This window comes from Dysgonomonas sp. 37-18, from assembly GCF_001899125.1.
Taxonomy (GTDB): Bacteria; Bacteroidota; Bacteroidia; order Bacteroidales; family Dysgonomonadaceae; genus Dysgonomonas.
Genome location: NZ_MKVC01000030.1, coordinates 1 through 115,343 on the forward strand (window position 1 = coordinate 1; position 115,343 = coordinate 115,343).

The following is a 115,343-nucleotide window of genomic DNA, read 5'->3' on the forward strand; positions in this document are numbered from 1 at the left end:
CATTTTAAAGGGTTAAACTTTTTTGTTTACTTATGCAATACAAACTTAATTGTTTGCCCTTTAACTGTCAGATCAGATCGAAACTAATTCAGATTATTCCATCTCTTTAGCCTGATTCCATAAAGCATCCATTTCGGCTAAGGTCATATCTTTTAAATTCTTATTCTGCTTTTTTGCTTCTTGTTCTATGTAATTGAAACGACGTATAAACTTCTGATTGGTACGTTCCAGAGCATTATCCGGGTTCACTTTATATAGACGTGCTGCATTAATAAGGCTAAAAAACATATCTCCAAATTCAGCTTCTGTTTTATCTTCATCCATTTTTGATATCTCGTTTTTCAACTCTTGAAGCTCCTCAGAAACTTTATCCCAAACGTCTTCTCTGTTCTCCCAATCGAATCCTGCGTTACGAGCTTTATCTTGTATACGGTGAGCCTTTGCAATAGATGGTAATGATGCCGGAACACCTTCAAGAATGGTTTTGTTTCCTCCCTTTTCTTTTAGTTTTAGTTGTTCCCACGATTTTTCAACCTCTCCGGCTGTTTTCGCAGCATCATCTCCGAATACATGGGGATGGCGATATATTAATTTGTCACACAAAGAATGACATACATGAGCTACATCGAATGTTCCTTTCTCTTCGCCGATTTTTGCATAAAATACAACATGTAACAAAACATCTCCAAGCTCCTTTTTGATAGCCTCATCACTATTCTGAATAATGGCTTCACAAAGTTCATAAACCTCTTCTATCGTATTGGTACGCAAGCTCTCATTTGTCTGTTTTGCATCCCACGGACACTTTACCCGCAACTCATCCATGATGTCGAGCAAACGTCCAAAGGCTTCCATTTTTTGTTCTCTTGTATGCATCATCGTGTATAAATTTAGAGAAAGCAGGCTGCTGCCTGCTTTCATTTTATTTTACTTCTTCTTTTTTCTTTTTGAAATTATCCAATCCTTTTTTCAGGAATTCGATGTATTTATTTACATCTTCATCGTATGCGTATGATGGTCCTATTGGTTTCCCCGCATGGTCTAAAAGAACATAGTAAGGCTGAGAGTTTGTCGCAAATTTATGTCGTTGCAGATAACTCCACTTGTCTCCTATTGTTCTCAATTTTGTAGTCTTACCATTTTCCTGAACTTCCATCACCTCATTCAATTTTGTTTTGTCGTCTACCATCAAGGTGATAAGTACATACTCTTCGTCAAGCAACTGTTTTACACGAGGATCTGTCCAAACAGAAGCTTCCATCTTGCGACAGTTTACACAGCCATAGCCCGAAAAGTCTATAATAACAGGTTTGTTTTTCTCCTGAGCATATTTCATTCCAGCCTCATAGTCTTCAAACTTGGCATGAACAACACCATTGTATAGGCTAAAGTCCTGAGTATATAATGGCGGTGCAAATGCACTAATCGCTTTGAGAGGAGCACCCCACAAACCGGGAACCATATACACGGCAAAAGCAAATGATACAATAGACATAAGCAAACGTGGAATAGATACATATTTCAGGTCGCTGTCGTGCGGTAGTTTCAATTTACCTAACAAGTAGACTCCAAGCAGAACGAATATCACAATCCATAATACTAGAAATACTTCACGGTCTAATATACCCCATTTGTATGCAAGGTCGGCTACTGATAAGAATTTCAGGGCAAGCGCGAGTTCTAAGAATCCTAATACGACCTTTACTGAGTTCAACCATCCGCCCGACTTCGGCATACTTTCGAGCCAAGAAGGGAATATTGCGAATAATGAAAATGGAATAGCTAATGCAACAGCAAAGCCCAACATACCGATTGCAGGAGCTATTATGCTACCCGACCCGGCAGCCTGTACTAATAATGTGCCTATGATAGGCCCGGTACAAGAGAATGAAACGAGTGCCAGTGTAAAAGCCATGAAGAAAATACTGATAATACCTGTAGTAGAATCGGCTTTCTGGTCCATTTTGTTCGTCCATGAAGACGGTAAAACCATCTCGAATGCACCAAAGAATGATATAGCAAACACAACCAACAATGCAAAGAATATCAGGTTGAATATGGCACTCGTAGCTAAATCATTCAGAGCGCTGGCTCCAAATATTCCGGTTATTAATAATCCGAGGGTGACATATATAATGATAATTCCCACTCCGTAGGTAATAGCATCTTTTATCGCTTTGCCTTTGTTCTTCTTATTTCGTTTAAGGAAAAAGCTCACGGTCATAGGTAGCATCGGCCATACACAAGGTGTAAGTAGGGCGATAAGTCCACCGCCAAAACCTCCTAAGAAAATCCAAAGGAGTGACATGTCGGAGGTATCTCCCGCAGCACCATAAGCTTTCAGTTCGCTTATTACAGGTGTCCAAAGTTCTTCGCTGTTTACGTTTGCTGTAGTACTTGATACCGATGAAGATAAGCTGTCAGCCGGAATTTGTTCAGCTGATAATCCTTCCGATGCGCTATCGGATTCGCCTGCTTTAGCTGCAACAACTGTAGCGGGTAAATCTTTTGATTTGAAGTCCAGATCAATTTTTATTGGAATACACTGCCCGTCAATCTCGCTACATACCTGTCCTCGAAAATCACCTTCGAGAGCAAAAGCTGCTTTGTCGGTTATTTTAAGTGTTTGAACAAAAGTAGCCTGATTCTCATAATAGCCATACTCCATCTGAAATATGTCGTCATATTTTTTCTTCAACTTGGAGTTGACTGCTTTCAGATTACCGATTTTAGTTGCACCCTTCAGCTTATCGATTGATATCGTTGTGGGCATCGGTCCATTTTCAGGAATAGTTATGTCAAAAATATGCCATGTAGGATCTATTCGAAAAGTTGTTGTTAATTCAACTTCTCCGTTTCCTTTATCAACAAGCTTGGTTGTCCACGACGCAGGTTGTTGCGCATAAAGCGATACTGACAGAACGATTGACAGGAAAAATAAGAATGATATTTTTTTCATAGAAAGTATCTATACGAATTATTTTAAAATAAGAAGTCCAAAGTTAGTAAAAAGACTCTATATAGATAGATAGCCCAATTGCTTTTATGATTAATTTACTTATTTATATTTATCAATATTTGCTTATCGTAATAGTCTTTATTTTTTATTAATTAATACTTAAACTTGATATATTCGGGTTCTTCTTTTATTTCTGAATATGGAGAACAGCTTTGATCGCTATGGCGCACATAGCGTCCGTCCTCAATAGATTTGTCTACGTACTTCTGTGGTATAATATATCCCATCATCTCAGCCAGTACATATATTGTGCTCGAATTGTTGATCAGCTTGGTTACAGGATCAATGTATTTATCCATTGCGGAATTAATTTTACTTTCGTTCTTCTGTATGGTTATAAGTGGTATATCATATTGGGCAATACCATTTTTCCAAGGTCCGTGTCCTTTACCTAGTATCTCTCCATGATCCGAAAAGTGGAAGAAGATAGCCGTGGAGTCTTGTTGCATTACCTTATATATTTCACGCATTACCCTATCGGTATGATGTATAGAACGGTCGTAGTCAGTTTGCAGGGATGAACCCGAGCTTGATATTGCTTTGGCATCTATATTATCATACCTATCCGAATAGTTATTATGGCTTCCTACTAGATGTATAATAAAGAACTGTTTTTTACCGGGTTTATGCTCTTCTTTTAGTATCGGGATAAGATCTAAATCGTCATTAGCCAGATACCCTCCTTTAGTAAATACCGCTTTGTTTGTTCCGGCAGCTAAATAACCTAAATAAGAATCTTGAATACCCGATGTTCCTTGATTAGACAACCAATAAGTTTCATATCCCGCATCATTGGCTAGGTTTATAAGTGTTTTCTCTTGATAAAACGGGGTCATATCTGTTGGCGATGCAAAAGACAAGGCTATACGTAAAGCATTCCGTGTAAAAGCTGCTGCGGCAATACCATCATAGTAATTTATAGGGGAGGGTGTAGTCTGTACCAAGCTATCCAAAAACGGAGTTGTTTTTATTGGATAACCGTACAGAGAAAGATGTTTGCGATAGGCACTCTCTCCGATAACAAGATATATTTTTTCGGGTTTTTGTACTGTATCGCTGAGTAGTATTCCTTCGGGAAGCTTTTTACTGCTCTGATCAGAGAACTTTCGTAGTTGCGCCATCTCTTCTTGGTAAGCTATAATTGTTGCTATATTGCCATAGAGAATCGGTGCATACATATTTACTTTATCTTGCCCTACCCGAATAGGGAATTCTGTAAACAGGTCTTCTTGATATTCGTAAGCGATGCGTTTATAACAAACAAACGGTAGGAATAAGAAGAGATAAATTAACAATCCGATTAAAGACCATTTTATAGAGAGTCTAGCTTCCTTTAGTTCCTTTTCTGATAACCACAGAAACAGAGTTGTAGCAGCTAATGCTGTCAGAGCTCCGATCACCACTCCACCTTTCAGCATACTTGCGGCCTCTGTCGTATGCGTCTCGAATATCGAGGCCATCATATCCAGCGAAATATCGCTACCTAAGACAAATGCGAAATAGGCATTGAACGTAAGTATAAATGCGAGTATAAATGTAATTATAAATGTGTATTTGGTCTTGGCTAAAATATTCAAGATGAATACAAATGAAACAACATGTATGGCCATCGGAATACTTGGAGCTAAATTGATAGGCAAAAAGGCTATCAGACCAATATATATTAGAGCCAGTATAGTAAATTTATATTTGTATATAAGTTTTCCTATCCACTTTGTATATTCTTTAATCTTAGTCATTAACGAGGTAAAAAGTCGTGCGTAAGTTGATGAGCAAAGGTATTATTTTTTGCTATGGAATTTATATTAAAAAATGTTCTTTTTTGTTTATATTTTTAATACATTCGCTTTTTGTATTAACATCTCACACTATGAAAAACTGAATTTATGAAAAGAAAATTATTTCTGTGCTCTTTTATTTTTTTTGTATTATTCGCATCTCTTAAAGCCCAAAGTAATTATAAAAAAGGCTATGTTATCACCAATGACAACGATACAATATATGGCTTGATCGATTTTAGGACAGATGCCATAAATGCAACACGATGTACATTCAAATCTGAGCAAGCCGAAAAAATATATTATCCCGGTGATATTGCGGGTTATAAGTTCTCAGATGAAGGAAAATACTATGTTACGCGTGAAGTGACAATAGATAGTATTCCCCAGAAATTTTTTCTTGAATATTTGGTTCAAGGTATGATGGATCTCTATTATTTAAGATCAGATGGTAAAGTATATTATTTGTTTGATAAAGATGGGGATTTAATTGAGATTACAAAAAAAGAAGATTTTATAGATGTTAATAGTCTACGTCTTATTAAAGATGTAAAATATAAGAATACGCTGAAAAGATACTTTAAAGACTACCCTACAATAACAAGTCGATTAAGTAATATTGATTTTAAACAGAAGTCGTTTATAAATATAGCAAAGTTGTACCACGATGAGACTTGTTCTACCGGCGAAGAATGTATAATATTTGAAAATCAACACCCTGATAAGAATCCGAGTGTTCTTCAATTAACTGTTTTTGGAGGATTACAATGGGGCACATATACACTGATTAATGATAAAGATCGAAAATACAAGTTTGGAGGTATGCAACCTACTATAGGGTTAAAAGGCAATGTGTTTAATCCTCGTTGGAGTCAATCTTTTGCAGTTCAATTAGAAGTCTCGTTTTCAAGAATTGATGGTTCTAATGAAGTTGTATTTTCCGGATATAAATTAAATTTTGATATGAATGTAATATATGGAACCGGTAAAGTTGGGTTAGAATATAAATTACCATTGAAAAAGATTCGTCCACTAATAGGTGGAGGGTTAGCATACACACGCATCTTTGCTGATAATGTTAAGTATTCTTATCAGAATTCACCAGAGAAAAAATATTTGTATAGCCTCCGAAATTCTTACTTTGGTTATTTTATAAATGCAGGTGTAAGCTATGCTCTAAATAAGAAACATGATCTTTTACTTCAAGCGTCTATACAACAGAACGGTACTGTGGACACTGCTCAGAAAAATGGATCTGATAAATTCAAATCCTATAACATAGTTTTAGGATATAGCTTCTAATTGGATAATACAAAATCCTCTACTTATAGTCCTATAAGTAGAGGATTTTTTTATTTACTCAACGCTTCTTTTAGAGCTTTTACTGCCTCTTTTATATTAGCACTTTCTTTTAGTAATGTGATAAATTTACTTCCTATAATCGCTCCGCTTGCATTCTCTTGTGCGGCTTCTAATGTTGCTTTGTTGGATATACCGAATCCAATCAAACGGGGATTGCGAAGATTCATTCCATTTATTTTGCGGAAATAAGCTTGCTTTTTATCATCAAAGTTACTCTGTGCGCCAGTAGTAGATGCTGACGAAACCATGTAGATAAAGCCATCGGTATGCTGATCTATCAGGCGTATACGCTCATCTGATGTTTCAGGGGTGATGAGCATGACTATTTTTATATCGTATTTGTCTGCTATTGGTTTATATTGAGATATATAGTCATTGAATGGAAGATCGGGAATAATAGCTCCGTCTATACCTGTTTCTTTGCATTGTTTGCAAAAGTTATCAAAACCATATTGCATAATCGGATTGAGATAACCCATCAGGATGAGAGGTATCGCCACATCGCTACGGATGTCTTTCAACTGTTCGAACAAGACCTTTAATGTCATACCATTGCGAAGAGCAATTGTTCCACTTTCCTGAATAGTCGGGCCATCGGCCATCGGGTCTGAAAATGGAATACCTATTTCTATCAGGTCGATACCATTTGCTTCTAATTCGCGAATAACATTGCAGGTGTCATTCAATTGCGGAAATCCCGCAGTAAAATAGATGGATAATATATTCTTTTGCTTTTTTTCAAAGAGTTGTTTTATTCTATTCATTTCTTAGTTGTTTTATAAATTGATCAAGAAGTTGTATATCTTTTAACCCCGGTTCTATTTCAAATTTGCTATTAAGGTCTACTCCATATAGCAGAGGGTGCTTTGTTGCTTTTATTTGCTGAACGTCTTCAGCCGATATCCCTCCACTAAGGAAAAATGGAGTATCTCCATCATAAGCATCTAATATTGCCCAATCGAATTTTTTTCCCGAACCTCCATATTTTGGGGTTTTGGTATCGAATAAGAAATATCCTCGAAGCCCCTCGTATGCTTTGGTCTGTTCAAAGTCAGAAGCTTCAGAAATGCTGAAAGCTTTAATTATAGGGATAAACTTGTTTAACTCGCTACAAAAGTTTGGAGATTCGTTTCCGTGCAATTGGATTAAGTCTAACTTATATTTGTCAATCGTTTCAACGATGAAATCTATCTTTGAATTCACAAATACGCCTACTCTTTTGATATTACGAGAGTGTATATCCCCTACATTTTGCCATAGTTGATAATCCATATAGCGGGGTGATTTCTGATAGAATATCATACCCATATAATCAATAGGTAATTTGTTCAAATCCTCTATATTCTCAGGATACTTCATCCCGCAGACTTTAATCTTCATGCCAATTGGTTTATAAAGTCTTCCAATGCTTTCCCCGGATTACTTGTTTTCATAAAATTTTCTCCCATAAGGAATCCTTTATATCCTGCCTGTTGCAGATCGATGACTGTTTGAGGCTGGGAGATACCACTTTCGGATATCTTAATAAAGTCGTCAGGTATCTTATTCGCCAGATCGAATGAGATTTGTATATCTGTAACAAAGGTTCCCAGATTGCGGTTGTTGACCCCTACAACATCTACCTTATCATTGATATGATGAAGTTCCTGCTTGTTATGAATTTCTAACAAAACATCAAGGTTTAGTTCCTTTGCTTTTTTTGCCAGTTGTTTTGTCTCATCTATCGTCAGTGCTGAGGCAATCAGCAATATGGCACTGGCTCCCGATATTTTAGCCTGATACAATTGGTATTCATCTACTACGAAATCTTTACGTAATAATGGCGTTTTTGTAAAACTTCCGGCTAATTCCAGATCAGCTAATTCACCTCCAAAGAAATCCATGTCGGTAAGTACAGATATTGCACTGGCTCCGTTTTGGGAGTATAGAGGAATTACGTCTTCTATTTTTGCATCTTTAAAAATCCAGTCACGAGAAGGTGAGCGACGCTTAAACTCCGCAATAATCCCTGTTCTTGAATTCTTGATAGCTTCTTTAAAAGAAGCAGGAGTAGTGATTGTCGATAATCTTTTTTCTAACTCGTTGATAGAAGTTTCTTTTTTATGTCTTTCTACTTCCAACCGTTTGTTTGCAATTATCTTATCTAAAATATTAATCATATCTTATTTTATTGTTTTTCTTTCTTCAGAACGTTAATAACAGAGGCCAATGCTACAATGCAAATACCGAACATACCTATTAGTGCATAAGAATATCGCAAGTTGGTTGCACTTGCAATATAGCCAATTAGAGGAGGTCCCATCAAAAAGCCGAGGAAACTTACACTGGATACTAATGTCAATGCTATGCTGGTTGATATCTTTGTTTTCTGTCCGGCAATACTATACACAGTGGGTACAATACCCGCCGTACCCAATCCTATAATCATAAAGGCTATGATAGTAGTTATGAAATGTGGAAAAGCTACAGCAGCGAACAGACCTGTTGCTATAAGGATCCCTCCTACTTGAACTACACGTTGCGAACCCCACTTCTGAGTGGCTTTGTCGATAACAAATCGTCCTGATGCCATGGTTATCATATATGCTGCTAGTCCGATAGGAGCCATATGTACGGGAGTGCCTACTACATCTATCAGATAAAGCCCGCTCCAGTCGGCCATAGCACCCTCGGCAGCCATACCACAAAATGCCACAATGCCCAGTAAGAACAGAAACTTCTCCGGCTTATTCTTTTTCCTAGCTGCAACATCCGACGGGTCTTTTTGCTTTTTAAGATCAGCCTGAAGATAGCGCATATTGAGATAGACAGCTATAAGAACAAGTGTTCCGATGATACAAAAATGATAGATGGGTTTGAACTTTAGCGATGCCATTAACAGCCCTACAGAAGCTCCCGCTAGCCCTGCCAGGCTCCACCCTCCATGAAAGGAGGCCATGATCGGTTTATTATAAGTAGCCTCAAGTGTTACAGCCTGAGTATTGACCGATATATTGCAGAAGTTGCCACAAAAGCCGAAAAATATAAGACTCATGATCAAGGCATATTCAGAACCAGAAAGCCCTATAAGCAGTAACGCTAAGACATAGCCTGTAAGAGCTAAGGGTAGAATACGTTTACTTCCCACTCTGGATATGAGTAAGCCTGATATGGTCATTCCGCATATTTGTCCGATAGGGATCATTAACAGGATAGTACCCCATGCTGCATCACCCAGCCCTAACGAATTCTTTATATCGGGAATTCGGCTTGCCCAGCTGGAAAAGCACATGCCCGAACAAAAATACAGACAGAAAATAGCTAGTCGTATACGTTCTTTCGATATTGTATTCGTTGTTATATCCATTATTTACGAGCTAATAGCTCTATTTTGTTTAACCATTTTTCCCGTTGTTCGGGAGTTGATCCTTTTACTGTTGCCAGATAAGTTGTTCTGATATTTTTAATACCGCAAAATGCGCCGATATTTTTTCTTATCATTTTTCCTCCGATATCTTTCACTATCCATTTGTAATAAAAAACAGGTGCATCCATCGTGCTGATGATTTCAGATGTTTTTCCCATCAATAGTTTTTTGGGAAACGGAGACTTTTCCTGATATTCAAAAGTGAATCCCGGAAGGAATAACCTTTCTATAAATCCTTTCAATAGAGCAGGAGGGGATGCCCACCATGTAGGGTAAATCCAAACAATATGTTCTGCCCATTGCAACTTGTCCCAAGCTTGCAACAGATCGGGCTCAAGCTCTGTTCTTTTGCGATAGCCATACATCAATATGGGATTGAAGGTCATTTCAGCGAGGATAATTTCTTTTACTTCATTTCCTTTCGCCAAGCTGCCCTTTTTATATTGCTGATGTAGCCCAAAGCAAAAGCTTTCTTTGTCGGGATGTCCGTTAATTATTAAAACTTTTTTCATATCAGAGTATCGTTGACATACTAAGTGTTTAACTCCAAGAATCTCAAAAATGTATCTTTTAGCCTTCCGCTTTCTATTGTTTCCCGCGCTTGTGCAATACTATCTTCAAAAGACATATTCGGATCAATTGTCTGAATTGCTGTAGCAGCATTTGCTATCACCGCATTTTTTTGTGCTTTAGTCGCAGTATTGCAGATGATATTATCAAAAATCTTAGCGGCATCTTCTGGCGTTGCGCCACCGTCCAGGTCGGCTTCTTTGCAACGTTCAAAACCAATTAGTTCGGGGCTGTATATTTTTTCTTCAAATTTATTGATTATTTTGAAATCTCCCGTTAATGATATTTCATCATATCCGTCTAAACTATGTACAATCGAATAATCCACATCCGTTTGTTGATACATATAGAAATACAGACGTGCCATTTTCAGATTGAAAACACCTAACACCGTGCGCTTTGGTTTTATTGGGTTAACCACCGGCCCGAGCATATTAAAGAAGGTACGAACACCAAGTGCTTTACGTACCGGTGCAACCACCTTAAGTGCGTTGTTGAACAGAGGGGCATGCAAGTATGCGATATTGGTTTTGTCCAAAGATGCTTCCAGCTTGCTCACATCGGATGTGAATTTCACTCCGTGCTGTTCCATTACATTGGATGCTCCACTGACTGAGGTTGCCCCGTAATTACCATGTTTGGCAACCTTGTATCCTGATGCGGCAACAACGAAGCAAGACAGCGTTGAAATGTTGAATGTATTCTTATTATCTCCGCCTGTACCGACTATGTCGATAGGGTTGTAAGCCGCCAGCGCATCTACATTGGCTCGCAGATCTAAAAGTGCATCTGCAAATCCGAGAAACTCATCAACACTGATACTGCGCATAAGAAAGACGCTGATGAATGCTGCGATTTGCGAATCATTATAGTCTCCGGCAGCCATCTTTGTCAATATTTCCTTTGCTTCACATCTGTTGAGATATTGATGCTCAAAGAGTCTGTTTAATATTTGTTTCATATCTTTAGCTGTTAACTTATAGCTTTTAGCCGTTATTCTATTTGCTAACGGCTATCAGCTAAGAGTTTATTTTACGGAACCAGATGTTCTAGTGTATTTGTTGTTTTCGCAATCTCTTCGTCGCCTAGCTCATGGTTCGATAATTCTCCATCAAAATAACGATCATAGGCAGCCATATCGATAAGCCCGTGGCCGGATAGATTAAACAAAATAGTTTTTTGCCTTCCTTCCTCTTTTGCTTTCAATGCTTCCTGGATAGCTGTGTGTATAGCGTGTGATGATTCAGGTGCCGGGATTATACCTTCCGCTTTAGCAAACAGTATAGCCGCTTCGAATGTATCGAGTTGCTTCACATCTACAGCTTCTATATATCCGTCTTTTTTCAACTGGCTGACAATAGTTCCTGCACCATGGTACCGAAGGCCACCCGCATGGATATTTGCCGGTGCAAAATTGTGCCCCAGTGTGTACATGGGTAGCAGTGGTGTATATCCGGCTTCGTCACCAAAGTCATATTCGAATTTACCTCGGGTCAGTTTAGGGCATGATGCCGGCTCTGCCGCAATCAGGCGTACTTCTTTTCCTTCGGTCAGTTTGTGACGCAGAAATGGGAATGTGATACCGGAAAAATTCGATCCGCCGCCAAAACAGCCTATTACTATATCGGGATATTCTCCGGCTATTTCCATTTGTTTTTCCGCCTCCAACCCAATGATTGTTTGATGCAGAGACACATGATTCAGAACACTGCCTAATGTGTATCTACAATTCGGTGTGTTCAATGCCAGCTCTATCGCCTCCGAGATAGCTGTTCCGAGGCTTCCCTGATAAGTCGGGTTTTCTGTAATTATTTTACGTCCGGCTTTCGTACTCATACTCGGCGAAGCTATAACCTCTGCTCCATATGCCTGCATGATAGATCGGCGGTAAGGTTTCTGGTGGTAACTGATCTTAACCATATACACAGCTAGATTCAAGTCGAAGTGGCTTGCTGCATATGATAAGGCAGCCCCCCATTGTCCCGCTCCGGTTTCGGTCGTAATATTGGTTATCCCCTGCTCTTTACAGTAGTATGCCTGCGCTATTGCCGAGTTTAGTTTGTGCGAACCTACAGGACTGACACTTTCATTTTTGAAATAAATATGAGCCGGTGTGTCCAGCGCTTTTTCTAGACCGTATGCTCGTACCAACGGTGTAGGACGGTAATTTTTATATAGTTCCCGTATCGGTTCGGGGATTTCTATCCAACGGTCGGTATCATTTAGTTCCTGTTTGGCTAGTTCTGTCGCAAATATTGGTTCCAGATCACTTACCTCCAACGGCTTTTTGGTTGCGGGATGAAGCGGCGGGAGAGGTTTGTTTTTCATATCCGCCACAATGTTATACCAGCATCTAGGAATGTCGTTCTCGCTTAATAAGATTTTCTTTTTCATTATATTAGTATTAATTATTGGTTCAGAAAGTTTTTTACTATTGTTTCTCCGGCAGGAGTTAAAACAGACTCGGGATGGAATTGTACTCCATGCACATCAAACTCTTTATGCTTTAGCGCCATTATCTGTCCGTTATTGTCTGTTGCTGTTATTTCAATACAGTCAGGAAGTCCGTTATTGTCTACTATCCATGAATGATAGCGCCCGACTTCTAATTCGCTCCCTAGCGTATCAAATATATAATCCGGTTGTGTGATGTTAATCCGGGTTGCTACTCCATGATATACGTCTTCTAGGTTTTTCAACTGAGCACCAAAAGCCTCGCCTATTGCCTGATGTCCAAGGCAAACACCTAATATTGGTCTTTTGCCTGCATATTCTTTTATCAGGGGTAATAGTAATCCGGCTTCGGAAGGGATACCGGGACCCGGAGAAAGAATAATTTTATCATATTTAGCAACATCTTCAAGTGCTATTTTGTCATTCCTGAAAACATCCACATCTGTATAGCCTAGCTCCTTTACCAGATGAACAAGATTGTATGTAAATGAATCGTAGTTGTCGAATATCAGAATTTTCATACCTCTGGTTTTAATAAGTTATCGTTCAAATATTGTTCAGTGGTGGTTACCTTTGCGTAAAAATAATTCAGTGCAGACAAAAATGAGTTTTGAACATCTTTAGCATCTGTTTTTTTGCCAAATATCTCCAAGTCTCGTGTAGCACAGGCATCTCCAATAATAGTACAATCATACCCTAAATCTTTTGCAGCCCGTGTTGTTGCATCAATGCACATGTGAGTCATCATACCACAAATAACAAGATCTTTGATGCCTGATTTATTCAAATAGCTATTGAGATCAGTTTCCCTGAAGCTATTGGGAAAATGTTTGACCACAATCTTTTCGGTATTTAATGGCTTTACACTTTCATGTATTTCTGCTCCATATGTATTCGGTAAGAAAAATTCTGCTTCGGGTCTGGACGCTATATGTTGAACGATGATTATGGGAAGTTCCTTTTGTCTGAAATCTGTCAAGAGCTTTTTTGCATTCATAGCAGCTTCTTCAGAATTGGATAAGGGCATCATTCCTCTTTCAAAATAATCGTTTTGGATATCTATTATTAATAATGCTTTCATCGATTTAATTTTTTAATTCTTCTGCAAACCGAATAGCTTTGGCTAAAGCCCCCAATTTGTTTTTTACTTCCATTACCTCTGTCTCGGGATTCGATTTAGATACGATTCCTCCTCCTGCCTGATAGTATAGTGTGTTATTACGACTCAAGAATGTACGTATCGTAATAGCCTGATTAAGGTCTCCGTTAAAACCTATATAGCCAATACAGCCGCCGTATACCCCGCGCATTTGTTTTTCGATGTCTCGTATCAGTTGCATCGCTCGCACTTTGGGCGCACCCGAAAGTGTTCCGGCCGGAAATGTATCGGCAAAAACAGATATACTGTTATTGTCTCTATCTACAGTCCCACTTACACGAGAAACGAGGTGGATCACATGCGAATAGAATTGAACATTTTTGTAAAATTCTACTTGCACGTCGTGACAGTTGCGGCTGAGATCATTCCTCGCCAAATCGACAAGCATGACATGCTCTGCATTTTCTTTTTCGTCGTTCAGTAAGTTCTCTGAAAGGATGCGGTCTTTCTCATCGTCTCCGGTGCGAAAATATGTACCGGCAATGGGGTCTATATAAGCTTTGTCTTTTGTTACCTTGCAATGTGTTTCGGGTGATGAACCGAAGATGCGGTACGAACCAAAGTCGAAATAGAAGAGGTATGGTGAAGGGTTGATAGAGCGTAAAGAACGATATACTTTAAAATCGTCTCCTGCAAATTTTTGGGTGAAGCAGCGAGAAAGGACAATCTGAAATACATCACCACGTTTGCAATGTGCGATTCCTTTCTTTATCATTTCCTGATGCTCTTCATCTGTGATCATCGATTGTTCGTCTCCGATCGCTTCGAAATTGTAAGAGGGGATATTATTGTTAGTCAAAATAGCTTCAAGTTCAGGTGTCTTTTCCTGAGTGCCTTCCACTATGTTTTCTACGATGGTAAGTTCATTTTTCAGGTGATTAATAACTAATATGAAACGGTACAATATGTAGTAAAATTCAGGGACATCCGCATTTCTTAGTTTTGTATTCACATGATCAACAGCCTCAAAATAGCGAATGGCATCGTAAGAAGTATATCCAAAGAACCCATTTATATTTGTCTTATTTTCTCCTTGTACATCAAACTGCTTGATAAAAGCATTGAATTTATCTGTAAGCTTTTCGTGTCCTAACAAGGTTTCCTGATGTGTTGTATTGTCGGGATAAGTCGTGGTTATTTCATCATTATCTACTCTAAATCTAGCAATAGGACTTATACCTATAAAAGAATAGCTGTTTTCGCCTCCGTGATAATCGGAACTTTCCAGTAAGGCAGACTCCGGATACACATCTCTTACCTTTAGATAAATTCCGACAGGAGTCTGTAAATCTGCCAGAAGGTTTTTGGTCTTTACCTGTATATTGTATTTCATACTATTTAGCTGATATTGTTAATCTATTCTCTGTTTAGCAGTTGCGATAGTTTATATAGGTTTCCATGTCTTTGTCGCCACGCCCTGATAGGCAAAGCACAACTACATCGTCGGCATTGAATTGCTTTTTGTTCAGAGCACCCAGAGCATGAGCCGATTCTATGGCAGGTATTATTCCTTCCAGTTTGGTGAGTTCAAAAGCAGCATCCATCGCTTCATCGTCTGTCACGGCAAGTACTTCAGAGCGACCGATCTGGGCAAGGTGTGCGTGCATCGGTCCAATTCCCGGATAATCCAGTCCGGCTGATATGGAGTAAGGCTCTTCTATCTGTCCGTCTTCCGATTGCATGAGCAGTGTTTTACAGCCATGTATAATACCTAATCTGCCTAAGTGGATCGTTGCAGCCGACTCACCTGAGTCTATCCCTTTTCCGGCAGCTTCGGCAAGTACGATCTTTGTTTGGGGCTCATCTATAAAGTTATAAATTGTCCCCGCTGCATTGCTCCCTCCCCCTACACAAGCAATAAGATAATCAGGTGTTTCTCGATCTTCTTTTTCTAAGAGCTGCTTACGGATCTCTTCGCTTATTACAGATTGCAGACGTGCTACCATATCGGGATAAGGATGAGGCCCTATGGTAGAACCAATCACATAATAAGTATCGGATGGATGACTGCACCAGTCACGGATAGCTTCATTCGTTGCATCTTTCAATGTCATGTTTCCACTGGTTACAGGAACTACCGTTGCTCCCAACATTTCCATCTTCTGTACATTGAGCTTTTGACGGGCAACATCTGTTGCTCCCATATATACAATGCACTCCATATTCATCAGAGCACATACTGTAGCAGTGGCTACGCCATGTTGTCCTGCTCCTGTTTCGGCAAGTATGCGTGTCTTACCCATACGGCGGGCTATAAGGATTTGTCCCAAAGCATTGTTTATCTTGTGCGAGCCTGTATGGTTAAGATCTTCACGCTTGAGATATATCTTGCATCCGTATTTTTGGGAAAGCCTATTTGCTAAATAGAGAGGTGATGGGCGTCCTGCATAATCTTTTAACAGGTCGTTATATTCTTTCTGAAAGCTGGGGTCGTTTATGATATCCAGATATGAGTTCTTTAATGTTTCCACATTGTCATATAAAATCTCAGGGATATATGCTCCCCCAAATTCTCCATAAAAGCCATTTTTATCAACTGCGAATTTTTCCATCTTATATAGTGTTTATTTTATTGTCATAAAAAAAGCCTATCGTGAGTTACGATAGGCTTTGTATTTTAAAAATTTTCTATTTGTAAATACACACCGATTTGGCTCACGACTTTTTGAGTTGAGAGTGCCACCACCAATATGTATTTGTTAATAGAAGATTCATTATACTTTCTTTTTGTTCTTGCAAAGATATAAAAAAAATGAAACGAACAAATGCTTGACATATATTTTTTGATTTGATTAAGAATTGTTTAAATTTTAATCCACCCTTTGCTTATCACTATGAAAGCTTATATCTTTGTTTAGACAGTATCAACCACCAAATTCTATTCGTACATAATAAATATTTAAACATGAAAAATATGCGTAATTTTATTCTCTTCCTCCTTATCCTATTCTCTATCTCAGTGAATGCCCAACACAAGTCTCTAAGCTTTAATAACAATGGTAAATTTAAGATCATCCAGTTTACCGATATCCACTATAAGAAGAATGTTCCCGAATCGGCAGTTGCCTTAAAGCTAATCAGTGAAGTGCTTGATGCCGAAAAACCGGACTTAGTTGTATTCACAGGTGATGTTATTTATGCGAAGCCTGTAAAAGAAGGGCTTGATGATATCTTCAACCTTGTGATAAAAAGGAAGATACCTTGGGTCTATGTATTCGGAAACCATGATGACGAACACGAAACGTCTCGTCAGGAACTCATGGATTTCGTAACCCTCAAACCATACTGTCTTGCTCAGGCAGGAGACAAGTCTTTGAACGGAGTAGGGAACTATATCCTTGAGGTGAAGGGTGCTTCGGAAGATAAGGTAAAGTCGGTTCTTTACTTTTTCGATTCGGGAGCTTATACCCCTATCAAAGAGGTTGGTACTTATGACTGGCTTGCATTCAATCAGGTAGAATGGTATAGAGCTCAAAGTGCTGCATACACTAAGCAAAATGCCGGAGTGCCTTACCCTGCTCTTGCCTTTTTCCATATCCCGTTGGTTGAGTACTCTATGATGAAAGCTGAGAAATACGACCAGCTGATAGGAAGCCGTGATGAGAAAGAATGCCACGGAAAGATGAACACCGGAATGTTTGCAGCCATGCGCGAAGCCGGAGATGTGATGGGTACTTTTGTAGGGCACGACCACGACAACGATTATATAGGAGAATACTATAACATATATCTCGCTTATGGACGTTATTCGGGAGGCAATACCGAGTACAATAACCTAGGTAAGAACGGATGCCGTGTCATAGAACTCGAAGAAGGCAAACGAACTTTCTCCACTTATATCCGACTGTTGGGAGGTGACAAATTATACCCTGTAACTTACCCTGATACATTTGCCAAAAAAGCAGAAGTAAAACAATAGAATAAATGTAGAGAGGCTGCCAAAAAACAGTCTCTTTACAATTCTACTCCTTCATATTTGGAAATGACTGAACGCCATACGTCGGGTATGCGCATCGATGATTGTGTATCTGCATCATAAGTCACGAAAACGGATTCGCAACGGCATTTTACTTCATCGTTTTTTACACTTCGTATTTGTTGAAGGAATACGCCGCTTTTGTCGCCCAGCTTTGTAATCTTGGTATCAACAACAATCTTTTCTTTGTAATAAATCGGGGAAAAGAAATCCACGTCGATATGTGCCAGTACAATCATTCCCTCAATCCAACTGACCGAAGCAGGCTTGATTACTTCAAAATAATTGGTTTTCCCTAAATCAAAAAAACTGAAGTATATATTGTTGTTTATATGTCCTAGTGCGTCTATATCGTTGAACCGGATTTGAACCGGGAGTGTAGCTTTAAATGTTTCTGGTTTTATTTCCATTCGTCTTATCTGAATACTATATCGTTTACAACAGGCATGCCTGCATGTTCATTCAATTTTGTTATTAATTTATCTTTAGCCATCATGAGCTCGGAACGTAATACCGATGAGCTGAGCGAGACATACAATACCCCATTCCGCAGGTAAATATTTGTTGTATAAGATGAAATCATAGACCCCAAAAGCTTCGACCAGCCTGTAACAGCCCTGCTCTCGGCAAACTTTCTTTTGAAGAATTGATTCTCTTCAAAAAACTGTCTGAGTACTTCACCTATACTTTCTGTATTTCGTTTTCTCATACGGCTTTATTATTCTTTTGTACGACTTCGCCACCGCTTACTTCGTAGAGGTGATAACTGCTGTTTGTATGTGACAGTATTTCGTCGAGATGTTCACGGTTTGTATCGGTAACGAATATCTGCCCAAAGTCTTTATCCAATACAAGCTTCACTATTTGCTCTACACGTGTCGAATCCAGTTTGTCGAATATATCGTCGAGCAACAGCACGGGAGTTGTTTCGGTTGCCTTTCGTAGAAAATCGAATTGGGCAAGCTTCAACGCAACAACGTATGTCTTGTTCTGACCTTGCGACCCTACTCGTTTTATCGAATATCCATCCATCTGCATATCCAAGTCATCTTTGTGCACACCGATACTCGTGTACCCTAATATGCGATCTCGTTCCCGCTTTTGTTTCAGCGAACGAGCAAAGTCTGCATCGTCGAAATGTGATTCGTACCGTAGCTCTACTTTCTCATTTGATAAACAGATAAAATCATAGAAACGTTGAAAGATAGGAATGAATTTCTCAATAAAATCTTTTCGTTTGGAATAGATAACCTTTCCCTCTTCTATCAATTGCTCGTCCCAAAGGTCGAACAAGGTTTCGTCGATATACGAATCCGTTTTCAGGAGTGCATTACGCTGTTGCAATGCTTTATTGTAGCGTATGAGAGAATGTAGATATTCCTTGTCGAACTGCGAAAGGAACATATCCATAAATTTTCTTCGCTCGTCACTTCCTCCATTTATAAGTTCGGTGTCGGAAGGTGAAACCATGATAAGAGGCAGAAAGCCGATATGATCGGATAGACGTTCGTATTCTTTTTTGTTCCGCTTGAATTGTTTCTTCTGTTTCCGTCTGAGGCTGCAAAAGAACTCTTCTTGCTTGTCGCCCAAAACATACCATCCTTGTATAACGGCAAAATCGGCATCGTGCCTTATATTTTGGCTGTCGATGGGGTTGTTGTGGCTTTTGCAAAACGAGAGATAATAGATGGCGTCCAACAGGTTTGTTTTACCCATACCGTTACTACCCAAGAAGCAATTAATCTTGGGAGACAGACTGAGTTCTGCCTGCTCTATATTTTTATAGTTGAGTATGGATAACCGCTCTAATATCATGCTCTGTAGAATTAATAGAATACAAAAATACGATTTTTTGTGAGGGTTACTAAAGTTTTTAATCCAATAGTTACATCTAAACATCAAAGGTAATAAAGCGGTATCAGTGTAACGTGTTTGTTCTTATTTGTTTACTATGAAAAAGGTGACAAAAGTGACACTTTTCAGTCTGGTCGTATTATGTCACCTTCTTTTACTTCGCTCCTTTTCACTTTTCGGTACAGATGGGGCGGAGGGAGACAGTAATCCCTGATAAAGACATATTCCGATTCTTCTTTCTTTTGGGTTATTGGTTCCTCTTCTTCTTCAATCTGTACATCCTGCAAATTATCAGAATGCGATATCGGTTCGGTCGGTTCAGAAATAAGCTCTTCCTTTTCTATTTTCTTTTCGACCGGTACATTATTATTCATTAGTTTCTCCCGCAGTTCATTCAAACTATCCCTCGTTTTGGGGTCTTGTACGATTATCGTTAAGGGTTGGCTGTGCTCTTTGTTCTCTTCTTCCTTCGTTTCGTTGTGCGACAATACCAGCCTGATAGCATGGGTATCGGGTGCATATTCTTTTTGTCTGATTACCCGGGTTTTCAGTACTAGTTTGTCGGGATTCTCTTTGTCAGGTACATAGGTAGTCCGTATCTCGGTGAGGGTGTAGCCTTCCAGCTTTTTCTTTAACGATCGGCGGGCAGTGATCGCCAAAGCCTCATCTCTGGTTTCAATTGCCGCTTCTATTGCTTTTCTAAATTCGGGTTTCTTGTCTCTCCATTCATAGAATGATTTGCGGGTTATTTTCAGGTGTTTGCAAATCTCTGTGATCGAATATGTGTCTTCTTCTATCAGCGAGACAATCTTTTCTGCCAGTCTTTCTGTGTACTTTGCCATATCTGTTATAATAATGTTGTTTATAATAGATAATTATTTAGAAAAGTGATGAATAAGCACGAAAGAGGTAGGGGCAGTGGCTTGCCCCTGCCCGTTTATATTCGGGCGACCACAAGGGATCGCCTCTACAGTTGCCAGAACAATTTGTGGATAAAAGAACGGTAAGTGATAAATAAAAAACGGTCGGAAAAAATCCGACCGTTTATGATGATGAATCCGCTTTTTAGAGTTTTGTTTATAACAAGAAGTTATTTTATGTTCGAAACACTTCTTTGAGCTGTAATTGCTGAGCTCTTAGGTGTTGCCTTACGTGTTGTGAAATCAAACTCGGTAGACTTGTTGCCGCTGAATGATTTCCATTTCAATTTTAACTTCACTGTTTTACCTTCCGTATCCGGCAAGTTGTTGATATTAAATGCTACTAGCCCATCAGCTTCACGTCCATAGGTATCTCCACTCGCATTATGTCTGAATTCCAGTTCATAAGGGTTTGAAGGATTTGTGTTTACTAACAGGTTTACGTAATGCGTCTTACTTGCATCGCCGAACAAAGTTCTGAATCTGAGAGTAAGATAGCCGTCTTCGGCAATAGTTACCCAGTCGTTCACTATTTCGATAGGATCTGTTCCGTATTTTGCATCGTTTTCAGCACCTAGGTTTGGAACGGTTTGCTTTGTAAGGATACTGTCTATCCAGTTTATATGTATAGCTTTCGTGTATCCTTGGCTAGGTTTGTCTACTTCGTCGTAGTTGACAAGTGCCCTGACTTCTCTGTTGCCGTAAGGCGAAGTTGTCATATTGGTAGGCAGCAATGTTGTCTTTTCGTCCAGCTGTAAGAAAAAAGAATTTCCGTCAGTCGGCTTTACAGTTACAAGTGCATTTGGATACCTCCAGCTTGTGTTGTCATCATCATCCAAACAAGACTGAAAAACGATAGTCATGCCGATGATCCCAATAGTCATTAAAAAAAGTTTCAACGCTTTCATAGTTCTAACATCATTAATTATTGATTCTATAATATATGATGAGTTAGATGTCAGAAAAGTTGCAGCATGCTATAATTAAAATATATTAATAAATATCTCATCTATTAACAATACGGGATAATATAGCCTGTACTTGATTGGTTGCCCCTATCTGATAGCCGGGGAGATACTATGAATGATGGATGTCTTTTTTACAGAAGTTTAAACGTGTACCCTTGTTCTTTTAGCCATTCTATACTTTGGGGTAAAGCATATTTCATGTTCTTCTCGGCTTTTAGCGAGTCGTGAAAAACGATCACAGAACCATCACGGGTATATCTTTTTACGTTTTCGAATACCTTTTCAGGAGTCATTAGTTTACTGTAATCTCTGGTAACAACATCCCACATCACAATTTTATAATAACGTCTCAGGGTAAAGAACTGAGGTACTCGCATGTGGCCATGTGGCGGACGGAATAGTTCCGAATCGATATATTCCGAAGCCAGTCGGGTATTTTCAAGGTATCTTTTTGAGAGTTTTCGTATACCTTGTACATGGTTGAAAGTATGATTTCCTACACGATGCCCTCTTTCCAATACCATTTTATAGATATCGGGATGTTTGCGAACATTGTCTCCTACACAGAAAAATGTCGCTTTAATTTCATATTTGTCCAAAAGATCTAATACCCACGGGGTAATGTCAGGTATCGGTCCATCATCGAATGTGAGATAGACTGTTTTTTGTCCTTCTACAGGTTTACGCCACAATGCTCCCGGAAACAGCATCCGGTATATCTTAGGGGGTTGTTCTATTAGCATAATCGATATAATAAACAAACAGATAATCGTAAGTATTCACGATTATCTGTTTGTTTATTTATTCTAGTTAGATCTGTATTTTTGCAAAAGACGAGGATTATATTTCTGCATCAGACCGGCGATGTGTTCGGCCATTGCATGTTCTTCTTTTTCCGCTATAGTATCTTCACCCGACAGGTAGAAGCCTCTCATTGTTACTCGCATAAGAAAATCGAGAGGGTGTCTGCTTTCACTGAAACTTACACCATTGCTAAGGTATAGCTCAGATAGGCTCATCAATTTGTTGAGGAGCACTTTATATTTAGCTCTGTCGTAGCGTTGATAGATATCCAAGATCTGAATTTCGGTATTTATATAATCCCGTATATCAGAACTACATGTGATCATGTCTGTTTGTTTCATGCTGGCGTACCATTCCAAAGATCCGTTTGATCTGTACATGATTTCGTCTATTATTTTTTGAGCCTTGTCAGCATGTCCGAGTTGGTAATATGCTTCAGCAAACATAACAGATTCTCCACCGCGCGGAACAGTGTTGCCCGGTATTTTTGTTATACATGCATCAAGTGCTTGGAGTGCTTTCTCATTGTCGCCTTTTTCTAACAAGGCAGAGATGAGTTCGCCAAACAATACACGGAACGTGCGGCACATTCTCAGGTTGTTTTCATCCAGATATACTTTCGGATTTTCGATACCTCCCCATTTGTACTTGTTGACCATATTGTCGAACATCACATCGGTATTTACTCCTGTACTGTCTGCTACACCCGGAATGATACGGCATATAATACCTTCTTTGATCGATTGTTTCTCCAATTTCAAAGGTGGCTCGCCGATAGTCATCGCATAGTAGATGCCACGTTTCCAGTCGTCATTGTTGATATTGTTCAACATTTCCAATATCATCATTTCCTGTCTGTAGATACCGCCCTTGTTGTCTCCAAGATTAAATATAAACTGAGATTGAGGGCTTGCACCCATTTTCTTCCAGTCTACTTTCGATTCATTCACAGACATTTTCAATACACTACTTGGTATTACAACGCCTTTGTCGATGCCGAATGGATTACGAGGGGCGTAGTTGTCTTTTGTTTTCAGTATATCCAATACCTCGCTTACTTGCATGGTATCTTTATATGCTGATGTATCATAATAGTCGTTGAAGTTGATTCTTCCCAGCCATGCTCCGTCTTGTGAGTTTTTGAGCTCACGGGTAATAATGCTTTCGATATCTTTTCGAGAAAGAACGTAAGCCGATTGTCCTTTAGACCCTTGATAGCGGTCTGATTCCCAATTGATAGGCAGTGGCGACGAATCGTATGCCTGACGGCGCATTTGGTCTACATACCAGTCTGTTTGCAGATAGCTGAGGTTACATACACGCACATCAGTACGGAAACCTTCTACTTCCTGAGCATACCACAATGGGAATGTATCGTTGTCTCCCATCGAGAATAAGATACTATTCGGCTCGCATCCTCTAAGGTAGTTCATCCCAAAGTCACGCATTGTATATCTGTCAGAGCGATCGTGATCGTCCCAGTTTTGCCCTGCCATTTGTATCGGTATAAACAGCGAGAGAGCTGTGGAGATTCCGGCTGCTACTGTGCTTGGTACCCATTTGCTTAATGTTTTCCATATAAAGGCGACACCGAACCCGATCCATATACAGAAGGCATAGAACGATCCGGCATAAGCATAGTCACGCTCACGTGGTTCGAATGGTTGCTGGTTCAGGTATATGATAATAGCGATACCTGTCATAAAGAATAGCATAAACGTTACAAGGAACTGTTGCTCTCCTTTACGTCCTTTGGTCAATTGGAAAACAATACCGAGAATACCCAGTATGAGCGGCAACATGTAATATTTGTTGTGTCCTTTGTTCTCTGTAATATCCGGAGGAAGATTCCCCTGTGGTCCACGTCCTAGTAATTCGTCAATAAAGCTGATACCTGTAATCCAGTTACCGTTGCTTATATTTCCTACCGACTGAATATCATTCTGGCGACCGGAGAAATTCCACATGAAGTAACGGAAGTACATAAAGTCTAGCTGGTAGCTAAAGAAGAATTTCATGTTCTCAAACATTGTCGGAGGTACAGATGGGTCTTTAATGTTGGCCCAGATCTGATAACCCAAAACATGTCTGTCTTCGGTAGAATACATACGAGGCAACAGCATATTGTTAGTTGTAGCGTATGTTGGGATAGTACCTGTTACTACGTATTCATCTTTTTGGTCAGGTGACTTCTTTACTATCTTATCATATGTTTTCTTTTCGCTTTCAGGTGCTGCCATTCTGCCTGTAGAAGGATCTTTCTTCTCGGTTGAAGCATACGTTCTGCCATAGAATAGCGGTCTGTCTCCATACTGTTCACGGTTGAGGTAACTTGCCAGCGTAAATACATTTTCGGGTGAGTTCTGATCCATCGGAGTATTCGCTATCGAACGGATAGGTATTAAAGCAAACGATGAATAACCTACTAGTATAACAAGTAGACACAGAACGGTTGTATTCAGAAAACGAGCATTGATTCCTTTATAAAAGAATAAGAAGCCAGCGAGTGCAGCAATCAAAACGATCCACAGTACTACACTAGAGCCTATAAATACAACGCCGCTTAGAGCTAAAGCAATAAATGTAGCAATTTTGGCTCTTTTGATACTTCCCTTCGACGAAAGAGTTTCATATATTGCCCAAACAATAGAAATTACTGTCAGTAGAATATATGATAACGCACCTGTATTATATGAGAATCCGAGGCTATTGACAAACAGCATTTCGAACCATGCTCCTACTTTTGTAAATCCCGGGATAATACCATACATAAGAATTACAATAAGCAACAGTGAGCCTGCCAACGCCAGCAATATGCCTTTTACATCAGCATGTTTTGCTTTTTTGAAGTAATATACCAAAACAATGGCAGGGATACAAAGCAAGTTAAGCAAGTGGACACCGATAGATAATCCCATCGCATAGGCTATAATCACAAGCCACTTGTCTGCTCCCGGCTGATCGGCACGGTTTTCCCATTTCAGGATTAACCAGAATACAAGGGCTGTAAACATAGACGAGTATGCATACACTTCACCCTCGACAGCCGAAAACCAGAATGTGTCGGTAAATGTATAAGTAAGAGCTCCAACCAATCCGCTTCCGATGATGGCTATAAGTTGCCCCATAGTCATTTCTTTGTCGGTATCGGTATATATGAGCTTTTTAGCAAGATGTGTAATAGTCCAAAACAAAAATAGGATGGTGAGTGCACTTAATAGTGCAGACATACTATTTATCATTGCAGCAACTTGGCTGGGATCGGAAGCAAATAACGAAAAGAACTTCCCTGTGAGCATAAAGAATGGCGCACCGGGTGGGTGTCCAACTTCCAATTTATAGGCTGAAGTAATAAACTCGCCACAATCCCAAAAACTGGCTGTAGGTTCAATTGTCATCAGGTAAACAATAGCGGCTACGGCAAAACTAAACCAACCAAAAATATTGTTTATCAGGTTATATTTCTTCATAATGAACAGTTATTGAATGATATGCTGCTTGATTAAACAGTTGTTTTTTATACATTTGGGTGCAAAGATAGTTAAATCACTGAAAGTATTATTTTTTATTGCTTGGTTTTTAGTTGCTAAATTCAAAAACTTCTTAAAATAGAGGGTTTTCCTTTCTCTTTGAAACAAGCAGTTAGATGATGAGTCACATTTCTTTAAATAATATGCGGGTATGTGTTCTTATTTTTTTCTACATTTGCTAAACAAACTAAGACTAAAAAATGAAACAATAAATAAAACTATGATGAGAAAATATTATTTCCTGTTCTTGGCTTTGGCCGTAAGTTTCTTTATGGTATCGTGCTCAGGTAAATACGATGGAGCTATATCAAGCTATATCGAGTCTACTGAAGGACAAACTTCGAAAATAGAAGTTAAGGTAAATGAAGTAAAGGAGTTAAAGAAAGTAACGGTAGGCGACAGTATCAACTTCCTTAACATGAAGGCTGAAAAGGAATTGAAAGCACGAATCGAACAAGCAGAGAAAGAATTGGCGAGCTATCAGCAAGATCTTGTGAGAATAGGCACATCGTCGAAAGTTGTAACTGATGCTTATACTGTGCAATTGACAAAGACTCAGCAAACGATTGACTCACTGAAAGCTGTAAAACCCGAACCTACTCGATTGTACGAAGGACAAAAGACCGATCAGGTTTTGGCTGTCGTTGTAGAATGTAAGTATACAGTAACCAATGAGGCTAAAGAAAAAACAGACGTTGTGAAAAACTTTGTATTATCTACAGATGGCAAAACTTGCTATGGTGTAACAGATAATCCTGATATGAGTGCAGAAAAATAAATTAAATAATATATACGTTTGTAAAAGCTTCACTCTCTATCTGGTGAGGCTTTTTTGTTAAATAGATGAATAAAAAAGTTTATTTTTATACTCGATGCAACTTTTTGAATTTAACTCGCATCTTATTTAATAGAGAGAAAAACGAATGGACGAACTGCAATTAATCACCGGATGTAAACGTGGTGAGTCATGGGCTCGTAAAGAACTTTATGAGTTACATGCTCCTGCCATGATGTCTGTTTGCATGCGGTATGTTAATGATAGGGAGACAGCTAAAGATTTAATGCAGGATGGGTTTGTAAAGGTATTTACTAAAATACATACCTATTCCGGAACGGGTTCTTTTAATGGTTGGATGCGTCGGGTTTTTGTAACAACTGCTCTTGAGCATTTGCGCCGCAACGATATACTTCGGGTGACTTCAGATATAAATGAGTATGACGAAGCAATGGAAAGCGGTGATGTTTCGGCATTGGAACAACTCTCTGTGAATGAGATATTGGCTTGTGTGGCTAAATTGCCTAACGGGTATCGCACTGTTTTCAACCTGTTTGTGATCGAGGGATATTCGCATAGTGAGATAGCGGATATGCTTGGTATAAACGAAAGTACATCCCGGTCTCAGTTTATAAGGGCCAGGAAAATTTTACAAAAAAATGTGGAATCTTTAATTATGCATGAAAATGCAGCAGAACGAAAAAAAATATAAAGACCAACTTGACGATTTCAGTAAATTGATAAAGCAGCGGCTCGAAGATCACCGTATGCCTGTCGATGAAGATAGCTGGAATGCAATAGAGCAGCGCATCAAACCTGTGAACAACAGGCGTACGATGTGGTGGACTATTGCAGGGGCTGCTGTTGCCGTCATTTTGTTAGTCTTGTTGATGTTGCCACTCAAAGAACAGGACTATATTACTCAAATAGGCAGTGGTGCAACGCCTGCTAAAATAACAACATCTGTAGAAAAAAATAATATTGCCGTAAATGGCAAGGATAACGTCGTAAAAGAAGAAAATAAAATAAAAATAACTAAGAAATCTTCAGGAAGCGTCCGGTTGATTTCGCAACAAGTAAGTGAAGCAGTATTGATAGATGACAGTTCGTCCGGCACAACGAAATCTGTTGAAAATTCTCTGTTAATGATAGATACTGTGCAGCTTGCTCAAATTGGCAATTCTCTTGGAGTTGCGGAGCCTGATAGCGAATCCGATTTACCTGAAGTAAAGAAAGATTCTGTTCCTTCTCGTGTTTATAAAGATGTAAAGAAAAGTAATGAACCAACTAGAATCCTGATTGAAAAATCGAAGAGACAAGACAAATGGTTATTAGCCGCTTCTTTCTCTTCGGGAGGAAGCGCTTCATTTGGAGGAGGGGGACCGGATAAGAATGGTTATTATTCTATGATGAATTCCCTTCCTTCGAGTGAGAGCGGTGCACTTTCTGATGGAGGACATAATTCATACGGAAAGGAGTTTTTGGATTACAACGACTTTACAAATGTTAGTCACTCTGTTCCGTTATCATTTGGTGTTACTGTTCGTAAAGATCTGACTGATAGGATAGGTTTCGAAACCGGGTTGGTATATACTTACTTGTCTTCTAAATTTAGGAGGAGTGGAACTTCTTATCACACTGCCAAGCAAGAATTGCATTATTTAGGTATTCCACTCAATGCTGTTGTGTATCTCTGGAATAACCCGAATTGGAATATATACGTATCTGCCGGAGGAATGGTAGAAAAAGGCTTGCGAATGAATTATTCGCAGAGCGTTATACAGCGAGAAGAGTCTAATTCTTTAAATTATTCTACCCATCAGAGTATTCGTGGGCTTCAATGGTCTTTAAATGCTTCTGTGGGTGTAACATATAAATTTTATAGTGATTGGGGAATATACTTCGAACCCCGCTATTCTTATTTCTTTGACAATAATCAGCCGTTTAGCATACGTTCAGAAAACTCTCATGTCTTTGGAGTGAGTGGAGGTTTGAGATATTCGTTTTAGAATTATCGCTATAGAAAAGTAAATCAAATTTTTAATTTTGTTGGAGCATCAGTTTTTTTATAGCTGGTGCTTTTTTATGGATAGTTTCTGTGTTGTATATAAGTATGTTACGAAACGATGTTGATAACTTTATAGAAATATAAGCGGTGATATAAGTGTTTAAATATAAAAATGTTAACTTTATAGCCGGAATAAATAGTATGCCCTTAATCTGTTTTTCTATATATTATATAGCCCAAGTATAATAGATAGATGCAATAGATTGTACACTTTGCTTAAATAATATTAATTTAACCTTAAGAAAATGAAGAAAGTATTTATTGCAATTGTTGCTGGTATACTGAGTATAACTGCTACAGCTCAACTTGACCTTGTGAAGTATGTAAATACCCTGCAAGGAACCAATTCGGAACATGCCCTTACAAGAGGGAATACTTATCCTACTACTGCGCTGCCGTTTGGAATGCATACATGGTCCCCGCAAACAGGGGAGAATGGAAGCGGATGGAAGTATCAGTATAAAAAAGATTCCATCAGGGGCTTTCAACAAGCTCACCAATGTAGTTCATGGACACGAGACTATTGCGTGTTTTCATTGATGCCCGTGATTGGACAACTGAAAGTAGATCAATATGACCGCGCCGCAAAATTTAGTCATGACAATGAGATCGGAAAGCCTCATTATTATAGTGTAAAGCTTGATAATGGTATAAAAGTGGAAATGTCTCCTACAGAAAGGGGAGCACATTTACGGTTTAATTATCCCGGAAAACAAAATGCATATTTAGTATTAGACGGATATATAGGTTTATCGAGTGTAAATATCGATCAGAAAAAAGGAAAGATTACAGGATATATAACAAATAGTTCTGGCAGACTATCGCAAGATTTTAAAAACTATTTCGTGATCGTCTTCGATAAGCCAATTATAGCTTATGGGACTTGGGATAACAAATCGAAGGATATAAAAAGTGGCAATAATGGTGATGCAGGAAAGGGAATCGGAGCATATGTTCAGTTTGCATCAGGAACAACAGTACAAGTTAAGGTTGCTTCATCATATATAAGCCTCGAACAGGCCGAGTTGAACCTGAGTAAAGAACTGGGAGGATATAAAAAACTAGAGGATACAAAAAATGCTGCATGGAAAATATGGAATGATCATTTGAATCGTATATTGGTAGAGGATGATTCTGAAGAAAATAAAGCAACATTTTATTCCTGTTTTTTTCGTGCAAGTCTATTTTCCCGTAAATTTTATGAAGTAGACGCTTACGGTGATTCATTCTATCGCAGTCCCAATGATATGAAGGTTTATAAAGGTTACTATTATACCGATACAGGATTTTGGGATACTTTTCGAGGACAGTTTCCTCTGACATGTATTCTCCACCCTACTATGCAAGGACGTTATATGCAGGCATTGGTAGATGCTAAAGATCAGTTCGGGTGGTTTCCTTCATGGGCCTTTCCTCACGAACAGGGCGGTATGATAGGAAATCATGGAATATCGGTTCTTGCTGATGCTTGGGCAAAAGGCATACGTACTTTCGATGCAGAGAAGGTGCTAAAAGGATATTATCATGAAATAACAAACGATGGTCCCGGTGCTCCCGCTAATGGACGTAAAGGCTGGAAAGAGTATTTCACAATAGGTTATATTCCCTATCCTGACGTAAGAGAATCTACAGCTAAAACATTAGAATATGCATACGATGATTTTTGTGGGTATCAATTGGCTAAAATGACCGGGAATGATTTCTATATGAATGTTTTTGGAAAACAAATGTATAACTATAAGAATGTTTATGATGCAGAATCCGGTTTTATGCGTGGGCGTCAAAAAGATGGGAAATGGGTTCCAAACTTTGATCCTTACGAATGGGGAGGTCCATTCACCGAAGGCTGTGCATGGCATTATCTATGGTCCGTTTTTCATGATCCGCAAGGATTGATAAACCTGATGGGGGGTGAGAAGAATTTTATCACTAAGATGGATTCGGTATTCACTGTAAGCAATAAGTTTAAGATAGGTACATATGGACGTGTAATTCATGAAATGGCAGAGATGGAAATGGCTAATCTGGGACAATATGCACATGGTAATCAGCCTATACAACATATGATTTATCTCTATAACTATGCCGGTGAACCATGGAAATCTCAATTTTGGGCTCGTGAAGTAATGAAGAAACTTTATAATGCCACAGAGGATGGATATCCCGGTGATGAAGATCAAGGTCAGACATCATCCTGGTATGTACTCAGTGCCCTGGGATTTTATAGTGTATGTCCGGGAACGGATGAGTATGTGATTGGAAGTCCTCTCTTCAGAAAGGCAACAATAACGATGGAGGATGGTAAGAAATTTATTGTTGAAGCTAATAATAACGATACACAAAATGTTTATATACAATCGGCAACATTAAATGGAAAAAGCTTTGATAAAAACTATGTTCAATATAAGGATATTATAAATGGAGGAACCTTAAAATTTGAAATGGGAAGTCAGCCGAATAAGAATAGAAATACAACAAAAGATGCCGCGCCATTTTCTTTGACAAGATAATATTTTGTTACAAATAGTAGAAAAAGATTAGGAGATATTCTAAAGAATATCTCCTTTCTTTTTGATCAGACTTGTCCTTATTCTTATTCAGTATTGTTGTCCTCAAGTTGTATGTCTCACATATAACTAAAAAAGCATATCTTTGTGTCCAGAAAACTAGAGACATAATGAATTTCCTTGCACATGCTTACCTTTCTTTCGGAGATCCTGAAATATTAGTGGGGAATATGATTGCCGATATGGTAAAAGGTAAACAGATAGAACAATATCCCGAAGGGATACAACGTGGTATACATATACACAGGCAGATAGATACTTTTACCGACAGGCATCCCATACCCTTGGATACGATGACTATCTTCAAGGAATCGGCTGGCAGATATGCCGGTCCTTTTTTAGATGTCTCTTACGATCATTTCTTAGCTCTCGACGATAGTAGCGAGCCCGGGGAAGGCTGGGAAGCATTTGCTCAGAAATGTTATGCCCAGATAGAACAAAGAGTGAAGCATCTTCCTTCTAAGTTTTGCTCAATGTATATGTATATGAAGAAAGAAGATTGGCTTTATAATTATCGCCACAGATGGCTGATAGAACGAAGCTTCGAAAGGCTGAAAAACAGAGCAAACTATCTTGATGATGATGCACCTGTGTTTGCCGACTTCGAAAAGCATTATAAAGACATACAGGAGAGCTATAAATTGTTTTTCCCTCAATTGAAGGCATACGTAGAGGATATATCGGGTGAAGATATATAATCCCGAGATTATGAATAATTATAGTACGAGGTGGATTCATATTACTGATCAATCTAAATTCTATTATCTTTATACACAAAATACAAACTAAACCAGATTAGGGAGTTAAATTAGATATATACTTAATATTTTGCAAATACTATATAATATATGAAAATACTTTTGATAGGAGAATATAGCCGGGTACATCTTACTCTCGCCGAAGGTCTGAGAAGTATGGGGCACGAAGTTGTAGTTGCGTCAGACGGAGACGGTTTTAAGAACTATCCGAGGGATATTGATTTGTCTCGCAAAAGTTCGGGCATAATAGATACTTTGACGAGTCTGATATCTGTTCTTGGAAAATTTAAAAAGTTTAAGGGCTATGATGTTGTTCAGCTGATAAATCCATGCTTTACTACCCAGAATGTAAAGGTAAATAATTACTTGTATAAGAAGCTGAAAAAAAATAACAAGAAGGTTTTCTTAGGAGCTTTTGGCGACGACTCTTATTGGGTAAAGGCATGTCTTGGCAACGAAATATTTGATTATTCCGAGTTTTTTGTTGACGGTAAACCTATAAATGTAGACTTCAACCAACGGTTTATCGACAAATGGATAAACACCCCTCTCGAAGATTCTAACGTAATGATGGCAAATACATCCGATGGAATCGTTGCTTGCCTGTATGAGTATTATGTCGCTTATGAACCATTTTTTAAAGATAAAGTAAGATATATCCCTCTGCCTTTAAATACCTCCGAAATAGAGTTTCAGCCCATAGCAGACGAACCCGAAAAAGTAAATTTCTTTATTGGTATCAACAAGGTACGCGAGAAGTTTAAAGGGACTGATGTTATGGAACGGGCATTGGCCAGGGTAAAAGACAAATATCCGGATAGGGTGATTGTTACTCGTGTAGAATCGGTAAGCTATGATGTATATCAAAAGTTGATGTCGGAGGCACATGTTGTGCTCGATCAGCTGTATTCGCATACCCCTGCCATGAATGCGTTGCTGGCTATGGCGCAAGGTAAAGTACTGATAGGAGGGGGTGAGCCTTATATTTACGACCTATACGGTGAATATGATAATAGGCCAATAATAAATGTGCACCCTACCGAAGATGATGTCTTCGAGAAGCTGGAATGGATAGTATTGAATAAAAAACAAATTCCCGAAATATCAAGAAAGAGTCGTGAGTTTGTAGAAAAAAATCATGACTTCCTTACTGTTTCAAAAAAGTATCTTGATTTTTGGAAATAAAAGTATTTATAGCAGATCTTCTCTTAGCTGTAAGAAATATTATAATAAAGCGAGGATAATTCAACTCTGAATTACCCTCGCTCTCTTTATTTACTACTCACTATAAAAACCTATATGCCTAATTTATCTGCTTATCTGCTTCTGGTTGCTCTTTCTCTGTTCGAAGCCAGTCTGTAGTTTCCTCTTTCTTCAGAAGATGAACGTTTTACATTCGACTCTTTCCTGGTCTCTCTGCTGGAAGACGGTCTACTGCTAATGTTATTATTAGTTCTTTCAGTTTGTCTGTTATCGTATCTTTGTTCTTTATTATTGTTTCTTCCGTTGTTTAAGTTTCTGTCGTTGTTGCGACTTTGTTCACGTCCATTGTAATTATAATCTTTGCGGTTATTGTCTTTTTTGTTATAATTATATCTGTCATTATCTCTTCCGTTGTATTTATATTCGTTACCCCTATAGTTGTTGTGTTTGTTGCCCGAATACCATGCTACTCTGTTGTTACGGCTGTCTCTGTAGCGATTATCGCGGCTATCACGGATGATCACTTGAGAGTGGTGTCCTTTATAACGACCATAGTCTCTACAGTGTATGTGGTTGTATCTCCAAGGGTTTGCTACATTTACCAAAACTACTTTGTGCATTCCATACAAATCGTAATTGCGATAAGCATACGGTAAATAACGAGCCGAGATCCATCTTCCTCTGTCAAAATAGAAGAATAGCCCTGAATTGACATTGAAGTAACAGTTAATATCAGGCATGTAGTAATAGTCTACATAATCATATCCCACGGGTCCCCAAGCAGGTTGACGCCCTATATTGATACTAATATTTATATTTTGAGCTTCTGATGTATTGTAGAATGACGCTACACCGATCAATAAAGCGAATGCTAATAGAAACTTTTTCATGACTATATGTATTAAAAGGTGAATACTTTTTTATCTCTTTGTATCTTTGATTCGATTAATATCAGAAAGATTAATAGGCAGAGACTTGTTTAACGTTAATTAACGAGGGGTTTCTTTTGTTATGCTGTGTAAATGTCTTATTTTTAATTTGTTGTTTGTGTTTTGTGGATAAGTGAGCTGTCTGCGTTTGTATATTAAAAAACCAAATAAGCAAGATTGGATAACCCTTCATTTTATCATATTTCCGTTATTTGTAGTGCCAATTAATTATTAATAAAACAAGAACTATTATGCATCAGAAATTTTGCCAAAGTTGTGGTATGCCTCTTAATGTGAATGAAGATTTCGGAAATAATGCCGACAACAGTAAGAACGAAGATTATTGTCGCTATTGCTTTACTGATGGTAAGTTTACAGAAGAGTTTACGATGGACGAAATGATTGTGCATTGTGCTCAGTTTGTAGATGAATTTAATAAAGACTCGGAGCAAAAGATGACAAAAGAACAAGCTATAGAACAAATGAAAATGTATTTTCCAAAGCTGAAGCGTTGGGCGCAGGCATAATTACTATTAATGAAGGAAACTACCCAAAGCGAATACGATAAAGCGGTAAACAATGTAGTTGACTATATCGATCGTCATCTTTTTGAAGTACCTGATATAAAAAGGTTGTCTGAGATAGCTAATATCTCCGAATATCATTTTCATCGTATATTTAAAGCTATAATTGGTGAAAATATAGGTGAGTATATCAATCGCCTTCGCTTAGAATATATTGCAGAACACTTGCAGATGACAAAGCATACGTTGAGCGAAATCGCCGTGAAAACCGGCTATGGAACAAAGTATGCTTTGTCAAAAGCATTCAAGAAGCATTTTGGTATTTCTCCTTCAGCCTTTCGTATGCAGGAAGAAGATGCGTCCAATTTTTTTAGAAAAGCTGAAAGAGTGACCATCTCCCTTGTTCCTGAAATAAGGAAAATCTCCTCCAAACAGGTTGTATATATTCGTATAATAGATAGCTACGGTGCTGCGGAATCATATACAATCGCATGGAAGAAACTGGGACAGTTTGCAAAAGAGAACAATCTGGTGAATGATAAAACTGAGTTTATAGGACTCAGTTTCGATAATCCAACCATAACACATCCTCAAAATTGTAGATTCTATGCTTGTTTTACCCTAGATAGAGAAGTGAGACCTCAGGGAGCTTTCGGTTTACAAAAGATAAGTGGGGGGATGTATGCTGTTTTTACGCTTAAAGGTTCATATAGCGGATTGCTGGATATGTATTATAATATCTACCTCAGGTGGTTACCGCAAAGTGGCTATAAATTGCGAGGGGGATATGCATTTGAGAAATATCTGAATAGTCCGAACAATGTTTCGGAGGATGATATATTGACCGAAATATACATCCCCATTTCTAAGTTGGAAAATTTTGATCAGCCACTATCTTTGTAATTGCTACTTTAGGGAGGTATAAACTAACCAAATCAAATTCAATTAGACTCTCCATCCCGAACCTCCCCAAAGGGGAGGTACTTGCTCTCAGAATGATGAGTTTTGATTCACTTTACAATTTATAGTTCTTCTGTAGAAGAATCAACGGTCGATGACCGAAGAAAGTTAAGGAAGGAAGTCGAATAAATAAAAAAACAAAAAAAATCACTGTTAAAATCCATTGGTAACCGGAAGTCCGCAAGAAGCAGGAGTTCCTCTCAGAATGTCGGTACGACTAGTGATTAATAAATCGAATAATCAACATCATTCAGATTGCGTTCACCCCAATACCTTTGGATATGTAAAGGTATGGAGAATCGAAAAGTATGCTGTTTCATATTTACAAAAAGTACTGTTTCATATTTACAAATTCGGCTATACTTACAGCCTCTTTTATAGCGCAGATCAAATAATCGACTAGAAAATAAGATTATAGACAGAAGGCTCGATTGCCAGCTATTTTTATAATTATTACTTTTACAACAAGGGGAGTTAGAACCTTTATTTTTGAAAAATATGAATATAATCAAGCTTACAGAAGAAAATTTATTAACAGAACATATTTGTTGTGCAATTAGTAGTAAGTCTACAGCCAAAGGAGTTGAAGCCAAGAAAGAGTGGTTGAGTAAACGGTTTAAGGATGGTTTGAGATTTATAAAGTTCGATGTAAAAGGGAAGGTATTTATAGAGTATATTCCTGCAGAGAATGCTTGGGTTCCTGTCGATGCGGAAGGCTATATTTTTATCAATTGTTTTTGGGTATCCGGCTCGTTTAAGGGAAAAGGATACGGAAAACGTTTGTTGGCAGAGTGTGAAGAGGATGCCCGTTCACAGGGTTACAAAGGTGTAGTGTTGATCGTTGGAAACAAAAAGAAACCTTTCTTGTCGGACAAAGCTTTTATGCTGCATGATGGATATGAGGTGTGTGATACTTGTGACCCTTATTTTGAATTGATGGTAAAAAACTTCGATCAAAGAACAACAACGCCTTCTTTTAAGCAATCAGCAAAGTCCGGGATGGGAGACGGCGTAAGAGGTATCGATATTTTTTATACAGAGCAATGCCCTTTTACTGTTCCTTACATAAAATTGTTAGAGCCTATAATTCAAGCTTCAAGCTATCCTGTAAGGTGTCATCGGATAGAAACAAAGGAAGCTGCTCAAAATCATTTTTCGCCTGTAACAACTTATAGCCTGTTTGTGGATGGCAAATTTTATACAAACGAAATATTGACTGCGGATAAGTTAAATAAGTTGATTGAAACGGTAAGAGGTTGATTATATATTCGTTGTTTTCTGCCTAATTATGATATTTGTCTTACTTCTAATTGTAAAGTTAAGATTATCAGTTCTCAAAGGGGATGTGTTAATGTAAAAGCATGAGGGTGAAAATGGAGGAGGCTTTCCTCTGTATGAAATATATTTGTTCTATTTTCAAAAAAAGCATTATTTTTGTGTCATCATTAACAGAAATTTTAGAATACACAGTGCCTAAACAAACCAATAAAACTAAAACAACAATTAAATTATGAGGAAATTAGCATTTATTTTATTTACAATAACTACGGTTTTTGCCTTAACCTCTTGTGGTAGTGATGATAAAAAAGAACAAGTGTTTTTTAATGGTGATTGTAAACAATCTGTTGTACTGGAATCTGGTCCGGCAAATTCGTCAATAACAACAAGTGAAGTTTCGGCTACCCTTGATGATATGTTAAAGGGTGCAACTGGTTATGGCTCTCCGGTTTCAACCGGCGAATTCCATGTAAATGGAGCTAATACAGTTGTGAAAATAACAGGTCTTCCAGATAATACTGTTCTGAAAAACTTTAGTTTAGAAATCAATGGTCTTAAGAATGACTTTGGGGATATTCCTGTTACTCATACCAATCTTTATACAGGCAACTCCACCTACTTCCAAAAGGTATTTGATAAAATGATTAAAGATAAGAAGCTCTCAACGAAAGCGACATTTACCCCAACCGAGAAAACATCTTCCGATGTAAAATTAGAAATAGTATTGTCGGGAAGATTTTCATACTGGGCAAAGAAATAAAATACTGATTTAGTGAATTACAAAAGAGGGCTATTCTACAGAATAGCCCTCTTTGTGTATTGTTGTAAATCTTTATTGAGACTTGTATATATTTTCAAAATCCTCGTTAAGCTCGTTCAGAAAATACAATGTGCTTTTACTTGTATTCACTTTCAACTCTTGGAAGCCATCACTTGCTTTTATTGCATCGTTCGTAATAAAGTCTTCTGCTCTGATTATACGCGTAAGGAGATTGCCTTTTCCTGAATTTTCATACAGATAAGAGATGTCTGTAATTTCCAGTACACATTTATCCTGAAATAAGAACCCGTTTACACGGTAACGCATAATCATTTTTTCACGCACTCCTTTCGAGTCGGCAGGTAGTAATAATTCTATCCTCGATTTTGCTATAAATTCGTGATTCTGATAACCATATCGTATACTGGATATAAAAGGGTCTTTCCCGTACTTTGTTCCGGCCCAATCTTTTAGTATCTTATAATTATCTTCTATGGATAAGTTCGGTTTTGCCGGAATTTCCTTTATAAACGTCACTTTCCCTTCAAATACAGGGATAGACGTAAATTTCTGACCTTGCTTTATTACTTGAGCAAAACATGCGGCAGAAATGAGACTACATACGATATAAATCAAAAACTTTTTCATCATTTTATCTTTTTTGATTTATACAAATATATGAATATATTTTTAACTTAAACCCTTGATCGGAATTATCCTGTAATCAAGACTCTATTGTAGTCAGATAGTTCTTCAATGTATTCGAATACATTTCCAGCATTTTATCCCATACAAAGTCGTAGTCGATATAATCGAGGTCTATTTTCTTTATTTGCTTATCCAGATAGTCTTTAAACTCTTCCAGTTGTTCGGATGTATATTTGTCCTCAAACCTTGTTTCTTTATAGAAGAGATCATAGGCTATGTAGTTGCACGGAAATATTTCATAATTGCGGTGTATTTCCTTATCTATTATCTGGGCTGCAATTTCGGGTTGCAATCGTTTGTCGGGTTCTGTGATTTTATCCAACTCATCATTGATGCAGTTGCCAAAGCGAAATACTACATTGCCTTTCTTACCTAAAATGCCGATTTCCATGTTTAGAAGGTCGTCACGCTGAGTTTTTTTGAAATCAGGATTGTCTCTCTTTTGTTGAAACTCTTTTGCTTTCAGATAATCGCAAGGGTCGTATTCGTATGATATGGATAGCGGAATAAGATTCAGCTCCTTAAGACTTTCGATAAAAGATTTGTCTTCGGGATATAGAGCTAGCATTTTTAATAAACTGTCTTGAGTGCGGTCGTCCGAGTTTTTAGCTCGTCCTTCACGTTGAGCAATCCATACCGATTCTTTTTTCTCAGAAATGGCATAGTGTATATATTCAGACATATGTTTTGACGCTATCAATCTTTCTTTTATAGATAGTCCACGTCTTACAATAAAACTCTTGTTGAGGCGCACAAGCTTGTCTATCCAAGGGTGGATAAGCAGATTGTCACCTATTGCTATTTCTGTGGTCTCAAAGCCTTTCTCGTGGCGCAGAATGTTTAGCAACCCGGCATCGAGTACAATATCTCTGTGGTTTGATAAGAAAAGATGCTCTACCGACCGGTCGATACTCTCCCAGTTGTCGAGCTTCATGCTCGATGATACTCTCATACCCAATGCTTTTATCACAGGGTATATCATACGGCTTTGAAATTCTTTTTTTGTTGCATATTTAGACATTTCGGCAGAAAACTCAGCCCAATCTATTTCGGGCATAATATATTTTACTGCGTGCTGAAAACCGGGGTCAACCAGTATGTCCTGAATGGCTTGCTTCACCTCGTGGTCGTAGAGAGGCGCTATATCGTCAAATTTGCTACTCATGGTATCAATTTACATTAAATTCGTTTTCTATAATCTCTGTTAAGACTTCAGTGATATTTAAGCCCGCAGCAGCTATCTGTTGAGGGATAAAGCTGGTCTGAGTCATGCCCGGAACGGTATTTACTTCTAATAAGTAAGGCTTATTATCTGAAATGATAAAGTCAACTCTGATAATGCCTTTCGCTCCTACCAAATCATATATTTTACGAGTTAATCGTTGTATCTCTTCTGTTATTTCCTGTGATATCCTTGCCGGAGTTATTTCTTCAACCTGTCCTTCGTATTTAGCATCATAGTCAAAAAAATCATTCGATGTAACTACTTCTGTCAAAGGAAAAACAACCTCTTTGTTTTTTGTTTTGTAACAGCCGCATGTAACTTCTGTTCCCTTGATAAAGCTTTCGATAATCACATCCGGTGTTTCGCCGAATGCCACGTCAATTGCTTTTTGTAGTTGATCAACGGACTTTACTTTAGTTGTTGCAAAACTTGAACCACCTGTATTCGGCTTTACAAACATGGGTAAGCCCAATTTTTCGGTGATATTATTTATATCGTACTTAGAATCCTTATTCAAATATAATGAATCGGCAACTCTTATCCCAAAGTTTCGAAGAAAATTGTTGCACACAAACTTATTCATTGTTAGCGACGATGCCATCATGCCGCATGTGGAGTAGGGGATGTCAAGCATATCAAAGTACGCTTGCAAGTGACCGTCTTCTCCGGGCGTTCCGTGTATGATGATAAACGCAAAGTCTATTTTAATCTTTTCTTTTCCCGGTGTATGGAAGGTAAAGTCGTTTTTGTCAACAGGAAGTGTTTCTCCATCGATCTCAACAGTCCACCCTTCTTTAACGATTTTTACTTTATACAGATTGTATTTATCCTTGTCCAAAAAAGAATAAACACCAGCCATGCTTTTTGCTGAGACGATAACTTCGGAGGAATAGCCTCCCCATACAATGGCTATATTACGTTTCATTTTATACGAATGATTATATATTTATTAAATGTCTCTATATGCTATATATCCACGCCATTTCTCCACCAGCTGAGCCATGTCGTCGGGTAGTGGAGCTTCGAACATCAATTCTTGACCTGTTCGCGGATGTACAAACCCTAATGTCTGAGCATGAAGCGCCTGCCTTGGGCAGATATTAAAGCAATTTTGTACAAACTGTTTATATTTAGCAAAATTAGTTCCCTTTAATATTTCATTTCCGCCATACCGTTCGTCGTTAAATAAGGTATACCCGATGTGCTTCATGTGTACGCGTATCTGGTGGGTACGCCCTGTTTCGAGCCTACACTGAATGAGTGTGACGTAGCCCAGTCGTTCCAATACCTTATAGTGCGTAACGGCATGTTTGCCGTAGTCTGCTTCGGGGAATACAGTCATCAGCATACGATTTTTTAGGCTGCGACCAATATTGGCCTCTATGCGTCCTTCGTCATCAGTGATATTACCCCAGACTAAGGCTATATATTGTCTTTTTGTTGTCTTATTGAAAAATTGGGCTGACAAATGCGTTTTTGCATAAGCATTTTTAGCCACAAGTATAAGTCCCGATGTGTCTTTGTCGATCCGGTGCACAATACCCAATCGAGGATCTTTCGAGTCGTATTCCGGCGTATCTTTCAATCGGTATGCGATAGCATTTACCATTGTGCCCTGATAATTGCCAAATCCCGGATGCACAACAAGACCCGGAGGTTTGTTTATCACCATTAGGTCTTCATCTTCATATACTACATCTAATGGGATGTCCTCGGGTATAATTTCCAATTCCCGTGGGGGGCGATTCATAACCACCGATATGACATCGAGCGGCTTGATTCTGTAGTTGGATTTTACCGGAGTATTATTTACTAATATGCAGTCTGCTTCGGCTGCTTGTTGTATGCGGTTGCGCGAAACTCCAACTATATGCATAGCCAGATATTTATCAACGCGTATCATACCCTGACCTTTATCGGCTACAAAGCGATAGTGTTCAAATAACTCGGAATTCTGATCTTCTACAAGTTCGTCTTCCGAAAGGTCATCTATTTCATCAAATGAATCGTCGATCATTATTCAAAAAAAGATTTTTCGATGTCTTGTGAGTCAGATTGTTCAGATATACTGTCTCCCTCACTTACATCACCTCCGGCTCCTACGGTCATTACCAGCGGAGATCCTTTTGGTATTTTCTGATTCGGTGTTAGCTGTTTTCCTCTATACGAAATAGATATAACTAACCCTTTATAAGCGGCAGGTACTTCCTGTATGGTTATTTTGTTAAAGCCTAAAGACGCTAACTGAGCTTCGGCTTGCCTTCTCGAATAGTCTTTTAGCTCGGGAACAGATACCAGTTGCACACCTTTAGCTTTTATAACTAAAAATACGGTACGTCCTTTTTTAACTTTCGATTGCTCTTTCGGGATCTGTTCGATAATAGATCCGGGAGCACCTTCCGCCTGGAAAATGGAATCACTGATCTCGTATCTCAAATCCGATGACTCCAGTATTCCTGCTGCATCTTGTACTTGCAGTCCTTTTACGGTAGGAACAGTGATGGACTCATTATGCTTGGTATAAAAATTGAGAAGAAACAATACGATTATAACCAGTCCTACAAAGGCCCCGATCATCATCAGTACATTCTTCACATAGATATTTTTTAATAACCTAAATATGATATTCTCTTTCTTCATGTATGGCTATCCTTATCAAACGACGGTACAAAAATATTAAAAAAATACTTCTTTCATTTGTTTTACCTTACTTATTTAAGTTATAATAAGATAAATGAGAAGGATAATTGATTTCGCTTCAATTATCCTTCTCATCTATAATAGTATATAATAAGTTTCGATTATTCGGATTTAGATATAGGAATCTGGCGTTTTACTCCCTGACTCAAAGAAATCATAGTTTCTGTAGCTACAACTCCCGGAATGTCTTGGATTTTGTTGTTCAGCAAGTCCATCAAGTGCTCGTTATCCTTTGCATACAACTTGATCAGAATGGTGTATGGGCCCGTTGTAAAATGAGATTCTACAATTTCAGGAATCTTATCTAATTCAGGAATTACCGTTTTGTACATTGAGCCTCTTTCGAGTTTTACTCCTATATATGTACAAGTGTTGTAACCAAGAACTTTAGGATTAACAAAATATCCGGAACCTACGATTACATCCATCTCGATCATGCGTTGTACACGCTGATGGATTGCGGCACGTGAAACACCACATTCAAGAGCTACATCCTTAAATGGAATTCTTGCATTCTGGGATATAATCTCTAGAATCTTTTTATCAAGTTTGTCAATTTTTTGCATAATATGAGCGTTTTATCGTTATTATATCTCAAATATATGATATTTTTTACAATCTGTATGCTTTTTGCTCAATAATTTACTGAACTTGTGCCAAATTATTATTTAAATCCGTTGTTTTAACTTATTTTCTGACAATGTCAGATTATTGTTTCGGATTGATCTCAAGCAATTCAACTTCGAAAATAAGAGTTGAAAAAGGTTTGATTCTGTCTCCGCTACCTTGTGCACCGTAAGCAAGATCGTAAGGGATATAAAGAATCCATTTTGATCCTACAGGCATCAACTGTAAAGCTTCAGTCCATCCTTTGATAACGCGGTTAGCGTTGAATGTGATTGGCTCTTTACCTTCGTTGCTGTCAAATACAGTACCGTCTAGAAGTGTACCTTTGTAGTTCACTTTTACCATATCTGCTGCAGCTGGTTTAGCTCCTGTTCCTTCTTTTACAACTTTGTATTGCAATCCGCTAGGTAGAGCAACAACACCTTCTTTTGTTTTGTTTTCAGCAAGGAATTTTTCACCTTCAGCAATTACTCCTGCATTTGCTTTCTTCAATTCTTCTTCTTCTCTTGCTTGAGCTTTAGCCTGAGCTTCCTGCATTTTTGCATTGAATACTGTAGATGGTTCAGCAACTGCAAATTTACCTTGTTTCATAGCTGTAGCCATTGCAGCAAGGAATGCATCGCTGTTTAGTTTTTCTTTCGAATTAGGACCATATATTTGTTGTATGATACCAGGCATCATTTGTTTTGATATCTGACCTCCAACTGATACACCGGCCATATAAGCAGCTTTTGATTCAGGTGCATTTAAAGATTCTTTTAGTCCGTTTAAGAACTCAGAGATGTTTCTTGCGTTTGATTTTACTACAGAATCCATTTTAGCTTTCATCTCTTTTTCCAATGCTGTCTTTTTCTGAGCATCAGTTTCTGCGCTTATTTTGCTAAGATATCCGGCTTTGATGCTTGTAGTATCGCCTATAATACCTAGTTGTTGTAGATGCATAGACAATCCTTGCTCGTAAAGGCTAGCACCAAAAGCGTAAGAAATAGTATCGAGATCGGTCTTTAATGGAACGTTTGTAGAAACATTTCCACCACAAGATGTAAATAATGCTCCGAAAGCTACGATAGCCGAAAGAGCCACAACTTGAATTTTTTTCATTTTTTAAACTGAATTATTATTTGACAATATCTAAAATTTCCACTTCGAAAATTAAAGTTGAATTAGGTTCGATCGATTGTCCTGCTCCTGCTTTGCCATAAGCAAGATCAGAAGGGATAAATAATTTCCATTTCGAACCTACAGGCATTAATTGAAGGGCTTCTACCCATCCCGGTATTACCTGATTAACACCAAATGTGGCAGGCTGTCCGCGTTTTACAGAACTATCGAATACTGTGCCATCGATAAGCGTACCGTGATAATGACACTTAACCTGATCTGTAAGAGCCGGTTTAGGGCCATCACCTTTTTTAAGTATTTCGTATTGTAGTCCACTCGGAAGAGTTACTACACCTGCTTTGTTTTTGTTGATAGATAGAAATTCTTCACCCGCTTTGAGGTTAATTTCCAATTTCTCGTCTTGTAATTTGGTGAAATAGTCGTTAATCACTTGTTTAACTTCTTCATAATCCATGTCAGTGTCTCCTCCGTTGATTACATCCTTCATTCCTTTAAGGAAAGAGTCGAAATCAACTTTGTTGATACCTGAGCTAAGGAAGTTATTTCCGATGCTTAAACCTAGAGCGTAACTAATTTTATCCATATTCTTTTCGTTTTATATCAGTCTTGTATGTCAAAGAAGTATTATTTCATGATATGACTGAATGTTTATTTAAATTTGCCAACAAAAGTAATTCTTTTCATGGGACTTTAATAAAATTTACCCCTGAAAAAACTATATTTGTATATGCTACTTACATTTTTTTAATAGTTTATGAGACATATTGTTGTATTAACCGGCGCAGGGATGAGTGCAGAGAGTGGCATTGCCACTTTTAGAGACTCGGGAGGACTGTGGGAACAATACTCTATCGAAGATGTTGCCACTCCTGAAGGATTCAGCCGAAACCCTCAACTGGTACTTGATTTTTATAATGCTCGACGCAAGGCTGCTTTTGAGGCTAATCCCAATAAAGGACACGTAGGATTAATGGAGATGGAAAAAGATTATAAAGTGTCCATTATAACGCAGAATGTAGATGAACTGCATGAGAGAGCAGGCAGCACAAATGTTTTACATCTTCATGGGGAATTGAGTAAAGTGCGTTCGACGGTCGATCCTTCGTTGATTTATACCTTGACTCCTGATAATTGTGAGATTCACCTTGGAGACAAGTGTGAAAAAGGCTCACAGCTTCGTCCTCACATTGTTTGGTTTGGAGAGGCTGTGCCCATGATAGAAAAAGCAATGAAAATTGTAGAAACGGCCGATATCTTTGTTGTGATAGGTACATCGATGAATGTATATCCTGCCGCTGGCTTGCTTAATTATGTGCATGCGGGTGTGCCTGTCTATCTGATCGACCCGAAAGAAGTGAATGTGCATCAGCCCGGAATACACTTTATAAAGAAGGGTGCTTCTGAGGGTGTGGCTGAACTTCGTGATATCCTTAAATTTCAAAATCAGTAAAATGAATTATATAAAATTATTTTGTTCTATTTCTTTTCTTCTTGTTTTTAATTTTTGTTATGCCCAGAATCACTTTAAGGGATATGAAAACCTATTTACTATTCCGGCAAACTACGTAGTACCTTATGCATCCAAAGCACCGACAATTGATGGCGATATTAATGATCAAGTGTGGCTGAATACTCCTTGGTCTGATCGTTTTCAAGATATAGAGGGCGATGCCAAGCCTAAACCATATTACGATACTCGTGTAAAAATGCTTTGGGACGAATCATATCTTTATATCGCAGCTGAGTTAAAAGATCCGCATGTATGGGCTACCTTGACCAAGCGCGATGAGATTGTGTTTTTTGATAATGACTTCGAAGTGTTTATAGATCCATTAAACACTGCCCACAACTACTTTGAAATAGAGGTCAATGCATATAATAATATTTTCGATCTGTTTATGCATAAACCTTATCGGAGTGGAGGCGCAGCGCTCTTCAGTTGGGATACTCAGGGAATGCAGCATGCCGTAAAAGTGCAGGGCACTATCAATAACCCTAATGATACAGATACCGGATGGACGGTAGAGATGGCAATCCCTTTCAGGGCTCTTACCTTGGGGAATGCTATAAATATTCCTAAAGATAAAGACGTATGGCGCATTAATTTCTCAAGAGTACAATGGGAAACAGATATTGTAAATGGTAAGTATGTGAAAAGAAAAGATAGTGCGGGGAAGGTATTACCTGAAAATAACTGGGTATGGTCTCCTCAAGGTGTTATCGATATGCATAGACCCGAAAGATGGGGTTATTTATTCTTTTCGAAAAACAAAGCAGGGGAAAAACAACCTCAGTTTGTATTGCCATATACTGAAAAGCAAAGACAATATTTATGGCTTGTGTACTATAAGCAGCAAGACTATAGGCGTGCGCATCAGCGTTATGCAACTAACTTTGCAGAGCTGAAAATGGATAAGCCGGAATTCGATATTGATAATAAAAGAAACAAAATCGAACTGTCTTCTACCGGCAGGAGATTCGAAGTCTCTATTAAAGATACTTCGGGTAAGAAGATTTATCTTAATGAAGAAGGATTAATAACTAAATAAAAAATAAAAAACTATGCGAAACCATTTTAAAATTTACTGGTTGACCTTATTACTATTGCCTTTTTTGTTCTCGAATTGTACAAGCAATATTGGTAATAAGCAGGCCGAAAATACTTACAAACATTGGGTGTGGATTAATCCTCAGGATTCTGATACGGAAGAGGAACTAGCCGTGAGGTATAAAAAATATCATGATGCGGGCATTGCGGGCATTTTCTTCGAAGCCGATAGTGAGAAGCATTATAGGGCGGCAAAAGCTCAGGGATTGGAAGCTCATCGTTGGATGTGGATAATGAATAGGGGAGATGCGTTGAAGGCTCACCCTGAATGGGCTGCTGTAAACAGAAAGGGTGAATCTTGTGCTGATCATCCGCCGTATGTAGATTATTACAGATGGATGTGTCCTTCTCGTCCCGAGGTTGCGGAGTTTCTGACCAAAGAGGTAGAGAATGCATTGTCTAAAGATTATGTTGATGGCATCCACATGGATTATGTTCGTTTCAGTGATGTGATATTGGCTGTTAATCTGTGGGATGTTTATGGTATTGTTCAAACACAAGAATTGCCCGAATACGATTTTTGCTATTGCGATGTATGTAAGGATAAGTTTAAAGAAAAATATCATAAAGACATAGACAGTATTCAGTATCCTCAGGAAAATCTCTCATGGAAATCTTTCAGATACGATGCTGTAACCGCAATTGTGAATAAGATTGGAGATGTGGCAAAAGCCCATCATAAGCCGCTTACTGCTGCCGTATTTCCGACTCCGGACGTAGCGAAGCGTTTGGTAAGACAGGATTGGACAAACTGGCCTTTGGATGCTGTTTACCCGATGATCTATCATGGTTTCTATAAAGAAGATGTACCATGGATCGGTGATGCCGTTAAGCAGGGATTGAGAGGTCTAGACGGTCGTTTTCCTCTCTATGCCGGATTGTATATACCCGACTTCAAAAACAATGAAGAAATCGAAGCCGGAATAAAATATGCTTTGGAAAACGGAGCTTCGGGCGTTTCTATTTTCGGAAATGTTTCTGACGAAATATTGGCTATATTGTCTAAGTATAAGCAGAAGCCCGAGAAAAAGTGAAAGGCATCAAATAAGAAAATATAATTTAAAAGCTATAGAGAGTAAGGCGTATTGTCTTGCTCTCTTTTCTTTTATAAATCATCTAGAATAAATTATATTGTATATCTTTACGCCTCATTATTATTGTATTTAATAATGAATATATAAACTTAACAAAACTATTATCGTAATGAAAAAACTACTATTTTTTCTATGCGCAACTATTCTGTTTGCGTCTTGTAGCAATGACTCGGAAGAAGTACCCACAACAAATAAAACGTATAAGGTTACGTTTGATGTATCTAACTTTAGTGTAGATGTTAAATCATTGAAAGCTGACACCTATAACAATCAACTCTTTTATATCATTTACGAGAAAGAGACTGGCAAAGGAGTGAAAGGGTGGAAGTTTAAAGAAATGGTTGGGCAGCTAACTGAGGAGCTCCCTGAAGGTAACTACTATATTGCTTTTATCTCTTATCCGACCGGAGGTATGAGCTCTCCTCCAACAGAAGGAGCAATTGATGTAAAGGATAATAATTTCTATACTGACTATTTTGAGAATCCTCCTACATGGATAATGGGAAATATGGGTAGTAGATATATATATTACGAAAAGGTTGACTTCTCGGTAGCTGCGAATAACCCGGATGTGCCAATACAGGTAACTTTACAGCCGATGTGGTCTGAGGTGACCGTTGAAGTGACCGATGCCAATACATGTTCTTTGCCTGAGGGTACAACTACAATTGGCTGTGTGATCACTCCTTTTTATTCCGGAATATCCATAGCAGAAGGTATTCCTACTCGAGGCTCAGAAGCATCTTGGGGGTGGGGTGACCTATGTAATACTAATGTTGATAAATTTAGAGAACACAAAATAGTTACAGATAGGCATGCAACAGCAGGTAAAGATGTTACTGTGAAGCTGGTATTTGTAAAACAGATTGCTACCGGTGATACTGTTCTAGGCGAAAGGGAGATATATAAAGGGAATATCGAAGGCGGTAAACGTATAACTTTCAGAGGAGCATTAGGCAAGACTACAACGTCTGCAACCTTTAAAGTGTCTTTAGCAGACCTGACGGATGGAGGAGTAATACCTTTCGATTGATATATAAACGATAGGTTAGAAAAGTAAAACGGCGGGTATTTTTGAATTTCCCGCCGTTTCTTCTTTTATTTTATGTTCTCTAGGGTTTTAACCAGATAATCATAGAATTTGCTTACTGTATCTATTTCTACAAACTCGTCAGGAGAGTGTGCATTTAAGATTGTAGGACCAAACGATACAATGTCTAATCCCGGTGTGCTACCCAAAATAATACCACATTCTAATCCTGCATGTACCACTACTACATGGGCGTCTTCGTTGTACATATCTTTGTATAATTTAGCCATCATATTTAGCGTATCCGATTGAGCATTCGGCTGCCATCCCGGATAACCATTTTCGATAGATACTTTTGCGCCTGCAAGGGCGAATACACTTTCGAGGCTTGAGCAAATTTCATCTTTGCGTGTTTCGGAAGAGCTACGAGCAAGCATTTTCGCAGAAATACGACCTGCTTCAGACTTAACAGAGGCTAAGTTTGTAGAAGTTTCTACAATGCCTTCAAAGTCAGTTAGCATACTGATTACTCCATTTTGGCAACCAATAACAGCATTGATAACGCTGTCTTGTATTTCCTCTGGGATAAGCGTTTTCGGTAATTCCGTTTTTGCTGCTTTGAATGAAAGGTTTGCTTCTACAGCTTTATATTCTTCTTTAAATATCTTTTCGTACTCTTTTACCAGTTTTAGGAAGTCCTTCTCATCTTCTTCGGGTAGAGTAACGATAGCAACAGCCTCACGAGGGATCGCATTTCTTAGTGAACCGCCATCGATGGCAGACAAACGCACCTCATAATTGCTTACTGCTTCTTTGAGGAAGTAGAACATAAGCTTGTTGGCATTTGCTCTTCCCATGTGTATTTCAGTTCCCGAGTGACCACCTCTAAGACCTGTAAGCGATATTTTATAAGCAACATCACCTGCTGGTACTTCTGCATCTTTAAATTCCCAGTCGGCATTAACGTCTGCACCTCCGGCGCAACCTACGCATAACTCGCCGATCTCTTCGGTATCCAGATTCAGCAATACGTTTCCTGAAAGAAATCCTTTTTTCAATCCGCTTGCACCAACCATGCCTACCTCTTCGTCTACTGTAAACAAGGCTTCTATTTTTCCATGTTTCAGTGTCGTGTCTTCGAGGACAGCCATCATGGCGGCAGCTCCGATTCCGTTGTCTGCTCCCAATGTGGTAGATTTAGCCTTTACTCGGCTGCCATCTATTTGGGTTTCTATAGGGTCTTTTGTGAAGTCATGCTTTACATTCGAGTTCTTCTGAGGAACCATATCCAAGTGTGACTGAAGTATCACTACCGGAGCTTTTTCCATTCCTTTGGTAGCAGGCTTGGTAATAACAATGTTTCCTGTTTTGTCTTGTTTTACTTCTAGTCCCAGTGATTTTCCGAAATCGATGACAAATTTTGTCACCTCCTTCATCTGTCCTGTAGGGCGAGGAATCTGGGTCAGGTCGTAGAAGTGTTTCCACAACTGTTGCGGTTTTAGTTTAAGTATTTCTTTAGACATAATATGTTATGTTTTAAAATTACGAATAGTAACAAAGATAAGAATTTTCGATGAAGTCTTTTACATATATAATGAAAAGAGTAGACGGTAAACTCTTTTTTATAACTTTTTGTTATTCTTATTCTTTTCGTGCTTTTTTATTCAAAAGGTGACAAAAGTGACACTTTTTTACATGTGTTTTATTGTAACCTTTTCTTCTTTAATTTACCGAGGATTGCTTTTCTATGGAACGAAAGTACAAAGCTCTCATATTATTAGATAAATCTAAAATATAAAAGTGTAGATGTGGAAATGATGGAAGAATTATTTCTTTTGCTTTTTCAAAGCCAACATGGCAATGCCGAACAGCCCGCAAATAATCACCCAGATAGATTGCACAGCAAACACGCCTGTAGCAAATGCCGTTGCATGTAGCTTGTCTACACCATACAGACTTAACGATGCTATTACTGCTATTTGCCAAGGGCCTAGTCCTCCGTTAGATGGTACTCCCATACTTATACTACTCAAAGCGAAAGCGATGAGTCCGGCGGTGATTCCCAAGTCAGCTGTAAAATCGAAAGCGAAAAATGTAATGTAGAAATAACAAAAATAAGAACCCCAGATGCCTATCGTATATAAGAATACACGACCTTTGGTATTCATTTTCCAAATTGCTTTCAAGTCACTTGCTATACTTGACAGGAATCCTTTTATCTTACGTACAATAACATTTTCTTTGAAAAACCTAAAGACAATGTATGTGGTTATTATTGCAGCGCCGATAGCTAAGTATAATAAAGGGGATTTGAATATACCGGATATAGTATTGAACGTTGTTTGGTTTTGTTCCAGTTGCGTCAAAAAGAATTGCATGTTGAACAAAAAGGCCACTAAAGATATTATAGCAACGGTAATTGTGTCAAATATCCGATCGAGAATCATCGTTCCGAATAATTTGGAGAAAGGGATGTTGTCTTCCTTGGCTATTACACCGCATCTCCATATCTCGCCCGCACGTGGCAAAGCAAAGTTAACGGCATAACCGCCATAGATTGCATAATTGAGGTTCGATATTTTGGGAGAGTAACCCAATGGAGTTATAAACAGAGCCCAACGGTATCCTCTGATTGTATTTCCTAGAAGCCCGAATAATAGAGAGAATAACAGTATCCCCCAGTTGGCATCTTTCAATATTTCCCAAAGTTGACTCGGGTCAATTTTACTAATAAGATAATATATGATCGCAATACCTAATCCTAGGGGTAATACGACTTTTATAAGATTGTTTAATAAAGAGCTTTTCTTTTGTGTTACAACTTCATCTGTTTCTTCCATTCCCCAAATTTAAATGTAGCGGTTTCAGAATAAAGGTCTTTTAATACGAACGATTTTCAGTAATAAATACTACCTTTGCCGCTGCAAATATAATGATAATTATAAGTATGGGGGCAGTTAAGCCGAAGAAATTCTTAGGACAGCACTTTCTCAAAGATCTGGATATTGCACGTCGGATTGCCGATACATTGGATGATTTTACCGATGTGCCGGTAATTGAGGTTGGTCCGGGAATGGGTGTGCTGACTCAATTTCTTATCGAAAAGGAGAAAGACTTAACCGTTGTTGAGCTCGATCGCGATTCTGTGCCATATCTTAACGAGCATTATCCTGCTTTGCATGGGCGTATAGTAGAAGGCGATTTTCTCACACTTGATTTGTCGGCTATTTATCCGGACAAATTCTGTGTGATAGGGAATTATCCTTATAATATTTCGTCTCAGATATTTTTTAAAGTTCTTGAGTATAAAGACAAAGTTCCGTGTTGCTCAGGAATGCTCCAGAAAGAAGTTGCCGAACGTATAGCCGCTAAGCCGGGAGGCAAGACATACGGCATATTAAGTGTTTTGCTACAAGCATGGTACGATATAGAATATCTATTTACGGTGAGCGAAAAGGTATTCGACCCTCCGCCGAGGGTTAAATCCGCCGTGGTTAAGCTGGTTCGCAATAAGAGAGAACATCTGGGCTGTGATGAGAAATTGTTTAAAACTGTTGTGAAAACAGGATTTAATCAGCGTCGAAAGACCCTTAGAAACTCTATGAAGCCTCTGTTAGGAAAAGATTGCGAAGCGTATGCCGACCCTATCTTTGACGAACGACCCGAGCGCCTCTCGGTTGCAGATTTCGAAAAGTTGACAAATATAGTCTCAGCTTTTCTGCCCGGGAGAAGTAGTGAGAAGTAAAGGAAGTCCTAACACTTAAAAAAGAATAGCTCATGTCAGAAGTAAAATTATTCTATCACAAAGACAATGTCATACGAATGAGCCGTAGCATTGAATTTTTGAAAGCCACCCCTATTAAGGATTTTCTATGGATCGACCTTAATAATGTAGATGAGGAGATAGAAAGCGAGTTAGAAGATTATCTGAAAATATATATCCAGGAAGAAGAGGAGATGGTAGAGATCGAGATGTCGTCCCGTTATATGGAGACGGCAGACTCATTGGTTGTAAATTCCAACTTCTTACTTGGAACTTTCGAGAGAGAACCGGTTTCTTTTATCATAAAGAACAATATTCTTATTACCGTCCGCAGCGAGGACTTATCGTCCTTCCACGAGACAATAAAGAAAATATCGGCTAATCCTAAGATGTATCCTACCGGTTATCATGTGTTTGTCGCTATTTTGGAGACACGGGTAGAACTCGATGCCGATATGATCGAACGCATGACCCAGCAGATTACGTCATTGTCTAATAGCATCAGTATAAAAGAGGCTGACGAAGAGCTTTTGATGGAAATCAAAGACTTGCAGGAAAAGACCATGATGCTGAGGGAGAATATTATCGACAAGCAGCGGGCTGTATCGAGTATGCTCAAAAGTGAACTGATGCCAAGAGAGTTGCATGCCAGAATTACGATTCTGATAAAGGACATAAACTCTCTGCTCGAACATATCCGCTTTAGCTTCGACAGGCTCGACTACTTACAAGATACATTCCTCGGGTTTGTAAATATCGAGCAAAATAAGATCATCAAAATGTTTACCGTGATTTCCGTTATATTTATGCCGCCTACACTTATTGCAAGTATTTATGGGATGAACTTTGGAGAAATGCCTGAACTGGAATGGAAATACGGCTACGAATTTTCTATCGGACTGATGATAGCTGCTGTTGCTGTTATTCTCTTTTATTTCAGACGACAGAAGTGGTTGTAATTATCTAAATGTAAATTGATTACTTAAATAAAGGCAGCGTTGAGATAATCAGCGCTGCCTTCTTTTTTATTTTTTCTTGTCTTTCTTTTCCTTCTTTATCTTAGGCTTTTCTTCCTGCGGTTTTGACATGGATTTCTTGGCGTTCTCTATCTCTATCTTAGCTTCGTCCGTCAGTTCGGGATAGTGAAGGTCGAGTTCCTCTATTCTGTCACTGATGATTTGACCAATAATATAGCGCATAAACCACTTGTTGTCTGCCGGAATAACGTGCCAAGGAGCTTCGTCGGTCGATGTATGTGTCAGCATATCTGAGTATGCCTCCATATAATTGTCCCAGTATGCACGCTCTTTGAGATCTGCTGCCGAAAATTTCCAATTCTTAGACTCATCATTCAATCTGGCAAGAAAGCGTTTCTCCTGTTCATCGTGCGAAACATTGAGAAAGAACTTCAATACGATTGTTCCATTTTCAGTCAGATGCCTTTCAAAGTCGTTTATCTGTCTGTAACGTTTTTCCCAAAACTTATCATTGATATCTTCCGTCTTTGTGATATTGGGTAATTTTCCGTTTAATACAATCGCCGGATGAACCTTTGCTACGAGTACATCTTCGTAATGCGACCTGTTGAATATACCGATTCTTCCCCGCTCGGGTAAGCATTTGTAGATGCGCCACAGATAGTCGTGGTCGAGTTCCTCTGCCGATGGTTGCTTGAAGGCAAAAACCTGACAGCCTTGCGGGTTGATACCCGACATAACGTGTTTGATTGTGCCATCTTTTCCCGCAGCATCCATTGCCTGAAATATGATCAGCACAGAATAGCGGTCTTGTGCATAAAGCTTATCTTGCAGTTTCGACAGTTTATCTATACTTTCTTCAAGAAGCTTTTCCCCTTTCTGTTTTGATAATCCGGCGGTGTAATCTGTTTTGAAGTTGGATACTTTATGCTTTTCTCCGGGTTTTGCAATTATCCTTTTCAGAATTTCTTTTTTCATAACTATTTAATTTATAGTTCTATTATGCTAGGAAACTTTCAATCAAAATGCAGATGCAGAAAAGCCCGAAGTTGGCGGGTATTACTGTCCATGCGCTTATCTTGTCTTTAATTAGCCTGACTGCAAGTAAGACTCCGATCAGTCCGCAAATTATGTTCAAAACCAGTATCCATTCGGGTATTTTGTAAAGAGAGAGAATGTTGCCAAAGCTATAATTATATAGTAATCTGAGTTGGAAATATATCCAGCATGTATTTAGTATTATCAATAATATTCCTATGATAACATTAACCAGATTACTATATTTCTTTTCTGTCATTTCCAATAATGTAAAAAGTGACAAAAGTGACAGTTTTTACCCTGTTTCTATTTGTAACCTTATTTCACCGCTTTTTGTTTAGTGTATGTATATAAAAAGATAATTATTCCCACAGAAAATTATTTGATGACTGCAATCAGGTCGTTGAGGTCTTTTCTTACTTTCGGTTGATTCTGCAGCCAGTCGAGGTTTTCATCTTTGTATCCCAGCGGAAGAATAAATGTCGCAGAAAGGTTCTGTGTTGGTAAGTCGAGGATACGGTTCAATGCATCCCTGTCAAAGCCCTCGATAGGAAGTGTCTCTATGCGTTCGTTGGCTGCAACTGTACACGCCACTCCTAGTGCGATGTAAGTTTGTTGAGATAGCCAGTTCTTTACATTACTGCCATTTTTCTCAATAAAGAATTCTATCTTTTTTCTATATTTATCGCACCACTCTTTGCTCGGATTCCGTTTTTTGTTTATCAAATCGAAATAGTCGTCAAGGTATTTTTCTGTAATTTGTGTATATGAAGCAAATACCAATAGGTGCGAACATCCGGTAATTGGCTGTTGCTCGCATGCTTCATTGTATATCTTTTCTTTTAGCTCTTTGTTTTCTATAACAAATACCTTGAATGCCTGCATCCCCAGAGAGGTAGGGGTGAGGTTGATTGCTTCAAGTATTCTTTCTACTACATCTTGTGGAACTTTGGCTCCATTCATTCCTTTACATGCATGTCGCCATTTAAGATCTTCTATTAAGCTCATATTATTGTTTTAGTTTAAATAGTCTGGGGGAGTCGTGCTCGTTTTCCTTTTATGATCTGAAAGTCTAATCTTACCGCACGATTCCTTTTATCTATACTTAGTGAATTTTGTTTGTATTTTATTTTAGGCAGAGGAATTTCATTTTCCGACTGATTGATTGCTTCATTTAGCGTATCTCTCAGGGTGTGAAATTCCTCTGCCCATATTTAATTATAAGTATTTTCCTTAATCGGTTTTATTCTTCTTTAAACCAGCCCGAGTACATCAGGTAATTTTTAGCTATTTTCTGGTTCATCTCTTTCGCTTGTTCCGAATCTACTTTTTTTACAAACTTGGCAGGTACACCTGCATAGATACTTCCCGGCTCTACCTGTGTACCGCTCAACACTACCGATCCTGCTGCAATAATCGCACCTTCGCCTATCACTGCATGATCGAGAACAATGGCTCCCATACCTATCAGTGCACCATTTTCTATTTTTGCGCCATGCACCACCACGTTATGACCAATGGATACATCGTCGCCTATTTCTACTACAGACTTTTGGTACAATGTGTGCAACACACTGCCATCTTGTATGTTTACCCTGTTTCCGATGCGTATAGAATTTACGTCGCCACGCAATACGGTGTTAAACCAAATGCTACAATCTTTACCTATTACCACATCGCCGATTATTGTAGCATTTTCGGCCATGTATGTATTTTCTCCAATCTCAGGTGTAAACCCTCTGACTTCTTTTATTAATGCCATTATCTTTTATTTTGTATAATAATCGAAGAACTGTTCCAGTCCTTTAGAATCTATTTTCTTTGCAACTATTTTTTTGTTTTTATCCAACACAAACACCGACGGAATGTATGATGTATCATAATTCAACCAGTATTGTGATATATTATTCGGGTCGGCGGCGTTGATCCAGCCGGTCATCTTATTATTCTTTACAAACTTATCCCATTCTTTTTTGTCGCTTCCTTTTATGTCGATGGCTACTACCTGCAATCCTTTGTCTTTGTATTTGGTATATACCTCATTGTATATGCGAGGTGTTTCTTCTATACAGTGATTACAGTCGTGACCATAGAAATACAATATCAGGTATTCGGCTTTTATGTCGTTTGTCTCAATTGTCTTGCCGTCTATTGTTGTCAGTTTTATATTGCGGGCTCTCATGCCTATGCGATTGTTTTTGATATGCTCATACATATACTGCAATCCTGACACTTGAGCACTATCTATCCACGCCAGGTTTTTGCCGAAGACGTAATCTTCGCAAAGCTTTGCCCAGATATTCTCATCGCCCATTCTGTCGCTCGAAGTGGTTGTATTTATCAGATAAGACAACATTTCTTTAAAACACACTTCATTCTCTTTTGTTCTGCTTACAAGCTTAGTTGCTGCTATCGCCAAAGAATCGGGCGTAGGATTTACCCACTGAGTCATATATGATTCTATATAGCTAGTCAAATAATTTGTTCGCCACAGACGAGGGTCGGTAAGGTTTATATTATCAAAATAATGTACTTTTCCGTACTTGTTGTTTTCTGCAAATTCTTTATCATTCTTAGGGTCGGCGTAAGGTAACGTGATCGGAGTCATACCCTTTAGGAAAGTTCCAAACCAATTCGTCTTATTTTCTTTGATAAGATTGTTTACATAGGTCTGCGCTATTTGCTCTTCGGTTGCTATTTCCTTTTCTATGCCGGCTCTTTTTTGCGGAGTAAGATCTGATGCCGATAGCTGATCTTCGAGTGTCTCTCTCAGAGCATCATTCTCTGCTATTTTGTTGAGATAGCTCCACAGTAGGCGTGTGTCATCGTTTCCTGTTACAGTGCTTTTTAAGAAATTATCCTTGTTGATTGTTATCTGCATTTTGCTCTGTTCGCTACCAAAGAGCATGTCTGTTCTGAAGTCAGGTGCTATGTAAAGAAAATATTGACCTTCGGGATACTTCTCTCTTGCTGTAAATACACCTTTACCGGCCGCTGAAAGGACAACGGAGTCTTTTGCATATGTCGCGCCCCGCCAATATTGCCCCAGATACAGTTTCTTTCCACTCTGTCCCGGATAAGTCACTTCTAAGTTGAACTTATTGTCGGGACTTTTAATAGTTTGAGCCTCCATCTCAAACGTGAAAAGGAGGCTCAATAATATAACAGTTATTTTAAATCTCATGAGTTTTTTCTTTTAACCATTGTTTTTCGTCTTCAGTCAATAGTGGAGAAAGACGATCGTATACAAATTTGTGATATTCGTTAAGCCAGATGATCTCTTTCTCTGTCAACATTTCTTTTACTATAGGTGTCGTATCTATAGGGCAAAGAGTCAGCGTTTCGAAAGAATAGAAATCTCCGAATTCGGTAGTCATTTCATGCTTCGTACGAATGAGGTTTTCGATACGGATACCGTATTGTCCTGCTCTGTACAGTCCCGGTTCATTAGATGTTACCATTCCTGGTTGCAGAGTTGTAGGGTTCTCATTCATTCTTATGTTTTGAGGGCCTTCGTGTACATTCAGGAAATGTCCGATACCATGCCCTGTTCCGTGCAGGTAGTTTAGTCCTTCATCCCATAACGCCTTACGAGCCAAGATGTCTAACTGGCTTCCTCTTGTACCTTGAGGATATATAGCTGTTGCCAAATTGATATGTCCTTTCAGTACCATCGTGTAGTCCTTTTTCATCTGGTCGGTAAGCGGGCCTACTGCCAGTGTACGGGTTATATCAGTTGTGCCGTCGAAATACTGAGCACCGGAGTCTACAAGCAGCAAACCTTCGGGTTTAACCGGTAGTGAACTTTCATTGCTTACATGATAGTGAACGATTGCCCCGTTCGGACCATAGCCCGAGATTGTATCAAAGCTTTCTCCTACAAAGTTTTTCTGTTGACTTCTGTATTCCACCAGTTTTTCGGGTATCATAATTTCCGTCACATTTCCTCCGGGTACTGCTTTTTCGAGCCACATAAAGAAGTGTACCAATGCAACACCATCGCGTTCCATTGCATTGCGGATACCTTGAACCTCTGTATCGTTTTTGATACTCTTCATCAGGTCTGCCGGAGATGGCATATCGATGATGCGGCATCCGTCGGGTATCGTATTATATAGCTTGAAAGTTACTTTGTTCGCATCCAAACAAACAGGTGTCTTTAGTTTCGATACATAATCAAATACTTTATCGTATTCGGCAATTGTAACCCCTTCTGCTTTCAAGTAATCGGAAATTTCCGATGTTAGTTTTTTAGGATTGATAAACAATACTGTTTCTTCTTTCGAAACATAGGCATAACTAACAGCTACAGGGTTGCATTTTACGTCGTTACCTCTGATATTGAAAATCCAGGCGATTGTATCTAATGATGCCACAAGCAAAGATTCTGCTCCATTTTTCTCTACAGCATCGCAAATACGTGCTATTTTTTTATGTGCCGCTTCGCCCGCATATTTTTCAGGCAGAACAAAGATTGGATTCGTAGGTATTTCGGGTCTGTCGTTCCATATTTTGCTGAACGGATCGTAATCACTGATAAGGTGCAATCCTTTCATGTTTAATTTGTGGGTAAGGTTCATGGCTTCTTTAGCTGCATACACAGTGCCATCTATACCAACGTATTCTCCTTTCCCCAGTTCGGTGGTTAGCCACTCTTCTATACTTGGGGTTGAAGGAAGTCCTTCTTTGAATAATTCGATATCAGCTCCTTCCAGTTCTTTTGCCCCTTGCAGAAAATAGCGGGAGTCTGTCCACAGTCCGGCTTTTTCGCGAGTGACTACAACTGTTCCGGCCGACCCTGTGAATCCACTGATCCATTCGCGCGAAGCCCAGTGCGAAGCCGGGTATTCACTTAGATGGGAGTCGGTGCTGGGGATGATAAAAGCATGTAAGCCTTTTTCTCCCATAAATTCGCGTAGTGCGGCAAGTCTTTTATTTATATTCATAACTATATTGTTTTGGTATTATCTTACTCATCCAAAGAACCGGTTACGCTATTGTTTAGCATCGAACAGGTTCCTTCAAAATTGGCTCCCGGCTCTATCTCAATCGTACGTGTTTTAATCTCGCCGGTAAGAAGGGAACTCGCTTTCAGAACAATATTTTCGGAACATATAATGTTTCCTTTTACTTTGCCGAATAAGTCTATATTCGAACAATTTATATTGCCGATAACGCAGCCGCTCTGACCTACGATAATTTTACCACGACACTGAATATTACCTTCTATTGCGCCGTCGATACGGAAATCTTCCTCTGAAGATATATCTCCTTTTAGTTGTGTGCCCGACGCTAAAATGTTGTGTGTGCCGGATGTTGTGTAAGGTGTTGTTTCTCTTGATTTACTCATAATTTTCATTCTCTGTTTTCACAAGGTTTTATATCTTTGTAAACTCAATAACGAACAAATATAGATAAAAAACTTAGCTTTGTGCCGTTTTATTTTGACTCTTTATGAAAAGTTTTATTTTGCTTGAGAATGTTGTTTTTTATGCTTATCACGGCGTACAGCCTCATGAAACCACGGTTGGAAATGAGTTTGTGATCAATCTGAAATTAGAAGTAAACCTAACAGATGCTGCTCAATCCGATTCGTTGGAAGATACGGTCAGCTATGCCGATATATACAATGATGTGAAGGAGCAAATGCAAATTCCGTCCAAGTTATTAGAGCATGTCGCATATCGGATCGTTCGATGCCTGAAGCAGAAGTATAAAAAAATCGAACATGTGGAAATTAAGCTTTCGAAACGAAACCCACCGATGGGAGCTCAGTTGGATTGTGCCAGTGTTGTTTTAATAGATTAAGCGGATGAGAGTAAAAAAAATAACAGAGTTGAATAGGCTTTCGGTCGAAGAGTTTAAGTCTGAACCTAAAATTCCGCTTATCATTGTATTGGATAATGTAAGAAGCCTTAATAATATCGGATCTGTGTTTCGCACTTCGGATGCATTTCTTGTAGAGGCTGTTTATCTATGCGGAATTACGGCAACTCCGCCCAATGTGGAAATCCATAAAACAGCTTTGGGTGCTGAAAATTCGGTTGCATGGGCATATTACTCAGATACAGATCAGGCTGTAGAAGAGCTGAAGAAAAATGGCTACACCCTTTGTGCTGTGGAGCAAGCTCAAAATAGCATAATGCTGGATGAATTGCAACTGGATTCTAAAAAGAAATATGCTGTTGTTTTAGGGAATGAGGTAAAGGGTGTACAGCAGGATGTTGTGAGCCGTTGCGACTGTTGTGTTGAAATCCCTCAATATGGAACAAAGCATTCCCTTAATGTTTCGGTGGCTGCCGGGATGGTAATATGGGAATTTTCTAAACAATTGAAGTAAGTTACCAATATTTTTCCTAGTTTTGCATATAAGACGTATATAACACACTATGCTATGATAACCGAATCAGATAAAAACCATCTCGCAGAAAAAGGTATTACCGAAGATCAACTGAACAAACAATTGGATAACTTTAAACAAGGATTTCCTTTCTTGGGTATTGCCGCTGCAGCGTCAGTAGAAAAAGGTATTAAGGTGATATCTCCTGAACAGGAAAAAGAATATCTGGCGGACTGGGATGAATACAAAGCGTCATCGGGAAAACAAATTGTTAAATTTGTTCCTGCCTCGGGAGCAGCAAGTAGGATGTTCAAAGACTTGTTCGAGTTTTTAGATGCGCCTTATTCTGTACCGACTTCAGACTTTGAAAAGAAATTTTTTGAAGACATAGAGAAGTTTGCGTTTTATAACGATCTGGATGCCATGTGTCTGAAAAATGAAGGGCAACCGCTTGCAGCTTTGCTTTCGGAAGGAAAATATAAATCAATTGTTGAGAATTTGCTGAAGCCAAAAGGGCTTAACTACGGAAATCTGCCAAAGGGACTTCTTAAGTTTCATAAATATAGTGATACATCCCGTACTCCGGTCGAAGAGCATTTGATGGAGGGGTATCTTTATGCAAAGAATGATAAAGAAGAAGTGAATATTCACTTTACTGTATCGCCTGAGCATAGAATATTGTTTGACGACCTGATAAAGGGAAAAAAACAAAAGTTTGAAAACGAACTTCATGTAAAATATGACGTTACGTTTAGCGAACAAAAAACGAGTACAGATACAATTGCGGTGGATGCCGATAATGAGCCGTTTAGGGAAAATGGAAAATTATTGTTTCGCCCGGGAGGACATGGCGCACTGATAGAAAATCTGAATGACTTAAATGCGGATATCGTTTTTATAAAAAATATAGATAATACTGTCCCCGATAAATATAAGCAGACAGAGACCAAATATAAAAAGATACTAGCGGGTGTATTGGTTGATACTCAGAGAAAAATATTTGAATATTTGAAACTTCTCGATAGCGGGAAATATAAACATGATCAACTAATAGAAATTCTTTATTTTCTACAAAAAGAATTAAATATAAAAAATCCCGATACAAAATTGCTGGAAGATGCAGAGCTTGTGCTTTATCTGAAAAGAAAACTCGATCGCCCTTGTCGTGTCTGTGGTATGGTGAAAAATGTGGGAGAACCGGGAGGTGGCCCTTTTCTAGCCGTAAATTCAGATGGAACGATCTCTCCTCAAATCTTGGAAAGCTCGCAAATTGATATGTCCGACCCTGCGAAACAGGAGATGTTTAAAAAAGGAACTCACTTCAATCCTGTTGATTTAGTTTGTGGGATTAAAGACTACAGAGGTAATCATTTCAATCTGAAAGACTATGTAGACTATAATACCGGATTTATATCAATCAAATCAAAAAGCGGAAAGGAACTTAAAGCTTTAGAACTTCCCGGCTTATGGAATGGTGCGATGTCTGATTGGAACACAATATTTGTTGAAGTTCCGGTCGAAACTTTCAATCCTGTAAAAACTGTAAATGATTTGTTAAGAGATTGCCATTTGTGATTTTTTTTGTCATTTATTCTGTTTTTTCAAATGTAAAAGATTGTGTATGTAATTCTTAAAAAAATATAGCCAAAGTTTTTATTTAAAGAAAAAAGGATTATCTTTGCTCGGGAATAAGAATTTTTACATTATTACAATATAGCTTTTCCTAAAGCTAGGATCGAGTATAACTGCTTGACCGTTACAGACTTTTATTAGACTATTACTGACTTTATTAAAACTACAATAATGAAATTTCGATTAGGATTAGTTGTACTACTCTTCTTGCCTTTACTTATAAAAGGGCAATCTACTTCGCCAGATGTCGTGTTTTACTCGAAGGGTAAAATGTACGTTAAGTACGGAAGTGAGACTGATGGAACGCAGTCTAAGTCAACAACTTTGTATGTTAAAGGTTCTGCTGAGTTTGCTGATGGTTCAGGCATAATTCAGAATGGCCGTACAGAGTTGACCGGGGATTTTATTAATGGAAAAGATCCCGGAGTTCAAGGTAATGGTGCTGATGTTGGCGGTGAGTATGCGCATCTGTTTAAAGACCCCAATACGAGCAGCGGTGTGGTAGCTTTTGTTGGTAAGGATAATAAACAAACGATTAAAAGGTCTCCAAGTCTTTTAGCTAACAAAGGTTCTCAAAAAAAATACAATTATATAGCTTTCCCGACGTTGCATGTTGATAAAACAGTAACAGATATTAATGCTGCTGATCCTCGATTGGTAGGATTTGTGGCTGTTGATACATCTGCTGCCGTTGTCGTGAATAAATTATTATCACCACTCAATGGTTCTAATGTTTTGGGAGGTAATAGGTTTGTTGTAGAGGGAGGCTATGATGCTACGATTACGCAAAAAATGAATCTGGGACAGGCACTTATCGTAAGTGATACCGGTTCAGACCTTCCCGGATATAGTCAGGTAAATTTAACATATTACAAATATAATGGTACCAGTGAGGATGATGGAGCTATAAATTCTTCGACTCATGAGGCTGCTACCGGAGCTAATACACTCCGTAAGACAGTAAACGGGAAAGTATGGAATTACTTGACAGGGTTTACTCCACCATTTGAAGAAATGGGTACAGACTATTTGTTTTATCATGTATTTATGAAACCAAACAAAAATAGTCTGACTTCTAATCAAGGAACGATTCTAGATCCTCTATACAAGATGAAAGCCGGATACGGGTACTTTATGAGTATGGATGTGACGGATTACGGAAGTAAGAATGTTGATGATAGATGGGCTGCTTTGAACGTCAAATCTGCCAATAGAGCAAGAGGAGGTTTTGAATTCAATCGCCGACTGATGAGATATCACTTCACTAAAATAAGTGGTAATACAATTACCGGTGGAGTTCCTAATCCAGAATCTACCGATTATTTAATGGGCTTTGCTCGCTTTTCACCGGATTTGGCAGGTACAAAATCAGGAGGTTGGAAGGGTTTAGGGGATTGGCCTGATTTTGGAAGAGATAGGATCGAATTGCTCGAAACTGAAAAGTTTAAAACGGATGCTGTAACAGTGACTCTGGAGCAAGGACTTAACTTCTTAGGGAACCCCTTCATGGCGCCAATCAGTTTGAATCCGTTATTAGGATATGATATCAAAGGAACTTCACTTGGCACAGATTTAAGTGCCGGCGTTTTGGATGTGTCGCAATACTTTGGGCAAGATGTAAATACATCTGCTAAAAATGAAACTACAAAAAATGTGTTGAGGTCTAAATATTGGATTGTAAATAATGGTTTGATCAGATATGACAATAGTGATAAGCTATATCATATGCAGGTTAGCTATGATTATATCAGTACAGATGGAGTTACTGTAACAGGTGGATCGGCTGATCCGGCAGACCCAGGCAGGAATATTGTAGATCCTCTACAATTCTTAATTGCCCCTATGCAAATGTTTATTGTACAGGCTAACAAAAGTTTTGATATTTCTTTAAGCCCTGCTTTAAGAACATTTGGAACAACACGATATTTGAAAAGTGGTGCTACATCGAATCTATTATCAGACTTCTTTGTGGTTGAAGTTGCCAGCTCTGCGGATAAGGCGGCTGATAGAACTGCAATAGTACTGCGTGATAACGCAAAAATGACAAGTGATGACAATCTGGATACGCCGAAGAATTTCTCTAAGTCGATTACTGTACCAAATGAAAGTGATAAGATATATCCTGAAGAAGGTTCTACTTTTATCTACACAAAATCGAGTGACGGTGTAAATATGTTAGGAAATGTAGTTCCGCTAAATATTAAAGAGTTAGCATTGTATGTAACTCCTCCGGCTACACAACAGACAATGTCTTTGAATTTTTACAACTTGGAGAATGTTACATCTGTTCAGGATGTTTGGTTGATAGACCGTTACCAGAATAATAAAACAGTGAAATTGACACCTGGTACATCTTACAATTATTCTTCAGGGCCGTCTGATCTGAAAAGTGTAGATGAAAATCGATTTATATTACGCTTTTTCGAAACTAAAGATATTTTAGAAGACGAAACTACCGAAATAACCTGCTATTACAATGAACCGGTATTGCATATTTCCGGCTTGAATGAGAAAGATGTGAATAGCGATGTGTTGATTTATGATATGCAAGGACGATTGATGGGAAAAACCAGAGTAGGTAAAAATGACTATCCATCAATGGAATATTCTAAAACATTAAACTTAGGAACATACATAGTAAAAATAGCAGGAAACAGAACTTTTACAACAAAAGTTGTGAACTTACACAACTAGCTTTTTAGAACACAGACGTACGAAAAATATAACAAATGAAAACAAAACTAGTGATATTTGTGTTTTTGATAACATGCTTTGGGCTCTCTATACCAACGATTTCAATAAATGCTGCAGAGACGGATGCGATGGATGCGCAAGTAATATCCAGCAAGTCTCCTTCTGCCGTAACTTTATCAAAGATTGAGAATTTATCAATTGCAAGCAGGACAGATAATTCTTCGATGGCTACAACACTAAATAAAGTAGGTGGTACAAGAGCTCTTACAGACTGGGGGACAGATCCGGACTTGCCCGGACAAGGAGGTGAAGTAACAGACCCGGGTCAAGTAGGAGAAGCAGCTCCAATAGGAGATATTACACTTCCTATAATTCTATTTGCGTTAGTTATTTATTTCGCTTATAGAGGAGTTACGACTTCAAAAAGAAGAAACAATCTTTAATGCATACAAGTCTATAAAGATAAAATAGGAGAGTGTTAATCAATATTCTCCTATACTAATAGCATGAAAGTCCCATTCGTCGTAAGATAAATGGGACTTTTGTATGTTTATATCAATAAAAATTACTTTTCTATCCAATTTATGATTTTATCACAAAAAGGATCTTCTCGTGGAGCGACAAAATCTACAAGTTGACCATTCTCATCAATCATAAATTTCTGAAAATTCCATTGTACCTCTGCATCCATTTTACCGTTCTGTGATTTCTCTGTCAGCCATTTGTAGAGTGGTGCTTTGTTGTCACCTACTACGTCTATTTTGCTCATCATAGGGAACGATACATTATAGTTGAGTGTACAGAATGTTTTTATTTCTTCATTTGTACCGGGCTCTTGACCATTAAAATTATTAGCAGGAAAACCTATTACGACAAAGTTCTTGTCTTTATATTTTTCGTAAAGATCTTGTAACTTGTTATATTGAGGAGTAAGCCCACATTTAGACGCAACATTTACCACCAAAACCTTTTTACCTTTTAGGCTTGAAAGATCAAAATCTTTACCGTCAATATCTTTTACTTTAAAATCATATAAGGATACTTGCGCTATCATAACTGTAGAAATTATACTGAATAGAGTTGTTAAAATTAAATGTTTCATCTTGTATTATTATTTAGTGACTGTAATTAAAACAACTAGTATATGCAGAATGTTTTGTTAATAAATATAGAATACATGTGCTACATCTTCATTATATTTAATAGTATTTGAAGCTGTGTTTCGTTGTATCTTTTCTAAAAAGATTACCTTTACGGCGTCAAAACAAAATAATATGGATTTTAATTTAGAGATATTTTCCCTGGTTTTATTTATCGGGGCGTGTTTTGCCGGATTTATAGGTTCGCTTACAGGTTTAGGAGGAGGTGTAATTGTAATCCCTATCTTAACCCTTGGATTTGGTGTAGATATCAGATATGCAGTAGGAGCTGCATTGGTTACATCTATTGCCACATCTTCAGGAGCGGCCGCGGCATATATAAAAGAAGGGATAACCAACGTGCGCATTGGTATGTTTCTCGAAATAGCAACAACGACGGGAGCTGTTGCAGGTGCAATTGTAGCTATGTATCTTGATAAGATGTATATCGCTATAATTTTAGGTGTTGTTCTTATTTTTTCTGCGATACGTTCTGTGTCAAAGAAAGAAGATGGCATCGATTACTCTGCTCCGGGGGATAAGTTGGGCGAAAAGTTGAAACTAAATGGTTCTTACCCAACCAAAGATGGGAAGGTAGAAAAATATAATGTTCATAATGTAATCGGAGGGTATTCTCTGATGACGGTTGCGGGTGTTTTGTCAGGGCTGCTTGGTATTGGCTCAGGATCACTGAAGGTATTGGCTATGGATACGGCAATGAAAATTCCTTTCAAGGTATCTACAACAACCAGTAATTTCATGGTTGGTGTAACAGCTGCTGCCAGCGCTGTGATCTACTTTCAACGAGGATATATCGATCCGGGATTAGCTATGCCTATTGTTGTGGGAGTCCTTTTGGGTGCATTCTTTGGCTCTAAAATACTACCTAAAGCAAATGTAAGAAATTTAAGACTGCTATTTAGTGTTGTCATTTTCTTCTTGGCTGTTTCTATGATTTATAATGCTTTAACCGGTAAAATGTAATAAGATGAAGAAAGTTTTTTCTAAAGAGTTTTGGGAAGAAAGAGACATGGAGCTTCTTATTGGTAAGTTGCTGCGATATGGAGTTATGTTAGCTTGTGGTATTACCGTATTTGGAGGTCTGATCTATTTATTCCAAAATCACGGTTTGCCTATCGAGCATTATAAACCTACACCAGATGATCAGCCCTTTCCGGGAGTCTCTCAATATCTACGAGAGTTGTCAACGATTATTCCCCGGGTATTAGAGTTTGATGGTGCAGCCATCATACAATTAGGCGTTTGTGTACTCATTGCCACGCCTATTTTGCGTGTAGCATTTTCGGTGATAGGTTTTCTTATTGAGAAAGATTATATGTACGTGGCGATAACCATCGTCGTTTTATTAATTATTGTAGCCAATATGGTTTTAGGATTACATTGATATGAAGAACACAATATTTCCTTTTTTATTATTTATATCTATTTCTTTATTTTCTCAGTCAACGAAAGAGAAAGGTTTTGAAACAATTAATAAAGAAAGCGCAAAAGCATATATTGGCTTTCTGGCAAGCGATGCAGTAGAAGGCAGAGAGGCTGGTAGGCATGGTGGACGTGTTGCCGGAGAATATTTGAAGTCTGTATTGCAAGATATGGGGCTTAAACCTCTGAATGAGGATTCTTATTTCCAGCCTTTTGAAGCATATAGTCCCGAGAGACAAAAAAGAGTGCGTTTTTCTGTTCATCCCGATTCTATTCAGAAGTATAGTCAACTTCCGGCTCATCGTAAGTTAGAATTAAGGAATGTATTGGGCTATATTGAAGGTGAAAATAAGAATGAATATGTTGTAATGGGTGCTCATTACGATCACTTAGGTATGGATGAAGTCCTCGATGGGGATAAGATATATAATGGAGCCGATGATAATGCTTCGGGAGTTTCTGCTGTATTGCAAATAGCGAAAGCTTTTCTTGCGAGTGGAGAAAAGCCCGAGCGTACAATTATTTTTGCACTATGGGATGGTGAAGAGCTGGGGCTGTTAGGCTCGGAGTATTTTATGCAAACATGCCCTTTCGCATCAGATATTAAAGGATATGTTAATTTTGATATGATTGGACGCAACAATGACGAGCAGAAACCAAAGTATGTCGTGTATTTCTATACCGAAGCACACCCTCAGTTTGGAGAATGGCTGAAGAGTGATATTAAGACATACGGACTAGGTTTGGAGCCTAATTATCGCCCTTGGGATAAGCCTATTGGCGGTAGTGACAATGCTTCATTCGCAAAAAGAGATGTTCCTGTGATTTGGTATCATACAGACGGACATCCCGATTATCATCAACCGAGCGATCTTGCCGATAAAATAAATTGGGATAAACTTGTCGAAATAACGAAAGCTGCTTATCTTAACCTCTGGAATTTAGCAAACTTAAAAACATATTAAATTATGAGGCTGAAACTTATCCTTGTCGCACTCTTTTTTATGCCATTTTCTTTATTTGCACAAACACCTAAAGAAAAAGGTCTGGCAGAAATAACTTTGCAAAAGGCAAAGGAGTATATAGGGGTTTTGGCTAGTGATAGTTTAGAGGGGCGTAAAGCCGGCGAATCAGGAGGGCTGAAGGCCTCAGAATATATAAAAAGTACACTTCAAAAAGTAGGTGTTAAGCCTTGGAGAGATACTTATTATCAACCTTTCGAAAGTGATCGCTATCCTTCCCTAAAGATGCGCAACGTACTGGGGTATATCCCCGGAAAGTATCAGGATGAGGTTGTGATAGTTGGTGCGCATTACGATCATATAGGTGTAAAAGCAAACAAAACGAATGATAGCATATACAACGGAGCTGATGATAATGCTTCGGGAACATCGGCGATTTTGCAGATAGCAGAAGCCTTTTTGGCTTCGGGCGAAAAACCATTGCGCACTGTAATTTTTGCGTTGTGGGATGGCGAGGAATTGGGCTTATTGGGTTCATCTTATTTTGTTGAAGATTACTCCAAGAACATAACTTTTCCTTTACTCACAGCTCCTAAAATAAGAGGCTATATCAATTGCGATATGATTGGTAGAAATAAGACGGAGGCTGATTATAATTATGTAGCATGTTTTTTCTCTCCTGAGAAACCTGTATTTAAAGAATGGTTACAGAACGATATTGCCGCATATAATTTAAATTTGGTTCCCGATTTTCGTTCTATGGATGATTCTCCGGGAGGAAGCGATCATATTCCTTTTTCGATGAGGAAGATACCTGTTATATTTTACAATACCGATTTGCATGAAGATTACCATAAGCCGACCGATCATGCCGATAAAATTAATTATGAGAAAGTTGTAAATGTTACTAAAGCCACCTATCTTAATTTGTGGAATATGGCTAATCTGAAGGATTTCTAGTTAAGATATCGTGTATAAATTTCCTGGGAGCGTTCTTATCATTCCTTTCATTTCCATCTCCAGTAATGTAGAAAACAGTGAGTATGCCGGAACACCAAGCTCTCTGGCTAACTGATCAATATGTATAGATTCTTTTTCTGACAATTTATTAACGATGGTTTGCTCATCATCTGTCAATATGGAGAAAAGACTTTGTTGAATGGGTGCTTTCTTCTTTTTGGGCGGTTCGTTATCCCAACCCATTTGTTGCAGGAAATATTCTGTTGATCGGAATAGATCGGCTTTGTGTGACGAGATAAGCTTGTTACACCCTTGAGAATATTTGTCAGTCATTTTTCCCGGAACGGCAAACACATCTTTACAATATGAATTCGCAATTTCCGCCGTAATCAACGAACCCCCTTTTACGTCAGACTCAACAACAATAACAGTATCGGCAATGCCTGCTACTATCCGGTTTCTTTTTACAAAATTGTATCGGTCGGGTTCTGTATTGCTTGGGAACTCAGAAAGCAACCCTCCTTTAGCGACCATTTCTCGAGCTATTTGCTTGTGTACATGCGGGTATATTCTATCTAAGCCATGAGCCAGTATACCGATTGTAGGCAAATTATGTTTCAGAGCGGCTCTATGTGCATTAATATCTATTCCGTAAGCAAGTCCGCTTACAATAAGGGTATTAGGTAGCAGGTGTGCAATTTCTTCCAGAAAAGTATCACAAAAACTATTGCCATAATTTGTGGAGTTTCTTGTTCCTACTATGCTTATTACCTTCTCTGTGTTGAAATCGACATCTCCCTCAAAATAAAATAAGACAGGAGCGTCTGCGCACTCTTTTAGTCGTTTAGGGTAGTCTGTCTGATTGATGAAGTAGGTTTTGAGCTTGTTCTTCTCTATAAAAGAGAGTTCTTTTTCTGCTTTTATAAGAACCTCCGGATTAAGTATGCCATCAACCAGCTTATGTGAGATCCCTGTTTTTGAGATCAGAGTTTTTCTATTTGTTTTGAATATAGCTTCCTCGTCACCCATAATCTGTAGGAGATTGCGAGCAGTAATATCACCTACTCCCGGAATGAGGGTGAGGGCAATCTGATAAATACGTTTATCAGAGGAAAGGTTCATTTCTTTAAATAGATTCTTTTAAAGGGTCAAAGATCTGACCATCTTTCATATGTACGGTTCTGTCTGTTATAGAAGCCAGATTTTCGTCGTGAGTTACTATAATGAATGTTTGTCCTAATGTATCGCGAAGCTTAAAAAATAATTGATGTAGTTCTTCTTTATTCTCAGTGTCGAGGCTACCCGACGGCTCATCAGCCAAGATAATCGCGGGATTATTAATTAAGGCACGTGCTACAGCAACACGTTGCTTTTCGCCTCCCGATAGTTCATTTGGTTTATGCCCAAGTCTATCGGCTAAGCCCAGCATGTCGAGTAATTCTTTTGCCTTTTGCTTTGCCTGAGAATCCTTAACTTTTCCTATCAGTGCAGGGATCATTACATTTTCCAGCGCTGTAAATTCGGGTAAAAGCTGATGGAACTGAAATACAAATCCAATGTTTTTGTTTCTGAAATCAGACAGTTGGCTATCTCTCAGTGAGTTCAGTTTTTGCCCATTAATGTGTACTGTACCGCTGTCAGCCTTATCCAGTGTCCCTATAATTTGCAGAAGGGTCGTTTTTCCGGCTCCACTAGCACCTACAATCGATATTATCTCCCCTTTTTCTACATGAAGATCTATGCCTTTGAGAACTTTAAGCGAGCCAAAACTTTTAGTTATTCCTTCTACAGTAATCATTTGTTTTATTTTATACCAATACCGAAATAGTCAAATCCTATTTCGTTCATCTCTTGTTTGTTGTATATATTTCTTCCATCAAAAACGACAGGTTTCTTCATGGTTTTCTTTATTACTTCCCATGTAGGCAAGCGGAACTCGTTCCATTCGGTAACCATTAATATCGCATCCGCTTCTAATGTAGCATCGTAGATATCTTTTGCGTATGTAATACTGTCGCCTAGAATTCGTTTAGCCTCTTCCATTGCTACAGGGTCATAAGCCTTAACTTTTCCTCCTGCTTCTAAAATCTTATCAATGATAACCAGCGATGGCGCTTCACGCATATCATCCGTTTTTGGTTTAAATGCTAGTCCCCATACGGCAATAGTTTTTCCTTTTATATCGTTATCATAGTATTTCATTAGTTTCTCGAAGAGAATTTTCTTCTGAAACTCATTTACTTCTTCAACCGCTTCGAGGATTTTCATTTCATAGCCTAGATTTTCAGCTGTATGGATAAGTGCTTTTACATCTTTTGGAAAGCAGCTTCCACCATATCCGCATCCGGCATATAAAAACTTAGAACCGATGCGCACATCTGCTCCGATTCCTTTTCGTACCATATTGATGTCAGCACCTACAATTTCGCACATATTAGCAATATCGTTCATAAAACTGATTCGGGTAGCCAACATAGCATTCGCTGCATATTTTATCATCTCGGCCGAAGGAATATCGGTATATATAATGCGGTAGTTGTTCAATGTGAAAGGTTTGTATAGTCTTTCCATTAATTGCTTGGCTTGGTCAGACTCAATGCCAACCACAACACGGTCGGGTTGCATAAAATCTGTAATGGCTGCACCTTCTTTTAAGAATTCAGGATTTGAAGCCACATCGAATTTCAGATCCGTTAAACCTCTTTTGTCTAATTCTTCCTGAATGGTTTTCTTTATCAGCTTGGCTGTGCCTACAGGTACTGTACTTTTGGTTACAATAACCATATATTTGTTTAGTTCTTGTCCAATAGTACGTGCTACATCAAGCACATATTTCAGGTCTGCACTTCCATCTTCATCGGGAGGTGTGCCTACTGCTGAGAATACAATATCAACCTCGTTGAGGATAGAGCTAAGCTCGGTCGTGAAATTTAGGCGTCCCGCTTTATGATTGCGTTCTACCATTTCGTCAAGTCCCGGCTCGAAAATAGGAATGATACCATTCTTTAGTTTATCTATCTTGTTCTGATCGATATCAATGCAAAAAACTTCTGTTCCCATTTCAGCAAAGCAGGTTCCCGTGACGAGACCTACATAACCTGTACCAACAATCGCGATTTTCATGCCTGAATTAAATATTATAAATAACTAAATATTTGTAGTGCTTAATTTTGAAATACAAATATAGTATTAATCTTTTATCTTAAATCTATATTTGGCTCTGTCTGTTAAAAGAAATATGTAACACTCAGCTTTAGGGCTCTGTTGTATAAAGGATATTGGTCATATACAATATTATATAAACCGTGGTGGTAATTGAGAGCAAACTGATAATTGTTGTGTTCTATTCCGAGTAATATCTTTCCCGTACCGACTATCAGTCCCTGCTATTAATCCCATAATATCCATACCGATGTATGAACCTAAACCAAATGTCAAGCGATAATCGTCTTTAATAGCCCATTTTATTCCGAAGTTAAACGCTAAGTTTGCATAGAATCGTCTTCGTTTTAAGGTTCTGTTATTAAGACTTCGCTTTGTTGCAAAGGGTTAATATGTATATTATAAAGCTGTAATAAAAGGCGTTTGCTATTTTTCCTTTTTCTTTCTATATATTGTCACTTTTCATTACCTTTGTATGCCTATTATAAGTCAATCATTAACTTGAAATAAAAATATGGTTTCTTTCTTTCAAACCCCTTCCGGGAACATTATTGCTGTTCAAACAAGCTCCACCCTCAACGATGATTTTATCCAACGCCTTACATGGGCATTCAGTGGTGCAACTATGCTTGATTCTGATGAAGTTTCAGGCTTTTTTGTTGGTCCCCGCCGCGAGATGATAACCCCATGGAGCACAAATGCTGTGGAAATTACCCAGAATATGGGAATAGAGGGAATCGTGCGTATCGAAGAATTTTTTCCTGTCGCAGGTACCGATGCAGAGCATGATTCTATGCTCCAACGTATATACAATGGACTTAATCAGCGTATTTTTACAATAGATAAGACGCCGGAACCTATTATAGAGATCGATGATATCGAAGCATATAACCAACAGGAAGGTTTAGCCTTAAGCGAAGATGAGGTTGAATATCTGAACAGTGTAAGTCAACGATTGGGGCGCAAGTTGACAGATAGCGAGGTTTTTGGATTCTCTCAGGTGAATTCAGAGCATTGCCGCCACAAAATATTTAATGGAACATTTATCATTGATGGTGAAGAAAAAGAAAGTTCTTTATTTAAACTGATAAAAAAGACATCTCAAACCAATCCGAACAAATTAGTTTCAGCATATAAAGATAATGTAGCCTTCAATATGGGGCCTCAAATAGAACAGTTTGCTCCTACAGAAGGTGACAAGCCAAGTTATTTTGAGGTAACACCGATCAAATCGGTTATCTCTCTGAAAGCTGAGACTCATAACTTCCCTACAACCGTAGAACCGTTCAATGGTGCGGCTACCGGCTCGGGAGGAGAAATACGTGACCGTCTGGGCGGAGGTAAAGCTTCCTTGCCTATTGCAGGAACAGCTGTTTACATGACTTCTTACCCAAGAACCAAAAAAGGAAAAGCATGGGAGGAAGCAATTGAAGAAAGACCTTGGCTATATCAGACCCCGGAGGAGATACTAATAAAAGCGTCTAACGGAGCTTCTGATTTCGGTAATAAATTTGGTCAACCGCTCATTTGTGGGTCATTACTTACATTCGAGCATGAAGAAAATAGAAAGAAATTTGCTTTCGATAAAGTAATTATGCTAGCCGGAGGAATAGGATACGCCAATAAGCGCGATGCGCTCAAAGGTGAACCTAAACCCGGAGAAAAGGTAGTAATACTGGGAGGTGATAATTACCGTATCGGTATGGGCGGTGGAGCTGTTTCGTCTGTTGATACAGGTCAGTACTCAAGCGGAATAGAACTGAACGCCGTACAGCGTGCAAATCCCGAAATGCAAAAGCGTGCAGCTAATGTTATTCGTGCTTTAGCAGAATCGAAAGATAATCCGATCGTTTCTATTCACGATCATGGAGCAGGGGGGCATTTAAATTGCTTATCGGAACTGATAGAAGCTACCGGAGGAAAGATAGATGTATCTAAATTACCTGTGGGAGACCCTACTTTATCTTCGAAAGAGATTGTAGGAAATGAAAGTCAGGAACGTATGGGCTTGCTTATCCCCGAAGAAGCTGTAGACAAAATAGAACGAATCGCTCAGCGTGAGCGTTCACCGATGTACGTAGTAGGTGAAACTACTAACGATATGAAGTTGGTGTTTGAACAGGCTGACGGAAAACGTCCGATAGACTTGAAGCTGGAAGACTTTTTTGGTAAAGCGCCTAAAACAATAATGCGCGACGATACGCTTGAAGAAGAATATACGAATCCGGAATATGATCTCTCAAGACTGGAAGACTATATAAAGAACGTGCTACAGTTAGAGGCTGTTGCTTGTAAAGACTGGTTGACAAACAAGGTTGACCGTTCGGTGACAGGTAAAGTTGCCCGCCAGCAAACGCAAGGAGAAATTCAGTTGCCACTGAGTGATCTTGGAGCTGTGGCTTTAGACTATAAAGGAAAAGCAGGGATTGCAACATCTATAGGACATGCGCCCCAGGCTGCGATGATAGACCCGGCGGCAGGTTCGGTGCTTGCTATTGCCGAATCGCTTACAAATATAATATTTGCACCTATCGAAGATGGGTTGAAGGGTATTTCTTTGAGTGCTAACTGGATGTGGCCTTGCAAAAATCCGGGAGAAGATGCACGCTTATACAAAGCTGTAGAAGCATGCTCTGAGTTTGCTTGCGAACTGGGAGTAAATATCCCTACAGGTAAGGACTCTCTTTCGATGACTCAGAAATACGGAGACGAAAAAGTATATTCACCGGGTACTGTGATCATTTCGGCAGCAGGTGAAGTAAAGAATATACGCAAGATTGTTTCGCCTGTATTGGCATACATAAAGGGAACATACCTCTATTATATAGATTTCTCTTTCGATACCTTCAAGCTTGGAGGTTCGGCTTTTGCTCAGACTATGAATAAGCTAGGAGAGGAAGTGCCAACCGTTCAGGATACTGAATACTTCAAAAATGCATTTAACGCTGTTCAGGAGTTAATAGACAGGGGATTGATACTTGCAGGACATGATATCTCAGCCGGAGGTCTTGTTACAGCAATGCTTGAAATGTGTTTTGCAAATCCTCAGGGAGGTCTTGAATCTCGCTTAGATAAGCTGCATCATGCAGATATAATAAAAGTATTGTTCTCCGAAAATCCGGGTATTCTTATTCAGGTAAAACATCATCATCTGGTAGAAAAAATCCTTGATGATTATGGTATTGGTTTTGCTATTATTGCCAGACCAATAGAGGAGAGAAAACTGGTAATTCAGAAAGATGCATTTGTTCAAGAATTTGATATAGACGAGCTGCGTGACGTATGGTTCGAATCTTCATACTTGCTCGATAAAAAGCAAAGCGGAGAGAAACTAGCCGCAGAGCGTTTCCAAAACTATAAAAATCAGCCATTACAGTTTAACTATAATCCATCTTTTACAGGCAAATTTGCTCAGTTTGGTATCGATCCGGACAGAGTAAATCCTACCGGACTAAAAGCGGCCATTATCAGAGAGAAAGGTACTAATGGAGAGCGTGAGATGGCATATTCCTTGTATCTTGCAGGGTTTGATGTGAAAGACGTACATATGACAGACTTAGCTTCTGGTAGAGAAACGCTTGAGGATATCAATCTGATTGTATTCTGCGGAGGCTTTTCTAATTCGGATGTACTTGGTTCGGCTAAAGGTTGGGCAGGAAGCTTCATGTACAACGAAAAAGCGAAAGAAACTCTTCGCAAGTATTACCAACGTGAAGATACATTGAGTCTTGGTGTGTGCAACGGTTGTCAGTTGATGATGGAGCTTGGGCTGGTATATCCAGACCATGATGTGAAACCTAAGATGGAACATAATGCTTCTCATAAGTTTGAATCTACTTATGTGAGCGTAGAAGTTCCACAAAACGAATCGGTAATGTTTGGTTCTCTATCGGGCAGTAAGCTTGGTATATGGGTAGCGCATGGTGAAGGACGTTTCTCGATGCCAAAGGCTGAATCGGAATACAATGTTATAGCTAAATATATTTACAGCGAATATCCGGGCAACCCTAATGGTTCTGATTATGATATTGCAGGTGTTGTTTCTAAGGATGGGCGTCACTTGGCTATTATGCCTCACCTTGAACGCTCTTTGTTCCCTTGGCAATGTGCATATCTGCCATTCGAACATCGTAGAGATGATTTTACTCCTTGGATAGAAGCATTTGTAAATGCAAGAGAGTGGGTGAAAACCGTAAAGAAGTAAACTTATAAAATAAATTGATAGAGGCTGTTACGGAAGTAGCAGCCTTTGTTTTTTGCAATCGTTTGCGAAGATAAAGAATTATTATTTATATCCTCTTAGATATGATGTGTATGTTAAATGATTAGTTTTACTTAAACTAATTCAGTATATGTCATGAAAAACAAATGCCTCTTTCTTTTTGCTTTTGTTCTTTTTTCTTCATTCTTGAAGAGCCAGACCTTATATAATTCAGAATATAATTATATCCAAGAAAAAGGAATGGATCCTTCGCAGTATCTTATCTCTAAGTTTCAGCGTTATGATCTGGTTTTGCTTGGCGAAGATCATGCTGTCAAAGACCATTTGGACTTTGTGAAAGATTTAATCCCCCGACTGTATGAAAACGGAGTGACGAATCTTTGTATGGAATTTGGAGCTTTTGAGATGCAAAGCAAATTAGACTCTTTAATGAATGCAGAGGAGTATAATGAGCAACTTGCCCGGGATATGATGTTTTACTATAATGTAGGGTGGGCATATAAAGAGTATACAGATATATATAGAAAGGTTTGGGAGTTTAATAAGACATTGCCTGCCGACAAGAAGAAGTTCAGGATCGTTAATCTCAGTTATCAGTATGATTGGACTAAATATAGTTTTCCCCGAACTCCTGAAAATATGAGTAAGGTGTTTTATCTGGGAACTCCGGATGATTTCAGAACTAAGATTATAGAAAAAGAAATAATTGCTAAGCAGGAAAAGGCTCTTGTCTATATGGGATCGGTACATGTTTTTACGAAGTATTATTTACCGATACTAAAAATGAATAACGATAATTTTTGCGATTATGACACCGGTTTTGTCGGAAATAGGCTTTATCGGAAATATCCCCAAAAAATATTTAATATAATGTTGCACTTTCCTTTCCAAGCTAAAGACAAATCAAAAGTTAATTGGGTATCTCCTGCAGATGGTGCGATTGAAGCCATTATGGCTATGAATAATGATAAGCCTGTCGGGTTTGATCTGAAGGATACGCCATTAGGCAAACTGCCCGATAATAGCTTTTTCAGTATGTGTTACAATGATTTTCGCATGGAAGATTTCTTTGATGGCTATATATTTATAAGTCCATTCAGAAACTTGCAAGGCTGTACTATAGATTCTTTATACTTTGAGAATAAAGATTGGGCAGAAATCAAAAAGCACATGCCCGATCCCGATTGGCGTACGGCAAAAGATGTCGACGAATATATTAAGCAAATAAGTGAATATGTAGATGTTAAGAAAAGATACTCGGATGTAATAGAGAAATAGCAGTATCGTGATTTTTAATGCCAAGAGAATAATATTAACTTTGTATTGAGAAATATAAGATTAATAATGGCAAATATAAAAGATTCCTTATTCGAACAGGCAATGAAGGTGCGCGACTATGAATGTGATGCACAAGGTATTGTCAATAATGCGAATTACCAACATTACTATGAAGTTGTGCGCCATGAATTTTTGGAAGAGCATAATCTTAATTTTTATGAGCTGCATCAGCAAGGTGTAGATGCAGTAGTAGTGAGTGTATATATACGCTACAAGCACTCTTTGCGTGGTAGCAACGACTTTGTTTGTACCGTTGATTCTATCGAAAGGGAAGGAATACGATATATTTTCAATCAGAAAATAGTTCGTTTAAGGGATAACAAGGTTTGTTCTACAGCTCGGTTTGAGATTGCCTGTATGGTGAATGGTAAAGTAGGAAAGCCTCAAATTTTTGATGAGATTTTGGGTAAATATATTGTACAGTAGATAACGCAATATTAGCTGATACGCTTATGGCACTCACGTTTGAAAACAAAATGAAAGTTCGCGACTATGAATGCGACTCACAAGGTGTGGTTAATAATGCTATTTATTTGCATTATTTTGAGGCTACACGTCACGAGTTGATGGAGAAGTGTGGACTGCGTTTGCGTGATCTTACCGAAGCGAATATACTACCTGTGGTGCGTAATGTAAATATTAGCTACAGGAATTCTTTGCGGGGATCGGAAGAATTTGTGTGTAGTGTTAAGATCATGCGCAAAGGTCTTCGGTATCTGTTTCATCAACAAATTATCCGTGTGGGCGACAACACTTTGTGTGCCGACGCTGTTATAGAGGTAGTTTGTTTGATTAGTGGTAAAGTGGCAAAGCCGGATATGTTTGACAAGGCTTTTGCTGATTATATAAATTGGGAATAAGAAAAAATGAATTCAAAAATAACATTATATGTTGCCCGTCACGGCAAAACGTTGATGAATACTCTTGATAGAGTTCAAGGGTGGTGTGATTCTCCTCTTACTGATGAGGGGATTGATGTAGCCCGTTATTTGGGACATGGTCTCAATAATGTGGTATTTAGAACCGCATATTGTAGTGATCTTCGCAGAACAAGACAAACCGTAGAGGTTATCCTGGAAGCCAAAGGGCAAAAAGATATACCTGTATATGAACTGTCCGGACTGCGTGAGGCGTGTTTTGGTGGTTTCGAAGCCGATTTCAATCATACGATGTGGAATAGTGCGGCTCTTTATCTGCATTACACATCTGTAGATGCAATGTATAAAGATATATTAGCAAAGAAAATCAATTACAGAGATGTGTTGAATGCCATAAAGAAAATTGATAGGCTGGGCATGGCGGAAAATTTTTCTCAGGTAGAACAACGTACTCAGGCTAGTTTGAAAGAGATTGCCGAAAAGGAGATGCGAAAAGGAGATGGTAATATCCTTGTTATATCGCACGGAATGAGTATATTGGCGATGCTTCTCAGCTTGGGAGGCGACAGATTATTTACCAAGCCATTGGATAATGCAGCAGTATGTAAAGTCACTTATCAGAATGGTGAATTTACAGTAGAGTCGATGGCTGATATGAGTTATGTAGAAAAAGGGAAACTGATGATAGGAGTAGAGGTGTAAAAACTTCTACTCATTCAATAACTTGTTAAGAAAGTCGTCGAATTCACGATCAAACTTTTCCATCAGGTCGTTGTCTAACTTGATTGTCGAATCTTCGTTTATCAGCAACAACTCTTCTATTACCTCAAGATTGTCGTCGGCATAATTTACAGAAAAAGGCTTGTATAGATCTAAAGATGAAAACATTTCTTCTTTATCCAAGTCTTCTGTAACTTCTCGTAGAATAGAAATAACCTTATCGTCGCTCAACTCTTCAACTTTATCTACCCAGTCGAAAATAACGATTTCAGCGACTTTGTTCTCTTCATCATCATAGAATGCAACTTCACCACTTTCTTTATCTACAGTAATAAATACATCGGTGAGTGAGCTGCCTTGATAATCTTTTGATAGGGTATCTATTGCCTCTACAAAAGTGCTTTTGATCAGTGATGACGGACTTTTATGAACTTCTTCCATTGGCTTTTTTTCAGCTACAAAGTTATTTTATACGAAAGTACGAAAAATATTCTATTATTCTATTTCTTTGGATTTCAAAATGTATTACAATAATTCATTTATCCACTTTCTCATTTTGTTCGGCTCCATCGAGTTACTCTTATGTTTCAGTGCTCCTGATTTATCATAAATGAGATAGGTAGGAACTCCTATTAATTGTAAATCATTTTTGAGATAATCCCATGTTTTTTCGTCCAGATAATAATGTTCACCTCCTATTTGCGAAACTTTTTCTTCCCAAGTCTTCCGTACAGAAGTATGATTTGTTATATATACAAATACAACATCTTTTCCTGTTAGTTCTTTTTTTACAGGCTCTATTTGTTTCATGTTTTTCAAACATGGACCACACCATGTTGCCCAAAAGTCAATGAAAACAACTTTGCCTTCATATTTTTGTAATATTGTGCTTATCAACAGTTCTTTTGAAACTTTGGGTGTTTCATTAATCTTAAAATCTTTCGAAGAGCTATCGGATTGAATGAGTTTTATTACTTTACTGTTCTCCGTAAATAACATCTCAGAGAAAGCTTCTTCTTTGTAATAAGATTTTATATCTTCTTTTTGCGATTCGCTCAGAGGTTTTAACTCATTCAATTGCTTTGTATATGCATTTAGAATTAACATCTTGTCAAAAAAAGAATGATCATCATCAATAATATATTTTACAATCGAGTCTGTTTTATCTTTCCACACATCAAGAGAGTACATATCGATAGGCGGTATTCCAATGTTGTTGATATTTAGTAAGTTCTGGATTAATATTTGATAAGAAGGTGAATATAGATAATATGGGTTGTTCAACTTTAAGTCTTTCAATATAGAATAATACGAAATATCAGGCTCGGTTGGCGTGTAATTACTCTCGCCTTCATGTAACTTATATTTATTCTTTATTGTTTGAGAGTAGTTTAAAATATAAAAATTAGAAAAAAGAGCTTTTAACTCACAGCCCATAATAAGCTTCAAGTTTTCAGATAAGTCATTTCTTTCTTCCAGCTTTTTTAGGATGTTAGATAATGCTTTCTTACTAATTTGTGCATATTCGTTAGGGGTAATATTGTAATCATTTACATCTACACCAAAATCTTTATTCATACATATTTCCAGTAGCTTGTCTCCCATGTTCATATAATTAAACGGAGGACTTAGGCTGTTTTCTATACTGACGTACTTTTCGCCATTATTATCAAAAGAAATATTAAGCTTTGTATTTTCATTTGGTAACAGATATATAAGCCCACTGTAAATAGGAGATTCTATAACGCAGAGGCTAACTGTAAATATGGGTATATTAAAACTAAATGCCCCTTCGTTGTCAATTGGTATTTCAGAGCCAATATTGTCGAAGCCTATTCTATTTATTCGGATATTAAGTGTTTCAGTTTTTTGTTCTTTTGGTATATTTCCGAGTATCTTTCCTGAAAGAGTTCCTACCCCGTATTTAAATTCAGGGATGGGGAGCTGTGCATGAATCATACAAGCGTATAAAACCAAAAAAGCAACTAAAACAATAAGCTTTTTCATTGTGCTAATATTGGCTACTTTGAACTATATATTAAAATCTAGAAAATGTTCACCTGTTTTTAGGGTATTGTGTATCCTGATTTCTGCATTTTGCTGTACTAATGAATATGGTACCACACTCTTTGTCAGCCATGCGTTACCTCCGATTGTAGAGTCGTGCCCTACAACGGTATTGCCTCCCAAAATTGTAGCTCCTGCATATATAACCACATTGTTTTCGATAGTCGGGTGTCTTTTTTCGTTCGCTAATCCTTTGGTTACAAATAAAGCTCCGAGAGTAACGCCTTGATATATTTTTACATTATCGCCGATGATAGTTGTTTCGCCGATAACGATCCCTGTGCCATGGTCTATATAAAAAGCTTTTCCTATCTCAGCTCCCGGGTTGATGTCTATCCCCACTTTCGAGTGTGCATATTCAGAAAATAGGCGAGGGATAATCGGCGTTTTCATCTTGTAGAACTCATGCGATATACGGTAAACTACCTGTGCAAAAAAACCGGGATAAGTTAAGATTACCTCTTCTATCGATTTTGCAGCCGGATCGTTTTTGTAATATACTTCCGCTTCGTCATATAGTTGATCCTGTAGTTCCGGCAGATGAGAAATGAATTTTCCGACTGTTTCTTCTGCTTGAGCCCTATCCAGCAAAGCCGAAATATTCTCCACCATAATGGAGTAAAAGTAATACAGCTTTTTCTCTCTCGATTTCTCCTGATCGCAAATTGGGAATAGTACACGGTGTATCAATGTGTTCAAAGCATCTTCCAGTTCTATTCTGTTAATTGGTAAATGTTTTGATTCTGCTCTTAATTTATTCGCTATTTCGTAAATATTAGTCATGATTTTCAGTGTTGTGGAAAACAAAAATAAGAATTAAAACAATATCTCTGGAAATTTGATAATGTTAAATTATTATATGTTATAAATCATGCTATTATAGATGAATTTTTTTAAAATAAATTGATATAAATAGCTTCTTTATTTATATTTTTGTATAGTAAAATAACCGACATAATCCTTTATATTATGAATATTAATGACATTTTATCATCTTTAGAGGCAAGACATCCAGGAGAATCCGAATTCTTGCAAGCAGTAAAAGAGGTGCTTGTATCCATCGAAGATGTTTATAACCAACACCCCGAATTTGAAAAGAACCGGATTATAGAACGTCTGGTAGAGCCAGACCGCATATTCACATTTAAGGTGCCTTGGGTAGACGACCGTGGCGATATTCAGGTGAATATTGGCTATCGGGTACAATTCAATAATGCAATTGGCCCTTATAAAGGAGGTTTAAGATTTCACGCTTCGGTAAATCTTTCTTCACTCAAATTCTTAGGGTTTGAGCAGACGTTTAAGAATGCACTTACTACTTTGCCGATGGGTGGAGGTAAGGGAGGATCAGACTTTAGTCCGAGAGGAAAGTCAAATGCCGAAATTATGCGTTTCTGTCAGGCTTTTATCCTTGAGCTTTGGCGCAATATTGGCCCTGATACAGATGTTCCTGCCGGAGATATAGGTGTGGGTACTCGCGAGATAGGCTATATGTATGGTATGTACAAAAAGCTGGCACGTGAAAATACCGGTACTTTTACCGGAAAAGGATTAGAATACGGAGGTTCATTGGTACGTCCTGAGGCAACAGGATTTGGCGCTCTTTATTTTGTGAATGAAATGCTTAAAGCAAAAAATATAGATATTAAAGGTAAGACTGTTGCTGTTTCGGGTTTTGGCAATGTGGCGTGGGGGGCAACACTCAAAGCTACTGAGCTGGGTGCAAAAGTGGTGACTATCTCCGGGCCTGACGGTTATATATATGATGCAGACGGAGTGAGTGGTGAAAAGATAGAATATATGCTTGAGTTGCGCGACTCGGGTAATGACATTGTAGCACCTTATGCGGAAAAATTTCCGAATGCAGTATTCCATGTAGGCAAAAAACCTTGGAGTGAAAAAGTGGACATTGCTTTACCTTGCGCTATACAAAATGAGCTGAATCTTCAGGATGCTCAGGCTTTGATAGCTAATGGGGTAACATGTGTAGCCGAAGTGTCTAATATGGGCTGTACGGCAGAAGCTGTAGACTTTTTCATCGAGCAGCATACGCTCTTTGCTCCGGGTAAGGCTGTGAATGCAGGCGGCGTTGCTACATCGGGTTTAGAAATGAGTCAGAATGCAATGCATATACAATGGGGTGCCGAGGAGGTTGACCAACGTTTGCATGGTATTATGAAAAATATACATGGACAATGTCTCAAATTTGGAAAAGACAACGGTGAATATATTAATTATGTGAAAGGAGCCAACGTTGCCGGATTTATGAAAGTAGCCCGGGCAATGATAGCACAAGGAGTTGTATAATAACTGATTTTGTAAATCAATCGTTTGAAAAGCCTTTTAAATTCATGTAATTTAAGAGGCTTTTTAATTTGTAGTTGGAAACTGTATTATCCTGAAAGGTTTTTGATATCGTTCGGAATTAAACTGCCGATATTTATCTGTCTCACTTCTTACTGTAAGCCCGAACTACATAAAAAATATATTCTTAATTACTTCCTTAATTATTGAATTTTTACTTACTTTGCGGTTCAAAGTGAGGCGTTTATACTAAATTTCGTATATGGTAAAGAAACTGTTGAAATGGGCTAAAAGAATTGTAATATTTCTTTTTCTGTTCAGTATATTTCAAGTCGTTTTATTCAAATTTGTTCCTGTATACTATACTCCGTTGATGGTATGGAACAATATGGGGCAATTATTCTCAGGAGAAGCTGTCGTTTGCCATCACAAATGGGTTTCGATAGATAAGATTTCAGGTTACCTGCCACTTGCCGTAGTAGCTTCCGAAGATAACTTATTCCTCGACCATTCAGGATTCGATTTCGATCAGATAGAAAAGGCTCTGAATGAGGCTGAAAAAGGAAAACGACAGAGGGGTGCAAGTACAATCAGCCAGCAAACAGCGAAGAATGTTTTCCTTTGGTCGGGTCATTCATATATTCGCAAAGGACTGGAAGTATATTACACATTACTTATAGAACATATCTGGGGAAAAGAACGTATTATGGAGGTCTATCTCAATTCTATCGAGATGGGTAAAAATATATATGGTGCTGAGGCTGTCGCTCAGGTGAATTTCAAGAAATCGGCAAAAGCTCTTACCGCAGGAGAATCTGCGCTGATAGCGGCAACGCTTCCTAACCCTATCCGATTTAATTCGGCAAAACCATCTGCTTATATACAAAGGCGTCAGGCTAAAATATTAGATTTGATGTGGAAAGTAAAGCCTGTAGAATTTGACAAAGAGGAGAAGAAAGAAGTAAAAAAAAGCGTCAAGAAAAATAAGAAGTAAAGAACCCTGCCCTATGAAAGTAAACGAAGCTATACAGATACAAGAGAAGAAATTGATCCTAAAAATTAGGGTATTAGTTCTCTTCTATATATTTGCTTTGTTCTTTTGGGGGATAACAGCATTTCCGATAGAGACGGAACTGAAAATTATATGCGGTCTACTTGGTATATCTTTGGATGTCTCTCCTGATGTGTATACCGGATTTACAGGATGGATTGCTACAGTAACGAATGGCGTGATTGACACAAATCATAATTACCCGTTTCTTTCTTATGGTACAGACTGGCTGGCATTCTCTCACCTTGTTATAGCTGTGGCCTTTATTGGTCTTTACGTCAGACCTGTACGAAATATTTGGATTGTATATTTTGCAATGATAGCTTGTGCAGGAGTTATTCCCTTAGCTTTAATTTGCGGCGCAATACGAGGGCTTCCTCTTTGGTGGAGATTAATCGACTGCTCTTTTTGTGTGTTCGGATTAATACCGCTATACTTCTTGCATGTATATATAAAGAGGCTCGAGAAGCTCATCGACTATACGCCTACAAAATATTGATGAGAAATTAATTGTATATCAACAGCAATGAGCTGATTAATATAAAAAAAGAGAAAGATTCAATCTTTCTCTTTTCTTGTTCTTTAAGCTCAATCTCTTATTTCTTTACAGAGAATTTATAGATTGTTTCACTTGTATATTTCTCACCCGGGCGTAGAGTTGCCGAAGGCCAGTCTTTTTTGTTCGGTGTATCAGGATATTTTTGAGTTTCTAGACAAACAGCAGCACGGTATTGATTTGCTTTGCCTTTTTTACCTTTGTCTTTACCATCCATAAAGTTGCCCGCATAGAATTGCAGCCCCGGTTCGGTAGTATATGTTTCCAATACTATTCCTGTTTTAGGTGATTCTAGTGTGGCTGCTACTTTATTGATGTCTCCACCTGTATTTAATACCCAGTTGTGGTCATACCCTTTTCCGTTTTTCAACTGTACAAAGTCATAATTGTCTATTCTTGCTCCAATAGTAGTAGGTGTGCGGAAATCCATATCTGTTCCTTCTACAGGAAGTATCTCGCCTGTAGTCATAAATGTAGAGTCTACCGGAGTATATTTGTCAGCATCCAGCATGAGTAACCAATCCGTATTTTTTGAATCCGGATCTCCATCCATATTGAAATATGTATGGTTTGTCAGATTTACCACTGTTGGTTTATCTGTTTCAGCTTCGTACTTGATGTCAATAGCGTTGTCATCTTTCAATGTATAAGTGATTTTGGTCTTTAAGTTTCCCGGAAAACCTTCTTCTCCATCTTTCGAAAGATAAGTCAGTTCGATTGTTTTATCATCTATTTGATTGGCATCGAATACTACAGTATGAAAACCTTTGTCGCCGCCATGTAACGTGTGACCAAAGTTGTTTTTAGGCAGGTCGTACTTTACACCGTCAAGCTCGAATGTTCCGTTTCCGATTCTGTTTCCGTAGCGACCTATTGCCGCTCCGTAATTATTTCCGGGTACATTAATATAATCTTGTATAGAGTCGAAGCCGATTACAACATCTTTCTTATTGCCATCCTTGTCCGGCACAAGCACAGAAACAATGCGTCCTCCGTAATTGGTGACACATACTTCCATTCCGTTTGTGTTTTTCAAGACAAACAGGCCTACTTTTTTCCCATTTACTTCTGTTTCAAAATTCTTTTTGTCGAGTCCCGACTCAGTCAATTTGCTTACGGGAGCTTTTTCTGTACAACTAACAGCCAACAGTAATACTGTTAATACAGCTAAACACGTTTTCTTCATAACTTAGATTTAATTATTATTTAAGAGGATTTGCTTTTACTCCTTCGTTGGTGATAACAACAGGTTTTATATATCCGTTTTCGTCAAACTGCATTTCATCGATACAGGTAACTCTGTGGTTTCCGTCTGTCTCCGTAAGAGGGCGACGATGATATACGATATACCATTTGTCCGATTTCGGTTCATGTATCACAGAGTGGTGTCCTGCTCCTGTAGCCACTTTCGGATCTTGCTGTAGAATCTTGCCTATGCGTTTGAATGGGCCGAACGGACTGTCTGCGATGGCGTAAGCCACGCTATAGTCAGGGCCTGTCCATCCGCCTTCCGACCACATAAAGTAGTATTTATTGTTATGTATAAACATAAATGGGCCTTCTACATAGTTTTCGGGTGTTACTTCTTTATAGATTGTTCCATCTTCGAATGGAACTAAGCCTGTGAAGTCATCATTCAATTTGGCTACATTACAATGTTTCCAGCCACCATAATAGATATAGTAGCTACCATCTTTATCCTTAAACACAAACTGATCGATAGGTTGTGCTCCATTATAGAACTTGTCGATCAGAGGTTTGCCAAGGTAGTCCTTGAATGGCCCTTCCGGTTTGTCGGCAACGGCTACACCAATGCCGCCGTACTCGTTATCACTTTGTATATCATTCCCTCCAAAGAAAAGAAAATACTTGTTGTCTTTTTTGAGAATTGCCGGAGCCCACATGGCTCGTTTAACCCATTTAACAGATGCAGTGTCGATTATCCGTTCGTGTTTAGTCCAGTTTACGAGGTCTGGCGATGAAAAGGCATCCATAAAGACTTGCTCGTCATATGGTGCAGAATAAGTCGGGTATACCCAATATTTGTCATCAAAGATTATGCCTTCAGGGTCGGCATACCATCCTTCGACAATTGGGTTTCCTGCAGTGACTTTTTGTTCAGGGTTGGCTTGCTTGGGCGTACAAGCCTGCATGATAGAGAGACATGCAAAAATAAGTAAATAATTGTTTTTCATTTAATAATACATTTTTTATTACCGAACCATAAAAATAGGACTTTTTTGATTAGATAGATTCAGTTTTTATAATATTTTGATTTTTGTAGCTAAAAAGTTATCTTTGTTGAGATCAAGATAAGCAAAATTTATCGCACGAAAAATCACGGTGTCCAACCTCTAAAATCCAGACGAAATCATGGCTTCTTTATATACTTTTGATGAGATATTGAGTATAGTAAATACAGAGATAAAAAAGATAGAATACGGTTCTGCTCCTAAGTCTCTTTTCGAGCCAATATCTTATATCCTTTCTTTAGGAGGGAAGCGTGTTCGTCCGGCATTAGCCCTGATGTCTTATAACCTGTATAAGGAAGATGTGGAACGTGTAATCCCAATTGCTCTGGGTATAGAGATATTTCACAATTTTACATTGCTTCACGATGATTTGATGGATAGAGCTGATATGCGCAGAGGAAATCCAACGGTGCACATCAAATGGAATGACAATACTGCTGTATTATCAGGCGATGCCATGTTGATAGAGGCATATAAAGAGATAGCAAAGATAGACTCCCAATATTTAAAGCCTGTTTTAGATTTATTTTCTACTACTGCAACCGAAATATGTTGCGGACAGCAATACGATATGGAATTTGAACAACGTATGGATGTAACTATCGCTGAATATTTGGAGATGATACGTTTGAAGACTGCCGTGCTCTTGGCTTGCTCACTAAAGGAAGGTGCTATCGTTGCCGGAGCCTCGGCTAAGGATGCTGAAAATTTATATAATTATGGCATTCATGTAGGACTCGGGTTTCAGCTTATGGACGACCTGCTTGATGTTTACGGAGATAGCTCCAACTTTGGAAAGAAGATAGGAGGAGATATCCTTTGCAATAAGAAAACCTTCTTGTTTATCAATGCTCTATTGAGCGAAGAAGTGAAAGATGATCTGATTAGCTGGGTTAATAAAGAGAATTATGATGCTGCGGAGAAAATAAAAGCTGTGACAGCCATATATAATAAACTGAATTTGAAACAGAAGTCAGAAGATCTAATAAATGATTACTATAAACAGGCGGTGACATGTCTGGACAAAGTAAGTATAGATGCCTCACGGAAAAAAGAGCTTTATAAATTAGCAGAAAGCCTTATGACAAGAATTTCATAACACAAAATATTACAACTATGCCTTACAGACGCTTACCCAATACTGATAATGCTCGGATAAGGGCTTTGAAAACGGCAATAGAAAAGAGCAATACATTTTTTAGTCAGAATGTAATTACTCTGGATATTTACAAACTACAACATTTACTACGCAACTTTGAAACAGCTCAGGTGAGATATCGTGATAGCCTCGAAGTACAGGCTACCGCTAATCGCAAATTTCAACGATTAGTAAAAAATGCAAGATTGTATATATCACATTTTATACAAGTTTTCAACTTCAGTGTTATCCGCAATGAGATAAAAAAAGAAGTGAAACAACTATACGGGATTGATCCGAGCGATTTTACTGTGCCCGATCTTATCAGCAACGATTCGCTACTCTTTTGGGGTGAAAATATAATAAAAGGTGAGCAGACACGTATCTCACAAGGAGGAACGCCGATCTACAATCCTACAATTGCCCGGGTGAACGTAGCATTTTCGTTATTTAAAGATGCATATTTTGCACAAAAAACATATCAAAATACAACCTCCCGCCAGCTGGAAAGCTTAAGTCAGCAACGCGAAGATATAGACGCTACTTTGACTTTGGTGTGGAACCAGATAGAGAAAGCCTTTGCCGGTTTGCCGCCAAAAGAACGCTTGGAGAGGTGTAAGGAGTACGGAGTTGTATATTATTTGAGAAAAGAAGAAAAAGAAAAATTTGAGAACCAGAAAGATCGAAATGAGAATTATTGATACGCACTCACATATTTATTCTGAAGAATTTGACAACGATATAGATGATGTTATTAAACGGGCAAAGCAAGCCGGAGTAGAGAAAATATTGCTACCTAACATCGATGCTTCTTCTATAGATCGCTTACACAGTATCTCTGATCGATATGCAGGCTACTGTATACCAATGATGGGGTTGCATCCTACCAGTGTAGGTGAAAACTGGAAAGAGGAGTTAGATATTATGCGAAAAGAGCTTTCTAAACGCACATATATTGCAATAGGAGAAATCGGGATTGATCTTTATTGGGATAAAACCTTTGAGGAGCAACAGAGGCTGGTTTTTGAAGAACAGCTGCGTTGGAGTATCGAATATGATTTGCCTGTAGCGATACATTCAAGGGATGCAATAGCCGAATGTATATCCTGCATTAAGAATGTCGGCGAACAGCACTTAAGAGGAGTATTTCATAGTTTTGGAGGAACGGTAGAAGAGCTTGACGGGATTCTTTCGTTGAGGAATTTTATGTTAGGTATCAACGGTGTTGTCACATTTAAGAACTCTACATTGCCAACCGTTCTTAAAGAAACGGACTTGTCAACTATAATCATTGAAACAGATTCACCTTATTTGGCTCCCGTTCCTTACAGAGGAAAAAGGAATGAGTCTTCTTATACATTGAATGTTGTAACTAAGCTAGCCGAAATATATGGCTTGCCAGCCGAAGAGGTTGGACAAATAACAACAGAAAATGCTGAGAAGCTTTTTGCTCTTAAATAATTACCTCTTGATATAAGTCAACCTTTTGGTGTAAAGTAAAACAGCCCTACCGAGAAATTAATCTTTGTAGGGCTGTAAATTTAATATCGTTGTTATTACATTTCCAAATCTATATCAAACAATTCGTGCCAAGGCAAACCTTGTTTGTTTAGTTGCTCCATAAACGGATCGGGATTAAATTCTTCAACATTGAATACACCTGGTTTGCGCCACAGACCTTTCATAAACATGATACCACCTATGGTAGCCGGAACTCCTGTGGTATAGCTTACGCCCTGTGTGCCTGTTTCCTTGTAAGCATCTTCGTGCGAACAGTTGTTGTACACATAGTAGGTACGTTCTTTTCCATCTTTGATTCCTTTTATGCGGCATCCGATAGAAGTTTGTCCTTTATAGTTTTCTCCAAGTTCGCCCGGATCAGGCAGTACGGCTTTCAGGAATTGGATTGGGACAATCTCAACACCATTGTAAATAATAGGGTCGATACGTGACATACCGATATTTTGAATTACACGAAGGTGAGTAAGATACTCTTGTCCGAATGTCATCCAAAAGCGAGCTCTTTTGAGGGTAGGGTAATTCTTTACCAGAGATTCCAGTTCCTCATGATAGATAACATACGATTCTTTTGGCCCAATTTCAGGATAATTCAATGGCTTGTGTATTTCGTGTGGCTCAGTTTCTACCCATTCTCCGTTTTCCCAGTATTTGCCTTTTTGGGTTACTTCGCGAATATTGATTTCCGGGTTGAAGTTTGTCGCAAAAGCTTTTCCATGATCTCCGGCATTACAGTCTACAATGTCAAGATAATGTATTTCATCGAAATGATGTTTAGCTGCATAAGCAGTAAATACACTTGTTACACCGGGATCAAAACCACAACCTAATATTGCTGTAAGTCCGGCTTCTTTAAATTTATCCTGATATGCCCATTGCCATTTATATTCGAATTTAGCTTCCTCCTTCGGCTCGTAATTAGCAGTATCAAGATAGTTTACCCCACACGCCAGACATGCGTCCATAATGGTAAGATCCTGATAAGGTAATGCCACATTGATCACAAGTTCAGGCTTAAAGGAATTGAATAGTCTTTTCAGATCTTCCACGTTGTCAGCATCTACCTGTGCTGTTTGTATCTTGTTGCCGCCTATGGCCGCAGCAATAGCATCACATTTCGATTTTGTACGGCTGGCAAGCATTATTTCGGTAAACACATCCTTGTTTTGTGCGACCTTATGTGCAACTACGGTTCCGACTCCTCCGGCTCCGATAATTAATACTTTTCCCATGTCTCTATTTTTATTTATTGATAATTATTTTGTACAACCTGTAATTTGTCTATTTCAAAGGTCAAAGATATTCTAAAAATAATCATTAGGATATTTCTTTTCTTGAAAACGATCATATTCTTCTTTATAAATGTCAATATTTCTGTTAAGAATATCTATAAACTCTTTCTTTGTTCTAAAACCATACTGAATATCATGGTCTCTTGGCTCTATTGTCTCAATGCCCTGCATCTATCGCTGGCATTTGTTCAAGACTTTATTATTTATGGTTAAATTAGGTTTAAAAAAAATAAGTTTACTTATAAAATCTGCCAACAAAAATACTATTAAATATTAATATTGCTTATATTTGTCTTCGGCAATTGATAGAGGGGTCTGGTACCATATTGATTTCGCATAGATACCTCAAGCTTTTATTAATTCACACAAAATCCCTGTAGATAAGGAGGTTTTTGAAATATTTATAGGATTATAGGATTATAGTTCTTCTTACCTTATTTAGTTAATAAGGCTTTATTTGTTGAAGCAAAAGAAATTAGAAATAAACAATAATAAATACAAAAGCTTATGTCACAATTAGTCGGGCACATATCCCAGGTTATCGGGCCGGTGGTGGATGTATTTTTTGATACAGCCAATCCATCCCTAAACCTGCCGCAGATCAATGATGCCCTTGAAGTTAAAAGACCTGATGGTCGCTCTTTGATTCTCGAAGTAAAGCAACACATAGGCGAAGACACAGTGCGTGCCGTAGCTATGGACAGTACAGACGGATTAAGCCGTGGGCTTGAAGCGATTCCTCTGGGATCACCCATTCGAATGCCTATCGGTGACCATGTAAAAGGACGTCTGATGAACGTTGTAGGTAACTCTATTGACGGTATGAAGCCTTTGAGCAATCAAGGTGGTGCGCCTATCCATAGAGAACCGCCTAAGTTTGAAGAACTGCAAACAACGCGCGAGGTGTTATTCACCGGAATCAAAGTAGTGGACTTATTAGCTCCATACGCAAAAGGAGGTAAGGTGGGTCTATTTGGCGGAGCCGGTGTGGGTAAGACTGTATTGATTATGGAACTTATCAACAATATTGCAAAAAAACATAATGGATATTCTGTATTTGCCGGAGTAGGAGAGCGTACCCGTGAAGGTAACGACCTGCTGAGGGAAATGATAGAATCAAACGTTATCCGCTATGGAGAAGAGTTCAAGAAAAGCATGGAAGAAGGTAACTGGGATTTGTCGAAAGTTGACTACGATGAACTTCAGAAGTCACAGATCTCGCTTGTTTTCGGTCAGATGAACGAACCGCCGGGAGCCCGTGCCGATGTAGCCCTTTCGGGGTTGACTATAGCCGAGTCTTTCCGTGACTCGAAAGCTGAAGGTCCTAAAGATATCTTATTCTTTATCGATAATATATTCCGTTTTACTCAGGCAGGATCTGAGGTGTCGGCCTTGTTGGGACGTATGCCGTCTGCCGTAGGGTATCAACCTACATTGGCAACAGAGATGGGTGCCATGCAGGAACGTATTACTTCTACACAAAACGGATCCATCACTTCGGTGCAAGCCGTGTATGTGCCTGCCGACGACTTAACAGACCCGGCTCCGGCAACAACATTCTCTCACTTGGATGCCACAACGGTGCTCGATCGTAAGATTACCGAAATGGGTATTTATCCGGCGGTAGACCCTTTAGGTTCCAGTTCTCGAAGCTTAGACCCTAACGTTGTAGGTCAGGAACATTACGATACAGCTCAACGCGTAAAGCAAATATTGCAGCGTAATAAAGAGCTTCAGGATATTATTGCAATTCTCGGGATGGAAGAGCTTTCGGATACCGACAAGCAGACTGTAAACCGTGCGAGACGTATTCAACGATTTTTGTCTCAACCGTTTAATGTTGCAGAACAATTTACAGGTGTTCCGGGGGTAATTGTTGATATTCAGGATACAATCAAGGGCTTCCAAAGAATTCTGGACGGTGAAGTTGATCACCTTCCTGAACAAGCTTTCTTGAACGTGGGTACAATAGAAGATGCAATGGCTAAAGGCGAGAAGATTCTTGCGCAAGTTGCAGGATAAAGAATTTACATATGAAAAAATCAGAACTTCAACTAAATATTATTTCACCTGAGGCTAAGCTATTCTCCGGAATGGTTGCTTCGGTTGTAATTCCGGGGATTCAAGGCAGCTTCGGGGTTTATCCCGACCATGCTCCTTTGATCTCGGCCTTGCAAAAGGGGGTTATTACCTATACCGAAAACGGTGTGGAAAAATCTCTCGAAGTAGGCGGTGGCATGGTGGAAGTGAATAATGGGGTTGTGACAATCTGTGTATCTTAAAGGGATGGATGTAAAAGTAAAATTAATTCTTTCTATTGCCTTGTTTGGGATTGTTACAGGAGCTCTTATACAGGCTTTGCTCAACTATCAGTTTCCTGAGTTTTATCCCAAATGGTACGAAGGTATTCTGGCTTTCTTTATAATACTGGAATCATTGGTTGTCTTGTATGCAGACTCATCGAGCCGGAAAGCTACACAAAGGCAGATGCTGAATGTATACATGCTGACTAAAGTAGTTAAAGTGTTCGCTTCGCTTATCTTCATCGCAACCTATGCCGTGGTAATAAAAGAAAATATTAAAAGCTTCGTCCTTATTTTTATGATTTTCTATCTTCTTTTTCTGGCCTTCGAGGCATGTTTGTTTCTAAGGATAGAAAAACGGTTAAAGAAAAAACAACAATAGTATGAAACACTATTTAAAATACATTTTAACTTCAGTTCTTTTACTTACTGTAATGGGCTTTCAACCTCTGGCAGCAGAAAACGCACATGAGGCTCAGCCCGAAAAAGAATTGAATGTTAAAGAACTTATTCTCGATCACCTTGCTGATGCATACGAGTGGCATCTAACTTCATTTGGCGATACACATATTTCCATACCGTTGCCAATCATCGTGAAAGGAGAGACTTCAGGCTGGCATGTTTTTATGTCATCTAAGTTCCATCATGGGCATGAGGCATACGAAGGTTTTTATATTGCACAAGAAGGTAAATACAGAGGTAAGATTGTAGAAAAAAATGCTTCGGGTGAAGAAATACGTCCTTGGGATATTTCGTTGACCAAGAATGCAACCAGTTTGATAATCAGTTCTACACTTCTTATAATCATAGTCCTTAGCGTATCCAAATGGTACAGAAGACAAGCCAAGACGGGAGAGAAGAAAGCTCCGAAAGGTTTTGTAGGATTTATGGAGATGTTTATAATGAGTGTGCAGGACGATATCATTAAGCCGTGTGTAGGAAAAAATTACAGGAAGTTTTCTCCCTATCTGCTTACTGTTTTCTTCTTCATCTTGTTCAACAACCTATTGGGATTGATACCCCTCTTTCCGGGAGGTGCAAACGTGACAGGTAACATTGCAGTCACTTTGGTGCTTGCCGTATTTACATTCTTCACAGTAAACCTTTTCGGATCGAAAGAATACTGGAAAGAAGTATTTTGGCCCGATGTGCCTACCTGGCTCAAGGTGCCGATACCTATCATGCCTGCAATAGAACTGGTGGGGGTATTTACCAAGCCTTTTGCATTAATGATCCGTCTCTTTGCTAATATCCTTGCAGGACACTCGATTGTACTCGGTCTTACCTGCTTGATATTTGTTACGGCAAATCTAGGAGCGGTGATCAATAGTTCGATGACTGTTGTCTCTGTATTGCTGACTATATTTATCAGTCTGGTAGAAATATTAGTCGCATATATTCAGGCTTATGTATTTACTATGCTGTCGGCCGTATTTATCGGGTTGGCACAGATAGAGCCACATCATCATGCAGAAAAACATTAATATTAAAAGTAAATTAACAATTAAATAATTTTAAACTAAAGAATTATGTTACTATCAACTTTATTACAAGCAGCAGAAGCTGCAACAAGCTTAACAGGTTTTGGTGCTGCACTGGGTGCAGGATTAGCTGTAATCGGAGCAGGTATCGGTATTGGTAAAATCGGTAGTTCTGCTATGGAAGGGATAGCCCGTCAGCCGGATGCAGCAGGAGATATTCGTACATCTATGATTATCGCCGCAGCTCTAGTAGAAGGGGTAGCTTTGTTTGCTGTTGTAGTTTGCGGATTTATTCTATAAATTAGTAAATAGATATGAATTTACTATTACCTGAATCCGGCCTTCTTTTTTGGATGCTCCTATCTTTTATAGTAGTTTTCTTTGTTCTGGCCAAATTTGGTTTCCCTGTGATAACCAAAATGGTGGAAGAGCGCAAAAACTATATACAAGATTCGTTGGATGCAGCCCAGAAAGCCAATGAGCAATTGGCTTCGATAAAAGAAAAAAGTGATGAGATACTTTCATCAGCTAAGGCAGAACAGGTGAAGATCTTGAAAGAGGCGGCTGATACACGCGATCGTATTATAAACGAAGCACGTGAACAAGCCAAGATAGCCGGGGCAAAGGAAATGGAAGAAATAAGAAAGCAGATCCAAATGGAAAAAGATCAGGCTATACGCGACATTCGTCGTCAGGTAGCTGAACTATCTGTGGATGTTGCCGAAAAAGTTCTTCGAGATACTTTGAAAGACCCTAAAGAACAAATGTCAATGATTGATCGCCTAGTGGATGAAGCTATGGTATCTAAATCTTAATCAACTGTTATGAATGAAGGGATGATTTCTAAGCGATATGCTAAAGCTCTGTTGTTATATGCAGTGGATCAGAAAGCGGAGGATGTATTGTTTGCCGAAATGAAAAAGGTAGCATCGTCATTTGTCCGCGAACCCCGTTTGCGTATGGCAATGGATAATCCTACGTTGAATGCCGAAGATAAGCTTGCGCTGGTAAAGGCTGCTGTGGGCGCAAAACCGAGTAACGAGTATATTCGTTTTGCCGAGTTGGTAGTGAAAAAAAGACGTGAAATGTATCTTCGAAATATTGCGCTCAGTTACATCGATTTGTATTGTGAAGCCAAGCACATCAATACCGGGAAGCTTGTTACTGCTACCCCTGTGGATGATGCTACAAAACAGAAGATGAAAAGCTTACTACAGAAGATTAAACCGGGGACGCTTGATTTTGAAACAAGTGTAGATCCGGATATCGAAGGGGGCTTTATTCTGTATATCGACACATACAGGTTAGATGCCAGCGTAAAAAGTCAGTTGAAGCGTATCAAGCAAAAGTTTGTCGCCGAAAACAGTAAGATTGGATAATAGATACTCTACCTATTTGAAAAGAGCTATCCACGTATAGCTTTATAGTAACTTATAATTTGAATAAAATATGTCTGAAAATATAAAAGCAAGCGAAGTCTCCGATGTGCTGAAAATGCAGCTAGAGAATATCAGTAGCCGCGTACAGTTCGAGGAGGTGGGTACAGTTCTCTATGTAGGAGACGGTGTTGTTCGCATATACGGACTTAAAAATGCAGAGGCAAACGAACTTCTTGAGTTCGACAATGGTATTATGGCTGTTGTGATGAACTTGGAAGAAGACAATGTCGGTGCTGTATTGTTAGGCCCGTCAGACCAGATCAAGGAAGGATTTACCGTAAAACGTACAGGCCGTATTGCATCCATCAATGTGGGTGAGGGCATGTTAGGGCGTGTAATCAATCCTCTGGGCGAGCCTTTGGACGGAAAAGGCCCGATTGCCGGCGAACTGCTGGAAATGCCACTGGAACGTAAAGCTCCGGGGGTAATATACCGTCAGCCTGTAACCCAGCCTCTACAGACCGGATTGAAATCTGTAGATGCTATGATCCCCATCGGACGGGGGCAACGTGAGCTTATCATCGGTGACCGCCAGACAGGTAAAACTGCAATTGCGATAGACACCATTATCAATCAAAGAAGCAATTATGATGCCGGAGACCCTGTATACTGTATTTATGTAGCCATCGGTCAGAAAGCCTCTACAGTTGCCAATATAGTAGAAACACTAAAAGAAAAAGGTGCGCTTGACTATACGGTTGTAGTTTCGGCTACAGCAGCCGAACCGGCAGCAGTTCAGTACTTTGCTGCGTTTGCAGGTGCAGCTATCGGAGAATATTTCCGCGACACAGGACGTCATGCCCTTGTGGTATATGATGACTTGTCGAAACAGGCGGTTGCATATCGTGAAGTATCCTTGATTCTTCGTCGTCCACCGGGACGTGAAGCCTATCCGGGTGATATCTTCTACTTGCACTCTCGTTTGTTGGAGCGTGCGGCTAAAATTATTAACCAGCAGGAAGTTGCCGAACAGATGAACGACCTACCGGCAAGCCTTAAAGGAAAGGTAAAAGCGGGAGGTTCTCTTACTGCCCTTCCTATTATCGAAACTCAGGCCGGTGACGTATCTGCTTATATTCCTACCAACGTTATTTCTATTACCGACGGACAAATATTCCTCGATATAGACCTCTTCAATGCGGGTATGCGTCCTGCCATCGATGTGGGTATATCTGTATCTCGTGTGGGAGGTTCGGCTCAGGTGAAAGCGATGAAAAAAGTTGCCGGAACATTGAAGATTGACCAGGCTCAGTATCGTGAATTGGAAGCATTTACCCAGTTTGGTGGCGATATGGACCCCGTTACGGCAATGACTATCGATAAAGGTAAGAAGAATACTGTATTGCTGGTTCAGCCTCAGTATGCGCCGGTGCCTGTTGAAAAACAGATCGCCATATTGTATTGCGGAACAAATGGCTTGCTTCGTCAAGTGCCGGAAGATAAAATACATGAGTTCGAAACCGAATTTCTGAGAACATTGGAAATGCAATATCAAGCTGATGTGCTGGATGTCCTGAAAAAAGGAGTCATCAACGAAGATGTGGAAACTAAAATCAGGAAAGTAGCCGCGGATATTGCTTCTCAGTACAAAAAATAATGAATTATGGCATCTCTTAAGGAAATAAAAAATAGAATTGGCTCTGTAAAAAGTACCAAGAAGATTACTTCTGCAATGAAGATGATAGCTTCATCTAAGTTGCACAAGGCGCAAAATGCAATCAGCAACTTCTTGCCTTATCAGCAGAAGTTGGATGTCATTCTGACTAATCTTCTGTCTTCTGATACAAGCTATGAGTCTCCTTTTATCCAAAAAAGAGAAACAAAGAGAGTCGCTATAGTTGGTTTTGCGTCCAATTCTTCGCTTTGTGGTGCATACAACTCGAATGTAATAAAAGAGTTTAGTACTGTTTACGCTAAAAAGAAAGAAGAGATAGGAGCAGGGAATATCTTGGTATATCCTATCGGTAAAAAATTGGCCGACGCCCTAAAGAAACAAGGAATAGCGGCGCAGGGCGATTACAGGGATATGGCTGATAAGCCTACCTTCTTAGCCGTACAGGATCTTGCCAAAGAACTGATAAAGAAATATATTGATGGAGAAATAGATGAGGTGATCTTAATTTATCATCATTTCATATCTACCGGATCGCAGAAACTAAAGAAGACACAATTCCTTCCTTTCGATTTGGAAAGCGCTAAGCCCGAAGGTCAGCAAGACGAAAATATGTTTGCAGACTATATCTTGGAGCCATCGAAGGAGGAAATTCTCGATTCTTTAATTCCTACCGTGCTTTATTCACGCTTGTATGCAGCCTTGCTCGATGCCAATGCATCGGAACATGCTGCACGTATGATTGCTATGCAAATAGCATCAGATAATGCGGACGAATTGGTACAGGATCTGACTATTCAATACAACAAGTCGCGTCAACAAGCTGTTACAAACGAGTTGTTGGATATTATCGGTGGTGCTTCGGCATTGCAGTGATAGGAGAAAATTCTTTATAAAATATAGCCCCGGACTTTTATAGTTTGGGGTTTTATTTTTTTCGTTTTTTTGATTCGTAAAAAATTGTATCTCAAAAAAAGTGACTACCTTTGTTGTAATATATAGAGAATTATGATGGAAAAAATAGCTTATATGCAACAGTATTATTTTCACGACAGTGGTTCCTGTATTTCCAATGAATTATTATTGATATAGATAGTATCCTCGAAGAAGTATTCTTTTTCGGGGATTTTTTTTGAAATAAATTGTCTTATATAGAGATCTTTGCGGTAGTTGACTGATAATAGAAAAGTAACAATAAAAAGCAGCTGTAAAACTGTCACTTTTGTCACCTTTTGGTATATATGGTGTTGTTTATGAGTTGTTTGTGCTTTAATGGAATGTGTCACTTTTTTCTGTTATCTTTTTGTTGAATATGAATTTTACTCTTACAAAATATAAATAGTTATGTGCAATAAAAGCTTGGTTTCAATTACAGATTATTCGAAGGAAGATATTCTGAGAATACTTAATCTGACTAAAAAATTTGACGAGCAACCTAATCGTAGGTTATTGGAAGGCAAAGTGTGTGCTACACTTTTTTTTGAGCCGTCAACACGGACACGCCTTAGTTTTGAGACTGCAGTAAACCGCTTGGGCGGGCGCATCATAGGCTTTTCTGATGCGGCTACTACCAGCTCATCGAAAGGAGAGACGCTGAAAGATACCATACTGATGGTAAACAACTATGCGGATATTATAATCATGCGACACCATTTGGAAGGGGCTGCACGTTATGCTTCGGAGATTTCTTCTATACCTATCATTAATGCCGGAGACGGAGCCAATCAGCACCCTACGCAGACAATGCTTGATATCTATTCTATATTTAAGACACAAGGTACTCTCGAGAATCTGACAATAACGATTGTTGGTGACCTGAAATATGGTCGTACTGTGCACTCCCTGATCATTGGAATGTCACACTTTAATCCAACCTTTATATTCGTTGCACCCGAAGAACTGCACCTTCCCGATCCGTATAAAGCCTTCTGTGATGAACATGGAATAAAGTATTCGGAACACACAGATTTTGATTCAGAGGTGATAGACAAAGCGGATATCCTGTATATGACACGTGTACAGAGAGAACGTTTTACCGACCTGATGGAATATGAAAAGGTAAAGAATGTGTACATTCTCAAAAATGATATGTTGGCAGGAGCAAAAGATAATCTGAAAATATTGCATCCCCTACCTCGTGTAAACGAGATACAGCAGGATGTGGATGATAGCCCTAAGGCTTATTACTTCGAACAGGCTAAGAACGGGATGTTTACCCGTGAGGCTGTGATATGTGATGCGTTGGGAATAGAAGTTGAATAAATAAAATATCAAGATATGAACGAACGTAGAAAAGCAATGCAGGTAGCAGCATTATGCAACGGAACAGCCATAGATCATATTCCTCCCAGTGTAGTGTTTAAAGTAGTATCATTGTTGGAGCTCGAAAAGCTGGATAATCCTATTACAATCGGAAATAATCTGGAAAGTAAGAAGATGGCTTCGAAGGGAATTATCAAGATCACAGGTAAATATTTTGAAGAAAGTGTGATCAATAAGATTGCGATCATAGCACCGAATGTAGTCCTCAATATCATAAAGGATTACGAGGTTGTAGAAAAGAAGAGGGTGGTTTTACCTAAAGTAATCAATGGAATTGTAAAGTGTAACAACCCGAAGTGTATTACAAACAATGAGCCTATGACTACACGTTTTGAAGTCATTGACTGTAATAACACAGAGCTGCGCTGTCACTATTGTAACATTAAAATTCAGAAAGACGAGATTATCCTGAAATGAAGCAAGATTGGAAGCCGGGAACATTGATATATCCTTTGCCTGCCGCCATGATAAGTTGTGGCAGCACTCCTGAAGAATATAATATTATAACTCTGAGTTGGCTCGGTACTATCTGTACCAATCCCCCGATGTGCTATATTTCGGTAAGACCCGAAAGGCATTCGTATGAGATTATAAAGCGGGATATGGAGTTTGTAATAAATATAACAACAGAAGATTTGGCTTTTGCAACCGACTGGTGTGGAGTGAGATCGGGTAAGGATTTCAGTAAATTTGACGAAATGAAACTTACTCCGGGGAAGGCATCAATTGTTCAGGTTCCCATCATCGAAGAATCTCCGTTAAACATCGAGTGTAGAGTGCGGGAGATACTCAGTTTAGGTTCGCATGATATGTTTATCGCCGATGTGGTAAATGTAAAAGCTGATGAAAAGTATATTGATCCGGAAACCGGAAAATTTAGTCTCGAAAGCGCAAAACCGATTGCATATTCTCATGGTCAGTACTATGGCTTAGGAGAAAAGATAGGAGGCTTCGGCTGGACTGTCAGAAAAAAGAAAGAGGAACTGTAAACTCAGTTCCTCGCTTCTCTATCTGACTTTTCGGATCTTTGCTTTTTTCTATATTCATAGGGAGGTGTTGGGTTTTTCAAACTCCAGATATTCAACTTCTGTTGTCGGGCAGTCTTCTCCAATTCTTCGAGTACCGGGTCTTCAACATAATGATTGTAGTACCATGCTAAACCTTCTTTGACCATCTCCTGATTTAAATTCAACTCGTCGAGATAAACGATACCTAAAAATCTATCATATTGATCGATACCTTTTTTATCGACTTTTACGGTTTTCCCGTAGCATAGGTCATTTAAGTAGGTTCTGGCTTTGCTGCTGAAGTCTTGTCCTTTTTCGGGAGCATCAATACCATAGAGTCGCACTTTTATTCGTTCCTTGCTATCTGTCAGAATTGTCATTGTATCTCCATCTGCAACACTGACTACCTTTCCTTTTATTGTTTCGGCGGGTTCAGTGGAAGGCGGGTTACAGGAGATAAAGAGTAATAGTATGAATATAAATTTTCTCATTCGTTATAAAAGTTCATTTTTATCTTTAAATAGGATTAGCATATTATAAACTAGAGATCTAAATTAACTAAAAAGAGACAGAAAGAAATAGGGATTTCTAATATATTGTCTTTATTGCTTTTATCGATAAGCGAGTAGATAGATAAATAATTCAATGACTAAGCCTTATAAAATAAGTTCTCAGAGTTGTTAAAATATATAGGCAGAAATAAACGAAAAATAAAAATGATTTCATAGATTTGTCTAAATCTATCAATATAAAATTACATATTATGAAAAAATTAGTTGTATTCGCATCTGTTGTCTTTTTGTTTTCGTCTTGTGCTACAATATTTACTCCATCTAAGCAAAGCATAACGTTTTCGGGGATTGAAGGTACAAAAATTTATGATGCAAGTAATAATGTGAAATTAGCAGAAATAGGAAGTGACAAAACTGCGACTATCTCCGTTAAAAAGAAAATGAGCGACAAGCAACTTTTGGCTAAAAAAGAAGGATATAAGACATTGCCTTTTATTTTAGAGTCTACTTTCAATACGACCTCTCTATGGAATATCCTATTCTGGCCTGGTTTTATTGTAGATTTAGGAACAGGACAAATGAACAAATGGGATAATACAACAGTTAATCTTGAGCTTGAAAAAGATGATTCAGCATCCAAGTAAATAGGAATCTATAAAAATAGAAAAAGGACTGAATTTTATTTTAGTCCTTTTTTATTCTTGATAATCATTGTTTTAAGCGGAGAGGAAGAGATTCGAACTCTCGATACCCTTTAGGGGTATACACGCTTTCCAGGCGTGCCTCTTCAACCACTCGAGCACCTCTCCTTTGTCCTCCGGTTGTAGCGTGTGCAAAGATAAAGGATATTTTTGAATTGACAAGAAGAGAGAAATTATTAGTCGTTTAGGGGGAGATGATTTTAGAGGGGTATGAAGTGCCTGCAACCGATATAGCTTTTATTTACAATACGAGAAATTATAATAGCTTTGGCTTGGCTTGTTGTATATCCTAAAAAAGAGTTATCTTTGTATTCGATATTGTTTTTACAAATGTTTTGCATTATTTGTTACTCGATATCTAAAGTTTGATATTAAAGCGTTATATATCAAGCGAAAATAAACCAACGGGGCTGACTGGCTTTGACAGCGAGATGAAGTGGTTTGTAAGCATGCAGTGCGTAGTCGGCTGGCACTATAATCTCAGACGTCACAAATTTAACTGGCAATAACAATTACGCTCTTGCTGCTTAATCGAAGTATAGTAGATTCTAGCTTAATCCTTGCACAGGTGTAAGGACAAGACATCACCCGGAAGCTGTGGCTTCGAAGCGTGCCGATCAGGTGGTGCAGACAAATCGGAGATAGGATAGGAGAGGCTTTGGCTCTTATCTGAAATAAAAAAGCTAAGGTTTGAGTTAGTGGCTTCGGTCTTGCTCATTCACGAAAACTTAAGCGAAGATAAGCATGTAGAAAGCAAATTAGTTCCTTGTTTGGACGAGGGTTCAAGTCCCTCCAGCTCCACTTTTTAATTCTAATTGTAAGAATTTTATAAAATAAACACCCAATTTACTCCCTGAAATGTAGAGTTGGGTGCTATTTTTTATATTTTAGGATTATTGTTTTTTGAAGCTTCTGTATAATTGTTAATTTTATCAATAACATATTGATAACATGATTTTTTATCTTTCATTGTGGTTCTACGTTGGAATTTTTTTACTATTTCGAGTAATCTCTTCTCATTTTTCTTACACCTCTCTTTTTAATAATTTTTGATAATTTCCGACAATTTCCGACAATCTTCAGTTTGCGCTTGTAAAACATCTTTGTTTAATAATGGTTTATATTTGTTGAAATCTAAAAAGCTACTATTAGATTGTTTATAAACTGCAACCACTTCTATAGAAGTGAATAGAATTATACCGAGTAAAGCAAAAATTTGCAATATGTTAGAATTCGTAATTAGCTGTTTATATAAAGAATTTTTATCTATCAAGTAATAGACAGTCAGAGATAAACATGATAATAGTATCCATATTATAAGATTTACTATACCTATCAAAATATTTACTTTTGATACGGAATAAGCACTATCACTTGTAGATAAAATATTATAATTTAATTGGTAGCTTGGATGATAGTTTTTACCCATGTCAAATATTTCGGAAACTTCGGTCAGGTAGCATCTTTCATAATCAGAAATAATCTCTCCATAAATCTCATACTAAGCTTTTGACCCTTTAGTCATAAAGAAATAACAATAATAAATTATATTTGTAATAATGTTTCAACTATTTATATAATCTATAAAAGGTAATGAGCTCACAGAAAAAGATTACATTACTCTGGAGAAGGCTTAATGTCTTTGAGTTGGGTAAAGATGTTGTACTTGTACCCTATTATTTGGGAAAATCGTTAAACTATCAAATTGAAATATGTTGTGACTATTCCGAAGATATTGCTAACCAAATTCGGAAGACCCCTAAAGAGGGACTAAGCTTTATCAAAATGAAATTAAGTCACAATTTTATACTTAGATCCTTTTCATATGCAAATTATTTGAGGCAACATGCTTCGAATATAAATATATTAATGTGTTTTCATTGGAGATTTGAAACATTTATTAATATCCTATTATACAATTTTTTTAATAAAGGAGGACAGATATATATAAAACTGGATACAATATCGGGTGAAGAATGGAATCTTTCTCAACGCTCGTTAATCAGCAAATTGATAAGAAAATTACTTTATAAAAATTGTCTTCAAAAGGTCAATGTACTAAGTTGCGAAACATCGCAGGCTTACAATTTATTATGTAATAATAAATATTTCGGTAGTCAACTAAAAGAGAAACTTGTTCTCATGCCAAACGCATTTGATGAAGGATTATTGAAAAAGACCAAAATACGAGAAAGAGATTTTTGTGAAAAAGAAAATTTAATAATAACGGTTGGACGATTAGGTATTTCTCAAAAAAACACAGAAATGATTATAGAAGCTCTAAAAGAAATAGAATTAAAAGATTGGAAGTTTTGTTTTATAGGAACAGTTGATAGAAGTCTTGAATATGCTATAAATGAGCTTTACAAAAAAAATCCGGAAAAAAGAGAACAAATATATTTTGTTGGAGAGATTAAAGATAAAGAAGAATTATGGGGATGGTATAATAAATCGAAGGTTTTTGTACTAACTTCACGATGGGAAAGTTATGGATTGGCATTAAATGAAGCGAAGCGATTCAAAAATTACATCATATCTACACGTGTAGGAGCCGCTGAGGATATAATAGATAAAGAGAAATATGGTCTTTTCATAGGGCAAGAAGATAGTGCAAATCTAGCCAATATTCTATCCCAAATAATAAATAAAGAAATCAATATTGATGTTTACCAAGATTACAAAGGTGAACAATTATCCTATGAAGATACAGTTCAAGTACTGCTAAGATTATTGCCGAAAAATAACAAATTAAATTAAACTCATTTTATTTTTTTTGTGACAGTTTATCAAAGAAGTAGTCTTGTGATTATAATTAAAAAGAAACTTAATCGTTTAGGGAAATCCTCGATTAAGTTCCTTTCTTATAATAAAGCAATTTGCTGTTTAATCAAATTCTTTTTTCAGTTGTTCTACCCAGCTTTTTATCCGATCGTTTGTTAGTTTCGACTGGTTTTCTTTATCTATGGCTAATCCAACAAATTTGTGATCTCGAATAGCACGTGACATTTCAAAATTATAACCATCGATAGAGGTAAAGCCAACAATCTTAGCACCAACCGACTCGAATGTCTCAGCCAAAATACCTATTCCGTCAACAAAGTTTTCCGGATACCTCACCTGATCTCCAAGTCCAAAAATGGCAACTTTCTTGCCCTTTAGATTCAAAGCTTCCAGTTCGGGTCTTACTTCATCCCAATGATTTGGAAGCTCTCCATCGAACCATGTTGCTACTCCTACAATAATATTGTCATAACTTTCAAAATCCTTTTTCCATGCATCTTCAACTGAGACAAGGTCAACATTTTCACTACCAAAAGCCTCTTTTATCTTTTTAGCAATAGAGGCAGTCTTGGTTGTAGTTGTTCCGTAAAACAATCCTATTTTCTTCATTGCATATATAGTGTTTTTGTTATTGTTAAAATTCAAGTAATTTTTTAGCAGCTTCATAGATTTTATCCACATTCGGAAGCACAGCTTTTTCTAGTATCGGATTGAAGCCTACAGGCGTGAAAGTAGAACCTACGCGTTGTACCGGCGCATCCAGATATTGGAACATTTCTGAACCAATTATTGCTGCAATTTCTCCACCAAGACCTGCAAATACTTTGTCTTCATGTACAATAAGTGCTTTACTTGTTTTCTTTACCGATTCGAAGATAGTCTCTTTATCTAATGGAACTAAAGATCGCAAATCGATTACTTCGACATCCCAATCTTCTTTAGCCAAACGTTCTGCCACAGAGAGGCTGAGTAGTGTTGTGTTTCCATACGTGAAAAGGCTTAGATCTTTTCCGGGACGGCGAACACGAGCTTTGCCAAAAGGTACTTCAAAATCTTCAGGTACAACTGTCGCTGCATCTACAGAGTTATATAAAGCTTTTGGCTCTAGAAATACGGTTAATCCTTCCGAACGTAAGCTTGTACGCAACAGACCTGCTGCATCGTCTGCAAAAGAAGGATAAACGATTCTGCATCCCGGCAATGTTGCCAATGCCGCTTCAATATTTTGAGAGTGATATATTCCGCCTCCGATATATCCACCCGATGCAAGTCGTAAAGTGATATTCGGTGAAAACTGACCGTTGCTGCGCCAGTAATCGTGCGTACATTCTACAAATTGTTCCATTGCCGGCCAAAAATAATCGGCAAACTCAGCACCTTCTATAACAACTCGTATTTTCGGGTCGAAACGGCTCATACCGTTTGCTGTTCCCACGATAAAGTCTTCTGCAATAGGAGCGTTGAAAATACGTTTTTCTCCAAACTCTTGTTGCATGCCTTTCGAAACGTTGAACACTCCACCTTTGTCTTTGTTTGCGACATCTTGCCCCCACAAGAATGTGTCGGGATTATGTCTAAACTCAGCCTTGAGTGTTTCGTTAATAGCCGTTACCAGATTTTTCTTTTCCCCCTCTTCATTATGAGTTCCAGCCACATACTTTTCAGGTTTATACGGTTCCGGTATAACGAAATCGAAAATAGATTTAGGGTCGGGATCGGGTGCAGCTAAAGCTTTTTTGTTAGCAGCACTCACTTCTTTCTTTACTTCGGCTTCTATCGCTTGCAATTCTTCTTCCGTAAAGCGTTTGTAACGCAATAGCATCCGACGGAATTTATGTAAAGGATCGGCTTCTTTTACATATTTCAATTCGTTTTCATCACGATACAAAGTATGCTTATCCGAGTTGGAGTGTGAGCCGATGCGTACGCAATTGGCGTGCATCAATACCGGCTTCTGATTTGCAATAGCATATTCGCGAGCTTCGGCCATTGCATTCATAGAGTCGAAAACATCCTTACCGTTGCAATACATTATTCTCAGGTTTTTTATACCTGAATAGTTATCTACAGCCTTTCTGTTTGCTGTCTGATCTTTTTTAGGAACCGATATCCCGTAACCGTTATCCTGTATGACAAATATTACAGGCAGTTCTTCTTTCGATGCTCCGTTTATTGCTTCAAATACATAGCCTTCCGACATGGCAGATTCTCCATGTGACGTAATAGCGACACCTTTTTTCTCATAATATTTTATGGCACGGGCTACTCCTACAGCATGTAAATCGTGATTACCTGTGGCAGAAGATACGTTCTCTATGTGCCATTCAGGTTTGGCAAAGTGGTTCGACATGTGACGTCCGCCACTAGCCGGATCAGTTGCTTTCGAAATACCGTTCAGTATCAGTTCTTCTGCAGTAAGACCTGCAGAAAGAACGGTTAGCATATCACGGTAATAAGGGAACATGAAATCTTCGCCTTTAGTAAAGGCCTGCCCCACAGCAAGCTGGATCCCATCGTGTCCTGCATAAGGAGCATGGTACGACCATCCGAGAGATTGTAGCAAATAGGCCGGGGCTTTTTCGTCGATAGCCCGTCCTAATGTCATCAGGTGATACCAGTTTTTTAAAGTTTCTTTATCTGTTGTTTTTATATCATATTTTTTCATATCTGTTTTTCTGTTTTGAGTTAGGTTAGGCATTCCAGTTTTCCAAATATTCAGCTATGCGGTACAAGAAATTTCCTCCCAGCATACCGTCTACCACACGGTGGTCGTACGATAATGAAAGGTACATCTTGTGTCTGATAGCGATAACATCTCCTTCGGGAGTCTCTACTACTACAGGTTTCTTCTCAATGATGCCTACACCAAGTATTGCTACTTCCGGTTGGTTGATAATCGGAGTACCAAACAAGCTCTTGAATGAACCAAAGTTGGTAATAGTGAATGTTCCTCCTTGAATTTCATCCGGCGACAATTTATTGGCACGAGCCTTGTTTGCCATATTATTCACTGATACAGCCAAACCGCTTAAACTTAACTTATCCGCATCTTTTATTACAGGAACAATCAGGTTTCCATCATTCAGAGAAACAGCAACACCAATGTTGATACGTTTTTTCTCTATAATGTTATACCCGTCCACAGAAGAGTTGATGCGAGGGAAATCCTTCAATGCTTTTGCTGTTGCTTCAACTATCGGCGACATATATGTGAGGCTTACACCTTCGCGTTTCTTGAAAGTATCCTTGTTTTGTTCACGCCAATGAACAAGCTTGGTTACATCTACTTCTATTACATTGGTAACATGCGGAGATATCTTTTTAGAAGCAACCATTCGGTCGGCTATAATACGACGTATGGCATCCATCGGAATCACCTGATCTCCTTCTGTAACTTGTACAGGGGCTACCTTTGGTGCGCTTTCTTGTGATGGTGCGGGAGCTGCCGGTGTAGAAGTTTTTGCAGCCGGTGCCGGTTTTGTTGATACACCTTTTTTCTTATTGTCTATGTATAGCTCAATATCACGTTTGCTGAGGCGTCCTTCGTAACCTGTTCCGGGTACAGAATCAAGCTCACTTTGACTGATTCCTGCGTCTTTTGCTTTCTGTAGAACAACAGGAGAATACCATCTGTCTGCTGTGCCTTTACTTACTTTTTCTTCCGATACTTTAGCAGGTGCGGCTGGAGTTGCTTTTTCTTCAGCCTTAGCAGGTGCAGGTGCAGAAGCCGGTGTCGGTTCTTCTTGTTTTGCACTTTCAGTACTTACTTCTTCTTCGCCTTCTTCACTTTCCAGTTCAACGATAGCTACAACAGTACCTACTGAAACAGTATCTCCTTCTTTGAATAATATCTCAAGAATTTTTCCTGATACAGGAGATGGAATTTCCGCACTGACTTTTGCTGTATTTACTTCAAACAAAATGTCATCTTCATTGATTGTATCCCCAACTTTGATCGACCACGAAATGATAGTCCCTTCGGTTATACTTTCGCCCAACTTGGGCATTTTAATTTCAAATTTTGCCATGGTTTATATTGTATTATATTTTATAGTAATTTCTTTTAAATTATAGATTGAAATGCTTGTTCCGAGACCTTGGGTTTCTTCCCTTCATAATTCCATTCATCTGTTCCATATTTCTCATTCACCAGTTTTTTTATATTTAAAACATCTTCACTCGTGAATTGATAAATAGAATTTCCCTCTTTCTCATTCATGAAATAAGCCATGATATAATCTTTGAAACGATTTATATTTAATGGCTTATCTATATGGTTCAGGATGTTCGTAACGGGACTTTTTACCGACTTGACATAAATCCGCTTATCGACTTTATTTTCCAGTTGTTTCGGATCACTTTCAAGCGTAGTAGTGAGCCTGTTGAGGTCGGATGAAAAAAGCAGTGTAGCATGAAACATAACCCTGTCTTTGTGTACACATTGCGCACTGCCCGATATTTTGAGTCCATCAATGTTTATTGCCAAGCGTGTGTCTACCTCAGCATGGATGCCCAGAGTGGATAAAAGCAAAACTATTCTTTCTGTGAATCGGTGAAAGCCTATGCCTTTATTGTTTTCTATAAAAGTAAGGTTCAGATTACCCAGATCATGAAATACAGTTCCACCACCCGATGAGCGTCGTGCTACTTTGATATTATTCCTTTGTATAAAGTCGAGATTAACCTCGGCCAATACATTTTGGTACTTGCCTATAACCACTGACGGTTCATTCTGGTATAACATGAAAAATTCTTCTGAGAAATTTTTCAGAAGATATTCTTCGCTGGCCATGTTGAACCATGCGTCGGTATGTGTATTGTTAATACAAAGCATGTTGTTAAGAGAATAAAGTCTCGTGTATAATTTCAGCTACAGTTGGATGCGGATAGACATGTTTACGGAACTCTTCTACAGTGCTACCGTTTTCTATCGCAATTCCGGCCAACAGAATTAATTCAGATACCGGATTACCCAACATATGGCATCCTATAATGCGATCGCTATCGTCTACTATGATTTTACATAGTCCGCTTCCTGTTTCATTTTCTGCAATAAATCGCCCTGAATAGGCCATCGGTAGTTTGAGCACACGGAAAGGTTCACCCTTTGCAGTCAGCTCTTCCTCTGTTTTTCCTACTCCTGCTATCTCGGGATTTGTATATACTACACTTGGGATAGCCTTATAACTCATTGTGTCATCCTCGCCAAGGATATGACTGATAGCTACTTCTCCTTCTCTGATGGCTGTATGGGCAAGCAACGAAAAGCCGGTAATATCTCCTGCGGCATATACACGAGGATGGCTGGTTTGCATATACTCATTAACCTTCACTCCGTTTTTGAGAAGCTCCACGTTTAAAGTCTCCAGTCCGAATCCTGTGGTAATAGCTCTACGTCCCACACTTACCAGTATCTTTTCAGATTCAATTGTTTGAGTCTTTCCATTTTTCTCTACAATTACACCTTTCTTGGTAACTTCTGTAACTTTGGTATTCAGATGGAATTTAATTCCTCTCTTGGCATAATCGCTGCGAAGCATGGCTGATGTTTCTTTATCCATTACTCCGAGTATTTCAGGCATCATTTCTATAACATTCACTTCTACGCCCATGCTATTAAAGAAAGATGCAAATTCGATACCAATGACACCGCCTCCAATGATTGCGAGTGATTTTGGTAAGTCATCAAACTCTAAGGCTTCTTTCGATGTCCAGTAATTTACTTCAGACAACCCCTTTATCGGAGGTATAACAGTTTCGGAGCCTGTGCATAATAGCAAATATTTTACTGAATAGGATTCCTTACCACTCGAAATGTTGATCTTATTATCCTTCTCCCCGTTGATGGTTGCTGTATCTTTAACTACAGTAACACCGTATGATGATAATTTAAAGCTGACTCCCGCCGTTAATTTTTTTACGACTTTATCCTTTCTATCAATTATTTTTGATACATCGAAAGAAGGGGCGTTGTCTAATGTAATTCCGTATTTGCTTGCATTTTTTATGCTATCCAGTGTTTTGGCTGAATATAAAAGTGTTTTTGTGGGGATACATCCTTCGTTGAGACATACACCTCCGATGTACTTCTTTTCAAAAAGGACAGTTTTTAATCCGTTCGATGCAGCTATTTCGGCTGCATTATACCCTGCCGGACCTCCACCGATAATTGCGATATCAAATTCCATAGTCTATCTATTGATTGTTAGTTGTCAAAAAAGTTCGTTTTGTAATGTGTATATTACACATCACCCTATAAACAAATGAGAACAAGATAAGTTTTATCGATTTTAACTATTACTCTTATAGATAATCAATATGAGGTGTTTCTATAAGAAAAAAATGGTATCTGTACTTAGTTTTAGGATTGTAGGGGTATGGATTAAATGTGTTTAATTCTTTCTTTTTAATATTTTTTTACTCTTTTCAAATAAAAGAATAAATATCCAAAATTATATTTTTTGAGAGTTTTCTTATGAGCTTTATAAAATCAACCTAAAATGATAAAAGAAAAAGAGGCTATTCTATATAGAATAGCCTCATATTATCTGTCAGCTGTATGTACTGTTATCCGTTTACTTTTTTCATTGCAGCGATAGAATCCAATACTTTACAAGAGAATCCCCATTCGTTATCGTACCACGCTACTACTTTTACAAATGTAGGACTAAGCATAATTCCCGCTTTTTCGTCAAAAATAGCAGTGTTCGGATTGCCTATCATATCAGACGATACAACTTCGTCGGCGGTATATGCCAAATAACCCTTTAATGACCCTTCCGAAGCCTCTTTCATTGCTTTACAAATTTCTTCGTAAGAAGTCGGTTTAGACAAACGTGCAGTCAGGTCGACAACAGAAACATCAAGAGTTGGCACGCGGAAAGACATACCGGTTAGTTTTCCGTTGAGCTCAGGAATCACTTTACCTACTGCTTTTGCGGCTCCTGTAGTTGAAGGGATGATATTACCCGAAGCAGCACGTCCTCCTCTCCAGTCTTTCAACGATGGTCCATCTACTGTTTTTTGAGTGGCAGTGGTTGAGTGTATAGTACTCATCAAGGCTTCTTCTATGCCGAACTTATCGTTCAGTACTTTGGCTACCAATGCCAGACAGTTAGTGGTACATGATGCATTGGATATGAACTGAGTGCCTTTCACATACTTGTCGTCATTTACACCCGGAACAAACATTGGAGTATCATCCTTAGATGGGCCCGACATAATTACATATTTTGCACCTGCTGCAATATGTGCTTGAGCTTTCTCCTTCGTAAGGAATAACCCTGTAGATTCTACTATATATTCAGCTTCAACCTCATTCCATTTCAGATTAGCAGGATCTTTTTCTGCTGAGATGCGGATTGTATTTCCATTGACAACAAGTTTGCCGTCTTTAGTCTCAATAGATCCATCAAATTGTCCGTGGATGCTATCATATTTAAGCATATAGGCTATATATTCAACATCCATCAAATCGTTGATACCAACTATTTGTATATCACTTCTGCTTTGAGCAGCTCTAAACACCAAACGTCCGATACGTCCAAAACCATTAATACCTACTTTAATTGCTTTCATAATGAATTGGTTTTTAAATGATAAAATATCTTGTTCTTTTTAGTACTACAAAGATACATTATAATATCTTTGTCTGAAATGACAAAAAATATACAAATCCTGCCAAGTCGGATTGATTTTACTAAATAATACTTATTTTTAGATTCTAAAATAAAAAACAGATGAGTAAACAGTTAAGAATAAGGCATATTGTGTTTCTGGTTCCTCCCAACTCCACACTGTTGACTATGGTTGGCCCATTGGAGGTATTTACCAAAGCAATCGAACAGTTTGATATGGTAGATAAGGATATTGATTTCACGTATCAGACGCATGTCGTATCTATGGGTAAGGGAAGGCAGATCGATACATCTTCGGGTTTATCGATATTAAGTGAAGGATGCTATACCGAGATAGATTATCCGATTGACACGCTTATTGTAACAGGATTGGCTCGCCATCTTGAGGATAACCTGAAGGATGAGATGATAGAATGGATCAAAGATCAGGCAAAAACGACCCGTCGGATATGTTCGGTCTGTTCGGGTGCTTTTATTCTTGCCGAAGCAGGATTGTTGGATGGGAAAAAAGCAACTGCCCATTGGTCGAGAAATGAAGCGTTGGAACAGATGTATCCTTTAGTAAATGTGCAGATAGCACGTATTTTTATTAAGGATGGAAATATTTATACAGCGGCAGGTATTACCTCCGGCATGGATTTGGCTTTGGCTCTCATCGAAGAAGATCTGGGACAGTCGTTTGCCTTGCATATTGCTCGCTGGTTGGTCTTGTATCTCAAACGTCCCGGCAATCAGGCACAATTCAGCTCATATTTAGATTCTAGATTGATCGGTAACCCAACTATCCGAAGGGTTTGCGAATGGATACTTGAACACCTGAGAGAAGACATCACGGTAGAAAAAATGGCAGAATATGCGGCAATGAGCCCTCGTAATTTTGCTCGTGTCTTTGTGCGCGAACTACGTGTAACCCCAGCGAAGTTTATCAATAAGCTGCGTGTGGAAAATGCCAGTCAACATCTTATCGAAACGCAATTATCTCTTGACGAAATAGCCGATAATTGCGGACTAAAGACAGGTGAAAATCTTCGCCGTCAGTTTATAAGCTTTATGGAGATAACTCCGGCTCAATATCGGAAAAGCTTCCGATCTTCTTGGGCGGACGTTGCTGTGTAGTAGATATTGGAGATTTATTGAATCCCTATGGACAGAAAGTTTATAGGGATTTTTTATTTTAGAAAGGATGCTTCATAGCGTTAATTGTAGTATTCTGTTTTAGTCTTTATCATGTCGTTTTATTGAATTGGCAAATGAAGAAAATGTACTATTCTTTTGCACAAACTTTCGGTTGTAAATTTTGCCTATATAATTCTGATTTTAATTATTATTTTTGCTATACTTCGTTATCTTTGTAGTACATGTGGTG

Annotated in this window: 109 protein-coding genes, 1 tRNA gene and 1 other RNA gene; 54 read left to right on the forward strand and 57 right to left on the reverse strand. The window is 38.5% G+C overall.

Annotated features, from left to right (window positions below; all coding sequences use genetic code 11):
* Nucleotides 1-93: 93 nt before the first annotated feature.
* The 3 genes from mazG to BGO84_RS10850 all read right to left on the reverse strand — a co-directional run bounded on the left by mazG (nucleotide 94) and on the right by BGO84_RS10850 (nucleotide 4,758).
* Nucleotides 94-876, reverse strand: a complete 783-nt coding sequence (mazG, locus tag BGO84_RS10840; protein WP_291029588.1) for a nucleoside triphosphate pyrophosphohydrolase — start codon at nucleotides 874-876, stop codon at nucleotides 94-96.
* Between the two features lie 46 nt (nucleotides 877-922).
* Complete coding sequence (locus BGO84_RS10845; protein WP_291029175.1) at nucleotides 923-2,959, reverse strand: cytochrome c biogenesis protein CcdA; 2,037 nt, start codon at nucleotides 2,957-2,959, stop codon at nucleotides 923-925.
* 152 nt (nucleotides 2,960-3,111) lie between these two features.
* Nucleotides 3,112-4,758, reverse strand: coding sequence for a phosphoethanolamine transferase (locus BGO84_RS10850; RefSeq protein WP_291029177.1), 1,647 nt, complete (start codon nucleotides 4,756-4,758; stop codon nucleotides 3,112-3,114).
* A 147-nt stretch (nucleotides 4,759-4,905) separates the two neighbouring features.
* Here BGO84_RS10850 and BGO84_RS10855 point away from each other — a divergent pair, with 147 nt between their 5' ends.
* On the forward strand, nucleotides 4,906-6,099 hold the full coding sequence (locus tag BGO84_RS10855; protein WP_291029179.1) for a hypothetical protein: 1,194 nt from the start codon (nucleotides 4,906-4,908) through the stop codon (nucleotides 6,097-6,099).
* Between the two features lie 50 nt (nucleotides 6,100-6,149).
* Here the strand turns inward: BGO84_RS10855 and trpA are convergent, their stop codons facing one another.
* The 11 genes from trpA to trpB form a co-directional block, all read right to left on the reverse strand.
* Entirely contained in the window at nucleotides 6,150-6,923 is a 774-nt protein-coding gene (trpA, locus tag BGO84_RS10860; protein WP_291029180.1) for a tryptophan synthase subunit alpha, read from the reverse strand.
* The gene (locus BGO84_RS10865) at nucleotides 6,916-7,539 is read right to left on the reverse strand and encodes a phosphoribosylanthranilate isomerase (protein WP_291029182.1); all 624 of its coding nucleotides are present in this window, start codon (nucleotides 7,537-7,539) and stop codon (nucleotides 6,916-6,918) included. The genes trpA and BGO84_RS10865 overlap by 8 nt, the downstream gene beginning before the upstream one ends.
* Complete coding sequence (trpC, locus tag BGO84_RS10870; protein WP_291029184.1) at nucleotides 7,536-8,318, reverse strand: indole-3-glycerol phosphate synthase TrpC; 783 nt, start codon at nucleotides 8,316-8,318, stop codon at nucleotides 7,536-7,538. The genes BGO84_RS10865 and trpC overlap by 4 nt, the downstream gene beginning before the upstream one ends.
* A gap of 8 nt (nucleotides 8,319-8,326) precedes the next feature.
* Entirely contained in the window at nucleotides 8,327-9,505 is a 1,179-nt protein-coding gene (locus BGO84_RS10875; protein WP_291029186.1) for an MFS transporter, read from the reverse strand.
* Nucleotides 9,505-10,077: an NAD(P)H-dependent oxidoreductase gene (locus BGO84_RS10880; RefSeq protein WP_291029188.1), complete on the reverse strand. Its 573-nt coding sequence runs from the start codon at nucleotides 10,075-10,077 to the stop codon at nucleotides 9,505-9,507. Before BGO84_RS10880 ends, BGO84_RS10875 begins: the two co-directional genes overlap by 1 nt.
* 20 nt (nucleotides 10,078-10,097) lie before the next feature.
* Nucleotides 10,098-11,096 carry an anthranilate phosphoribosyltransferase gene (gene trpD, locus BGO84_RS10885; protein WP_135103619.1) on the reverse strand — a complete coding sequence of 333 codons (999 nt, stop codon included), beginning with the start codon at nucleotides 11,094-11,096 and terminating at the stop codon, nucleotides 10,098-10,100.
* A 71-nt stretch (nucleotides 11,097-11,167) separates the two neighbouring features.
* Nucleotides 11,168-12,532: a TrpB-like pyridoxal phosphate-dependent enzyme gene (locus tag BGO84_RS10890; protein WP_185146724.1), complete on the reverse strand. Its 1,365-nt coding sequence runs from the start codon at nucleotides 12,530-12,532 to the stop codon at nucleotides 11,168-11,170.
* 11 nt (nucleotides 12,533-12,543) lie between these two features.
* A complete protein-coding gene (locus BGO84_RS10895; protein ID WP_291029190.1) occupies nucleotides 12,544-13,110 on the reverse strand; it encodes an aminodeoxychorismate/anthranilate synthase component II in 567 nt (188 codons plus the stop codon).
* A complete protein-coding gene (locus BGO84_RS10900) occupies nucleotides 13,107-13,670 on the reverse strand; it encodes a cysteine hydrolase family protein (RefSeq protein ID WP_291029192.1) in 564 nt (187 codons plus the stop codon). The genes BGO84_RS10895 and BGO84_RS10900 overlap by 4 nt, the downstream gene beginning before the upstream one ends.
* Nucleotides 13,671-13,674: 4 nt before the next feature.
* Nucleotides 13,675-15,081: an anthranilate synthase component I family protein gene (locus tag BGO84_RS10905; protein ID WP_291029194.1), complete on the reverse strand. Its 1,407-nt coding sequence runs from the start codon at nucleotides 15,079-15,081 to the stop codon at nucleotides 13,675-13,677.
* A 34-nt stretch (nucleotides 15,082-15,115) separates the two neighbouring features.
* The gene (gene trpB, locus BGO84_RS10910) at nucleotides 15,116-16,300 is read right to left on the reverse strand and encodes a tryptophan synthase subunit beta (protein ID WP_291029195.1); all 1,185 of its coding nucleotides are present in this window, start codon (nucleotides 16,298-16,300) and stop codon (nucleotides 15,116-15,118) included.
* Between the two features lie 362 nt (nucleotides 16,301-16,662).
* Between trpB and BGO84_RS10915 the strand changes: the two genes are divergently transcribed.
* Nucleotides 16,663-17,667 carry a metallophosphoesterase family protein gene (locus BGO84_RS10915; RefSeq protein WP_291029197.1) on the forward strand — a complete coding sequence of 335 codons (1,005 nt, stop codon included), beginning with the start codon at nucleotides 16,663-16,665 and terminating at the stop codon, nucleotides 17,665-17,667.
* 35 nt (nucleotides 17,668-17,702) lie between these two features.
* On the opposite strand, the gene BGO84_RS10920 is transcribed toward BGO84_RS10915, so the two are convergent.
* From BGO84_RS10920 to BGO84_RS10950, 7 genes are all read right to left on the reverse strand, one after another.
* The gene (locus BGO84_RS10920; RefSeq protein ID WP_135103626.1) at nucleotides 17,703-18,134 is read right to left on the reverse strand and encodes a thioesterase family protein; all 432 of its coding nucleotides are present in this window, start codon (nucleotides 18,132-18,134) and stop codon (nucleotides 17,703-17,705) included.
* Between the two features lie 5 nt (nucleotides 18,135-18,139).
* Nucleotides 18,140-18,433, reverse strand: a complete 294-nt coding sequence (locus BGO84_RS10925; protein WP_135103627.1) for a DUF721 domain-containing protein — start codon at nucleotides 18,431-18,433, stop codon at nucleotides 18,140-18,142.
* Nucleotides 18,430-19,539, reverse strand: coding sequence for a DNA replication/repair protein RecF (locus tag BGO84_RS10930; protein WP_135103628.1), 1,110 nt, complete (start codon nucleotides 19,537-19,539; stop codon nucleotides 18,430-18,432). Before BGO84_RS10930 ends, BGO84_RS10925 begins: the two co-directional genes overlap by 4 nt.
* Before the next feature lie 164 nt (nucleotides 19,540-19,703).
* Nucleotides 19,704-20,420: a hypothetical protein gene (locus BGO84_RS10935; protein WP_291029199.1), complete on the reverse strand. Its 717-nt coding sequence runs from the start codon at nucleotides 20,418-20,420 to the stop codon at nucleotides 19,704-19,706.
* A gap of 248 nt (nucleotides 20,421-20,668) precedes the next feature.
* On the reverse strand, nucleotides 20,669-21,406 hold the full coding sequence (locus BGO84_RS10940) for a NigD-like protein (protein ID WP_135103630.1): 738 nt from the start codon (nucleotides 21,404-21,406) through the stop codon (nucleotides 20,669-20,671).
* A 191-nt stretch (nucleotides 21,407-21,597) separates the two neighbouring features.
* A complete protein-coding gene (locus BGO84_RS10945; RefSeq protein WP_283686839.1) occupies nucleotides 21,598-22,209 on the reverse strand; it encodes a polysaccharide deacetylase family protein in 612 nt (203 codons plus the stop codon).
* A gap of 63 nt (nucleotides 22,210-22,272) precedes the next feature.
* Nucleotides 22,273-25,740, reverse strand: a complete 3,468-nt coding sequence (locus BGO84_RS10950; RefSeq protein ID WP_252638200.1) for a DUF2723 domain-containing protein — start codon at nucleotides 25,738-25,740, stop codon at nucleotides 22,273-22,275.
* A 280-nt stretch (nucleotides 25,741-26,020) separates the two neighbouring features.
* On the opposite strand from BGO84_RS10950, the gene BGO84_RS10955 reads away from it, so the two are divergent.
* The 6 genes from BGO84_RS10955 to BGO84_RS10980 all read left to right on the forward strand — a co-directional run bounded on the left by BGO84_RS10955 (nucleotide 26,021) and on the right by BGO84_RS10980 (nucleotide 33,153).
* Entirely contained in the window at nucleotides 26,021-26,578 is a 558-nt protein-coding gene (locus BGO84_RS10955; protein ID WP_283686837.1) for a hypothetical protein, read from the forward strand.
* Nucleotides 26,579-26,723: 145 nt separating this feature from the next.
* The gene (locus BGO84_RS10960) at nucleotides 26,724-27,287 is read left to right on the forward strand and encodes a sigma-70 family RNA polymerase sigma factor (RefSeq protein WP_006842213.1); all 564 of its coding nucleotides are present in this window, start codon (nucleotides 26,724-26,726) and stop codon (nucleotides 27,285-27,287) included.
* Nucleotides 27,262-28,584 (forward strand): porin family protein, encoded by a 1,323-nt coding sequence (locus BGO84_RS10965; protein ID WP_291029201.1) that lies wholly within the window; start codon nucleotides 27,262-27,264, stop codon nucleotides 28,582-28,584. Before BGO84_RS10960 ends, BGO84_RS10965 begins: the two co-directional genes overlap by 26 nt.
* 304 nt (nucleotides 28,585-28,888) lie before the next feature.
* Nucleotides 28,889-31,153, forward strand: coding sequence for a GH92 family glycosyl hydrolase (locus BGO84_RS10970; protein ID WP_291029203.1), 2,265 nt, complete (start codon nucleotides 28,889-28,891; stop codon nucleotides 31,151-31,153).
* Between the two features lie 167 nt (nucleotides 31,154-31,320).
* Complete coding sequence (locus tag BGO84_RS10975) at nucleotides 31,321-31,908, forward strand: ACP phosphodiesterase (RefSeq protein ID WP_291029205.1); 588 nt, start codon at nucleotides 31,321-31,323, stop codon at nucleotides 31,906-31,908.
* 150 nt (nucleotides 31,909-32,058) lie between these two features.
* Complete coding sequence (locus tag BGO84_RS10980; RefSeq protein ID WP_291029207.1) at nucleotides 32,059-33,153, forward strand: glycosyltransferase family 1 protein; 1,095 nt, start codon at nucleotides 32,059-32,061, stop codon at nucleotides 33,151-33,153.
* 131 nt (nucleotides 33,154-33,284) lie between these two features.
* On the opposite strand, the gene BGO84_RS10985 is transcribed toward BGO84_RS10980, so the two are convergent.
* Nucleotides 33,285-34,061, reverse strand: a complete 777-nt coding sequence (locus tag BGO84_RS10985; RefSeq protein WP_283686831.1) for a hypothetical protein — start codon at nucleotides 34,059-34,061, stop codon at nucleotides 33,285-33,287.
* A 290-nt stretch (nucleotides 34,062-34,351) separates the two neighbouring features.
* On the opposite strand from BGO84_RS10985, the gene BGO84_RS10990 reads away from it, so the two are divergent.
* The 4 genes from BGO84_RS10990 to BGO84_RS11005 all read left to right on the forward strand — a co-directional run bounded on the left by BGO84_RS10990 (nucleotide 34,352) and on the right by BGO84_RS11005 (nucleotide 37,622).
* Nucleotides 34,352-34,627: a zinc ribbon domain-containing protein gene (locus tag BGO84_RS10990; protein ID WP_291029209.1), complete on the forward strand. Its 276-nt coding sequence runs from the start codon at nucleotides 34,352-34,354 to the stop codon at nucleotides 34,625-34,627.
* A 9-nt stretch (nucleotides 34,628-34,636) separates the two neighbouring features.
* Nucleotides 34,637-35,527 (forward strand): AraC family transcriptional regulator, encoded by an 891-nt coding sequence (locus BGO84_RS10995; protein WP_291029211.1) that lies wholly within the window; start codon nucleotides 34,637-34,639, stop codon nucleotides 35,525-35,527.
* 555 nt (nucleotides 35,528-36,082) lie between these two features.
* Nucleotides 36,083-36,844, forward strand: a complete 762-nt coding sequence (locus tag BGO84_RS11000; RefSeq protein ID WP_291029213.1) for a GNAT family N-acetyltransferase — start codon at nucleotides 36,083-36,085, stop codon at nucleotides 36,842-36,844.
* 250 nt (nucleotides 36,845-37,094) lie between these two features.
* Complete coding sequence (locus BGO84_RS11005; RefSeq protein WP_135103643.1) at nucleotides 37,095-37,622, forward strand: hypothetical protein; 528 nt, start codon at nucleotides 37,095-37,097, stop codon at nucleotides 37,620-37,622.
* Nucleotides 37,623-37,694: 72 nt separating this feature from the next.
* Here BGO84_RS11005 and BGO84_RS11010 read toward each other — a convergent pair whose 3' ends face one another.
* The 8 genes from BGO84_RS11010 to BGO84_RS11045 form a co-directional block, all read right to left on the reverse strand.
* Nucleotides 37,695-38,273: a hypothetical protein gene (locus tag BGO84_RS11010; protein ID WP_135103644.1), complete on the reverse strand. Its 579-nt coding sequence runs from the start codon at nucleotides 38,271-38,273 to the stop codon at nucleotides 37,695-37,697.
* 73 nt (nucleotides 38,274-38,346) lie between these two features.
* A complete protein-coding gene (locus BGO84_RS11015; protein WP_283686827.1) occupies nucleotides 38,347-39,495 on the reverse strand; it encodes a hypothetical protein in 1,149 nt (382 codons plus the stop codon).
* A 4-nt stretch (nucleotides 39,496-39,499) separates the two neighbouring features.
* A complete protein-coding gene (locus tag BGO84_RS11020) occupies nucleotides 39,500-40,480 on the reverse strand; it encodes a D-alanine--D-alanine ligase (RefSeq protein WP_291029215.1) in 981 nt (326 codons plus the stop codon).
* Between the two features lie 24 nt (nucleotides 40,481-40,504).
* Nucleotides 40,505-41,572, reverse strand: a complete 1,068-nt coding sequence (locus BGO84_RS11025) for an RluA family pseudouridine synthase (protein WP_291029217.1) — start codon at nucleotides 41,570-41,572, stop codon at nucleotides 40,505-40,507.
* Entirely contained in the window at nucleotides 41,572-42,195 is a 624-nt protein-coding gene (locus tag BGO84_RS11030; protein ID WP_291029219.1) for a PASTA domain-containing protein, read from the reverse strand. The genes BGO84_RS11025 and BGO84_RS11030 overlap by 1 nt, the downstream gene beginning before the upstream one ends.
* Nucleotides 42,196-42,356: 161 nt before the next feature.
* Entirely contained in the window at nucleotides 42,357-42,821 is a 465-nt protein-coding gene (locus tag BGO84_RS11035; RefSeq protein ID WP_006842228.1) for an Lrp/AsnC ligand binding domain-containing protein, read from the reverse strand.
* A 142-nt stretch (nucleotides 42,822-42,963) separates the two neighbouring features.
* The gene (locus BGO84_RS11040) at nucleotides 42,964-43,983 is read right to left on the reverse strand and encodes an FKBP-type peptidyl-prolyl cis-trans isomerase (RefSeq protein WP_135103649.1); all 1,020 of its coding nucleotides are present in this window, start codon (nucleotides 43,981-43,983) and stop codon (nucleotides 42,964-42,966) included.
* A gap of 16 nt (nucleotides 43,984-43,999) precedes the next feature.
* The gene (locus tag BGO84_RS11045) at nucleotides 44,000-44,587 is read right to left on the reverse strand and encodes an FKBP-type peptidyl-prolyl cis-trans isomerase (RefSeq protein ID WP_291029221.1); all 588 of its coding nucleotides are present in this window, start codon (nucleotides 44,585-44,587) and stop codon (nucleotides 44,000-44,002) included.
* Nucleotides 44,588-44,758: 171 nt separating this feature from the next.
* Between BGO84_RS11045 and BGO84_RS11050 the strand changes: the two genes are divergently transcribed.
* The 4 genes from BGO84_RS11050 (at nucleotide 44,759) to BGO84_RS11065 (ending at nucleotide 48,739) form a co-directional block, all read left to right on the forward strand.
* Nucleotides 44,759-45,454, forward strand: coding sequence for an NAD-dependent deacylase (locus tag BGO84_RS11050; protein ID WP_291029223.1), 696 nt, complete (start codon nucleotides 44,759-44,761; stop codon nucleotides 45,452-45,454).
* A gap of 1 nt (nucleotide 45,455) precedes the next feature.
* Nucleotides 45,456-46,553 (forward strand): carbohydrate-binding family 9-like protein, encoded by a 1,098-nt coding sequence (locus BGO84_RS11055; RefSeq protein WP_291029225.1) that lies wholly within the window; start codon nucleotides 45,456-45,458, stop codon nucleotides 46,551-46,553.
* Nucleotides 46,554-46,566: 13 nt separating this feature from the next.
* Complete coding sequence (locus tag BGO84_RS11060; protein WP_291029227.1) at nucleotides 46,567-47,646, forward strand: family 10 glycosylhydrolase; 1,080 nt, start codon at nucleotides 46,567-46,569, stop codon at nucleotides 47,644-47,646.
* A gap of 169 nt (nucleotides 47,647-47,815) precedes the next feature.
* Entirely contained in the window at nucleotides 47,816-48,739 is a 924-nt protein-coding gene (locus BGO84_RS11065) for a hypothetical protein (RefSeq protein ID WP_291029228.1), read from the forward strand.
* Nucleotides 48,740-48,804: 65 nt separating this feature from the next.
* On the opposite strand, the gene BGO84_RS11070 is transcribed toward BGO84_RS11065, so the two are convergent.
* Nucleotides 48,805-50,259: an aminoacyl-histidine dipeptidase gene (locus tag BGO84_RS11070; protein WP_291029230.1), complete on the reverse strand. Its 1,455-nt coding sequence runs from the start codon at nucleotides 50,257-50,259 to the stop codon at nucleotides 48,805-48,807.
* A gap of 303 nt (nucleotides 50,260-50,562) precedes the next feature.
* Complete coding sequence (locus BGO84_RS11075; protein WP_283686816.1) at nucleotides 50,563-51,576, reverse strand: lysylphosphatidylglycerol synthase transmembrane domain-containing protein; 1,014 nt, start codon at nucleotides 51,574-51,576, stop codon at nucleotides 50,563-50,565.
* 107 nt (nucleotides 51,577-51,683) lie between these two features.
* Between BGO84_RS11075 and rsmA the strand changes: the two genes are divergently transcribed.
* Together rsmA and corA are read left to right on the forward strand one after the other, a co-directional pair.
* Entirely contained in the window at nucleotides 51,684-52,481 is a 798-nt protein-coding gene (gene rsmA, locus BGO84_RS11080; RefSeq protein WP_291029589.1) for a 16S rRNA (adenine(1518)-N(6)/adenine(1519)-N(6))-dimethyltransferase RsmA, read from the forward strand.
* Between the two features lie 32 nt (nucleotides 52,482-52,513).
* The gene (corA, locus tag BGO84_RS11085) at nucleotides 52,514-53,458 is read left to right on the forward strand and encodes a magnesium/cobalt transporter CorA (protein WP_135103656.1); all 945 of its coding nucleotides are present in this window, start codon (nucleotides 52,514-52,516) and stop codon (nucleotides 53,456-53,458) included.
* Between the two features lie 66 nt (nucleotides 53,459-53,524).
* On the opposite strand, the gene BGO84_RS11090 is transcribed toward corA, so the two are convergent.
* The 7 genes from BGO84_RS11090 to BGO84_RS11120 all read right to left on the reverse strand — a co-directional run bounded on the left by BGO84_RS11090 (nucleotide 53,525) and on the right by BGO84_RS11120 (nucleotide 59,864).
* A complete protein-coding gene (locus BGO84_RS11090) occupies nucleotides 53,525-54,454 on the reverse strand; it encodes a polyphosphate kinase 2 family protein (RefSeq protein ID WP_291029232.1) in 930 nt (309 codons plus the stop codon).
* A gap of 22 nt (nucleotides 54,455-54,476) precedes the next feature.
* Nucleotides 54,477-54,773 carry a hypothetical protein gene (locus BGO84_RS11095; protein ID WP_291029234.1) on the reverse strand — a complete coding sequence of 99 codons (297 nt, stop codon included), beginning with the start codon at nucleotides 54,771-54,773 and terminating at the stop codon, nucleotides 54,477-54,479.
* Between the two features lie 119 nt (nucleotides 54,774-54,892).
* Nucleotides 54,893-55,522 carry a nitroreductase family protein gene (locus BGO84_RS11100; protein WP_291029236.1) on the reverse strand — a complete coding sequence of 210 codons (630 nt, stop codon included), beginning with the start codon at nucleotides 55,520-55,522 and terminating at the stop codon, nucleotides 54,893-54,895.
* 235 nt (nucleotides 55,523-55,757) lie between these two features.
* The gene (locus BGO84_RS11105; protein WP_135103660.1) at nucleotides 55,758-56,276 is read right to left on the reverse strand and encodes a gamma carbonic anhydrase family protein; all 519 of its coding nucleotides are present in this window, start codon (nucleotides 56,274-56,276) and stop codon (nucleotides 55,758-55,760) included.
* A gap of 6 nt (nucleotides 56,277-56,282) precedes the next feature.
* The gene (locus BGO84_RS11110; protein ID WP_291029238.1) at nucleotides 56,283-57,698 is read right to left on the reverse strand and encodes a TlpA disulfide reductase family protein; all 1,416 of its coding nucleotides are present in this window, start codon (nucleotides 57,696-57,698) and stop codon (nucleotides 56,283-56,285) included.
* Nucleotides 57,688-59,460, reverse strand: a complete 1,773-nt coding sequence (locus tag BGO84_RS11115) for an aminopeptidase P family protein (protein ID WP_291029240.1) — start codon at nucleotides 59,458-59,460, stop codon at nucleotides 57,688-57,690. Before BGO84_RS11115 ends, BGO84_RS11110 begins: the two co-directional genes overlap by 11 nt.
* A gap of 23 nt (nucleotides 59,461-59,483) precedes the next feature.
* Nucleotides 59,484-59,864 (reverse strand): polymer-forming cytoskeletal protein, encoded by a 381-nt coding sequence (locus BGO84_RS11120; RefSeq protein WP_228093655.1) that lies wholly within the window; start codon nucleotides 59,862-59,864, stop codon nucleotides 59,484-59,486.
* Between the two features lie 104 nt (nucleotides 59,865-59,968).
* On the opposite strand from BGO84_RS11120, the gene folB reads away from it, so the two are divergent.
* The 5 genes from folB to BGO84_RS11145 all read left to right on the forward strand — a co-directional run bounded on the left by folB (nucleotide 59,969) and on the right by BGO84_RS11145 (nucleotide 65,623).
* A complete protein-coding gene (gene folB / locus BGO84_RS11125) occupies nucleotides 59,969-60,322 on the forward strand; it encodes a dihydroneopterin aldolase (RefSeq protein ID WP_135103664.1) in 354 nt (117 codons plus the stop codon).
* Nucleotides 60,323-60,326: 4 nt separating this feature from the next.
* Nucleotides 60,327-60,854 (forward strand): RNA methyltransferase, encoded by a 528-nt coding sequence (locus BGO84_RS11130; protein WP_291029242.1) that lies wholly within the window; start codon nucleotides 60,327-60,329, stop codon nucleotides 60,852-60,854.
* A 54-nt stretch (nucleotides 60,855-60,908) separates the two neighbouring features.
* The gene (locus tag BGO84_RS11135) at nucleotides 60,909-62,429 is read left to right on the forward strand and encodes a DUF4301 family protein (protein ID WP_291029244.1); all 1,521 of its coding nucleotides are present in this window, start codon (nucleotides 60,909-60,911) and stop codon (nucleotides 62,427-62,429) included.
* A 228-nt stretch (nucleotides 62,430-62,657) separates the two neighbouring features.
* On the forward strand, nucleotides 62,658-65,180 hold the full coding sequence (locus tag BGO84_RS11140; RefSeq protein WP_291029246.1) for a T9SS type A sorting domain-containing protein: 2,523 nt from the start codon (nucleotides 62,658-62,660) through the stop codon (nucleotides 65,178-65,180).
* A 35-nt stretch (nucleotides 65,181-65,215) separates the two neighbouring features.
* A complete protein-coding gene (locus BGO84_RS11145; RefSeq protein WP_283686807.1) occupies nucleotides 65,216-65,623 on the forward strand; it encodes a hypothetical protein in 408 nt (135 codons plus the stop codon).
* 122 nt (nucleotides 65,624-65,745) lie between these two features.
* Here the strand turns inward: BGO84_RS11145 and BGO84_RS11150 are convergent, their stop codons facing one another.
* Nucleotides 65,746-66,282 (reverse strand): glutathione peroxidase, encoded by a 537-nt coding sequence (locus BGO84_RS11150; RefSeq protein WP_291029248.1) that lies wholly within the window; start codon nucleotides 66,280-66,282, stop codon nucleotides 65,746-65,748.
* Nucleotides 66,283-66,454: 172 nt separating this feature from the next.
* On the opposite strand from BGO84_RS11150, the gene BGO84_RS11155 reads away from it, so the two are divergent.
* From BGO84_RS11155 to BGO84_RS11170, 4 genes are read left to right on the forward strand one after another with little or no spacing between them, the layout of a single operon-like run.
* Nucleotides 66,455-67,303, forward strand: coding sequence for a sulfite exporter TauE/SafE family protein (locus BGO84_RS11155; protein WP_135103670.1), 849 nt, complete (start codon nucleotides 66,455-66,457; stop codon nucleotides 67,301-67,303).
* Between the two features lie 4 nt (nucleotides 67,304-67,307).
* On the forward strand, nucleotides 67,308-67,724 hold the full coding sequence (locus BGO84_RS11160; protein ID WP_006842252.1) for a DUF1634 domain-containing protein: 417 nt from the start codon (nucleotides 67,308-67,310) through the stop codon (nucleotides 67,722-67,724).
* Nucleotide 67,725: 1 nt separating this feature from the next.
* Complete coding sequence (locus BGO84_RS11165; protein ID WP_291029251.1) at nucleotides 67,726-68,727, forward strand: M20/M25/M40 family metallo-hydrolase; 1,002 nt, start codon at nucleotides 67,726-67,728, stop codon at nucleotides 68,725-68,727.
* 3 nt (nucleotides 68,728-68,730) lie between these two features.
* Nucleotides 68,731-69,684: a M20/M25/M40 family metallo-hydrolase gene (locus BGO84_RS11170; RefSeq protein WP_291029253.1), complete on the forward strand. Its 954-nt coding sequence runs from the start codon at nucleotides 68,731-68,733 to the stop codon at nucleotides 69,682-69,684.
* On the opposite strand, the gene dprA is transcribed toward BGO84_RS11170, so the two are convergent.
* Genes dprA through BGO84_RS11185 form a run of 3 tightly spaced genes read right to left on the reverse strand, consistent with a single transcriptional unit; the run spans nucleotide 69,685 to nucleotide 72,807 of the window.
* Complete coding sequence (gene dprA / locus BGO84_RS11175) at nucleotides 69,685-70,806, reverse strand: DNA-processing protein DprA (protein WP_291029255.1); 1,122 nt, start codon at nucleotides 70,804-70,806, stop codon at nucleotides 69,685-69,687.
* Nucleotides 70,807-70,810: 4 nt separating this feature from the next.
* Entirely contained in the window at nucleotides 70,811-71,482 is a 672-nt protein-coding gene (locus BGO84_RS11180) for an ABC transporter ATP-binding protein (protein ID WP_252639209.1), read from the reverse strand.
* A gap of 5 nt (nucleotides 71,483-71,487) precedes the next feature.
* Nucleotides 71,488-72,807, reverse strand: a complete 1,320-nt coding sequence (locus BGO84_RS11185) for a UDP-glucose/GDP-mannose dehydrogenase family protein (protein ID WP_291029257.1) — start codon at nucleotides 72,805-72,807, stop codon at nucleotides 71,488-71,490.
* Nucleotides 72,808-73,360: 553 nt separating this feature from the next.
* Here BGO84_RS11185 and purL point away from each other — a divergent pair.
* The 5 genes from purL (at nucleotide 73,361) to BGO84_RS11210 (ending at nucleotide 79,986) form a co-directional block, all read left to right on the forward strand.
* Nucleotides 73,361-77,050 carry a phosphoribosylformylglycinamidine synthase gene (gene purL / locus BGO84_RS11190; RefSeq protein WP_291029259.1) on the forward strand — a complete coding sequence of 1,230 codons (3,690 nt, stop codon included), beginning with the start codon at nucleotides 73,361-73,363 and terminating at the stop codon, nucleotides 77,048-77,050.
* A gap of 153 nt (nucleotides 77,051-77,203) precedes the next feature.
* The gene (locus BGO84_RS11195) at nucleotides 77,204-78,346 is read left to right on the forward strand and encodes a ChaN family lipoprotein (protein WP_291029261.1); all 1,143 of its coding nucleotides are present in this window, start codon (nucleotides 77,204-77,206) and stop codon (nucleotides 78,344-78,346) included.
* A 66-nt stretch (nucleotides 78,347-78,412) separates the two neighbouring features.
* A complete protein-coding gene (locus BGO84_RS11200) occupies nucleotides 78,413-78,832 on the forward strand; it encodes an acyl-CoA thioesterase (protein ID WP_291029262.1) in 420 nt (139 codons plus the stop codon).
* Nucleotides 78,833-78,858: 26 nt separating this feature from the next.
* Nucleotides 78,859-79,266, forward strand: a complete 408-nt coding sequence (locus BGO84_RS11205; RefSeq protein WP_291029264.1) for an acyl-CoA thioesterase — start codon at nucleotides 78,859-78,861, stop codon at nucleotides 79,264-79,266.
* Between the two features lie 6 nt (nucleotides 79,267-79,272).
* Nucleotides 79,273-79,986, forward strand: coding sequence for a histidine phosphatase family protein (locus BGO84_RS11210; protein ID WP_291029266.1), 714 nt, complete (start codon nucleotides 79,273-79,275; stop codon nucleotides 79,984-79,986).
* Nucleotides 79,987-79,992: 6 nt separating this feature from the next.
* Here the strand turns inward: BGO84_RS11210 and BGO84_RS11215 are convergent, their stop codons facing one another.
* The 3 genes from BGO84_RS11215 to epsC form a co-directional block, all read right to left on the reverse strand.
* Nucleotides 79,993-80,445, reverse strand: a complete 453-nt coding sequence (locus tag BGO84_RS11215) for a hypothetical protein (protein ID WP_135103681.1) — start codon at nucleotides 80,443-80,445, stop codon at nucleotides 79,993-79,995.
* Nucleotides 80,446-80,529: 84 nt separating this feature from the next.
* Nucleotides 80,530-82,011, reverse strand: a complete 1,482-nt coding sequence (locus BGO84_RS11220) for a TlpA disulfide reductase family protein (protein ID WP_291029268.1) — start codon at nucleotides 82,009-82,011, stop codon at nucleotides 80,530-80,532.
* 24 nt (nucleotides 82,012-82,035) lie between these two features.
* Nucleotides 82,036-82,854: a serine O-acetyltransferase EpsC gene (gene epsC / locus BGO84_RS11225; RefSeq protein ID WP_135103682.1), complete on the reverse strand. Its 819-nt coding sequence runs from the start codon at nucleotides 82,852-82,854 to the stop codon at nucleotides 82,036-82,038.
* Between the two features lie 186 nt (nucleotides 82,855-83,040).
* Between epsC and gdhA the strand changes: the two genes are divergently transcribed.
* The 3 genes from gdhA to BGO84_RS11240 all read left to right on the forward strand — a co-directional run bounded on the left by gdhA (nucleotide 83,041) and on the right by BGO84_RS11240 (nucleotide 85,925).
* Nucleotides 83,041-84,378 carry an NADP-specific glutamate dehydrogenase gene (gdhA, locus tag BGO84_RS11230; RefSeq protein ID WP_291029269.1) on the forward strand — a complete coding sequence of 446 codons (1,338 nt, stop codon included), beginning with the start codon at nucleotides 83,041-83,043 and terminating at the stop codon, nucleotides 84,376-84,378.
* A gap of 259 nt (nucleotides 84,379-84,637) precedes the next feature.
* Nucleotides 84,638-85,369: a monofunctional biosynthetic peptidoglycan transglycosylase gene (mtgA, locus tag BGO84_RS11235; RefSeq protein ID WP_291029271.1), complete on the forward strand. Its 732-nt coding sequence runs from the start codon at nucleotides 84,638-84,640 to the stop codon at nucleotides 85,367-85,369.
* Nucleotides 85,370-85,382: 13 nt separating this feature from the next.
* Entirely contained in the window at nucleotides 85,383-85,925 is a 543-nt protein-coding gene (locus tag BGO84_RS11240; RefSeq protein ID WP_291029273.1) for a hypothetical protein, read from the forward strand.
* Between the two features lie 97 nt (nucleotides 85,926-86,022).
* Here BGO84_RS11240 and BGO84_RS11245 read toward each other — a convergent pair whose 3' ends face one another.
* Nucleotides 86,023-87,168 carry an aldose epimerase family protein gene (locus BGO84_RS11245; protein WP_291029275.1) on the reverse strand — a complete coding sequence of 382 codons (1,146 nt, stop codon included), beginning with the start codon at nucleotides 87,166-87,168 and terminating at the stop codon, nucleotides 86,023-86,025.
* 16 nt (nucleotides 87,169-87,184) lie between these two features.
* Nucleotides 87,185-88,177 (reverse strand): glycoside hydrolase family 43 protein, encoded by a 993-nt coding sequence (locus tag BGO84_RS11250; RefSeq protein WP_252639192.1) that lies wholly within the window; start codon nucleotides 88,175-88,177, stop codon nucleotides 87,185-87,187.
* 178 nt (nucleotides 88,178-88,355) lie between these two features.
* Here BGO84_RS11250 and BGO84_RS11255 point away from each other — a divergent pair, with 178 nt between their 5' ends.
* From BGO84_RS11255 to BGO84_RS11265, 3 genes are read left to right on the forward strand one after another with little or no spacing between them, the layout of a single operon-like run.
* Nucleotides 88,356-89,333, forward strand: a complete 978-nt coding sequence (locus tag BGO84_RS11255; protein ID WP_291029277.1) for a polyprenyl synthetase family protein — start codon at nucleotides 88,356-88,358, stop codon at nucleotides 89,331-89,333.
* Between the two features lie 17 nt (nucleotides 89,334-89,350).
* A complete protein-coding gene (locus BGO84_RS11260; protein ID WP_291029279.1) occupies nucleotides 89,351-90,073 on the forward strand; it encodes a hypothetical protein in 723 nt (240 codons plus the stop codon).
* The gene (locus BGO84_RS11265) at nucleotides 90,060-90,833 is read left to right on the forward strand and encodes a TatD family hydrolase (protein ID WP_291029280.1); all 774 of its coding nucleotides are present in this window, start codon (nucleotides 90,060-90,062) and stop codon (nucleotides 90,831-90,833) included. Before BGO84_RS11260 ends, BGO84_RS11265 begins: the two co-directional genes overlap by 14 nt.
* Nucleotides 90,834-90,928: 95 nt before the next feature.
* Here the strand turns inward: BGO84_RS11265 and BGO84_RS11270 are convergent, their stop codons facing one another.
* Entirely contained in the window at nucleotides 90,929-92,122 is a 1,194-nt protein-coding gene (locus tag BGO84_RS11270) for a saccharopine dehydrogenase family protein (RefSeq protein ID WP_291029282.1), read from the reverse strand.
* Nucleotides 92,123-92,689: 567 nt separating this feature from the next.
* Between BGO84_RS11270 and atpD the strand changes: the two genes are divergently transcribed.
* The 12 genes from atpD to BGO84_RS11330 all read left to right on the forward strand — a co-directional run bounded on the left by atpD (nucleotide 92,690) and on the right by BGO84_RS11330 (nucleotide 102,328).
* Complete coding sequence (gene atpD, locus BGO84_RS11275; protein WP_283686788.1) at nucleotides 92,690-94,204, forward strand: F0F1 ATP synthase subunit beta; 1,515 nt, start codon at nucleotides 92,690-92,692, stop codon at nucleotides 94,202-94,204.
* 11 nt (nucleotides 94,205-94,215) lie between these two features.
* Entirely contained in the window at nucleotides 94,216-94,464 is a 249-nt protein-coding gene (gene atpC / locus BGO84_RS11280; protein WP_006842277.1) for an ATP synthase F1 subunit epsilon, read from the forward strand.
* A gap of 4 nt (nucleotides 94,465-94,468) precedes the next feature.
* Nucleotides 94,469-94,867: a hypothetical protein gene (locus BGO84_RS11285; protein ID WP_291029284.1), complete on the forward strand. Its 399-nt coding sequence runs from the start codon at nucleotides 94,469-94,471 to the stop codon at nucleotides 94,865-94,867.
* A gap of 1 nt (nucleotide 94,868) precedes the next feature.
* Nucleotides 94,869-95,969, forward strand: a complete 1,101-nt coding sequence (gene atpB / locus BGO84_RS11290; RefSeq protein WP_291029285.1) for a F0F1 ATP synthase subunit A — start codon at nucleotides 94,869-94,871, stop codon at nucleotides 95,967-95,969.
* Nucleotides 95,970-96,014: 45 nt separating this feature from the next.
* A complete protein-coding gene (gene atpE / locus BGO84_RS11295; RefSeq protein WP_006842280.1) occupies nucleotides 96,015-96,266 on the forward strand; it encodes an ATP synthase F0 subunit C in 252 nt (83 codons plus the stop codon).
* A gap of 14 nt (nucleotides 96,267-96,280) precedes the next feature.
* On the forward strand, nucleotides 96,281-96,781 hold the full coding sequence (gene atpF / locus BGO84_RS11300) for a F0F1 ATP synthase subunit B (protein ID WP_006842281.1): 501 nt from the start codon (nucleotides 96,281-96,283) through the stop codon (nucleotides 96,779-96,781).
* A 9-nt stretch (nucleotides 96,782-96,790) separates the two neighbouring features.
* The gene (locus BGO84_RS11305) at nucleotides 96,791-97,345 is read left to right on the forward strand and encodes a F0F1 ATP synthase subunit delta (protein WP_006842282.1); all 555 of its coding nucleotides are present in this window, start codon (nucleotides 96,791-96,793) and stop codon (nucleotides 97,343-97,345) included.
* Between the two features lie 70 nt (nucleotides 97,346-97,415).
* Entirely contained in the window at nucleotides 97,416-99,002 is a 1,587-nt protein-coding gene (gene atpA / locus BGO84_RS11310; RefSeq protein WP_135103696.1) for a F0F1 ATP synthase subunit alpha, read from the forward strand.
* A gap of 6 nt (nucleotides 99,003-99,008) precedes the next feature.
* Nucleotides 99,009-99,893: a F0F1 ATP synthase subunit gamma gene (locus BGO84_RS11315; RefSeq protein WP_135103697.1), complete on the forward strand. Its 885-nt coding sequence runs from the start codon at nucleotides 99,009-99,011 to the stop codon at nucleotides 99,891-99,893.
* 468 nt (nucleotides 99,894-100,361) lie between these two features.
* Complete coding sequence (gene pyrB / locus BGO84_RS11320) at nucleotides 100,362-101,279, forward strand: aspartate carbamoyltransferase (RefSeq protein ID WP_252639172.1); 918 nt, start codon at nucleotides 100,362-100,364, stop codon at nucleotides 101,277-101,279.
* Nucleotides 101,280-101,294: 15 nt separating this feature from the next.
* Entirely contained in the window at nucleotides 101,295-101,756 is a 462-nt protein-coding gene (locus tag BGO84_RS11325; protein ID WP_006842286.1) for an aspartate carbamoyltransferase regulatory subunit, read from the forward strand.
* Complete coding sequence (locus tag BGO84_RS11330) at nucleotides 101,753-102,328, forward strand: flavin reductase family protein (RefSeq protein WP_135103698.1); 576 nt, start codon at nucleotides 101,753-101,755, stop codon at nucleotides 102,326-102,328. Before BGO84_RS11325 ends, BGO84_RS11330 begins: the two co-directional genes overlap by 4 nt.
* Nucleotides 102,329-102,330: 2 nt before the next feature.
* On the opposite strand, the gene BGO84_RS11335 is transcribed toward BGO84_RS11330, so the two are convergent.
* Nucleotides 102,331-102,837, reverse strand: a complete 507-nt coding sequence (locus BGO84_RS11335; RefSeq protein WP_283686786.1) for a thermonuclease family protein — start codon at nucleotides 102,835-102,837, stop codon at nucleotides 102,331-102,333.
* 272 nt (nucleotides 102,838-103,109) lie between these two features.
* Here BGO84_RS11335 and BGO84_RS11340 point away from each other — a divergent pair, with 272 nt between their 5' ends.
* Nucleotides 103,110-103,502 carry a hypothetical protein gene (locus BGO84_RS11340; protein WP_135103700.1) on the forward strand — a complete coding sequence of 131 codons (393 nt, stop codon included), beginning with the start codon at nucleotides 103,110-103,112 and terminating at the stop codon, nucleotides 103,500-103,502.
* Between the two features lie 77 nt (nucleotides 103,503-103,579).
* Here the strand turns inward: BGO84_RS11340 and BGO84_RS11345 are convergent.
* Nucleotides 103,580-103,667, reverse strand: a tRNA-Ser gene (locus tag BGO84_RS11345).
* A gap of 298 nt (nucleotides 103,668-103,965) precedes the next feature.
* On the opposite strand from BGO84_RS11345, the gene ssrA reads away from it, so the two are divergent.
* Nucleotides 103,966-104,363, forward strand: a transfer-messenger RNA (tmRNA) gene (ssrA, locus tag BGO84_RS11350).
* A gap of 1,338 nt (nucleotides 104,364-105,701) precedes the next feature.
* On the forward strand, nucleotides 105,702-106,316 hold the full coding sequence (locus tag BGO84_RS11355; RefSeq protein WP_291029288.1) for a glycosyltransferase family 4 protein: 615 nt from the start codon (nucleotides 105,702-105,704) through the stop codon (nucleotides 106,314-106,316).
* Between the two features lie 126 nt (nucleotides 106,317-106,442).
* Here BGO84_RS11355 and BGO84_RS11360 read toward each other — a convergent pair whose 3' ends face one another.
* The 6 genes from BGO84_RS11360 to gap form a co-directional block, all read right to left on the reverse strand.
* Complete coding sequence (locus BGO84_RS11360; protein ID WP_135103702.1) at nucleotides 106,443-106,949, reverse strand: flavodoxin; 507 nt, start codon at nucleotides 106,947-106,949, stop codon at nucleotides 106,443-106,445.
* Nucleotides 106,950-106,974: 25 nt separating this feature from the next.
* Nucleotides 106,975-109,005 (reverse strand): alpha-ketoacid dehydrogenase subunit alpha/beta, encoded by a 2,031-nt coding sequence (locus BGO84_RS11365; protein WP_291029290.1) that lies wholly within the window; start codon nucleotides 109,003-109,005, stop codon nucleotides 106,975-106,977.
* A 25-nt stretch (nucleotides 109,006-109,030) separates the two neighbouring features.
* Nucleotides 109,031-110,368, reverse strand: coding sequence for a dihydrolipoamide acetyltransferase family protein (locus BGO84_RS11370; RefSeq protein WP_291029292.1), 1,338 nt, complete (start codon nucleotides 110,366-110,368; stop codon nucleotides 109,031-109,033).
* A 35-nt stretch (nucleotides 110,369-110,403) separates the two neighbouring features.
* The gene (locus BGO84_RS11375) at nucleotides 110,404-111,174 is read right to left on the reverse strand and encodes a lipoate--protein ligase family protein (RefSeq protein WP_291029294.1); all 771 of its coding nucleotides are present in this window, start codon (nucleotides 111,172-111,174) and stop codon (nucleotides 110,404-110,406) included.
* A 4-nt stretch (nucleotides 111,175-111,178) separates the two neighbouring features.
* Nucleotides 111,179-112,528, reverse strand: a complete 1,350-nt coding sequence (gene lpdA, locus BGO84_RS11380; RefSeq protein ID WP_291029296.1) for a dihydrolipoyl dehydrogenase — start codon at nucleotides 112,526-112,528, stop codon at nucleotides 111,179-111,181.
* Between the two features lie 379 nt (nucleotides 112,529-112,907).
* Entirely contained in the window at nucleotides 112,908-113,918 is a 1,011-nt protein-coding gene (gene gap, locus BGO84_RS11385) for a type I glyceraldehyde-3-phosphate dehydrogenase (RefSeq protein ID WP_291029298.1), read from the reverse strand.
* Between the two features lie 161 nt (nucleotides 113,919-114,079).
* Here gap and BGO84_RS11390 point away from each other — a divergent pair, with 161 nt between their 5' ends.
* Nucleotides 114,080-115,093 (forward strand): GlxA family transcriptional regulator, encoded by a 1,014-nt coding sequence (locus tag BGO84_RS11390; RefSeq protein WP_291029300.1) that lies wholly within the window; start codon nucleotides 114,080-114,082, stop codon nucleotides 115,091-115,093.
* Nucleotides 115,094-115,343 lie beyond the last annotated feature (250 nt).

Bases quoted from the DNA above. Each gene is read 5' to 3' on its own strand.
- mazG (WP_291029588.1), bottom strand. From the start codon at position 876: ATGCATACAAGAGAACAAAAAATGGAAGCCTTTGGACGTTTGCTCGAC.
- BGO84_RS10845 (WP_291029175.1), bottom strand. From the start codon at position 2,959: ATGAAAAAAATATCATTCTTATTTTTCCTGTCAATCGTTCTGTCAGTA.
- BGO84_RS10850 (WP_291029177.1), bottom strand. From the start codon at position 4,758: ATGACTAAGATTAAAGAATATACAAAGTGGATAGGAAAACTTATATAC.
- BGO84_RS10855 (WP_291029179.1), top strand. From the start codon at position 4,906: ATGAAAAGAAAATTATTTCTGTGCTCTTTTATTTTTTTTGTATTATTC.
- trpA (WP_291029180.1), bottom strand. From the start codon at position 6,923: ATGAATAGAATAAAACAACTCTTTGAAAAAAAGCAAAAGAATATATTA.
- BGO84_RS10865 (WP_291029182.1), bottom strand. From the start codon at position 7,539: ATGAAGATTAAAGTCTGCGGGATGAAGTATCCTGAGAATATAGAGGAT.
- trpC (WP_291029184.1), bottom strand. From the start codon at position 8,318: ATGATTAATATTTTAGATAAGATAATTGCAAACAAACGGTTGGAAGTA.
- BGO84_RS10875 (WP_291029186.1), bottom strand. From the start codon at position 9,505: ATGGATATAACAACGAATACAATATCGAAAGAACGTATACGACTAGCT.
- BGO84_RS10880 (WP_291029188.1), bottom strand. From the start codon at position 10,077: ATGAAAAAAGTTTTAATAATTAACGGACATCCCGACAAAGAAAGCTTT.
- trpD (WP_135103619.1), bottom strand. From the start codon at position 11,096: ATGAAACAAATATTAAACAGACTCTTTGAGCATCAATATCTCAACAGA.
- BGO84_RS10895 (WP_291029190.1), bottom strand. From the start codon at position 13,110: ATGAAAATTCTGATATTCGACAACTACGATTCATTTACATACAATCTT.
- BGO84_RS10900 (WP_291029192.1), bottom strand. From the start codon at position 13,670: ATGAAAGCATTATTAATAATAGATATCCAAAACGATTATTTTGAAAGA.
- BGO84_RS10905 (WP_291029194.1), bottom strand. From the start codon at position 15,081: ATGAAATACAATATACAGGTAAAGACCAAAAACCTTCTGGCAGATTTA.
- trpB (WP_291029195.1), bottom strand. From the start codon at position 16,300: ATGGAAAAATTCGCAGTTGATAAAAATGGCTTTTATGGAGAATTTGGG.
- BGO84_RS10915 (WP_291029197.1), top strand. From the start codon at position 16,663: ATGCGTAATTTTATTCTCTTCCTCCTTATCCTATTCTCTATCTCAGTG.
- BGO84_RS10920 (WP_135103626.1), bottom strand. From the start codon at position 18,134: ATGGAAATAAAACCAGAAACATTTAAAGCTACACTCCCGGTTCAAATC.
- BGO84_RS10925 (WP_135103627.1), bottom strand. From the start codon at position 18,433: ATGAGAAAACGAAATACAGAAAGTATAGGTGAAGTACTCAGACAGTTT.
- BGO84_RS10930 (WP_135103628.1), bottom strand. From the start codon at position 19,539: ATGATATTAGAGCGGTTATCCATACTCAACTATAAAAATATAGAGCAG.
- BGO84_RS10935 (WP_291029199.1), bottom strand. From the start codon at position 20,420: ATGGCAAAGTACACAGAAAGACTGGCAGAAAAGATTGTCTCGCTGATA.
- BGO84_RS10940 (WP_135103630.1), bottom strand. From the start codon at position 21,406: ATGAAAGCGTTGAAACTTTTTTTAATGACTATTGGGATCATCGGCATG.
- BGO84_RS10945 (WP_283686839.1), bottom strand. From the start codon at position 22,209: ATGCTAATAGAACAACCCCCTAAGATATACCGGATGCTGTTTCCGGGA.
- BGO84_RS10950 (WP_252638200.1), bottom strand. From the start codon at position 25,740: ATGAAGAAATATAACCTGATAAACAATATTTTTGGTTGGTTTAGTTTT.
- BGO84_RS10955 (WP_283686837.1), top strand. From the start codon at position 26,021: ATGATGAGAAAATATTATTTCCTGTTCTTGGCTTTGGCCGTAAGTTTC.
- BGO84_RS10960 (WP_006842213.1), top strand. From the start codon at position 26,724: ATGGACGAACTGCAATTAATCACCGGATGTAAACGTGGTGAGTCATGG.
- BGO84_RS10965 (WP_291029201.1), top strand. From the start codon at position 27,262: ATGCAGCAGAACGAAAAAAAATATAAAGACCAACTTGACGATTTCAGT.
- BGO84_RS10970 (WP_291029203.1), top strand. From the start codon at position 28,889: ATGAAGAAAGTATTTATTGCAATTGTTGCTGGTATACTGAGTATAACT.
- BGO84_RS10975 (WP_291029205.1), top strand. From the start codon at position 31,321: ATGAATTTCCTTGCACATGCTTACCTTTCTTTCGGAGATCCTGAAATA.
- BGO84_RS10980 (WP_291029207.1), top strand. From the start codon at position 32,059: ATGAAAATACTTTTGATAGGAGAATATAGCCGGGTACATCTTACTCTC.
- BGO84_RS10985 (WP_283686831.1), bottom strand. From the start codon at position 34,061: ATGAAAAAGTTTCTATTAGCATTCGCTTTATTGATCGGTGTAGCGTCA.
- BGO84_RS10990 (WP_291029209.1), top strand. From the start codon at position 34,352: ATGCATCAGAAATTTTGCCAAAGTTGTGGTATGCCTCTTAATGTGAAT.
- BGO84_RS10995 (WP_291029211.1), top strand. From the start codon at position 34,637: ATGAAGGAAACTACCCAAAGCGAATACGATAAAGCGGTAAACAATGTA.
- BGO84_RS11000 (WP_291029213.1), top strand. From the start codon at position 36,083: ATGAATATAATCAAGCTTACAGAAGAAAATTTATTAACAGAACATATT.
- BGO84_RS11005 (WP_135103643.1), top strand. From the start codon at position 37,095: ATGAGGAAATTAGCATTTATTTTATTTACAATAACTACGGTTTTTGCC.
- BGO84_RS11010 (WP_135103644.1), bottom strand. From the start codon at position 38,273: ATGATGAAAAAGTTTTTGATTTATATCGTATGTAGTCTCATTTCTGCC.
- BGO84_RS11015 (WP_283686827.1), bottom strand. From the start codon at position 39,495: ATGAGTAGCAAATTTGACGATATAGCGCCTCTCTACGACCACGAGGTG.
- BGO84_RS11020 (WP_291029215.1), bottom strand. From the start codon at position 40,480: ATGAAACGTAATATAGCCATTGTATGGGGAGGCTATTCCTCCGAAGTT.
- BGO84_RS11025 (WP_291029217.1), bottom strand. From the start codon at position 41,572: ATGATCGACGATTCATTTGATGAAATAGATGACCTTTCGGAAGACGAA.
- BGO84_RS11030 (WP_291029219.1), bottom strand. From the start codon at position 42,195: ATGAAGAAAGAGAATATCATATTTAGGTTATTAAAAAATATCTATGTG.
- BGO84_RS11035 (WP_006842228.1), bottom strand. From the start codon at position 42,821: ATGCAAAAAATTGACAAACTTGATAAAAAGATTCTAGAGATTATATCC.
- BGO84_RS11040 (WP_135103649.1), bottom strand. From the start codon at position 43,983: ATGAAAAAAATTCAAGTTGTGGCTCTTTCGGCTATCGTAGCTTTCGGA.
- BGO84_RS11045 (WP_291029221.1), bottom strand. From the start codon at position 44,587: ATGGATAAAATTAGTTACGCTCTAGGTTTAAGCATCGGAAATAACTTC.
- BGO84_RS11050 (WP_291029223.1), top strand. From the start codon at position 44,759: ATGAGACATATTGTTGTATTAACCGGCGCAGGGATGAGTGCAGAGAGT.
- BGO84_RS11055 (WP_291029225.1), top strand. From the start codon at position 45,456: ATGAATTATATAAAATTATTTTGTTCTATTTCTTTTCTTCTTGTTTTT.
- BGO84_RS11060 (WP_291029227.1), top strand. From the start codon at position 46,567: ATGCGAAACCATTTTAAAATTTACTGGTTGACCTTATTACTATTGCCT.
- BGO84_RS11065 (WP_291029228.1), top strand. From the start codon at position 47,816: ATGAAAAAACTACTATTTTTTCTATGCGCAACTATTCTGTTTGCGTCT.
- BGO84_RS11070 (WP_291029230.1), bottom strand. From the start codon at position 50,259: ATGTCTAAAGAAATACTTAAACTAAAACCGCAACAGTTGTGGAAACAC.
- BGO84_RS11075 (WP_283686816.1), bottom strand. From the start codon at position 51,576: ATGGAAGAAACAGATGAAGTTGTAACACAAAAGAAAAGCTCTTTATTA.
- rsmA (WP_291029589.1), top strand. From the start codon at position 51,684: ATGGGGGCAGTTAAGCCGAAGAAATTCTTAGGACAGCACTTTCTCAAA.
- corA (WP_135103656.1), top strand. From the start codon at position 52,514: ATGTCAGAAGTAAAATTATTCTATCACAAAGACAATGTCATACGAATG.
- BGO84_RS11090 (WP_291029232.1), bottom strand. From the start codon at position 54,454: ATGAAAAAAGAAATTCTGAAAAGGATAATTGCAAAACCCGGAGAAAAG.
- BGO84_RS11095 (WP_291029234.1), bottom strand. From the start codon at position 54,773: ATGACAGAAAAGAAATATAGTAATCTGGTTAATGTTATCATAGGAATA.
- BGO84_RS11100 (WP_291029236.1), bottom strand. From the start codon at position 55,522: ATGAGCTTAATAGAAGATCTTAAATGGCGACATGCATGTAAAGGAATG.
- BGO84_RS11105 (WP_135103660.1), bottom strand. From the start codon at position 56,276: ATGGCATTAATAAAAGAAGTCAGAGGGTTTACACCTGAGATTGGAGAA.
- BGO84_RS11110 (WP_291029238.1), bottom strand. From the start codon at position 57,698: ATGAGATTTAAAATAACTGTTATATTATTGAGCCTCCTTTTCACGTTT.
- BGO84_RS11115 (WP_291029240.1), bottom strand. From the start codon at position 59,460: ATGAATATAAATAAAAGACTTGCCGCACTACGCGAATTTATGGGAGAA.
- BGO84_RS11120 (WP_228093655.1), bottom strand. From the start codon at position 59,864: ATGAGTAAATCAAGAGAAACAACACCTTACACAACATCCGGCACACAC.
- folB (WP_135103664.1), top strand. From the start codon at position 59,969: ATGAAAAGTTTTATTTTGCTTGAGAATGTTGTTTTTTATGCTTATCAC.
- BGO84_RS11130 (WP_291029242.1), top strand. From the start codon at position 60,327: ATGAGAGTAAAAAAAATAACAGAGTTGAATAGGCTTTCGGTCGAAGAG.
- BGO84_RS11135 (WP_291029244.1), top strand. From the start codon at position 60,909: ATGATAACCGAATCAGATAAAAACCATCTCGCAGAAAAAGGTATTACC.
- BGO84_RS11140 (WP_291029246.1), top strand. From the start codon at position 62,658: ATGAAATTTCGATTAGGATTAGTTGTACTACTCTTCTTGCCTTTACTT.
- BGO84_RS11145 (WP_283686807.1), top strand. From the start codon at position 65,216: ATGAAAACAAAACTAGTGATATTTGTGTTTTTGATAACATGCTTTGGG.
- BGO84_RS11150 (WP_291029248.1), bottom strand. From the start codon at position 66,282: ATGAAACATTTAATTTTAACAACTCTATTCAGTATAATTTCTACAGTT.
- BGO84_RS11155 (WP_135103670.1), top strand. From the start codon at position 66,455: ATGGATTTTAATTTAGAGATATTTTCCCTGGTTTTATTTATCGGGGCG.
- BGO84_RS11160 (WP_006842252.1), top strand. From the start codon at position 67,308: ATGAAGAAAGTTTTTTCTAAAGAGTTTTGGGAAGAAAGAGACATGGAG.
- BGO84_RS11165 (WP_291029251.1), top strand. From the start codon at position 67,726: ATGAAGAACACAATATTTCCTTTTTTATTATTTATATCTATTTCTTTA.
- BGO84_RS11170 (WP_291029253.1), top strand. From the start codon at position 68,731: ATGAGGCTGAAACTTATCCTTGTCGCACTCTTTTTTATGCCATTTTCT.
- dprA (WP_291029255.1), bottom strand. From the start codon at position 70,806: ATGAACCTTTCCTCTGATAAACGTATTTATCAGATTGCCCTCACCCTC.
- BGO84_RS11180 (WP_252639209.1), bottom strand. From the start codon at position 71,482: ATGATTACTGTAGAAGGAATAACTAAAAGTTTTGGCTCGCTTAAAGTT.
- BGO84_RS11185 (WP_291029257.1), bottom strand. From the start codon at position 72,807: ATGAAAATCGCGATTGTTGGTACAGGTTATGTAGGTCTCGTCACGGGA.
- purL (WP_291029259.1), top strand. From the start codon at position 73,361: ATGGTTTCTTTCTTTCAAACCCCTTCCGGGAACATTATTGCTGTTCAA.
- BGO84_RS11195 (WP_291029261.1), top strand. From the start codon at position 77,204: ATGAAAAACAAATGCCTCTTTCTTTTTGCTTTTGTTCTTTTTTCTTCA.
- BGO84_RS11200 (WP_291029262.1), top strand. From the start codon at position 78,413: ATGGCAAATATAAAAGATTCCTTATTCGAACAGGCAATGAAGGTGCGC.
- BGO84_RS11205 (WP_291029264.1), top strand. From the start codon at position 78,859: ATGGCACTCACGTTTGAAAACAAAATGAAAGTTCGCGACTATGAATGC.
- BGO84_RS11210 (WP_291029266.1), top strand. From the start codon at position 79,273: ATGAATTCAAAAATAACATTATATGTTGCCCGTCACGGCAAAACGTTG.
- BGO84_RS11215 (WP_135103681.1), bottom strand. From the start codon at position 80,445: ATGGAAGAAGTTCATAAAAGTCCGTCATCACTGATCAAAAGCACTTTT.
- BGO84_RS11220 (WP_291029268.1), bottom strand. From the start codon at position 82,011: ATGAAAAAGCTTATTGTTTTAGTTGCTTTTTTGGTTTTATACGCTTGT.
- epsC (WP_135103682.1), bottom strand. From the start codon at position 82,854: ATGACTAATATTTACGAAATAGCGAATAAATTAAGAGCAGAATCAAAA.
- gdhA (WP_291029269.1), top strand. From the start codon at position 83,041: ATGAATATTAATGACATTTTATCATCTTTAGAGGCAAGACATCCAGGA.
- mtgA (WP_291029271.1), top strand. From the start codon at position 84,638: ATGGTAAAGAAACTGTTGAAATGGGCTAAAAGAATTGTAATATTTCTT.
- BGO84_RS11240 (WP_291029273.1), top strand. From the start codon at position 85,383: ATGAAAGTAAACGAAGCTATACAGATACAAGAGAAGAAATTGATCCTA.
- BGO84_RS11245 (WP_291029275.1), bottom strand. From the start codon at position 87,168: ATGAAGAAAACGTGTTTAGCTGTATTAACAGTATTACTGTTGGCTGTT.
- BGO84_RS11250 (WP_252639192.1), bottom strand. From the start codon at position 88,177: ATGAAAAACAATTATTTACTTATTTTTGCATGTCTCTCTATCATGCAG.
- BGO84_RS11255 (WP_291029277.1), top strand. From the start codon at position 88,356: ATGGCTTCTTTATATACTTTTGATGAGATATTGAGTATAGTAAATACA.
- BGO84_RS11260 (WP_291029279.1), top strand. From the start codon at position 89,351: ATGCCTTACAGACGCTTACCCAATACTGATAATGCTCGGATAAGGGCT.
- BGO84_RS11265 (WP_291029280.1), top strand. From the start codon at position 90,060: ATGAGAATTATTGATACGCACTCACATATTTATTCTGAAGAATTTGAC.
- BGO84_RS11270 (WP_291029282.1), bottom strand. From the start codon at position 92,122: ATGGGAAAAGTATTAATTATCGGAGCCGGAGGAGTCGGAACCGTAGTT.
- atpD (WP_283686788.1), top strand. From the start codon at position 92,690: ATGTCACAATTAGTCGGGCACATATCCCAGGTTATCGGGCCGGTGGTG.
- atpC (WP_006842277.1), top strand. From the start codon at position 94,216: ATGAAAAAATCAGAACTTCAACTAAATATTATTTCACCTGAGGCTAAG.
- BGO84_RS11285 (WP_291029284.1), top strand. From the start codon at position 94,469: ATGGATGTAAAAGTAAAATTAATTCTTTCTATTGCCTTGTTTGGGATT.
- atpB (WP_291029285.1), top strand. From the start codon at position 94,869: ATGAAACACTATTTAAAATACATTTTAACTTCAGTTCTTTTACTTACT.
- atpE (WP_006842280.1), top strand. From the start codon at position 96,015: ATGTTACTATCAACTTTATTACAAGCAGCAGAAGCTGCAACAAGCTTA.
- atpF (WP_006842281.1), top strand. From the start codon at position 96,281: ATGAATTTACTATTACCTGAATCCGGCCTTCTTTTTTGGATGCTCCTA.
- BGO84_RS11305 (WP_006842282.1), top strand. From the start codon at position 96,791: ATGAATGAAGGGATGATTTCTAAGCGATATGCTAAAGCTCTGTTGTTA.
- atpA (WP_135103696.1), top strand. From the start codon at position 97,416: ATGTCTGAAAATATAAAAGCAAGCGAAGTCTCCGATGTGCTGAAAATG.
- BGO84_RS11315 (WP_135103697.1), top strand. From the start codon at position 99,009: ATGGCATCTCTTAAGGAAATAAAAAATAGAATTGGCTCTGTAAAAAGT.
- pyrB (WP_252639172.1), top strand. From the start codon at position 100,362: ATGTGCAATAAAAGCTTGGTTTCAATTACAGATTATTCGAAGGAAGAT.
- BGO84_RS11325 (WP_006842286.1), top strand. From the start codon at position 101,295: ATGAACGAACGTAGAAAAGCAATGCAGGTAGCAGCATTATGCAACGGA.
- BGO84_RS11330 (WP_135103698.1), top strand. From the start codon at position 101,753: ATGAAGCAAGATTGGAAGCCGGGAACATTGATATATCCTTTGCCTGCC.
- BGO84_RS11335 (WP_283686786.1), bottom strand. From the start codon at position 102,837: ATGAGAAAATTTATATTCATACTATTACTCTTTATCTCCTGTAACCCG.
- BGO84_RS11340 (WP_135103700.1), top strand. From the start codon at position 103,110: ATGAAAAAATTAGTTGTATTCGCATCTGTTGTCTTTTTGTTTTCGTCT.
- BGO84_RS11355 (WP_291029288.1), top strand. From the start codon at position 105,702: ATGCCAAACGCATTTGATGAAGGATTATTGAAAAAGACCAAAATACGA.
- BGO84_RS11360 (WP_135103702.1), bottom strand. From the start codon at position 106,949: ATGAAGAAAATAGGATTGTTTTACGGAACAACTACAACCAAGACTGCC.
- BGO84_RS11365 (WP_291029290.1), bottom strand. From the start codon at position 109,005: ATGAAAAAATATGATATAAAAACAACAGATAAAGAAACTTTAAAAAAC.
- BGO84_RS11370 (WP_291029292.1), bottom strand. From the start codon at position 110,368: ATGGCAAAATTTGAAATTAAAATGCCCAAGTTGGGCGAAAGTATAACC.
- BGO84_RS11375 (WP_291029294.1), bottom strand. From the start codon at position 111,174: ATGCTTTGTATTAACAATACACATACCGACGCATGGTTCAACATGGCC.
- lpdA (WP_291029296.1), bottom strand. From the start codon at position 112,528: ATGGAATTTGATATCGCAATTATCGGTGGAGGTCCGGCAGGGTATAAT.
- gap (WP_291029298.1), bottom strand. From the start codon at position 113,918: ATGAAAGCAATTAAAGTAGGTATTAATGGTTTTGGACGTATCGGACGT.
- BGO84_RS11390 (WP_291029300.1), top strand. From the start codon at position 114,080: ATGAGTAAACAGTTAAGAATAAGGCATATTGTGTTTCTGGTTCCTCCC.